General features: G+C 42.6%; 89 protein-coding genes (2 of these 89 only partly in view). 59 read left to right on the forward strand and 30 right to left on the reverse strand.

All coding sequences use genetic code 11. From position 1 onward, the window contains the following. Positions 1 to 1,018, reverse strand: the 5' portion of a protein-coding gene (locus tag E7Z59_RS08525; protein WP_136335895.1) for an aldehyde dehydrogenase. Its footprint begins 377 nt before the window's first position; 1,018 of the gene's 1,395 nt are visible here — the first part of the coding sequence; the start codon lies at positions 1,016 to 1,018; the stop codon falls past the left edge of the window. Between the two features lie 510 nt (positions 1,019 to 1,528). On the opposite strand from E7Z59_RS08525, the gene ilvD reads away from it, so the two are divergent. The 7 genes from ilvD to E7Z59_RS15505 all read left to right on the forward strand — a co-directional run bounded on the left by ilvD (position 1,529) and on the right by E7Z59_RS15505 (position 10,888). Beyond that, positions 1,529 to 3,205 carry a dihydroxy-acid dehydratase gene (gene ilvD / locus E7Z59_RS08530; protein WP_136335896.1) on the forward strand — a complete coding sequence of 559 codons (1,677 nt, stop codon included), beginning with the start codon at positions 1,529 to 1,531 and terminating at the stop codon, positions 3,203 to 3,205. A gap of 33 nt (positions 3,206 to 3,238) precedes the next feature. Continuing rightward, positions 3,239 to 4,972, forward strand: a complete 1,734-nt coding sequence (gene ilvB / locus E7Z59_RS08535; protein WP_136335897.1) for a biosynthetic-type acetolactate synthase large subunit — start codon at positions 3,239 to 3,241, stop codon at positions 4,970 to 4,972. Positions 4,973 to 4,979: 7 nt separating this feature from the next. Further along, positions 4,980 to 5,507: an acetolactate synthase small subunit gene (gene ilvN / locus E7Z59_RS08540; protein WP_136335898.1), complete on the forward strand. Its 528-nt coding sequence runs from the start codon at positions 4,980 to 4,982 to the stop codon at positions 5,505 to 5,507. 31 nt (positions 5,508 to 5,538) lie between these two features. Further along, entirely contained in the window at positions 5,539 to 7,017 is a 1,479-nt protein-coding gene (gene ilvC, locus E7Z59_RS08545) for a ketol-acid reductoisomerase (protein WP_136335899.1), read from the forward strand. Positions 7,018 to 7,028: 11 nt separating this feature from the next. Next, positions 7,029 to 8,291 carry a threonine ammonia-lyase IlvA gene (gene ilvA / locus E7Z59_RS08550; protein WP_136335900.1) on the forward strand — a complete coding sequence of 421 codons (1,263 nt, stop codon included), beginning with the start codon at positions 7,029 to 7,031 and terminating at the stop codon, positions 8,289 to 8,291. A gap of 112 nt (positions 8,292 to 8,403) precedes the next feature. Further along, the gene (locus E7Z59_RS08555) at positions 8,404 to 9,999 is read left to right on the forward strand and encodes an NADP-dependent glyceraldehyde-3-phosphate dehydrogenase (RefSeq protein WP_136335901.1); all 1,596 of its coding nucleotides are present in this window, start codon (positions 8,404 to 8,406) and stop codon (positions 9,997 to 9,999) included. 511 nt (positions 10,000 to 10,510) lie between these two features. Further along, positions 10,511 to 10,888 (forward strand): hypothetical protein, encoded by a 378-nt coding sequence (locus tag E7Z59_RS15505; RefSeq protein WP_136335903.1) that lies wholly within the window; start codon positions 10,511 to 10,513, stop codon positions 10,886 to 10,888. 66 nt (positions 10,889 to 10,954) lie between these two features. Here the strand turns inward: E7Z59_RS15505 and leuB are convergent, their stop codons facing one another. From leuB to E7Z59_RS08585, 4 genes are read right to left on the reverse strand one after another with little or no spacing between them, the layout of a single operon-like run. Next, entirely contained in the window at positions 10,955 to 12,073 is a 1,119-nt protein-coding gene (leuB, locus tag E7Z59_RS08570; protein WP_136335904.1) for a 3-isopropylmalate dehydrogenase, read from the reverse strand. A 10-nt stretch (positions 12,074 to 12,083) separates the two neighbouring features. Next, positions 12,084 to 12,674, reverse strand: coding sequence for a 3-isopropylmalate dehydratase small subunit (gene leuD / locus E7Z59_RS08575; protein ID WP_136335905.1), 591 nt, complete (start codon positions 12,672 to 12,674; stop codon positions 12,084 to 12,086). A gap of 11 nt (positions 12,675 to 12,685) precedes the next feature. Continuing rightward, positions 12,686 to 14,095, reverse strand: coding sequence for a 3-isopropylmalate dehydratase large subunit (gene leuC / locus E7Z59_RS08580; RefSeq protein ID WP_136335906.1), 1,410 nt, complete (start codon positions 14,093 to 14,095; stop codon positions 12,686 to 12,688). Between the two features lie 8 nt (positions 14,096 to 14,103). Beyond that, complete coding sequence (locus E7Z59_RS08585; protein ID WP_136335907.1) at positions 14,104 to 15,276, reverse strand: 2-isopropylmalate synthase; 1,173 nt, start codon at positions 15,274 to 15,276, stop codon at positions 14,104 to 14,106. A gap of 154 nt (positions 15,277 to 15,430) precedes the next feature. Here E7Z59_RS08585 and E7Z59_RS08590 point away from each other — a divergent pair, with 154 nt between their 5' ends. Both E7Z59_RS08590 and E7Z59_RS08595 read left to right on the forward strand, forming a co-directional pair. Beyond that, positions 15,431 to 16,975 carry a hypothetical protein gene (locus E7Z59_RS08590; RefSeq protein ID WP_136335908.1) on the forward strand — a complete coding sequence of 515 codons (1,545 nt, stop codon included), beginning with the start codon at positions 15,431 to 15,433 and terminating at the stop codon, positions 16,973 to 16,975. Between the two features lies 1 nt (position 16,976). Next, positions 16,977 to 17,855, forward strand: a complete 879-nt coding sequence (locus tag E7Z59_RS08595; RefSeq protein ID WP_136335909.1) for a DMT family transporter — start codon at positions 16,977 to 16,979, stop codon at positions 17,853 to 17,855. A 491-nt stretch (positions 17,856 to 18,346) separates the two neighbouring features. Here the strand turns inward: E7Z59_RS08595 and E7Z59_RS08600 are convergent, their stop codons facing one another. The 3 genes from E7Z59_RS08600 to panB form a co-directional block, all read right to left on the reverse strand. Further along, positions 18,347 to 18,904: a DUF4252 domain-containing protein gene (locus E7Z59_RS08600; protein ID WP_168731266.1), complete on the reverse strand. Its 558-nt coding sequence runs from the start codon at positions 18,902 to 18,904 to the stop codon at positions 18,347 to 18,349. A 787-nt stretch (positions 18,905 to 19,691) separates the two neighbouring features. Then, positions 19,692 to 20,393 carry an RluA family pseudouridine synthase gene (locus tag E7Z59_RS08605; RefSeq protein WP_136335911.1) on the reverse strand — a complete coding sequence of 234 codons (702 nt, stop codon included), beginning with the start codon at positions 20,391 to 20,393 and terminating at the stop codon, positions 19,692 to 19,694. Positions 20,394 to 20,402: 9 nt separating this feature from the next. Further along, positions 20,403 to 21,221 (reverse strand): 3-methyl-2-oxobutanoate hydroxymethyltransferase, encoded by an 819-nt coding sequence (gene panB / locus E7Z59_RS08610; RefSeq protein ID WP_136335912.1) that lies wholly within the window; start codon positions 21,219 to 21,221, stop codon positions 20,403 to 20,405. A gap of 612 nt (positions 21,222 to 21,833) precedes the next feature. On the opposite strand from panB, the gene E7Z59_RS08615 reads away from it, so the two are divergent. Beyond that, a complete protein-coding gene (locus E7Z59_RS08615; RefSeq protein WP_136335913.1) occupies positions 21,834 to 22,292 on the forward strand; it encodes a nuclear transport factor 2 family protein in 459 nt (152 codons plus the stop codon). A 403-nt stretch (positions 22,293 to 22,695) separates the two neighbouring features. Here E7Z59_RS08615 and E7Z59_RS08620 read toward each other — a convergent pair whose 3' ends face one another. Further along, positions 22,696 to 24,120 carry an L-serine ammonia-lyase gene (locus tag E7Z59_RS08620; RefSeq protein ID WP_136335914.1) on the reverse strand — a complete coding sequence of 475 codons (1,425 nt, stop codon included), beginning with the start codon at positions 24,118 to 24,120 and terminating at the stop codon, positions 22,696 to 22,698. A gap of 815 nt (positions 24,121 to 24,935) precedes the next feature. Between E7Z59_RS08620 and E7Z59_RS08625 the strand changes: the two genes are divergently transcribed. The 6 genes from E7Z59_RS08625 (at position 24,936) to E7Z59_RS08650 (ending at position 33,339) form a co-directional block, all read left to right on the forward strand. Next, positions 24,936 to 25,946 carry a dipeptide epimerase gene (locus E7Z59_RS08625; protein ID WP_136335915.1) on the forward strand — a complete coding sequence of 337 codons (1,011 nt, stop codon included), beginning with the start codon at positions 24,936 to 24,938 and terminating at the stop codon, positions 25,944 to 25,946. After that, complete coding sequence (locus E7Z59_RS08630) at positions 25,946 to 26,995, forward strand: aminotransferase class I/II-fold pyridoxal phosphate-dependent enzyme (RefSeq protein ID WP_136335916.1); 1,050 nt, start codon at positions 25,946 to 25,948, stop codon at positions 26,993 to 26,995. Before E7Z59_RS08625 ends, E7Z59_RS08630 begins: the two co-directional genes overlap by 1 nt. A 36-nt stretch (positions 26,996 to 27,031) precedes the next feature. Beyond that, on the forward strand, positions 27,032 to 28,255 hold the full coding sequence (locus tag E7Z59_RS08635; RefSeq protein ID WP_136335917.1) for a C40 family peptidase: 1,224 nt from the start codon (positions 27,032 to 27,034) through the stop codon (positions 28,253 to 28,255). A 400-nt stretch (positions 28,256 to 28,655) separates the two neighbouring features. Beyond that, entirely contained in the window at positions 28,656 to 29,525 is an 870-nt protein-coding gene (locus E7Z59_RS08640) for a CHRD domain-containing protein (RefSeq protein ID WP_242015660.1), read from the forward strand. Between the two features lie 634 nt (positions 29,526 to 30,159). Beyond that, positions 30,160 to 30,939 carry a polysaccharide biosynthesis/export family protein gene (locus E7Z59_RS08645; protein WP_136335918.1) on the forward strand — a complete coding sequence of 260 codons (780 nt, stop codon included), beginning with the start codon at positions 30,160 to 30,162 and terminating at the stop codon, positions 30,937 to 30,939. A gap of 12 nt (positions 30,940 to 30,951) precedes the next feature. Continuing rightward, positions 30,952 to 33,339: a GumC family protein gene (locus E7Z59_RS08650; RefSeq protein ID WP_136335919.1), complete on the forward strand. Its 2,388-nt coding sequence runs from the start codon at positions 30,952 to 30,954 to the stop codon at positions 33,337 to 33,339. Between the two features lie 571 nt (positions 33,340 to 33,910). Here E7Z59_RS08650 and E7Z59_RS08655 read toward each other — a convergent pair. Continuing rightward, positions 33,911 to 34,738: a tyrosine-protein phosphatase gene (locus E7Z59_RS08655; protein WP_136335920.1), complete on the reverse strand. Its 828-nt coding sequence runs from the start codon at positions 34,736 to 34,738 to the stop codon at positions 33,911 to 33,913. Here E7Z59_RS08655 and E7Z59_RS08660 point away from each other — a divergent pair. From E7Z59_RS08660 to E7Z59_RS08670, 3 genes are all read left to right on the forward strand, one after another. Then, positions 34,731 to 36,086 (forward strand): capsule assembly Wzi family protein, encoded by a 1,356-nt coding sequence (locus E7Z59_RS08660; protein WP_136335921.1) that lies wholly within the window; start codon positions 34,731 to 34,733, stop codon positions 36,084 to 36,086. The genes E7Z59_RS08655 and E7Z59_RS08660 overlap by 8 nt on opposite strands. 119 nt (positions 36,087 to 36,205) lie before the next feature. Continuing rightward, positions 36,206 to 36,565 (forward strand): four helix bundle protein, encoded by a 360-nt coding sequence (locus E7Z59_RS08665; RefSeq protein WP_136335922.1) that lies wholly within the window; start codon positions 36,206 to 36,208, stop codon positions 36,563 to 36,565. A gap of 148 nt (positions 36,566 to 36,713) precedes the next feature. Beyond that, positions 36,714 to 37,199, forward strand: a complete 486-nt coding sequence (locus E7Z59_RS08670; RefSeq protein WP_136335923.1) for a UpxY family transcription antiterminator — start codon at positions 36,714 to 36,716, stop codon at positions 37,197 to 37,199. A 79-nt stretch (positions 37,200 to 37,278) separates the two neighbouring features. On the opposite strand, the gene E7Z59_RS08675 is transcribed toward E7Z59_RS08670, so the two are convergent. Next, positions 37,279 to 37,635, reverse strand: coding sequence for a four helix bundle protein (locus E7Z59_RS08675; RefSeq protein ID WP_136335924.1), 357 nt, complete (start codon positions 37,633 to 37,635; stop codon positions 37,279 to 37,281). Positions 37,636 to 38,369: 734 nt separating this feature from the next. Between E7Z59_RS08675 and E7Z59_RS08680 the strand changes: the two genes are divergently transcribed. The 14 genes from E7Z59_RS08680 to E7Z59_RS08745 all read left to right on the forward strand — a co-directional run bounded on the left by E7Z59_RS08680 (position 38,370) and on the right by E7Z59_RS08745 (position 53,078). After that, positions 38,370 to 39,377 carry a mannose-1-phosphate guanylyltransferase gene (locus E7Z59_RS08680; RefSeq protein WP_136335925.1) on the forward strand — a complete coding sequence of 336 codons (1,008 nt, stop codon included), beginning with the start codon at positions 38,370 to 38,372 and terminating at the stop codon, positions 39,375 to 39,377. 65 nt (positions 39,378 to 39,442) lie between these two features. Further along, positions 39,443 to 39,811: a phosphomannose isomerase type II C-terminal cupin domain gene (locus tag E7Z59_RS08685; RefSeq protein ID WP_136335926.1), complete on the forward strand. Its 369-nt coding sequence runs from the start codon at positions 39,443 to 39,445 to the stop codon at positions 39,809 to 39,811. 24 nt (positions 39,812 to 39,835) lie between these two features. After that, a complete protein-coding gene (gene pseB, locus E7Z59_RS08690; protein WP_136335927.1) occupies positions 39,836 to 40,873 on the forward strand; it encodes a UDP-N-acetylglucosamine 4,6-dehydratase (inverting) in 1,038 nt (345 codons plus the stop codon). Continuing rightward, positions 40,848 to 42,041, forward strand: a complete 1,194-nt coding sequence (pseC, locus tag E7Z59_RS08695) for a UDP-4-amino-4,6-dideoxy-N-acetyl-beta-L-altrosamine transaminase (protein WP_136335928.1) — start codon at positions 40,848 to 40,850, stop codon at positions 42,039 to 42,041. The genes pseB and pseC overlap by 26 nt, the downstream gene beginning before the upstream one ends. Then, positions 42,034 to 42,726 (forward strand): pseudaminic acid cytidylyltransferase, encoded by a 693-nt coding sequence (gene pseF / locus E7Z59_RS08700; protein WP_199287186.1) that lies wholly within the window; start codon positions 42,034 to 42,036, stop codon positions 42,724 to 42,726. Before pseC ends, pseF begins: the two co-directional genes overlap by 8 nt. Further along, the gene (locus E7Z59_RS08705) at positions 42,713 to 43,729 is read left to right on the forward strand and encodes a GNAT family N-acetyltransferase (protein ID WP_136335929.1); all 1,017 of its coding nucleotides are present in this window, start codon (positions 42,713 to 42,715) and stop codon (positions 43,727 to 43,729) included. Before pseF ends, E7Z59_RS08705 begins: the two co-directional genes overlap by 14 nt. Beyond that, positions 43,710 to 44,747, forward strand: a complete 1,038-nt coding sequence (gene pseI / locus E7Z59_RS08710) for a pseudaminic acid synthase (RefSeq protein WP_136335930.1) — start codon at positions 43,710 to 43,712, stop codon at positions 44,745 to 44,747. Before E7Z59_RS08705 ends, pseI begins: the two co-directional genes overlap by 20 nt. A 5-nt stretch (positions 44,748 to 44,752) precedes the next feature. After that, a complete protein-coding gene (locus tag E7Z59_RS08715; RefSeq protein WP_136335931.1) occupies positions 44,753 to 46,003 on the forward strand; it encodes a lipopolysaccharide biosynthesis protein in 1,251 nt (416 codons plus the stop codon). Continuing rightward, complete coding sequence (locus E7Z59_RS08720; protein WP_136335932.1) at positions 46,000 to 47,049, forward strand: hypothetical protein; 1,050 nt, start codon at positions 46,000 to 46,002, stop codon at positions 47,047 to 47,049. The genes E7Z59_RS08715 and E7Z59_RS08720 overlap by 4 nt, the downstream gene beginning before the upstream one ends. Positions 47,050 to 47,236: 187 nt before the next feature. Continuing rightward, positions 47,237 to 48,202 carry a hypothetical protein gene (locus E7Z59_RS08725; protein ID WP_136335933.1) on the forward strand — a complete coding sequence of 322 codons (966 nt, stop codon included), beginning with the start codon at positions 47,237 to 47,239 and terminating at the stop codon, positions 48,200 to 48,202. After that, entirely contained in the window at positions 48,195 to 49,280 is a 1,086-nt protein-coding gene (locus E7Z59_RS08730) for a glycosyltransferase family 4 protein (RefSeq protein ID WP_136335934.1), read from the forward strand. The genes E7Z59_RS08725 and E7Z59_RS08730 overlap by 8 nt, the downstream gene beginning before the upstream one ends. A gap of 54 nt (positions 49,281 to 49,334) precedes the next feature. After that, positions 49,335 to 50,336 (forward strand): NAD-dependent epimerase/dehydratase family protein, encoded by a 1,002-nt coding sequence (locus E7Z59_RS08735; protein ID WP_136335935.1) that lies wholly within the window; start codon positions 49,335 to 49,337, stop codon positions 50,334 to 50,336. After that, complete coding sequence (locus E7Z59_RS08740) at positions 50,336 to 51,466, forward strand: glycosyltransferase (protein WP_136335936.1); 1,131 nt, start codon at positions 50,336 to 50,338, stop codon at positions 51,464 to 51,466. Before E7Z59_RS08735 ends, E7Z59_RS08740 begins: the two co-directional genes overlap by 1 nt. A 262-nt stretch (positions 51,467 to 51,728) precedes the next feature. Beyond that, positions 51,729 to 53,078 (forward strand): exopolysaccharide biosynthesis polyprenyl glycosylphosphotransferase, encoded by a 1,350-nt coding sequence (locus tag E7Z59_RS08745; protein ID WP_136335937.1) that lies wholly within the window; start codon positions 51,729 to 51,731, stop codon positions 53,076 to 53,078. A gap of 150 nt (positions 53,079 to 53,228) precedes the next feature. Here the strand turns inward: E7Z59_RS08745 and E7Z59_RS08750 are convergent, their stop codons facing one another. The 3 genes from E7Z59_RS08750 to E7Z59_RS08760 form a co-directional block, all read right to left on the reverse strand. Next, complete coding sequence (locus tag E7Z59_RS08750; RefSeq protein WP_136335938.1) at positions 53,229 to 54,983, reverse strand: DUF1800 family protein; 1,755 nt, start codon at positions 54,981 to 54,983, stop codon at positions 53,229 to 53,231. Positions 54,984 to 55,498: 515 nt separating this feature from the next. After that, on the reverse strand, positions 55,499 to 56,212 hold the full coding sequence (locus tag E7Z59_RS08755) for a hypothetical protein (protein ID WP_136335939.1): 714 nt from the start codon (positions 56,210 to 56,212) through the stop codon (positions 55,499 to 55,501). Further along, positions 56,209 to 58,308 (reverse strand): DUF1501 domain-containing protein, encoded by a 2,100-nt coding sequence (locus E7Z59_RS08760; RefSeq protein ID WP_136335940.1) that lies wholly within the window; start codon positions 58,306 to 58,308, stop codon positions 56,209 to 56,211. Before E7Z59_RS08760 ends, E7Z59_RS08755 begins: the two co-directional genes overlap by 4 nt. A 436-nt stretch (positions 58,309 to 58,744) precedes the next feature. Here E7Z59_RS08760 and E7Z59_RS08765 point away from each other — a divergent pair, with 436 nt between their 5' ends. Continuing rightward, positions 58,745 to 59,269, forward strand: coding sequence for a Rieske (2Fe-2S) protein (locus E7Z59_RS08765; RefSeq protein ID WP_136335941.1), 525 nt, complete (start codon positions 58,745 to 58,747; stop codon positions 59,267 to 59,269). 316 nt (positions 59,270 to 59,585) lie between these two features. On the opposite strand, the gene E7Z59_RS08770 is transcribed toward E7Z59_RS08765, so the two are convergent. From E7Z59_RS08770 to E7Z59_RS08780, 3 genes are all read right to left on the reverse strand, one after another. Continuing rightward, a complete protein-coding gene (locus tag E7Z59_RS08770; protein WP_317130467.1) occupies positions 59,586 to 60,536 on the reverse strand; it encodes a GDP-L-fucose synthase family protein in 951 nt (316 codons plus the stop codon). A 127-nt stretch (positions 60,537 to 60,663) separates the two neighbouring features. Continuing rightward, positions 60,664 to 61,776: a GDP-mannose 4,6-dehydratase gene (gmd, locus tag E7Z59_RS08775; protein WP_136335943.1), complete on the reverse strand. Its 1,113-nt coding sequence runs from the start codon at positions 61,774 to 61,776 to the stop codon at positions 60,664 to 60,666. Between the two features lie 157 nt (positions 61,777 to 61,933). Then, on the reverse strand, positions 61,934 to 62,275 hold the full coding sequence (locus tag E7Z59_RS08780; RefSeq protein ID WP_242015694.1) for a phosphomannose isomerase type II C-terminal cupin domain: 342 nt from the start codon (positions 62,273 to 62,275) through the stop codon (positions 61,934 to 61,936). A gap of 973 nt (positions 62,276 to 63,248) precedes the next feature. On the opposite strand from E7Z59_RS08780, the gene E7Z59_RS08785 reads away from it, so the two are divergent. Beyond that, a complete protein-coding gene (locus E7Z59_RS08785; protein WP_136335945.1) occupies positions 63,249 to 64,544 on the forward strand; it encodes a nucleotide sugar dehydrogenase in 1,296 nt (431 codons plus the stop codon). A 42-nt stretch (positions 64,545 to 64,586) separates the two neighbouring features. Here the strand turns inward: E7Z59_RS08785 and E7Z59_RS08790 are convergent, their stop codons facing one another. Next, on the reverse strand, positions 64,587 to 64,940 hold the full coding sequence (locus tag E7Z59_RS08790) for a four helix bundle protein (protein WP_136335946.1): 354 nt from the start codon (positions 64,938 to 64,940) through the stop codon (positions 64,587 to 64,589). Between the two features lie 131 nt (positions 64,941 to 65,071). Between E7Z59_RS08790 and E7Z59_RS08795 the strand changes: the two genes are divergently transcribed. The 9 genes from E7Z59_RS08795 to E7Z59_RS08835 all read left to right on the forward strand — a co-directional run bounded on the left by E7Z59_RS08795 (position 65,072) and on the right by E7Z59_RS08835 (position 74,447). Continuing rightward, a complete protein-coding gene (locus E7Z59_RS08795) occupies positions 65,072 to 66,067 on the forward strand; it encodes an SDR family oxidoreductase (RefSeq protein WP_136335947.1) in 996 nt (331 codons plus the stop codon). A 766-nt stretch (positions 66,068 to 66,833) separates the two neighbouring features. Further along, on the forward strand, positions 66,834 to 67,652 hold the full coding sequence (locus tag E7Z59_RS08800; RefSeq protein ID WP_136335948.1) for an alpha-1,2-fucosyltransferase: 819 nt from the start codon (positions 66,834 to 66,836) through the stop codon (positions 67,650 to 67,652). A gap of 104 nt (positions 67,653 to 67,756) precedes the next feature. After that, positions 67,757 to 68,593 (forward strand): sulfotransferase, encoded by an 837-nt coding sequence (locus E7Z59_RS08805; protein ID WP_136335949.1) that lies wholly within the window; start codon positions 67,757 to 67,759, stop codon positions 68,591 to 68,593. A 969-nt stretch (positions 68,594 to 69,562) separates the two neighbouring features. Then, entirely contained in the window at positions 69,563 to 70,351 is a 789-nt protein-coding gene (gene cysQ, locus E7Z59_RS08810; protein ID WP_136335950.1) for a 3'(2'),5'-bisphosphate nucleotidase CysQ, read from the forward strand. 79 nt (positions 70,352 to 70,430) lie between these two features. Then, positions 70,431 to 70,892: a DUF2061 domain-containing protein gene (locus E7Z59_RS08815; protein ID WP_242015693.1), complete on the forward strand. Its 462-nt coding sequence runs from the start codon at positions 70,431 to 70,433 to the stop codon at positions 70,890 to 70,892. Then, positions 70,876 to 71,478 (forward strand): adenylyl-sulfate kinase, encoded by a 603-nt coding sequence (cysC, locus tag E7Z59_RS08820; protein ID WP_136335951.1) that lies wholly within the window; start codon positions 70,876 to 70,878, stop codon positions 71,476 to 71,478. Before E7Z59_RS08815 ends, cysC begins: the two co-directional genes overlap by 17 nt. Next, positions 71,471 to 72,376, forward strand: a complete 906-nt coding sequence (gene cysD, locus E7Z59_RS08825) for a sulfate adenylyltransferase subunit CysD (RefSeq protein WP_136335952.1) — start codon at positions 71,471 to 71,473, stop codon at positions 72,374 to 72,376. The genes cysC and cysD overlap by 8 nt, the downstream gene beginning before the upstream one ends. A gap of 166 nt (positions 72,377 to 72,542) precedes the next feature. Next, positions 72,543 to 73,799 carry a sulfate adenylyltransferase subunit CysN gene (gene cysN, locus E7Z59_RS08830; RefSeq protein ID WP_136336319.1) on the forward strand — a complete coding sequence of 419 codons (1,257 nt, stop codon included), beginning with the start codon at positions 72,543 to 72,545 and terminating at the stop codon, positions 73,797 to 73,799. Between the two features lie 306 nt (positions 73,800 to 74,105). Continuing rightward, the gene (locus E7Z59_RS08835; RefSeq protein ID WP_136335953.1) at positions 74,106 to 74,447 is read left to right on the forward strand and encodes a phosphomannose isomerase type II C-terminal cupin domain; all 342 of its coding nucleotides are present in this window, start codon (positions 74,106 to 74,108) and stop codon (positions 74,445 to 74,447) included. Between the two features lie 237 nt (positions 74,448 to 74,684). Here the strand turns inward: E7Z59_RS08835 and E7Z59_RS08840 are convergent, their stop codons facing one another. Further along, complete coding sequence (locus E7Z59_RS08840; protein WP_168731268.1) at positions 74,685 to 75,761, reverse strand: thrombospondin type 3 repeat-containing protein; 1,077 nt, start codon at positions 75,759 to 75,761, stop codon at positions 74,685 to 74,687. Between the two features lie 558 nt (positions 75,762 to 76,319). Here E7Z59_RS08840 and E7Z59_RS08845 point away from each other — a divergent pair. Together E7Z59_RS08845 and E7Z59_RS08850 are read left to right on the forward strand one after the other, a co-directional pair. Then, complete coding sequence (locus E7Z59_RS08845) at positions 76,320 to 77,228, forward strand: sulfotransferase family protein (protein WP_136335955.1); 909 nt, start codon at positions 76,320 to 76,322, stop codon at positions 77,226 to 77,228. Between the two features lie 197 nt (positions 77,229 to 77,425). Next, complete coding sequence (locus tag E7Z59_RS08850) at positions 77,426 to 78,904, forward strand: lipopolysaccharide biosynthesis protein (RefSeq protein WP_168731269.1); 1,479 nt, start codon at positions 77,426 to 77,428, stop codon at positions 78,902 to 78,904. 107 nt (positions 78,905 to 79,011) lie between these two features. On the opposite strand, the gene E7Z59_RS08855 is transcribed toward E7Z59_RS08850, so the two are convergent. After that, complete coding sequence (locus tag E7Z59_RS08855) at positions 79,012 to 81,078, reverse strand: fibronectin type III domain-containing protein (RefSeq protein WP_136335957.1); 2,067 nt, start codon at positions 81,076 to 81,078, stop codon at positions 79,012 to 79,014. Between the two features lie 1,026 nt (positions 81,079 to 82,104). Here E7Z59_RS08855 and E7Z59_RS08860 point away from each other — a divergent pair. The 3 genes from E7Z59_RS08860 (at position 82,105) to E7Z59_RS08870 (ending at position 85,706) form a co-directional block, all read left to right on the forward strand. Further along, positions 82,105 to 83,166: an acyltransferase family protein gene (locus tag E7Z59_RS08860; protein ID WP_136335958.1), complete on the forward strand. Its 1,062-nt coding sequence runs from the start codon at positions 82,105 to 82,107 to the stop codon at positions 83,164 to 83,166. 160 nt (positions 83,167 to 83,326) lie between these two features. Further along, complete coding sequence (locus E7Z59_RS08865) at positions 83,327 to 84,775, forward strand: MBOAT family O-acyltransferase (protein ID WP_136335959.1); 1,449 nt, start codon at positions 83,327 to 83,329, stop codon at positions 84,773 to 84,775. A gap of 4 nt (positions 84,776 to 84,779) precedes the next feature. Further along, positions 84,780 to 85,706 carry a hypothetical protein gene (locus E7Z59_RS08870; protein WP_136335960.1) on the forward strand — a complete coding sequence of 309 codons (927 nt, stop codon included), beginning with the start codon at positions 84,780 to 84,782 and terminating at the stop codon, positions 85,704 to 85,706. 562 nt (positions 85,707 to 86,268) lie between these two features. Here E7Z59_RS08870 and E7Z59_RS08875 read toward each other — a convergent pair. From E7Z59_RS08875 to E7Z59_RS08895, 4 genes are all read right to left on the reverse strand, one after another. Next, positions 86,269 to 88,224 (reverse strand): thrombospondin type 3 repeat-containing protein, encoded by a 1,956-nt coding sequence (locus tag E7Z59_RS08875; protein WP_136335961.1) that lies wholly within the window; start codon positions 88,222 to 88,224, stop codon positions 86,269 to 86,271. A gap of 859 nt (positions 88,225 to 89,083) precedes the next feature. Next, positions 89,084 to 91,288 (reverse strand): thrombospondin type 3 repeat-containing protein, encoded by a 2,205-nt coding sequence (locus tag E7Z59_RS08880; RefSeq protein ID WP_211089736.1) that lies wholly within the window; start codon positions 91,286 to 91,288, stop codon positions 89,084 to 89,086. 652 nt (positions 91,289 to 91,940) lie between these two features. After that, positions 91,941 to 93,965, reverse strand: a complete 2,025-nt coding sequence (locus E7Z59_RS08885; RefSeq protein ID WP_199287195.1) for a thrombospondin type 3 repeat-containing protein — start codon at positions 93,963 to 93,965, stop codon at positions 91,941 to 91,943. Between the two features lie 568 nt (positions 93,966 to 94,533). Further along, positions 94,534 to 95,064, reverse strand: a complete 531-nt coding sequence (locus E7Z59_RS08895; RefSeq protein ID WP_136335963.1) for an NADPH-dependent FMN reductase — start codon at positions 95,062 to 95,064, stop codon at positions 94,534 to 94,536. Between the two features lie 285 nt (positions 95,065 to 95,349). Between E7Z59_RS08895 and lpdA (E7Z59_RS08900) the strand changes: the two genes are divergently transcribed. Beyond that, positions 95,350 to 96,756, forward strand: a complete 1,407-nt coding sequence (gene lpdA, locus E7Z59_RS08900; RefSeq protein ID WP_136335964.1) for a dihydrolipoyl dehydrogenase — start codon at positions 95,350 to 95,352, stop codon at positions 96,754 to 96,756. A gap of 309 nt (positions 96,757 to 97,065) precedes the next feature. Here lpdA (E7Z59_RS08900) and E7Z59_RS08905 read toward each other — a convergent pair whose 3' ends face one another. From E7Z59_RS08905 to E7Z59_RS08915, 3 genes are all read right to left on the reverse strand, one after another. After that, positions 97,066 to 97,476 (reverse strand): endonuclease domain-containing protein, encoded by a 411-nt coding sequence (locus tag E7Z59_RS08905; protein ID WP_242015695.1) that lies wholly within the window; start codon positions 97,474 to 97,476, stop codon positions 97,066 to 97,068. 40 nt (positions 97,477 to 97,516) lie between these two features. Next, entirely contained in the window at positions 97,517 to 97,927 is a 411-nt protein-coding gene (locus E7Z59_RS08910) for an endonuclease domain-containing protein (protein ID WP_136335965.1), read from the reverse strand. Between the two features lie 234 nt (positions 97,928 to 98,161). Further along, positions 98,162 to 98,545: a four helix bundle protein gene (locus E7Z59_RS08915; RefSeq protein ID WP_136335966.1), complete on the reverse strand. Its 384-nt coding sequence runs from the start codon at positions 98,543 to 98,545 to the stop codon at positions 98,162 to 98,164. 571 nt (positions 98,546 to 99,116) lie between these two features. Here E7Z59_RS08915 and lpdA (E7Z59_RS08920) point away from each other — a divergent pair. Beyond that, the gene (gene lpdA / locus E7Z59_RS08920; RefSeq protein WP_136335967.1) at positions 99,117 to 100,508 is read left to right on the forward strand and encodes a dihydrolipoyl dehydrogenase; all 1,392 of its coding nucleotides are present in this window, start codon (positions 99,117 to 99,119) and stop codon (positions 100,506 to 100,508) included. Positions 100,509 to 101,058: 550 nt separating this feature from the next. Here the strand turns inward: lpdA (E7Z59_RS08920) and E7Z59_RS08925 are convergent. Continuing rightward, entirely contained in the window at positions 101,059 to 101,559 is a 501-nt protein-coding gene (locus tag E7Z59_RS08925; RefSeq protein ID WP_136335968.1) for a nicotinate-nucleotide adenylyltransferase, read from the reverse strand. 262 nt (positions 101,560 to 101,821) lie between these two features. On the opposite strand from E7Z59_RS08925, the gene E7Z59_RS08930 reads away from it, so the two are divergent. The 3 genes from E7Z59_RS08930 (at position 101,822) to menD (ending at position 105,298) form a co-directional block, all read left to right on the forward strand. After that, positions 101,822 to 102,244, forward strand: coding sequence for a PaaI family thioesterase (locus E7Z59_RS08930; protein WP_136335969.1), 423 nt, complete (start codon positions 101,822 to 101,824; stop codon positions 102,242 to 102,244). Next, positions 102,241 to 103,308, forward strand: coding sequence for an isochorismate synthase (locus tag E7Z59_RS08935; RefSeq protein ID WP_136335970.1), 1,068 nt, complete (start codon positions 102,241 to 102,243; stop codon positions 103,306 to 103,308). The genes E7Z59_RS08930 and E7Z59_RS08935 overlap by 4 nt, the downstream gene beginning before the upstream one ends. A gap of 196 nt (positions 103,309 to 103,504) precedes the next feature. Then, positions 103,505 to 105,298 carry a 2-succinyl-5-enolpyruvyl-6-hydroxy-3-cyclohexene-1-carboxylic-acid synthase gene (gene menD / locus E7Z59_RS08940; RefSeq protein WP_136335971.1) on the forward strand — a complete coding sequence of 598 codons (1,794 nt, stop codon included), beginning with the start codon at positions 103,505 to 103,507 and terminating at the stop codon, positions 105,296 to 105,298. A gap of 182 nt (positions 105,299 to 105,480) precedes the next feature. Here the strand turns inward: menD and E7Z59_RS08945 are convergent, their stop codons facing one another. Together E7Z59_RS08945 and E7Z59_RS08950 are read right to left on the reverse strand one after the other, a co-directional pair. After that, complete coding sequence (locus E7Z59_RS08945; RefSeq protein ID WP_136335972.1) at positions 105,481 to 108,759, reverse strand: S41 family peptidase; 3,279 nt, start codon at positions 108,757 to 108,759, stop codon at positions 105,481 to 105,483. A gap of 84 nt (positions 108,760 to 108,843) precedes the next feature. Beyond that, complete coding sequence (locus E7Z59_RS08950) at positions 108,844 to 111,252, reverse strand: glycogen debranching N-terminal domain-containing protein (RefSeq protein WP_136335973.1); 2,409 nt, start codon at positions 111,250 to 111,252, stop codon at positions 108,844 to 108,846. A gap of 141 nt (positions 111,253 to 111,393) precedes the next feature. Here E7Z59_RS08950 and E7Z59_RS08955 point away from each other — a divergent pair, with 141 nt between their 5' ends. The 5 genes in view from E7Z59_RS08955 to E7Z59_RS08975 are tightly spaced (at most 58 nt apart) and all read left to right on the forward strand, a layout consistent with a single transcriptional unit that may run on beyond the window. Next, positions 111,394 to 112,224 carry a CvfB family protein gene (locus tag E7Z59_RS08955; RefSeq protein WP_136336322.1) on the forward strand — a complete coding sequence of 277 codons (831 nt, stop codon included), beginning with the start codon at positions 111,394 to 111,396 and terminating at the stop codon, positions 112,222 to 112,224. 58 nt (positions 112,225 to 112,282) lie between these two features. After that, a complete protein-coding gene (locus E7Z59_RS08960) occupies positions 112,283 to 113,134 on the forward strand; it encodes a 1,4-dihydroxy-2-naphthoyl-CoA synthase (protein WP_136335974.1) in 852 nt (283 codons plus the stop codon). Between the two features lie 34 nt (positions 113,135 to 113,168). Next, complete coding sequence (locus E7Z59_RS08965) at positions 113,169 to 113,783, forward strand: SPOR domain-containing protein (protein WP_136335975.1); 615 nt, start codon at positions 113,169 to 113,171, stop codon at positions 113,781 to 113,783. Continuing rightward, complete coding sequence (menA, locus tag E7Z59_RS08970; protein WP_136335976.1) at positions 113,780 to 114,688, forward strand: 1,4-dihydroxy-2-naphthoate octaprenyltransferase; 909 nt, start codon at positions 113,780 to 113,782, stop codon at positions 114,686 to 114,688. Before E7Z59_RS08965 ends, menA begins: the two co-directional genes overlap by 4 nt. Positions 114,689 to 114,720: 32 nt before the next feature. Next, positions 114,721 to 115,343 carry the 5' portion of a LytR/AlgR family response regulator transcription factor gene (locus E7Z59_RS08975; protein WP_136335977.1) on the forward strand. The gene runs 121 nt beyond the window's last position, so 623 of the gene's 744 nt are visible here — the first part of the coding sequence; its start codon is at positions 114,721 to 114,723; its stop codon lies off the right edge, out of view.

Consider the following 115,343-nt stretch of genomic DNA (forward strand, 5'->3'; position numbering starts at 1 on the left):
CTTCCTGCATAACTGCACTGTCTAAAGCAGGTTCATCGACAAGTGTAGGGGCTATATAGCAGTCATCTCTTTGTGTAGCTCCCCCAACCAGGATATTTTGGTCTTCAAGCATGGCGGCCAAACGGTCAAAGTTCTTTTCATTGATGATCCTCGGGTAATCGGGAGATAAGGCCGGGTCTTCCCCATAGGCCTTTGTAATAGCTTTTTCCATAGCCTTTACCAGGTCATTTTTTATAGAATCTTCCACCAGGAGATAATCAGGAGCAATACAAGTTTGACCGCCGTTCAATAACTTACCCCATACTAATCTTCTTGCAGTAAGCTCAAGGTTAGCCGAGGCATCGATAATACACGGACTCTTGCCTCCTAATTCCAAGGTAACTGGAGTAAGGTGCTTGGCAGCTGCCTGATAAACGATCTTACCTACCGGCACACTCCCTGTAAAGAAAATGTAATCCCACCGTTGCGATAAAAGGTCTTGAGCAGTTTCTACCCCACCTTCAACAATAGTGACATGTCCCGGTTCAAATACTTCTTGCACGATCTTTCTGGTAAGGGCAGAGGTATGAGGGGTTAGTTCAGATGGTTTCAGGCAAACAGTATTCCCGGCAGCAACCGCTGCAATCAATGGCGACATCGCCAGGTTAAACGGATAGTTCCAGGGTGAAATCACCAGGACATTACCGTATGGTTCCTTATATATATAATCGGAAGACGGAAAGTTGGCAAGATTAGAGGACACCCTTTCACGACGTGCCCACTTGCTCATCTTTTTTATGGTAGTGTCCAATTCGGCAAGGGTAAATTGGGTTTCGCTAAGAAGGGCTTCAAATTCAGATTTTTTAAAATCCTTATATACCGCATCGCAAATTTCCTTTTCCTTTTCCAGGATCACTTTACGCAATTTCTTTAAAGTATTCTTACGATACGTAAGATCAAGGCACTTACCCTGCTCAAAAAACTCCTTCTGGGCAGATATAACCTTTTTTCCTTCCAGCTCTATTTCAATGGTTTGCATAAAAAGCGTTAATTTTATCGGGATGCTTCACAAATTAGAAAATATTAATTAATATTGTTCTGATGAAAATGCAAAATGTCAATATTATTTCTGATATCATTATTGTGATTCGCTCACATTGATGCAGGAAGGATATGGACATAATTTGTGAAAGGCCTTCTGAGTGAAGGCCTTTTTTATTTTATAAAAGTTATATGCAAGTTTTAAGAAATAGTATTCAGGTCATTATTATCATTATCGAACCTCCACCGGATCGGTACAGTGAGCTGTGTATTACTTAAAAGGCCTGTATCACTTCCGGAGATACAGGTCTTTTTTGTTTCTGTACGGTCAAAAAAGAAATTTTCATCATTGACCATGCAAAAATATTATTCATAAAACACTGTTAGTCAATTAGTTAAAACATGTTTTTTGTTTTTGGGTTTAACCGAAGAAGTGGGATCGATCCACAGCCTTCAAAAACAGTAAAATACTTTTGATAATACATGTGTCAACTTAAAAAAATACATTTTGGAGTTAAATAAATTCAGTAAAAGAGTTACTCAAGATCCTTCTCAACCGGCAGCCCAGGCTATGCTTCACGCCCTTGGGTTGAGTGATGAAGATCTGAAAAAACCATTTGTTGGTATTGCCTCAACAGGATACGAGGGCAACCCCTGTAATATGCACCTTAACGAACTTTCCACCCATGTTAAAAAAGGGGTAGAGAGTCAGAATCTTGTTGGTTTGATCTTTAATACCATAGGGGTCAGTGACGGGATATCTATGGGAACTCCCGGAATGCGCTATTCTTTACCTTCCAGGGATGTTATTGCCGATTCTATGGAAACAGTGGTTCAGGCCATGTCTTATGACGGGTTGGTAACTGTTGTGGGCTGCGATAAAAATATGCCCGGGGCATTGATGGCCATGTTACGCCTTAATCGTCCTTCCGTATTGGTGTATGGCGGAACTATTGCCGCGGGATGTCATGAGGGTAAGAAACTCGATGTGGTTTCTGCTTTTGAAGCCTGGGGCCAAAAGGTATCCGGAAGTATCAGCCAGGATGATTTTAAGGCCGTGGTACATAAGGCATGTCCGGGGGCCGGTGCCTGTGGGGGTATGTATACGGCTAATACCATGGCTTCTGCTATAGAGGCTCTGGGAATGTCATTGCCATTTAATTCATCAACCCCGGCTGTAGGCCAGGGTAAGCAGGAGCAATGCGTTGCAGCGGGTGCTGCTTTACAACACCTGCTTGAAATGGATCTAAAGCCAAGGGATATCGTTACACGAAAGTCCCTTGAGAATGCGATTCGCCTGGTAACAGTTCTGGGAGGAAGCACCAATGCTGTATTGCATTTCCTTGCTATTGCGCGTGCAGCGGAAGTAGAATTTACCCTTGATGACTTTCAACGTATCAGTGATACTACCCCATTTTTAGCCGATCTGAAACCCAGCGGAAAATATGTGATGGAAGACCTGCACAAGGTAGGCGGGGTTCCGGCTGTATTAAAATATATGCTGAAAAAGGGGATGCTTCACGGCCATTGTATGACGGTAACCGGAAAGACTCTTGCCGAGAACCTCCTCGATGTTGATGACCTGGAAGCCGGGCAGGAGATCATTAAGCCTGTGGAAAAGCCGGTAAAAGCCACGGGACACTTAAGGATCTTAAAAGGGAACCTGGCGGAAGAAGGTGCGGTTGCAAAGATCACCGGAAAAGAAGGACTTGCCTTCAGCGGTCCGGCTCGTGTATTTAACGGGGAGTTTGAGGCCAATGAAGGAATTCGAGACGGCCTGGTGCAGAAAGGCGAGGTAGTGGTGATACGTTATGAAGGTCCTAAAGGCGGTCCCGGAATGCCGGAAATGCTAAAGCCAACGGCTGCTATTATGGGAGCTGGATTGGGGCAGGATGTTGCCCTGATCACTGACGGGCGTTTTTCCGGAGGTTCTCACGGATTTGTAGTGGGACACGTTTCTCCGGAGGCCCAGACCGGGGGAGCGATCGCCCTGGTGGAAGATGGTGATATCATTACCATTGATGCGGTGATGAATTCCATTACCCTTGAAGTCTCTGAAGAGGAGCTTCAAAAACGCAAAGAAAATTGGAAGGCTCCGGGGTTAAAGGTGACCGGTGGAGTTCTTTATAAATATGCCAGAACCGTGTCATCGGCCTCAGACGGCTGCGTGACTGATGAATTCTGACCAATCAATAACCATTGTAATTCACCTTAAATTATGGAAATAAAGACCATTAAAAAAGATGTCAGTACCGCGGTTTCTCAAATGCGGGTATCGGGGGCTGAAGCAGTGATACACTGTTTGCTGGCAGAAGGAGTGGATACACTCTACGGGTATCCCGGCGGAGCTATCATGCCGGTATATGATGAACTTTATAAGTTCAGCGATCAATTAAACCACGTGCTCACCCGTCATGAGCAAGGCGCTATTCATGCTGCCCAGGGGTACGCCAGGGTGTCAGGAAGGGTCGGGGTGGCCATGGCTACCTCTGGTCCGGGAGCCACCAACCTTGTAACGGGATTGGCTGATGCTCAGATCGACTCGACTCCACTGGTTTGTATCACAGGGCAGGTGGCCCGACACCTTTTGGGTTCAGATGCCTTCCAGGAAACAGATATCGTGGGTATTTCCATGCCGGTGACCAAATGGAATTATCAGATCACCAAAGCTTCAGAGATCCCTGAGATCATAGCAAAGGCCTTTTATATAGCCCGTTCCGGACGTCCCGGACCGGTGTTGATCGATATCACCAAGAATGCTCAATTTGAGGAATTCGACTTTGAATACAGTAAGTGTACGGGTGTACGCAGTTATACTCCTGTTCCAAGAACCGATAAGACCCAGCTTGAACTGGCAGCAGAAGCCATCAATAAAGCTAAAAAGCCTTTTATTGTTTGGGGGCAGGGTATTTTGTTAGGGAAGGCAGAGGCTGAGTTGAAAGCCCTGGTTGAGAAAACAGGCATTCCCGCTGCGTGGACCATCATGGGAGCTTCGGCTCTTCCCAGCGATCATCCGCTTAATGTGGGTATGGTAGGTATGCACGGTAATTATGCGCCGAATGTATTGACCAATCAGTGCGATGTGCTCATTGCCCTTGGGATGCGCTTTGATGACAGGGTAACCGGAGACCTGAATACCTATGCTAAACAGGCTAAGGTGTTACACTTTGAGATCGACCCTGCTGAGATCAATAAAAACGTTAAGGCAGATGTCCCTGTTTTAGGGGATGTGAAAGAAAGTATTCAGGGTTTACTGCCGTTGCTCAATGAGAAAAAACATGAAGCATGGCATGAAACCTTTAAAGAAGGCTATGCCAAAGAATTTGAAGAGGTAATTCGCCATGATCTTTTTCCTGAAAAGGATGGGCTTACCATGGGAGAAGTGATCAATGGTATCAATAAAGCATCAGAAAATAAGGCCGTGATGGTGAGTGATGTGGGACAACACCAGATGATCACCTGTCGTTATGCTCGTTTTGCTCAAAGTCACAGTAATATCACCTCCGGCGGACTGGGAACCATGGGGTTTGCCTTACCGGCAGCTATAGGAGCCAAGATGGGTGCCCCTGAAAGAGAGGTGGTAGCCATCGTGGGTGACGGAGGATATCAAATGACCATACAGGAACTAGGTACCATATTTCAGCTCGGCTTGCCGGTTAAGATCGTGGTACTGAATAATGAATTTCTTGGTATGGTACGTCAGTGGCAGCAGCTTTTCTTTGAAAAGCGCTATGCCTCTACCCATATGGTGAATCCTGACTTTGTAACCATTGCCAAAGGATATCATATCCCTGCTGAACGCGTAAGCAAAAGAGAAGACCTGGATGCAGCCATAGAGCGAATGATCAAGAGTGATACCGCCTACTTCCTGGAAGTGGTGGTAGAGAAAGAAGATAATGTATTCCCGATGATCCCCAGTGGTGCTTCGGTAGACGAGATCCGATTAAAATAAGACAGTTATGGAAGAGACAAAAACCTATACCATTTCAATTTACACGGAGAATAGTGTCGGTCTGCTTAACAGGATCTCCGGCATTTTTGTAAAACGGCATATCAATATTGAAAGCATCAATGTTTCAGAATCAGAGATCGATCATGTAATGCGATTTATCATCGTAGTGCATACCACAGAAACCTGGGTTAAGAATATTGTAGGACAGATCGAAAAACAGATCGATGTGATCCGTGCTTATTACCATGGGGATGAAGAGATCATTTATCTGCAAACAGGTTTGTTTAAGATAGCATCTCACCTCCTGTTTGATGAGCGACAGATACAGAACATTATCAAAGAAAGTCATGCCCAGATCGTAACGGTATCCAGAGAATTTTTTGTGATAACTAAATCAGGCAGGAAAGAAGAAATAGAGGCCTTGTACGAGGCCCTTAAACCATTCGGGATCATGCAATTCGTAAGAACCGGGAGGGTATCAGTAAGTAAGGCAGAGATGGAGATCTCGAGCCTGCTGAAAGCATTTATACATTAAACCAACATCATAAACAGAAAACACATCAGTAATGTCAAACTATTTTAATACCCTTAGCAGGGACGAACAATTAGAACAACTAGGAGTTTGCGATTTTATGGACAGCTCCGAATTTGTAAATGGCGTTAGCGCCCTTAAAGGAAAGAAAGTCGTTATCGTTGGGTGTGGAGCTCAAGGGCTCAACCAGGGACTTAATATGAGAGATTCAGGTCTCGATATTTCTTATGCCCTCAGGGAAGGTGCTATCAAAGAAAAAAGAGCTTCGTATCGAAATGCCGTTGAAAATGGTTTTACAGTAGGTACTTATGAAGAATTAATTCCTCAGGCCGATCTGGTTTGTAACCTGACTCCTGATAAGCAGCATACCTCTGTAGTAAAACAAGTGATGCCTTTGATGAAAGAAGGTGCCGCCTTGTCTTATTCTCACGGATTTAATATCGTGGAGGAGGGAATGAAGATCAGGGAGGACCTGACAGTGATCATGGTAGCCCCTAAATGCCCGGGTTCTGAGGTACGCGAAGAATATAAAAGAGGATTCGGGGTGCCTACCCTTATAGCAGTACACCCGGAGAACGATCCGAAAGGAGAAGGAATGGAACTGGCCAAGGCCTATGCCGCCGCCACCGGTGGTGACCGGGCAGGCGTGTTACGTTCTTCCTTTGTAGCTGAGGTAAAGTCAGACCTGATGGGAGAGCAGACCATTCTTTGCGGCCTTCTTCAAACGGGATCTATCCTGAGTTTTGATAAAATGGTGGAAAAGGGTATTGATCCTGCCTATGCATCTAAGCTTATCCAATACGGTTGGGAAACTATTACCGAAGCCTTGAAGCACGGTGGTATTACCCAAATGATGGAGCGCCTGGATCCTGCCTCAAGAGTAAAAGCCTATGAGCTGTCTGAGGAATTGAAAACCATTATGAGACCGTTGTTTCAAAAACATATGGATGACATCATGAGCGGTGTTTTCTCTTCTACCATGATGGAAGACTGGGCTAATGACGACAAAAACCTGCTTACCTGGCGCAAGGCTACGGGAGAAACAGCTTTTGAAAAGACCAAGCCCGGCAAGGTGATCATCGCAGAGCAGGAGTATTTTGATCATGGAGTATTGTTGGTAGCTTTTGTAAAAAGTGGTGTGGAGCTGGCCTTTGAAACCATGACTGCCGCCGGTATCAAAGCAGAATCGGCCTATTACGAATCTCTGCATGAAACCCCGCTTATAGCCAACACCATCGCCAGAAAGAAACTGTTTGAAATGAACAGGGTGATCTCAGATACGGCGGAGTACGGATGTTACCTCTTTGATCATGCCTGTAAGCCATTGCTGAAAGACTTCATGTCAAAAATAGATACCAATGTGATCGGGAAGGCTTATGAGGCAGAATTTGCCCCTAAAGAAGAAAGGGTAGCCGAAGTTGATGCCGCTACCGGGGCTCATGAGATCGAGAAGATCGGGAAAACCCTCAGAGGGTCTATGACAGCGATGAAGAAGCTGGTATTTGAAATGTAAAAACAATCATCATGGCAACAATATCATTTGCATTGCCTGAACTTGCGGAAGTGAGAAAAGCTGCAGCCACCCTTAGCGGGGTGGCTTCGGTGACTCCGCTGATGCAGAACAGAAGGTATTCGAAAACCTACGATTGCGGAGTCTACCTCAAAAGGGAAGACCTGCAGGAAGTGCGCTCCTATAAAATACGGGGCGCTTATAATAAAATGCGGTCATTAAGTGCGGAACAACGCCGTAGAGGGGTGGTCTGTGCTTCAGCCGGAAATCATTCCCAGGGGGTTGCATTTTCCTGTCGGGAATTACAGGTAAAAGGAACCATCTTTATGCCGGCACCCACGCCTGCACAGAAGATCGAGCAGGTAAAGATGTTTGGGGAAGACCAGGTAGAGATCATTCTTACGGGCGATACCTTTGACGATGCCTACAAGGCCTCTGTGGCTTATTGCGAAGCACATAATAAGGTGTTCGTTCATCCTTTTGATGATGACAAGGTCATTGAAGGGCAGGCTACTGTGGGACTTGAAATTTTGGAGCAAACCAAGGAACACCTGGACTACCTCTTTGTACCTGTTGGCGGGGGAGGTCTGGTTTCAGGTATTTTAAGCGTATTTCACCTGTTGTCGCCCTCAACAAAGATCATAGGAGTAGAACCGGAAGGTGCTCCTTCCATGAAGACGTCTTTGGAACGGGGTGAGAATACCGCTCTTGATCACATTGATAAATTTATTGACGGGGCAGCCGTGCAGAAAGTAGGTGTTCGTAATTTTGAGATCTGTAAGGGATTGCTGCATCAAATGGTTACCGTGCCTGAGGGGCGGGTGTGCCAGGAGATACTGGACCTTTATAACAAGGATGCCATCGTCGTGGAGCCTGCGGGCGCATTGACACTTTCGGCCTTGTCGCAATTCAAAGATGAGATCAAGGGTAAGAACGTGGTCTGCGTGGTGAGCGGAAGTAATAACGATATTACCCGAACTGCAGAGATCAAAGAAAGAGCGCTGTTGTACGCACGACTCAAACATTATTTCATTATCAGGTTCCCGCAACGGGCCGGAGCCTTAAAGGAATTTGTGGCAGAGATCCTGGGGCCGACCGATGACATCACCTATTTTCAATATGCGAAAAAACACGCCAAGGAAAATGGCCCGGCAGTGGTTGGGGTAGAGCTCAAGGACGAGGCCGACCTGGAGCCCCTGGTGGCGCGTATGAAGGCTCATAATTTCTTCGGAGACTACCTGAATAATAAACCAGACTTATTTCAATACCTGGTGTAAACGCTAACGTTTGCGTAAAAAAGAAGCTTTGAATTCTTGAATTAAAGGATGGTATTAACGAATTTAGTAAGCTGTAGATATGACCAAATCTACCGGAACAAAAAACTTAATTATGAAAACTGAAACCAAAAATACCATTCCTGAAGAATTTAAGATCACCCAACCATTACACCAGGATACCTGGTTGGTGCATGGAGTTCTCGAAAAGTGGGAAGGAAAGACTACAGAGGTGTATTCTACGATTCCTTCAGATGATACGGAGAATCCTACCCTGTTGGGAACGATACCCTATATGGGGGAGACAGAGGCCAACAGAGCTTTAGAAGCAGCAGGAAAGGCCTTTGACAAAGGGAAGGGGCTGTGGCCGACCATGAAGGTTGCTGATCGTGTGGCCTGTATGGAAAAGTTCGTAAAGCAGATGGAAAAGAAAAGGGATGAGGTCGTGAAATACCTGATGTGGGAGATCGGGAAATCACTCCCTGATTCTCAAAAGGAGTTTGATCGAACCGTTGAGTACATTTATGATACCATAGAAGACTATAAAGACCTGGACCGTGACTCAGCTAATTTTAAAAAGCGGGATGGCATCTATGCGCATATCAGACGTGGTCCCCTCGGAATCGTGCTTTGTCTGGGCCCTTATAATTACCCGTTAAATGAAACCTTCGCCTTACTGATCCCCGCATTGATCATGGGGAATACGGCCATTTTCAAGCCAGCCAAACACGGGGTGCTTTTGATAAGTCCGCTGTTGGAAGCTTTTAAGAGCAGTTTTCCTAAGGGAGTGGTTAATATTATTTACGGTCGCGGAAGAGAGGTGGCAGCCCCTATTATGCGTTCCGGAAGGGTAGATGTTTTAGCCCTGATCGGGAACAGCAGCTCAGCGGTGGCTCTGCAGGATCAGCACCCTTATAAAAATCGTTTGCGTTTGGTGTTAGGGTTGGAGGCCAAGAATCCGGCCATTGTACTTCCCGATGCCGATCTTGACCTGACCATTGATGAATGTATTGCCGGAACCCTGTCGTTTAACGGGCAGCGATGTACGGCATTGAAACTGGTATATGTTCATGAAGATATAGCCGAGGAGTTTAACCGGAGGTTAGCAGAAAGGGTAGATGCCCTTAAATACGGAAATCCCTGGGAAGATGGTGTCAAACTAACCCCGCTTCCGGAACCCGGTAAGCCTGATTACATTAAAGAGCTTATTACAGATGCTAAAAAGAAAGGAGCTAAGATCCTGAATAAGAAAGGAGGGAAGACTACCTTCAACTACATTTATCCGGCAGTGCTGTACCCCGTGACCAAAGAAATGCGGGTATATGAAGAAGAGCAGTTTGGTCCGGTAGTACCTGTAATTCCTTTTAAGGAGATCGATGAGCCCATCAATGATATCGCTGATTCCAATTACGGACAGCAGGTAAGTTTGTTCGGCAAGGATATCAGAACCCTGGCGCCTCTCATTGACACTCTGGTCAACCTGGTGTGTCGCGTTAACCTGAACAGCTCCTGCCAGCGTGGCCCGGATGTATTCCCGTTCACCGGCCGTAAAGATTCTGCCGTAGGAACCTTGAGTGTGCATGATGCCCTGCGTTCATTCTCTATCAGAACGTTTGTAGCCTCTAAAGACACTGAGTATAACAACCGCATCCTTAATGACCTGTTGGGCAGTAAGGCCTCGAATTTCGTGAGTACGGATTATATTTTGTAGGTATACAGTTATGCCGTTATGCGGTTATACGGTGATGTCTTCGCGAGGTATTTGAAATCCAGCTTTCTTGTGGGGGATGATGACGAATTGAAAATTAAAATAACAACGGGCTCCTTCCCCTGGTCAGGGGAAGGTACTCTTGCTGCAGGCAAGAGGGGAAGGGGTTGTATGTTAAGATAACCTGAATCAACCCGCCCCGTCTCAGGGTTTCACCCTGATCCACCCCTCCCTGTCCAGGGTGGGGAGCCTCCATATTTTTTTACGTTGTTGAAATCCATAAGTGTTTGGGATCTCGTGTTTTAATAGATAATCTCTTCTGACCCGTACCCCGTACCTCGTAACCCGTCACACGTAACTCCACCACTCCCGACTCTCGACTCTCGACTCCCGACTCCCAAAACCCAACTCCCGACTCTCGACTCTTGACTCTCGACTCTTGACTCTCGACTCTCGACTCTCGACTCCCTAATAACAATTCCGTATATTTGATTCCCACTAACATTCAACTACTATGAATAAATATGCAAAGATCGTTCTGATCGTGATACTGCTGGGAGGCAGTGTGTACCTGTACAACACAGAATTTTCTAAGGCTTCATCTTCCGAGGTCCTGGATGGCTATAATGAAAGGGAGGCCGAAGCCAGTTTTGAGGAGGTGAAAGATCAGTTTCCTGAAAAACCCATCAAGGCCGGAAATGCCGGATTGAATCCCGCTCACGGACAACCCGGTCACCGTTGTGATATTCCTGTAGGGGCTTCTCTGGATACACCTTTACAAACAAGCAACAGTGGATTGCTGAACGCAGGTTCTACCGCTATGAAGAATCCACCTCACGGACAGCCCGGTCACCGTTGTGATCTTGCCGTGGGAGCTCCTTTACCGCAATAACAAAAAGGAAAAACCCCGGCCAGAAGCCGGGGTTCAAACAAACACTAAAAATGGATCAAATTCAACTTAAATAATGGTTGATTTGCCGTACTCAATATTTTCCTCGTTCACACAGATATCTTCGCCGTTAATAGCCAGGAGTTCTGCGATCTGATCTCCCACTTCTGTGGTTCCGAATTTTGATTCGGGCTGGAGGTCAGGAGTAACAATATTCTTCTTTATAGCGATCTCCACTGCGCAATCTAAAGCCATAGCTTCATCTTTTAACCCCAAATGCTCCAGCAGCATCACCGCTGATAGAATGGAGGCGATAGGGTTGGCGATGTTTAGTCCTTTTGCTTGCGGAAATGATCCGTGGATAGGTTCGAACAAGGCATGCTTGTCACCTGTAGATGCGGATGCCAATAAACCAATAGACCCTCCGATAACGCTTCCTTCATCAGAAATAATATCACCGAACATATTCTCGGTCAGGATCACATCAAATTGTGAAGGGTTCAGGATCATCTGCATTGCCGCATTATCAACAAATAAGAAGTCTAACGCCACCTCAGGATAGCTCTCACTAATCTTAGTAACCACCTTTCTCCACAGCCTGGAGGTTTCCAGTACGTTGGCCTTATCGATAAGGGTGAGCTTTTTTCTGCGGTTTCTCGCCGCTTTAAAAGCCTGGTGGGCTATGCGCTCGATCTCTGCTTCTGAATACTCACAAAGGTCGGAGGCAACAGTACCTTCCTTGTTTAACTTCTTTTCTCCGAAATAAATACCACCGGTCAATTCTCTGTAGATGGTAAAATCGGTTCCCTTAATGCGTTCCGGACGCAGGGGTGAACGGTCTATGAGGGAAGGGAAGGCCTTCACCGGACGTATATTAGTATAAAGGCCGAGTTCTTTTCTCAGCTTTAATAATCCTTGTTCCGGACGTACCGGAGCCGAGGGGTCGTTATCGTATTTCGGATCGCCAATGGCTCCAAAGAGTACGGCGTCACTGTTCTTGCATAATTCCAGGGTGGCTTCAGGCAAGGGGTCGCCTGTCTGGTCTATGGCTATGGCCCCAACGGGTGCTTCTTCAAAAGTGAATTGATGATTAAATGTTTCTCCTACCGCTTCCAGGCATTTAATAGCCTGGGCTGTGACTTCGGGGCCTATCCCGTCTCCGGGTAATACCGCTATCTTAAATTTCATAGAATCTTAATTAAAAGGTCCGTTGCATTTCAAAGGCTTCAATAGCCTGTTTCTTTGTTAGTAAATAATCAATGTCATCATACCCGTTCATCATGCACATCTTTTTATACGGGTCGATCTCGAAATCTTCCATATAGCTGGTGCCTTCAAGGGCAATGTATTGCTCTTCCAGGTTTACCTCTATGGTCGTTTCGGGGTATTTCTGTATTTCCTGTAATAGTTTGTTCAGGAAGGCCTCGCTTATCTGTACGGGTAACAGGCCATTGTTCAGGGCATTTCCTTTAAAGATGTCGGCAAAATAACTGGAGACCACTACCTTGAAACCGTAGTCGGCCAAAGCCCAGGCAGCGTGCTCTCTTGAACTTCCGCAACCGAAGTTATTTCCGGCAACCAGGATCTGTCCTTCAAACCGCGAATCGTTCAGCACAAAGTCTGCGTTCTCACTGCCGTCGCTGCTGTATCTCCAGTCGCGAAATAAATTCTCACCAAACCCCTGTTTATTGGTTGCTTTCAAAAAGCGGGCAGGAATGATCTGGTCGGTGTCTATGTTTTCTATAGGTAAGGGGATAGCCCTTGATATGAGTTTTCTGAATTTTTCCATGATGTTCTCGCTTACATTATCGGAGCTGCCTCCTTCAATAATTCTGTTTCTTTGGTAATATCGACGATCTTGCCGTGAACAGCCGTGGCAACGGCCATTAACGGACTCGCGAGGATGGTTCTGGAACCGGGGCCTTGTCGCCCTTCAAAGTTTCTGTTGGAAGTAGATACACAATACTCCCCGGCAGGGATCTTATCTTCATTCATTCCTAGACAGGCCGAACACCCACTCTGACGGATCTCAAAACCGGCTTCTTCAAAAACCTTATCTAATCCTTCAGCTACGATCTGTTTGGCTACTTGTTGTGATCCCGGTACAATCAGGGCATTTACATTGGAGGCCTTTTGTTTTCCTATGATGTAGGCCGCTGCTACCCGAAAATCTTCGATTCGCGAATTCGTACAACTCCCAATAAATACGTAGTTAATGGTTTTGCCCAATAGCTGCTCTCCCTTTTTAAAGCCCATATAGGCCAGGGCCTTTTCAAAGGACGGATTGTCAGTTTCGGGAATACTGTCATGAATACGGATACCCATCCCCGGGTTGGTACCGTAAGTGACCATCGGGGCAATGCATTCTGCATTAAATGAATATTCCATGTCAAAGGTGGCTCCCTCATCTGTTTTCAAGGATTTCCAGTAGGCTACCTTTTTATCAAACTCTTCTCCTTTAGGGGCAAACTCTCTGTTCTTTACATATTCGAAAGTGGTCTCATCAGGCGCGATCATACCGCCACGGGCACCCATTTCAATACTCATATTACAGACGGTCATACGCCCTTCCATGCTCATATTTTCAAATACCTCCCCGGCATATTCCACAAAATACCCGGTACCGGAATTGGTACCTAATTGAGCGATGATGTAGAGAATAACGTCTTTTGGAAGAACTCCTTCCTTGAGTTTTCCGTTAACGGTAATTCTCATGGTTTTAGGGCGGCTCAGTAGTAAACACTGGCTGGCGAAAACCTGGGCTACCTGGCTGGTACCAATACCAAAGGCAATAGTACCAAAAGCACCATGGGTAGAGGTGTGACTGTCGCCGCATACCATGGTCATTCCGGGTTGGGTGATTCCCAGTTCAGGAGCCATTACGTGAACAATTCCCTGGTAGGGGTGTCCTAGTCCGTAGAGGGTTACTCCGTGTTTTTTACAGTTTTCGGTAAGCATGTCTACCTGCTTTCTCGAGAGGGCATCCTTGATAGGTAAATGCTGATCCTGGGTGGGTACATTATGATCGGCCGTGGCCACCACTTGCTCTTTTCGAAATAGTGGTATGTTGCGTTGTTCCAGTTCTGCAAAGGCTTGCGGACTGGTTACTTCGTGTATAAGATGTTTGTCAATATATAAGATCTCGGGGCCATTCTCTACGCTTTCAACAACATGGGCATCCCAGACCTTATCAAATAATGTCTTTTTCATAGGCGTGTTCAGGCACTGGCCTGTACTTGTATATTACTTTGTTCTACGATCATGTGAATGTCTTCATTATTCACTTCCTTCTTCTTATCTGCTACCTGCAGAAACTTTTGATATACCGCATCCAATTGCAGTTTGGTGAGCTCATACCCAACCAATTTAGCCCGGTAAGCCAGGGCAGCCCGTCCGCTTCTGGCGGTCAGGATAATGGAAGAGGTATTTACACCAACTGCTTCCGGATCAATGATCTCGTACGTCTCACGGTTCTTGATCACCCCGTCCTGGTGTATTCCTGAGCTGTGGGCAAAGGCATTACTACCTACGATGGCCTTGTTAGGCTGAACCGGCATACCCATACTTTCAGATACCAATTGGCTGGTATCGTATAAGAGTTTGGTGTTGATGTCCGTCTGAAGATTCAGGTAAGGATGCTGATTCATGATCATAACAACTTCTTCGAGAGAAGTATTACCGGCACGCTCACCAATACCGTTAATGGTACATTCTATCTGGCGGGCGCCATTCATAACTCCTGCAATGGAATTAGCCGTAGCCATTCCCAGGTCGTTATGACAGTGACAGCTCAATATTGCCTTATGAATACCGGTAACATTTTCCTTCAGGTATTTCATCTTGTTCCCGTATTCTTCCGGGAGACAGTATCCTGTAGTATCCGGAATATTAAGCACGGTGGCTCCGGCTTTTATCACCGCCTCGCACACACGGGCCAGGAATTCGTTGTCGGTTCTTCCGGCATCTTCGGCATAGAACTCAACATCTTCCACAAAGCTCTTGGCATAGGTCACAGCCGCAACGGCTCTTTCTATGATCTCTTCTTTGGTGGCGTTAAACTTGTATTTGATATGAGACTCGGAAGTTCCGATCCCGGTATGTATTCTTGGGTGTTTGGCGGATTTCAGTGCTTCTGCAGCAACCTCTATATCTTTCTTCACGGCACGGGTCAAACCACATACGGTAGCATTCTTGACCACTTTTCCGATCTCCTGAACAGAGCGGAAATCTCCGGGACTGGAAATAGGGAATCCCGCCTCGATAACATCGACACCTAATTCATCTAATCTGCCGGCAATCAAAACTTTTTGTTCGGTATCCAGCTTACAGCCAGGAACTTGTTCGCCGTCGCGAAGGGTAGTGTCGAAGATTTGGACTTTTTCGCTATTCATTTTATAATTTTACTTTAATTTCAATCCTTACATTCGAAGTTACCTGCTTTTAGATGTACCGGTATACGGTAATTGGGCAACTTTACAATGTTTAAACGGAGTTAATGCTTTCGAAACCCTTGTAAAACAAGAGTTTGCGCTAAAAAATATTACAATGACAAGTGCCTCGAATGATAGTTTATATATCCTCGTAAAGTCTCTTTCAAAGTCAGAAAAGAGGCAATTCAAGCTCTACGTGAATCGTCTGGGGGTAAATGCTGATGCCAAATTTTTAGCCTTATTCAATTTGTTGGATAAGATGTCGGTCTATAATGAGAAGGATATTCTTTCCAGCGGGATCGTAAAGAAGCAGCAATTATCAAACCTGAAAGCCCACCTCTATAAGCAGATCCTGATAAGTCTTCGGTTAAACCCGGTAAATCAGAATATCCGTATACAGATCAGGGAGCAGCTGGATTTTGCCACCATACTCTATCAAAAAGGGTTGTATAAGCAGAGTCTTAAGATCCTTGATAAGGCCAAATCTATGGCCATTGCTAACCAGGAAAAGGTGATCGCCTATGAGATCGTAGAGCTGGAAAAGGTGATAGAGACTCAATACATAACGCGCAGTATCAGTGGGCGGGCTGATGAATTGGCGGTACAGGCCAAAGAGTTGAGTCAGCAGAATGTCTTGACCAGTAAGCTGTCTAACCTGTCCCTGCAGCTGTACGGTATTATGCTGAAATTCGGTTATGTAAAGAATGACGAAGAGTTTCAGTTGGTAAGTGATTACTTTAATGCCCACCTGCCGGAATTTGACCGGTCTAAACTTGGGTTCCGGGAAAAACTTTGGTATTACAAGGCCTGGCTGTGGTATAGTTTTCTTACCCAGGACTTTTTGTCTTGTTTTAAATACGCTAAAAAATGGGTGGATCTCTTTTATGAGAATGAAAGTATGATATACCTGAACCCGGTTTTCTTCCTTAAGGGGAACAACTACCTTTTAGAGACCATGTATTATGTGAAATCCCGCACAGGATTCAAGGATAGCCTGGAGCGATTGGAGAAAACAATTGCAGATAAGAGGTTTCCAAGTAATGACAACCTATCGGTACTGGCCTTCATGTATGTGAACAGCAATAAGCTGAACCTGCATTTCCTGGAGGGTAGTTTCGAGGAAGGACTCAAGTTGGAGAAACCCATTCTTTCCGGGTTGAAAAACCATGGTAACAAGATAGACGAACACCACGTGATGGTTTTTTATTATAAACTGGCATGTATGTATTTCGGGGCGGGAGATAATAAGAGCTGTATCACCTACCTGAAAAAGATCATTGAGAATAAGAACCTCACCATGAGGGAAGACCTGATGTGCTTTGCCCGGGTATTGAACCTGGTGGCTCACTACGATGCCGGGTTGGATTATCACCTGGAGGTGCAGCTAAAAAGTACTTATAAGTTCCTGTTGAAAATGAACGACCTGCATGAGGTACAAAAGGAAATGATCAAGTTCCTTAGAAACCTGGGGGATATCTTCCCTCATGAATTAAAGGATGAGTTCAAAAAACTTCACACCCGTTTAAAAGAGTACGAAGATCACCCCTACGAAAGGCGCGCCTTCCTTTACCTGGACATTATTTCCTGGCTGGAAAGCAAGATCGAAAACCGACCTGTTGGAGAGATTATCAGGGAAAAAGCAGCAGTGCTGATCCGATAATATGGGAGACTCAAAACAGCACGGGCTTTGGCCCTACCTACAACTTAACTTTGCCGTACTCTGTATCAGCAGCAGTGGTGTTCTGGGCAGGTATATTCCGCTGGCTCCCGAACTTACCATCTGGTATCGTGCCTTGTTGGCCATGCTGGTTATTGGTGGATTCTCCTGGTTGAAGGGATTTCGATTCAGGATCGACTCCAAGAGAGATCGATATATCATTGCCCTGGGCGGTTTATTTTTCGGTATTCACTGGGTCACCTACTTCTATGCCTTGCAATTGTCATCGGTAGCTATAGGAATGTTGTCTATTTACACCTATCCGGTAATGACCAGTCTGCTGGAACCTTTAATCCTAAAAACTCCTTTAAAGCGAGTCCATGTTTTTTTGGGGGTGATGGTATTGGGAGGTATCTACCTACTTGTCCCGGAATTTGACCTGGAAAACCAATATTTTATAGCCATCCTGTTTGGATTGTGTTCGGCTTTCTTCTATGCCTTGCGTAATATCATTCTAAAACCCCAGGTAAAGAAATACAACGGTTCCGTGCTGATGACCTGGCAACTGGTGGTGATGTCGGTAGTCTTACTTCCTGTGGCCGGACAGGCTTCTGTGACTACCTTTTCAGATAACTTCATGCCTTTGCTGGCCCTGGCGGTGATCACCACTTCGGTAGGGCATACCCTGTTGTTGATGACTTTCCGGTTCTTCTCGGTAACGGCAGCCAGTATCATGAGCAGTGTGCAACCGGTTTACGGAATCCTTTTGGGCTTTTTGTTTCTGGGGGAAGTACCGGGAATCAATACGGTTCTGGGCGGCCTGGTGATCATCAGTGCGGTGGTTTTAGAGAGTGTTGCGAGTTTTCGGAGGACCGAGCGTTAAAAAATGGTTCAGTGAACCATTTTAGCGAAGGGGCCAGCTGGCGGGATGGCAAAAGTAGGTAAGCGGGTAGGCAGGTAGATAGGTAAATAGGCGAATAAGTTAATAGGCAAATAAGCAAATGGGTAAATAAGCAAATGGGCTAATAGGCGAATGGGTTAAAGTTACCAGGTTACTGGGGGACTAGGTTACTAAGCAATTAGTTCTGTAAAAAAAAATAACTCTTCAATTTTGCAATCTGGTAAAAGGGCGAAGAAGAGATGAGGCCAGCCAGCTCGATGGCTGAGCGGATGTGGTGACCTGTCTGCCATGGCGCGCCAGGCAGATCTCCTTAATTTACCTCAATGCCTTCCATTACTGGGATCAATTTTGAAAACCTAATTACCCTCCCCTTTTTAAGGGGAGGTGGTTTTGTAGAGCAAAACCGGAGGGGTCTGTGGCGATCTCCTCATTGAGGGTACGAAAGTACGTAGGTACGAAGGGATCCCTTACATTTAATACTCCTCCTTCAACAAGTCCTTCAAATCCTCCACATTCTTGTTGTCTGATAATTTACTGATCAACTCCGGATCAAAATCTCCTTTAAAATAGAGTAGCAGGTTTTTGTTTTCTCCCTGATCAAACCAAATGAGTTCTTTGATGCGACTTCCTTTTTCCTTGATGGAGAATAAGCTGAGGGAGTTATCCATTTCAGTTCTTCGGTATACATCGGTATAGCCCGTGGAGGTAATGCGGTTGATCTCCATAGCAACATCCCTGGCCTCCGGTCCGCTTCCTGATGGCAGGGTCATAAATCGCACATCGTCTACCTGCCGCATAAGATTATTCATCTCCGGAGAGCTTCCGGCCAGGATATCCAAAAAGAAATCAGGTACCTGTACAGCGGTTACCCCGGGGTCGGTCTTGTGGTTGTTGTAAAAGCTGTTGATGCTCGGACTGCAACCGGTGAGTAGGAGGGTGAGTATGAGCGAGAAGGAGAGGGTACGAGGGTACGGAGGTACGGACCTGCCTGTCCGGCAGGCAGGGGTACGAAGGGGAAATAGAGTTTTCATTTTTTCAGATCGTTTAGTTTTTAAATTCCTGGTCAGCCACATAATTCGCGAAGTGCTCAGAATGAGTGAATTGGAGTTATTAATAAAATTAGGGAATTTTTAATTGTGAGGTGGGGAGGGGGTAAGCAGATGTTGGGCGCTCTCCCGATTTATAGTTCTTTCAGGCTTTATTCAGGGAACCGGCAGATCGCTTCGTTTGCCTTAAAGGCCGCCTACCACTGACGGATTTTATTTTGACTTTTCATGAATGATTATCCCTTACTTTTTTGCATTGCCCAAAAAAGTAACAAAAAAGTCTAGTCCTGGTTCTTCGGCCATCCGCTAGCGATTTGTTGCCTAAGCCAGCTGAACTCACCACGCTTTCAGCGTGGCTCAGACAGCACCTGGCTTTTCACGGCAACTTCATCAAGCGGATCCTGGCCTGCCAGAACCTGAGGACAGCTTTTAATTCTTCGATAGAATAACACTTAGTTAATCTAATTTGGGATGTTGGTTTGGAGGGAATGAATATTTGCAGCAATAGTCTGTAAACCAAGCGGAAGTGCGGAGCATGCAGCGCAGGGTTAGCAGCGGTTCTGCGCAGCAGGAATTGCCTCAAATATTCTTGATTTTTTGGTTCGTTTTGCATCAAGGCAAAATGAACAAAAGCCCATGCATGAAAAGCTTTTTCATCGGAATAATTCATCGTCATTTCCCTACACAAGAAATCAAAACTTCAGCGGCCCCGCGAAGACGCTCATTTATAATTGAAAATTCTTCGTACCTCCGTACCCTCGTACCTTCGTAACTAGAAGCCACAGGCTTCCCAAACTGCATCTCCCTGAGGCACCGGAGCCTCAATGATCAATGGCTCCTTCTTTACAGGGTGAATAAGCTCGAGCTTACGCGCATGCAGATGAATGCTGGCATCTTTATTACTTCTCGGGGCACCGTATTTCAAGTCTCCTTTTATTGGGGAGCCGATGGCGGAGAGCTGGGAGCGGATCTGGTGATGTCGCCCGGTTTCCAGATCGATTTCTAAAAGGGTGTAGCGGTCCAGTTCTTTTAAGGTGCGGTAGGAGAGGATGGCCTTTTTACTTTCGGGAACTTCTTTGCTATGGGCGTATGATTTGTTTTGCTTGGGATTGCGCTTCATCCAGTGCTCCAGGCGATCCTGCTGTTTTGGAGGGGCCGGTTGCACCACGGCCCAATAGGTCTTTTTAGTTTGCTTTTCTTTGAAAAGCTTGTTAAGACGGGGAAGAGCCTTGGATGTTTTGGCAAAAAGAACCACTCCGCTGGTAGGACGATCCAACCGGTGGACCACGCCTAAATAGACATTACCGGGTTTGTTGTATTTCTCCTTGAGGTATTCTTTGACTACTTCCGAGAGTGGTTTATCGCCGGTTTTGTCGCCCTGCACGATATCTCCCGGTCTCTTGTTCACCACGATAATATGATTGTCCTCGTAGAGCACATCAAGATTTTTTGCCGTAGAGACCTCTTTTTTCACAGAGTATTTTTAATAGGATTCCTCTTCGTTGGGGAAGTCAGTGCTTTTTACATCATCCACATATTGTCCTATGGCCTTGGTCATATCGTCATAGAGGTGCATATACCTTCTCAGGAAGCGCGGATTAAACTCATGGGTCATTCCCAAAAGATCATGAAGTACAAGGACCTGTCCGTCAACTCCACCTCCGGCACCGATCCCGATAACGGGGATGCTGACGCTTTCAGCAACCTCTTTGGCCAGGTGGGCAGGGATCTTTTCAAGCACAATGGCAAAACAACCGGAACGCTCCAGCATCTTGGCATCAGCTTTAAGCTTTTCAGCCTCTTCATCTTCTTTGGCGCGTACCGTATAGGTACCGAATTTATAGATGGACTGAGGGGTGAGCCCAAGGTGGCCCATCACCGGGATACCGGCATGCAAAATACGTTTGATAGAGTCTTTGATCTCCTTTCCTCCCTCGAGCTTCACAGCATGGCCGCCGCTCTCTTTCATGATACGAATGGCAGAGCGAAGCGCTTCTTTAGGATCACTTTGGTAGCTTCCGAAAGGAAGGTCAACCACTACCAGGGCACGATCAATTCCGCGTACTACAGAAGAGGCGTGGTAGATCATCTGATCGAGCGTAATAGGAAGGGTAGTTTCATGGCCGGCCATCACATTACTGGCAGAATCGCCTACCAGGATCACATCGACTCCGGCCCCGTCAACGATCTTGGCCATGGTGTAATCATAGGCGGTAAGCATGGAGATCTTCTCTCCGTTTTGCTTCATCTCCTGGATGGATTTTACCGTAACTTTTTTGTATTCCTTCTTGGCAACAGACATGTGGTTAGTTTTAATGAGGTGCTAAATTAGGATATTATTAAGGAAATTCCATAAAGGAGGCGAAGATTGTCATGAGGCGAAGGAGTGAAGAAGCAAATAAGCAAATGGGTAAATAGGCGAAGGGGCAAAGAAGTAAAGGGGCGAAGGGGAAAAGTTGGAAATAATCGTCTTCGCGAGGTTCGCATATTATATTTCTTGTGGTGGGAACGGATTTAAAATTAAAACAACAATGGGCTCCTTCCCCTGGTCAGGGGAAGGTGGCACCGGCTCTCGATATCAATCGAGGAGGCGGGGTCGGAAGGGGTTGTATGCTGGTAAACCCGAATCAACCCGCCCCGTCTCATGGTTTCACCCTGATCCACCCCTCCCTGACCAGGGTGGGGAGCCTGTATTTATTTTTCACTTTAGTATATACCATCAGCAGTACTCCCACTGCTCAGGATCTCGCGTTTCCATGATGATTTGTGACCTAGTCACCTTATGAATTGATTACTGCAATTTGGCAGATTGCCACGTCAGGGCTATGCCCTGCCTCGCAATGACGTAACTCGTAAACCGCAAACTGCAAACTGAAATAATCCTTACATTTAACAGAAAATAAAATCAATCAACATGAAATACAAACTAATAACCGCAGCCTTCCTTCTATTCTTCGGATTCACCCAGGCCCAATCAACCGAGGAAGAAGCGGTAAAACAAGTGGTAGTCGATTTTTTCGAAGCTTTTCACAAGCAGGATACCGCTGCTCTGAGGGCAATGGCCTTACCTGATTCCCACATGGAAAGCATTGGCAAAGACGAGGAAGGAAAGATCATGCTCCGGAAAAGCACCTATGATGAATTTCTTGGTCGCATTGCCGGTATTTCTCCTGATATGGAGTTCAAGGAAGAACTCACGGATTACATTGTTAAAGTGGATGGCGCCATGGCCAATGCCTGGACTCCCTATAAATTCTGGATCAATGGTGAATTAAGCCACTGCGGGGTGAATTCGTTTCAGATGATCAAACAAGACGACACTTGGAGGATATTTTATATTGTTGACACGAGGAGGCGTGAGGGGTGTGAATGATTATTTCTATCTGTACCGTTCCAATTAAAGGCGGTAACCTGTCTTTATTAAGAACTAGATATTTTAAATATACCGTATGTGCCAGCCTGATTTTTATTTCCCCGCCCTAAAGGGAGAAAATCCGGCTGGCATTTTTTTGACTTACTGCTCTATTTCGATTTGAATTACCCTTCCGAATAATGTGATTTAACAGATTTCAATGCTTGTATCTCTTTTTTGCGCCCTTTAGGGTGGGGAAAGGAAAAAAGAGATACAAGGAGGTTTTGTTTAATACCTGCTTTCTGTTCGATATCTCCGCTGTCAATTTAAGTAACGGAAATAGCAAAGATCCCGCCCTTGGCGGGATTAATTCCCACGGTCCTGAGCTGCTACGCCAATCCTGGCTTGCACCTCAGGGTGGTCATTAACAATCTGATAAATACACACCTACCGCCAAGCCCCCTTCAGAGGTTTCTTTGTATTTCGAGTTCATATCCTTAGCTGTTTCCCACATGGTGTTCACTACCTTGTCCAGAGGAACTTTAGCATCAAGAGGGTCGGATTCCATAGCGAGTTCTGCGGCATTGATGGCCTTGATAGCACCCATGGAATTACGTTCTATACATGGTATTTGTACGAGTCCGCCGATGGGATCACAGGTGAGTCCGAGGTGATGCTCCATGGCAATCTCTGAGGCCATAAGGACTTGCTCCGGAGTTCCGCCTAGCAATTCGGTAAGGGCTCCGGCAGCCATGGCACTGGAAACCCCGATCTCCGCCTGGCAGCCTCCCATGGCAGCAGAGATGGTGGCTCCTTTCTTGAAGATACTGCCTATTTCACTGGCCACCAAAAGGAATTTCTTGATCTCTTCAAACCCTGCCTCGTGATTTTCGATCACCAGGTAATACATGAGTACGGCCGGGATCACTCCTGCACTTCCATTGGTAGGAGCGGTTACTACGCGTCCGAGGGATGCGTTTACTTCATTCACGCTCAATGCAAAGCAGGATACCCATTTAAGGATCTGGCGGAATTTCACCTCCGTCTTTCGAATGGCTGCGATCCAGTCGTGCGGATTACTGTAAATCACCTCTCCTTTGAGTCGCTGGTGCATTTCAAAGGCACGACGTCGTACGTTGAGTCCCCCGGGTAATACTCCCTGGGTGTGACATCCGGTATACATAGACTCCAGCATGGTGTTCCAGATGCGGTTGATCTCCTTATCGATCTCCTCATCAGTACGAAGAGAGCGTTCGTTAGTAAGTACTACATCGGAAATGTTGAGCCCGGTTTCTTTACAACAGGCCAGAAGCTCGTTTCCATTCTGTATGGGGTGGGGAAAGGTCTTAAAGATTTGTAGATTCTCCTTGGCGTGCTCCCGTTCTTCTTTTACTACGAATCCTCCTCCAATACTATAATAGGTCTCAGTGGTGCTCGTTCCATTCCTGAGAAACCCTTCAAATCGGATTCCGTTAGCGTGGAAAGGTAGAAAGTCCCTATGGAAAATAATATCGTCTTTATGACAAAAAGGAAGAATGATCTCATTGTTAAGACGTAATTCTTTTGTGGTCTTGATTTGTTCAATAAGGGTATTGATATCTTCCACCGGAAAATACTCCGGATCACACCCGGAAAGTCCCAATAAGATCGCCAGGTCGGTAGCGTGACCTTTCCCGGTGAGAGAGAGGGAACCGTATACATGAACCTTAAGGCTCACCAGCTCGTTAAAGGTGCCTTCCTCCTTCAATTCTCCCAGCCAGCGTTCTGCCGCTCTCCACGGTCCGAGGGTATGTGAACTACTCGGCCCGATCCCAATCTTCAACATGTCGAAAACACTGATGCACTCCATAGTACGAAAACGTTTTAGGTGGCTGCAAATATAGTTTTTTTTGGTTATGCTGTTATACCGTTATGCGGTTATTCGGTTGGGTCATTGCGAGCCTCGCAACGCGAGGTGTGGCAATCTGCAAGGTTGGAGTTATGGTGCAATAAGATTAAGCGGTCATTCAGATGTTACGAAGATCGGGGTACTTTGCCTGCGGTTTGGCAGGTGGAGAGGAGAGGGTGGATAAATGATTTTTTTTTGTGCTTAGCTGTGTCTAAGCCTGATTTTTATTTCCCCGCCCTAAAGGGTGCAAAAATCAGGCTTATACTTGGTTAGCCCCCTTTTTGTCATAATCTAATAATGTGTGTATGAATTCCATATAAATTTCCCCTATTTAAGCAATGATTATTGGATTGGCTCTTTAAATGAGGTTGAATAATCTTGATGTGTGATTGAATATGCTGGCCTTCCTGCGCCCTTTAGGGTTGGGGAAGGAGGAAGGCCATTATTATATGAGCTAATTAATTAACATATTTGAGAGTTGGTGGAAGGAGTATATGTTTATCTGTCAGGTTGTTTTTAGCCTCTTTTCTCACCATTTTATTCGCATACTTGTTATTTTACGGGAGCTCATGAGGGCTTCGCCGTTGGGCTGGGGAAAAAGAAAAGAGGCGTACCCCGTACCCTCTTATCGACCGAAGCCTTGGCGAAGGTTGACGTACCCCGTAACCTACCCTTGCAACAAAAAGCAACATTCAAACCCAAAAACCGCAAAAAGCTGTAAAAATATTCTTTCTTCCTTGCTGAAATTTTATATCTTCATCGTCTAAATTTTAAGCATGGAACTTACTCTAAAGAAATATGTATTGCAATTGGAATTTACCTTTTCCATCTCCCGGGAATCCTACGATTTCCAGGACTCTCTCATTATAGCCCTTTCTCAGAATGGTAAAACCGGGTATGGAGAAGCGACCTCGAATCCGTACTATAAGATCACGGTTGAATCGATGATGAAAGAGATCGAAGCCATTCGCTCCGAGATCGAAGCCTGGTCGATGGAGGATCCTTCAGAATTTCATGCTTTTTTGAAAAGTAAAGGGCTATCCAATTTTGCGATCTGTGCACTGGATCTTGCCGCCAATGACTTATGGGGCAAGCTTAAAGGAAAACCGTTGTATGAATTGTGGGAGACTGATAATTCCACCTATCCAAGAACGAATTATACGATCGGGATCGACACGGTTGAAAAAATGGTCGAGAAGATGCAGAAAAAACCCTGGCCGCTTTATAAGATCAAATTAGGAACGGACAGGGATGTAGAGATTGTAACTGAACTCAGAAAACATTCAGATGCTGTATTTCGTATTGATGCCAACTGCGCCTGGACGGCCGAGCAGGCCCTGGAATATGCTCCAAAACTGAAAGAATTGGGAGTGGAATTCCTGGAGCAGCCCCTGAAGGCTGATGACCTGGAAGGTTATAAAAAGCTCATAGAAGGCTCTGCGCTTCCTGTGATCGCTGATGAAAGCTGTATCGTGGAGGAGGATGTCGAGAAATGTGCAGGGTATTTTCACGGAATCAATATCAAACTGACCAAATGCGGCGGACTCACCCCGGCGCTTCGAATGATCAAAAGAGCAAGGGAGCTGGATCTGAAGGTGATGGTGGGCTGTATGACGGAATCTACGGTAGGTATTTCAGCCATCGCACAATTAATTCCGCAATTGGATTATGTGGATATGGACGGTGCTTTGCTTTTAAAGAAAGATATAGCCACCGGGGTGAAGATCAATCCGGATGCCTCCGTGATATTCCCTGAAGAAGCCGGTAGTGGTGTAAACCTTTTATAATGGGGTACGAGATCGATCATTTTCCCGGACGAACCCTGGTAACTGATAAAGGGGAGTACATCTATTTTGGGGGTACGGCCTATCTCGGGCTGCAAACCCATCCGGAGTTTCTCGAGCGATATCAAAAAAACCTGGAGGTTTACGGTACCACCTATGCGGCTTCCCGCCACTCCAATGTACAACTGAATCCCTTTGAAAGGGGAGAGCAGTGGTTGGCAGGCATTACAGGTGCAGAAAAAGCACTCTATGTATCCTCCGGTTTTGCCGCCTGTCAGCTGGTACGTAAGTATATGGGTATGCAGGACTATAAAATGTTCTTTGCCCCCCACACTCATGCAGCTCTGCGATTACCGGGAGATGAGAATGTAGCGGACTGGTTTCTTTTGAGAAAGGAATTAGTGGGATATCTTGATAAACATCAGGATGTTACCCCTGTATTGTTTGTAGATACGGTGGACTTTGCCGGGGAAAAGCCCTTGCAATTGGATCTTCTGAAGACCCTTCCTCTGGAAAAGATCAGCCTGGTAGCCGACGATTCCCATGCCATCGGAATTACAGGGCAGCAGGGAGGAGGCAGTTACAGTACACTTAAATCTTTGGAACCAAAACACCTTGTAGTAGTGGGTTCTATGGGAAAAGGCTTTGCCATTGGAGGCGGATTTCTCCTGGGTGAAGCGAAGGATCTGCTAAAAATTGAACAAGACCCCTGGTTTGGCGGCAGCGGCCCCGGAACCCCGGCCGGATTGATGACATTGATTGAGTCAGCAGAATTACTGGAGGCACAAAGAAAGCAATTGATGGCGAATACTGAATTGTTTGTCCATGCATGCAAATATCTTGACCGGTTTTCCTGGAGTGAAGGGTATCCCTGTTTTACGGTTTCTGATAATGACTTACCGGGTTATCTTGAAAATCGAGGTATGGTCATCACCAATTTTCATTATCCCAACGCGAATTCACCCCTGATGTGTCGCATCGTCATTTCGGCATTTCATACAGAAAATGATATATTGCGGCTCGCCACAACGCTTAATGATTATTATAAATAATATAAACAACATTATATAATTAAACCCTCAAATTTCATGACACTGTCAAGAAGCCTGAAATCACTCCGTACCCTCGTACCTACGTACCCTCGTACCTACTCCTTACTCACCCTGATCCTCACTCTCATACTGACTTCCTGTTCGCAGAAAACTACATCCAATGCAGAAGTTGAAAAGCTGCTAGCCGATCTCCAACAAACCTACGCTCCTGACAAACGGGTTGCCCGTTTTCATTTGGAACTTGAGTCTTCAGGAGCATCATGGGTATTAAAAGGACAGAGCGATCAGCCAAAGGCTATGGCCATATTAGTGGACTCTTTAAAGGGATTGGGTATACAATACATGGATAGTGTACAACAACTTCCTGCTCCGGAATTGGAAGGAGATACCCTGGGGGTGGTACGATTATCGGTTGCTAATCTGAGATCCAATCCCGGGCATTCCCAGGAACTGGCCACCCAGGCCACCTTGGGGACTGTGGTGAAGGTATTGATGAAGCAAGGTGGCTGGCACTTGGTGCAAACGCCTGATGGTTATATTGCCTGGGCTGATAGCGGTGCCCTGGAGCATATGAATGTAGCAGAGTTAGAAGCATGGAAAGAAAAATCAAAACTGGTCTACACGGCCCAGTACGGGCGTTCAAAAAGTAGGCCTACCGAAGAAGGTGAGATCATATCAGACCTTGTGGTGGGAGATGTTCTTGCTTTTTTAGGAGAAAAAGACGGTTATTACAAATCGGAATATCCCGACGGACGAGAAGCTTATATCCCCATGTCAGATGCTATTCCATATGATCTTTGGATGGAGGCCATGGAAACCGATGAAGCTGCCTTAACTGAAACCGCTCATGAATTGATCGGACTCCCTTATTTATGGGGAGGTACTTCAGCTAAAGGAGTGGATTGCAGCGGATTCACAAAGACCGTATATTTTCTGAATGGAATTGTTTTGCCTCGTGATGCCTCTCAGCAGGTGAAGAGCGGTATGCTGGTAGATGAAAAAGGTGATTTCTCTAAGCTCCAACCCGGTGATCTGTTATTCTTTGGAAGCTACCGGGAAGACGGCAGCGAAAAAGTCACCCACGTTGGCATGTGGATCGGCGATAACCAATTTATCCACTCTTCGGGAGATGTCCACATTTCCAGCATGGACCCTCAGGCAGACAACTACGATGAATTTAACCGCAATCGTTATTTCAGAGCCAAGCGTATTCTTGGGAATTTGACTCCTGATGTGAAAAGGGTGAGTGAGGTTTATTAATTCGGGTACGAAAGTACGGAGGTACGGGGGTACGAAGGTTGGTAAAAAGCATCGTCTTCACGAATCCCGCCTTGGCGGGATGTGGTGATCTCCCTATTAAAGTACCGGGTATAATTTAATATAACTCAATAGACTTCAGTAATAAGCTCAGGGGGGCCTTGGCAACTGAACTGCTGCTCAGGATCTTTCATTTCCATGGATTATTTTCACCTTCTCACCTAGTCACCTAGTCACCTAGTCACCTAGTAACCTAGTAACCCGTAACCCGTAACCCGTAACCCGTACCCCGTAACCTAATAACTTACCTTTTTAACTATAATTTCATTTTCGATCAAAACACCTTAACTAACTGAAAATCAGTATCTTTTCGTACCTTGACGGGCAAACCAATAAATATGAAATGATGAAAACATGTAGAAGAACTTTTTATGTTTCGACCCTGTTAATTGCTTTTTTACTGCCGGGCTGTAGTGATGATGATGATAATAATGGGACAGATCCCGGAGGAGAGGATCCCATCACCGAGGTGACTTCCAAAACCTATAACCTGGGAGAGGTCGATGAATCAGGGATATCAGGAACGGCTCGCTTTGCAGAGATGAGTGATGGTAGTGTGACCATTGATCTGGATATCAATAACACTCCGTCTGACGGACAACATCCGGCTCATATCCATTTTAACACGGCTGCAGAAGGTGGGGATATAGCCCTGACGCTGGGGACCGTGGATGGAAATACCGGAGAAAGTACTGTTAATGTGACCCAGTTGGATGATGGAACCGCGATCACCTATGCTGAACTACTGGAGTATAACGGGTACATCAATGTACACCTGAGTAGTGATGAATTACAGACCATCGTTGCCCAGGGAGATATTGGAGGAAATGAACTTACCGGAGAATCCACATCCTATGCGCTGGCAGCAGTAGCGGAGTCAGGTGTTTCGGGTGACATCGTTTTTGAAGAGCGTGTAAACGGAACGTCCCTGGCCACTATTTCACTCACCGGCACCCCTGAAGGAGGGGAGCATCCGGCTCATATTCACGAGAACGATGCGGCTACCGGGGGAGGCATCCTTGTAAGTTTTAATCCGGTGAATGGAGATACCGGAGAGAGTAAAACCCAGGTCGGTGAATTCGATTCCGGAGATCCTTTAACCTATATCGACATTCTGGCCTTAAATGCATACGTGAACGTACATTTAAGCGCTGAAGCCCTCGAAACCATCGTCGCCCAGGGCGATATTGGCATCAATGCAGGGAATGAATAATAGTAAAGTATAACAGGACAACCTGTTTTTAGCATATAAACCGGAGGCCTTACACAGTAGGGCTTTCGGTTTTTTGTCTTCGCGAGGTTGGCTTTAGTCAACCGTGGCGATCTGCCCGTTGTAGGGACGAAAGTACGAGGGTACGGAGTTACGACGGTTTTTTTAGTATTCTTTACGAATCAAGCGAAGCTTGGCGTGGCAATCTGCAAGTTATAGTACTGCACATGTGAAAATGTACCGAGCTGGAGATAGTATGAAGTGGCAATCTCCCGACATAAGCCGGCATTCCTGTTACCCCGGCCCTCAAGGGTGCAGAAATGCCTGCCTTTTCTTCTCCTAAACCTTTTTCAGCTTACTAAAAGTCAGGAGATTGCCACGCTCCGCTCTCGAAAGCTTTCGGGAAACGAATCTCGCAAAGACGAGTTCCTGAAAATTTAGTTTTAGCTTTTAGTCACCCAGTCACCCAGTCACCCAGTCACCCAGTCACCCAGTCACCCAGTCACCCCGCCTCGTACCTCCGTACCCTCGTACCTTCGTACCTCAGAAAAAAACACTGTTAAACTCATCGAATTCTTTCTCTAAGGGTTTGTTTAAAGGGTAGAGACTGTTATATTTGCAGGCTCAAATTGCCAATATGAAAACAAGCCCCATTTCATTATTCGCATGGCTGGCAGTCATTAGTATCTTGCTGAGCTCATGTGCGTCCAAAAAAGACATTCTTTATTTCCAGGACATCGACCAGGTACTGGAAAAGGCAGAGAAAACTTCGTACTCTGCAGTTATACAGCCTAACGACCTGTTGCAGATCGTGGTTTCTTCCTATGACCTAAAGGCGGTACAACCTTTTAATTTACCGGTAACGCCCAGCACCAACCTCGGTGGTAATGTCAATGCACAAATGCAGTTACAGACCTACCTGGTAGACGGGGACGGGAATATTGAATTCCCTGTTTTAGGGACGTTAAACGTGGCAGGAATGAAGCGGCAGGAGCTGATCAAGGATATGGAAACTCGTATCAGCGAATATGTGGTAGACCCTATCATTAATATCCGTATCATGAATTATAAGGTAACCGTTATCGGCGAAGTATTACGTCCGGGGTCTTACCCCATTCAGGATGAGCGTATCACCTTGCCGGAAGCCCTGGGGATGGCAGGAGATATGACTGTTTATGGAAAACGCAAAGAGGTTTTGGTCATCCGTGAAGAAAATGGCGTGAAGAAGCATGGTACGGTGGACCTGACGAGCGCATCTTTTATTCACTCTCCGTTTTACTATTTACAGCAAAATGATGTGGTTTATGTTCAGCCTAATAAAGCCCAGGTACAGGCCTCGGCCTATAACCGAAACATACCGATCTTCGTTTCCATATCTTCAGTATTGGTATCCCTAATTATTTTATTTACCCGATAATCCTTATTTGTAATGAACGAACATATGCATTTTGAACAGGAAGAAGAGATCCATTTAAGGGAATTACTGGAGCGCTATCTCCGACACTGGAAATGGTTTGTACTCGGGGTGATCGTAGCTGCAGCCGGGGCGGTATCCTACTTGAAATTTGCTACCCCTGTATACCAGAATAAAGCGAGTATCCTGATCAAGGATGAAAAGGGAGGGGGCATGGCTTCTGAACTTTCAGCCCTTCAGGATCTGGGAATGCTGGGCGGCATGAGCTCCAACAGCGTGGAGAACGAGATCGAGATTTTGAGATCTTCCCGCCTAATGGAAAGGGTAGTAGAAGAGTTGGAGCTCCATCTTGGATACTTTATTAAGGAAGGTTTTTTAACCAAAGAAGTTTATGGTACTGCTCCTTTTAAGGTGAAGGTGCTTGATTATAAAAAGGGAGTAAAACTACCTTCTGAGCTTGTTAAGATCACAATGCTGAATGATGAGCAGTTCGAATATGCAGGAGAAGATTTTGAAGGTGAATCCTTTGAAGGTATAGCTGACCTGGGTAATAAAATAGGATTGCCATTTGCCCATATTATGGTTTTACCGAATTCTGATGTTCCGGTTGAGGATCTTTTACCAGCTGATGAGGCTGTTTATGTTTCTTTTAGTACCATTCCTGCCATGGCAGAGAGCCTAATTAAGAAGATAGGTGTAAGCCTGGCCAGCAAGGATGCTACGGTGATCAACCTGTCTTTGGCGCATCCGGTAAGGCCCAAAGCAAAGGACGTTCTGAATGAATTGGTGAACCAGTATAATGAAGATGCAATAGTTGACAATAATTTGGTGTCCAAAAATACGGCTGAATTTATCGATGCCCGTCTGCAGATCATTGCAAAGGAGCTGGATTCTGTTGAAACAGACAAAGTGAATTTCAAGTCAGATAACCGATTGACCGATATCCAGGCAGAGGCTCAGCTATTCCTGGAGAATGTGAGTGAAGTTGAAAAACGTCATCTGGAACTGGCTACCCAGATGGAGGTGATCAATACCATGATCACTTATCTTGAGGAGGGAGATAACAGTAAATTATTACCGGCCAATTTGGGGATTGGGGAAGGTAATGAAGGGTCCGGACTGGCGGGATTAATCACCACCTATAACACCCTGGTGATCGAAAGAGGGAACCTTCGTAAGAACTCCACAGAGAAAAACCCGGTTGTAAAAAATATTGACAGTCAGATCGAGCAACTGCGTGCTACGGTGCTGGAAAGTCTGGAAACCCAAAAGATTGGCTTACAAATTGCCATGAATGACATTCGCCGCCGTGAAAATCGCATTGAGGGAGAAATCGCGGGGGTACCTAATAAGGAAAAGCAATTCCGCAATATCGAACGTCAGCAAAATATTAAGGAAGCACTGTACTTATATTTACTTCAAAAAAGAGAGGAGGCTTCCATCTCTATGGCAGTAACAGCTCCTAAGGCGAAGATCGTTGACTATGCTAAAAGCAGTATTGAACCTGTTGCTCCTAAAGCTCCTGTAGTTTTAGGTGGTGCAGTGCTTCTTGGGCTTTTATTTCCATTTTTAGTAATCTTCGTTCATGATATTCTGAATAATAAAATACAGAGCAGAAAGGATATCGAAAAGAACCTTCCTGAACTTCCTATCGTTGGAGAATTACCACGTTTGGGAGAAAAGGAAGATAAGATGATCGCCAATGATAACAGATCAGCTTTGGCAGAATCATTCCGCATCATTCGAACTAACTTACAATATATGTTCGTCGGGAAGGATAAGAATGAGACCCGCACCATTATGGTGACCTCAACTACCAAAGGAGAGGGGAAATCCCTGACTTCCTCTAACCTAGCGATATCACTTGCCAATACAGGAAAGAAGGTGGTACTGGTAGGTGCTGACCTTCGAAACCCGCAGATCAAAGCGTATTTCGAACACGACCGTAACCGTACCGGACTTTCGAATTTCCTTCATGATACAAATATCAGTCTGGATAAGATCAGATTTAATTCCGGTATCAGTAATCTGGACCTGGTTACTTCAGGAAGTATCCCTCCAAACCCTGCAGAATTACTGATGGGAGAGCGTACGGCAGAATTCTTCAAAGAATTAAAACAAAAATATGACTACGTGATCATCGACTCGGCTCCATTATTACTGGTAACCGACAGTTTACTGATCACCGAATACGCCGACCTGGTAGTCTATGTGATGCGTTCAGGCTACTCTGAAGAGCGTTTCACTGACTTCATCAAGGATACTATTAAGAGCAAGAAATTACCGGCTACCTCCATCGTATTAAACGATGTAAAGCAAGCTTATTTTGGCTACGGTAATAAATATGGTTACACCTATGGGCAGCAGGAGAAGACTTTCTTTCAGAAGTTGCTTAATAGGTAGGTGGTAAGAAGAATTTAATGTAGAATATATAGGAGGCCGTCTGACGAGAGTTGGGCGGTTTTTTTTTGTGTTATGAAGTTATAAGGTTACGAGGTTATGAAGATTGGAATTGAGGTGATTTTAAAGGATTTTTCGACTCAAGTGATGGCGAAGCAATAGTAACAAAAGGTATTTGGAATAAATCATTTGAATCCAAAATATTATTGTCTTTGCGAATCCCGTAAAAGTGAGATGTGGCATCCCGATAAACTCTAATCAATTGACCTCCTTCAAATCCTTTCTTTCTTCATTTCCCCTCCCTAAAGGGCGTAAGAAAGAAAGGATTTTTTTACCATTGGGTGTGTGTGAATTAAATTTTAAATAACACCTTGTTTAATATAAACTAATCCTTATCTCCTCCCTTTAGGGTGTGGGGAAAAGAGATAAGGATTAGTGAGTGAAATATATACTTACCGTTTGAAAATATTTTGAAAACTGAAGAAGGCATAAAGTAGATTGTGGTTGGTAACACCCGTACCCACGTACCTCCGTACCCACGTACCTCCGTACCCCCGTACCCTCGTACCCTTTTCTAACCAAAAACCTCATTCGTCCTCTCCACAACCCCTTTCAATGGCCCCAGTACTTCTTTAAACACCCTCATATCCCCGATGATCTCGAGGTGCATGGGTTTATGGGCGTCGGTGCCCACGAAGTCGTAGAGGCCTTCTTTGAGAAGCATTTCAGCTTTTTGCTGGACGGTTTTCCCGTAGTGACCGTTAAGAGAAAGGAGATTGAGCTGGAGCGTCATACCCCGGTCTTTGAGCTCTTTAAAGTGTTTTAGGGTCTTCAAGTAGCCGTAGCGTTCCGGATGAGCGAATGCGGGGGTGAGGCCTTTGGTATTCATTTTAAAGATCATCTCATCCAGGTTCATGGGGCGGGCCATGAATCCGGTTTCCACAAGGATATAATTGTCTTTTAAGGGCATGAAGCTGTCTTCTTCCAACAGCTTTTCAAACTGTCCGTCCATGAGGTGTTCTGCGGCAGGGTGGAGTGTCAGTTGCTGCTCCCGCGGACTCAAGCCTTCAAAGAAAGAGTTTCGGGTAGTGGTGATCTTTTCTTTATTCAGATGAAAGTAGTCTTCCATGATATGAGGGGTGCAATACACCTTTTGAAAACCGAGTTCTCGGTAGAGGAGGAGCATTTTTTTACTTTCTTCCGGATTTCTGGAGCCATCATCTATACCCGGCAGGACATGGTTGTGAATATCGGAGAGGCCCCTTAATAAGGGGAGTATGGATTGTTTCTTCTTAAAGAATTGCAGCATGGTTGTCTTCGGTAAAAATTTGGTATTTTCGCATCCGAAATAAAAAACAAAAGTCGTCAGCTTTGGCGTAATTCCCAAATCTATTATGCGCATAAAATTACCTGCTTTTTCGTTAGTAGCCATACTTTTTTCCGTTTTTACCTATGGGCAGCAACTGGAATTTTCAGGAAATGCATCCGTGTTGGGGTTATCCGGAACCGATGAGGAATTGCCCTTCTGGATGTACCACAATACCTTCGGGAGGATAGAAGCAAACACAAACGCTTTTACTTTACTGAACGCAAATGTTGGGAAAGGATTTGGCGAAAACAGCTACCTGGAAGTCGGGGGAGGGGTTTTGTACAACGACGGATTGGAACGTCAGGTTCGGGCTGATGAATGGTATCTTTCTTATCAATACAAATGGTTGGGGTTCGAAGGCGGTAAGAAACAGCCGATTGAGAATTATGATGGAATTGCTTCGGTGAATACGGATATGATCTGGAACAACAATGCAAGGCCAAGACCAGGGGTTCGGTTATTTACCGCCCATCCGGTAGCCTTGACGAAAAGCAAACGGCTATTGTTTGAAGCAGAATACGGGGATTACTTTCTTGATGATGAGAGGTACGTTGAGGGAGCAAGGTTTCATGGGAAATCTCTTGCCTTTTTATATAGATTTGATAAAGGATGGCAGGTCAAAGGAGGGCTTCGCCATACGGTTATGTGGGGCGGAAATAGCCCGCGATTTGGACAACAACCCGAAGGGTTTGGTGATTACCTCAGGGCGGTTTTTAGTCTACCTGGAGGGGAAGGAGCTACTGAAAGCGATCAGATTAATACCTTGGGGAATGCAGTTTCCGGGTACTTCTTCCATCTCAGTAAGAATTGGCAGAATTGGTATGGGGAGTTCATATGGAACAATCTTCAGGAAGACAGTTCCGGGCGTAACTTGTCAAATCTACCCGATGGAAGATATGCCCTTTATCTGAAAAATAAGAAGGAACAACATTGGTTCCGATCTGCCATCTATGAATTTATCTACACCAAAAGTCAGAGTGCCTGGGCTGATGATTTTAGTGCTGATGATGACTATTTTAATAATGGTCAATATCCTGGGGGTTATACCTATAATGGAATGATTATTGGAACTCCATTTTTTCTTTTGTCGCCTAATGAAGATGGAGTTTATAGTAATCGAATAGTAGTCCATCACTTCGGAGGTTTAATAGGTGTAGGTAATTTTAATTTTAGGGGACGAGTTAGTTTCAGGAAGAATTATAGTTCACCAGGAAGGGCTTATTATGGTGAGCCATATAATGGTCCTAAAAATATTATATCTGGTGATCTTCAGGTAACTTGGCGCAATGCCTTCACTCCTTTACATTTCTGGGTAGCTGCCGATCATTCGAATATAAATGATAATGGGGCGGTTGGAATTGGGTTGAGTAGGAGTTGGTGATGTGGGGCGAATAGGTAAATGGGCAAATAGGCTAATAGGCGAATGTGAAGATAGGCCGATAATTGGGACAAAACCAGATTATAGAATATAATCGATATATTTAGTGTAAAACTCTATTTATGTATCGATTTTATTTTGAGCGTTTGGATGTCTGGAACAATTCCAGAGAATTAACGAAATCAATCTATGAGGCCTCGGCAAGTTTTCCTTCCAGTGAATTGTATGGACTGACTTCTCAACTAAGAAGATCATCGGTAAGTATTGCGTCTAATATTGCTGAAGGATTTTCAAGAAATACAGATAAAGAAAAGTTACGATTTATAAATATATCCTACAGCTCACTTTGGGAAACCTTAAATCATCTGATTCTTTGTAAAGATCTCGGGTACCTGAATAATAAGACCTATGAGGATATAAGGGAAGAATCTGAAATAATTGCACGACAACTTTCAGGCCTCATGAAATCCCTTAAACAATAGAAAAAGCTCAATTACTAAAATTGTTTTATAATCCCATTCGCTAATTTGCTCATTTACCCAATTCCAATTTACTTATTAGCCCATTCGCCTATTTACCCATTCGCCCATTCTCCTCATATTCCTTAATTTCGCAAAAAGCCTGAATCCGATGAGCAGCAAAAAATGGTATGTATTGATAACTCGCCCCCGATGGGAGAAGAAAGTTGCCAAGCAGTTAGAGGAAATTTGTGTAGAGGTGTATTGTCCTGTAGTTACAGAGATTCGTCAATGGAGTGATCGCAAGAAGAAAGTAAAGCGTCCGTTATTCAGCTCGTATGTGTTTGTGCGGATGGAAGAGAAGAATCGTGACCAGGTTTTTGAAGTCCATGGAGTGGTTCGTTATTTATTCTGGCTGGGGAAACCTGCTGTGGTAAGAGAAGAAGAGATCGCCTTACTCAAAGAGTGGCTCGAAGGTAAGGTCTATGACGATGCCCGCATTACTGACCTGGAAAAAGGGCAAGAAATAAAAGTACAATCCGGGGCCTTAAAAGGGAATCATGCCATTGTAGAAGAAACCAGCGGCAGCAGGGTGAAGATTAGTCTGCCGAAGTTGAATTGTATGGTGGTGTTGCATAGGAGTGAATTAGGGATCTAATTCATGGTCAGTGGTCGGTGGTCTGTGGTCAGAGGAGTTTTTTGCAGGTAATATGATAAGATGTCTATTAGGAATTGGGTTATTTTCTCGTTTTGTTTCTTAAACTTTGTTTAAGCCGGTATATCATTTTTCGGATGATCATAACATCTGATTCAATAAGTTGAGTAGTATCTGTCCAGTTTCTGTTTTTAATAATAAGTAGCTGTGTTTCCAGTTCGTATAACGAACCATTTGCAATATCCAGAAACCGGATAAACTCTTTTGTGCTTTCCCTTCCGGAGCCTTCTGCAATATTAGATGGAATTGAAGCAGCCGATTTATTAATTTGTGTCCTCAATCCATATTTCTCATAGGAGGGTAACAATTCACCAACGTCATAAACACGATCAACTAAATCCATGCTACTTTTCCAAACTTCCATGTCCTTGTAATTCATTTTATATACTTTCACTTAAAAATACAGAAAATATACTATATAATTTAGTTGGATGGTAATGTTATTCTTAATTTTCTTAACCGACCACCGACCACCGACCACCGACCACCGACCACCGACCACCGACCACCATCTTTACGGCCACCCGTAACCCTCCGCTTTTTAACATCTACGATAACGTGATAGTTGAAAACTTAACAACCTACTATTGGTGTCATCGTAAATAATCGCTTATATTTGCAAGCTCGAAAAGGTGGTAACTTACTGGTCGATAAAAGGATGCATTTCATCGGATTCAATGACGTATTTTATTGATTTTAAAGGTTTAACATTTCCGATCGATAATTGTAGAGCTGAATTAATTTCTAAGTTAATTCACCATTTATAATCTACCATTTACCATTTAAATGGGATGTTTGCATCCCTACACGAGGCCCCAAATGCCCGTTAACATAATCAGTTCGCAGAATAATATAGAACTCTTAAATTTTTTAAAAGGCTACTGCAAACTGCAAACCGTTAACTGCAAACTGAAGTGGGACTGAGTGCGGCGAAGCCTTGAAGTGCCAATGCCGTGGCGTATTATAAATTATTGATTATAAATTATAAATGAATCGTCTTTGCGAGGCATGCGAAGCACGTCGTGGCAATCTCCGGATTTAGAATACGTTAGATTATTTATCAGTTAGAATTAGCTAAAATACAGTAACAAGAAAAACCTACGTAAAACACTAATGAGCTCAAAACCAGATCAAAACTCTCCCAGAATCATTAATGCCATATTATCCGGTGGGTTTGGAACCCGTTTATGGCCCTTAAGTACCCCGGAAAAACCAAAACAGTTTTTGCAGTTGTTTAACCGGAAGTCGCTGTTTCAGCACACTGTATTAAGGAATTCTAATTTGGTGGATGCGACTATGATCATCACCAATGAAGGGCATATAACCCAGGCTGAAGGGCAGATGGGTGAGTTGGGGAAGGAGTTTGGTCACGTGATCCTTGAGCCTGTGGCACGGAATACAGCGCCGGCTATAGCCTTGGCGGCCTTAGCGGTAGATGAAAATGACATCTTATTTGTGACTCCTAGCGATCATATGATAGGGATGTTTGAGTATGAGCGGGGAGTAGAGAGGTCATTACAGCTGGCTAAAGAAGGATACCTTGTAACATTTGGGATTAAACCGAAATATCCGGAAACAGGATTCGGGTATATCGAATTTGAAGGAGAGAAAGTAAAAAGTTTCAGAGAAAAGCCGGATGTTGTAACTGCTCAAGAATTCTTGAAAAAGGGAAATTTCTATTGGAACAGTGGGATGTTCTGTTTTAAGGCCGGAGTTTTTCTGGAGGAGCTAAAAAAGTTGAGTCCTGAGATCTACCAAAAAAGTGAGGAAGCGCACGAGGCTGGTATCACAAAAGAGACTATGGCGGCGATTCCTGAAGACAGTGTAGATTATGCAGTCTTTGAACGAAGCGATAAGATCCGAACTGTGGCGGCTGACTTTGAATGGACAGACCTTGGTAATTACGATGCGCTGGTGGATTATTTTAAAAACCATGATGAAATAGGTCCTGTTAAAGAGGTAGAAGGTGTAGGTAATTCTAACACCCATGTTTTAACAAAGAAAAGAGTACTAGGTATTGGACTTGAAGACTTGAATGTTATTGAAACTAATGATACTATTCTGGTATTACAAAAGGGTAATGCTCAAAAAGTCAAAGAACTATATAAACAATTCAAATAATAAACAATTTGCTTAAGCTTTTAGAATATTACTACTCTAAACTCTTAACTTTTAACACTTAATTTATGGAAATTGATATTCGCCCCTGGGGGAAGTACTGGGTGCTGGAAGATGCACCGACTCACAAAGTAAAAAGAATCGAAGTAAAACCGGGTGGGCGCTTGTCTTACCAATATCATCATAAACGTTCAGAGGTATGGACCATCATTGAGGGTGTTGGACGTATTACCCTTGATGGGGAGGTGAAAGATTATGGAGTAGGAGAAGTGGCTCAAATCCCTCAAGGTGTTAAACATCGAATCGAGAATACTAAAGAAGAACCTTGCGTGTTTATCGAAGTACAGCATGGAAGCTATTTTGGGGAGGATGATATTGTCCGGATTGAAGACGACTATAACAGGGTTTCCGATAAGAGCCTTTTAAACGGTAATTAAATTTAATTATAAAAAAGCAGAACTATGGATTTAACCGGAAAATCACTTTTAATTACCGGAGGAACGGGCTCCTTGGGTAAGGCTTTAACCAGACATATTTTAACAAATAATCCTGAGGTACGTAGGCTAATCATATTCTCCAGAGACGAGCAGAAGCAATTTCAAATGGCTCAGGAGTATCCTGCCAATGAATATCCCCAAATACGTTTTTTTATTGGAGATGTTCGAGATAAGGAGCGCTTGGTTCGCGCATTCAAAGGGGTGGATTATGTAATTCATGCAGCAGCGATGAAACACGTGCCAATCGCAGAATACAATCCGGAAGAATGTATTAAGACAAATATCGGTGGAGCTCAAAATGTTGTGGATGCAGTATTGGAAACCGAAGTGGAGAGAGTGGTTGCATTATCAACCGATAAGGCGTGTGCACCGATTAACCTCTATGGAGCAACCAAGTTAACGTCCGATAAATTGTTTGTTGCTGCCAACAATATCAAAGGAGATCGTCCGGTTAAATTTTCTGTAGTACGGTATGGAAATGTGATGGGGTCAAACGGTTCTGTAATCCCATTCTTTATAAAAAAGAGAAATGAAGGTGCCTTACCTATTACTGATGTGAATATGACACGTTTTAACATTTCCCTTCAAGGTGGAGTAGATATGGTGATGCACGCCCTGGAGCATGCCTGGGGAGGTGAGCTGTTTGTGCCAAAAATCCCATCCTATAAGATTTTAGATGTTGCCGAAGCCATCGGGCCTGAGTGTGAAAAACCGGTCGTAGGGATCAGACCTGGAGAAAAGGTGCATGAAGAAATGATAACTCCTTCCGATTCCTTCTACACCTATGATCTTGGTAAATATTATGCCATCCTACCGGCAACACATCGTTGGTCTTTGGAAAACTTTGTAAAAGTATTCGATGCTAAAAAGGTGCCTCTTGGATTTAGTTATAATTCAGGAGAAAATACGGAATGGGAAACGGTAGAGTCCCTGAGAACATTGATTAAAGAACATGTAGACCCTTCATTTTCTGTGTATGAAGAAGATTATTCCCTACGGTAAACAAGATATTACCCAGGCCGATATTGATGCGGTTACGGAAGTTTTAAGATCAGATTACCTGACCCAGGGCCCTAGAATAGAAGAATTCGAAAACGAATTTGCTGCTTATGTTGGTAGTAGTTATGCGGTAGCTGTTTCTAATGGAACGGCAGCATTACACCTAAGTGTAATGGCATTAGGTCTTAAACCTGGAGATAAGGTGATCACTACTCCCATAACTTTCGCCGCTTCAGCTAATTGTGTGAGGTATTCTGGGGCAGAAGTGGTCTTTGCTGATATTGATCCTGATACCTATTTATTGGATATCAATAGTGTTAAGAAACTTTTACAAAGTGCTCCAAAAGGTACTTATAAGGGTGTTATTCCGGTGGATTTTGCTGGAAGAGCTGTAGATCTGGAAGGTTTAAGGGAGTTGGCTAATGAATATGACTTATGGATCATTGAGGACGCCTGTCATGCCCCCGGAGCATCCTTTATAGATTCTAAAGAGGAGAAACAATTATGCGGGAACGGTAAATTCGCTGATCTCACGGTTTTTTCATTTCATCCTGTAAAGCATATTGCTTGTGGAGAAGGGGGAATGATCACTACAAATAATGCAAAGCTTTTTGAAAGCCTTATGAAGCTTCGTACGCATGGCATTACCAAAAATGAACCAGACTTTGTCAATGATGTAGGTCTGGCTTCTGGAATTACTGAAGGAGGAAAAGGATATCCCGGATGGTATATGGAAATGCATGAGCTGGGCTATAATTACCGTCTAACCGACATGCAATGCGCATTGGGGTTGTCACAATTGAGAAGGGCTAAAACCGGAGTAGCCAGGAGAAGAGAGATTGCTAAAGTGTATTCTGAGGCATTTGATGATAAAGACTTTGTTTTAGGGCATTCAAAATACTCTAAACATCACGCTTATCACTTGTATGTGATCGAAGTTAATAATAGACTTGGTTTGTATAATTATTTAAGGGAAAGAGGAGTGTTCGCACAGATTCATTATTTTCCATGTCATTTAATGCCGTACTATCAGGGTCTAGGTTATAAGGAAGGGGATTACCCCATTTCCGAGAAATACTATGAAAGATGTATCAGTTTACCTATGTATCCAACGCTAAGTGAGGAAGATCAAGAGTTTGTCATAAATTCAATAATAGAATATTTTGAATAGTTCTAGAGCTATCTGCGTTATACCTGCAAGGGGAGGGAGTAAAAGGATTCCCCGTAAGAATATTAAACCATTTCTAGGGAAGCCTATAATTGCCTATTCGATTGAGACAGCATTAAATTCCGGCCTCTTTGACGAAGTGATGGTCTCGACCGATGATGATCAGATAGCATCAATAGCAAGGCAGTATGGAGCCAAGGTACCTTTTATGAGGGGAGCAGAAAATTCCAATGATTTTGCCACGACATTAGATGTATTGAAGGAGGTATTAGGAGCCTATAATGATTTAGGTTTTATTTTCGATACATGTTGCTGTATCTATCCGACGGCTCCTTTTGTAGTTAGTGAATTATTGATAAAAGCTAAGACTAAGCTTGAAACAGGGAATTTTGATTGTGTTTTTCCTGTTGTGGGTTATAGTTATCCTATTCAAAGAGCTTTGAAAATAACTAAAACTGGTTGTTTAGAATTAATTAATAATAACTTTTTAACTTCTCGATCCCAAGATTTAGACGTTACTTATCATGACGCAGGTCAATTTTACATGTTTAGGGTGAAAGAAGTTTTGCAGGAGTCGACTCTTTGGCCTAAGCGATCTGCTCCTATAGTTTTGGATGAGCTAAGAGTTCAGGATATTGATAATGAGAGTGATTGGAAATTAGCTGAATTGAAATATGGAATCTTATAAAGTACTTAAAAAGCAAATTTTTAATTCTGGTGATTTTGAGATTCAACCCATTCGGTTTCAGGATCGATTTCAGATAAAGCGTTGGAGAAATGCTCAAATTTTCCATTTAAGACAAAAACACCCCTTATCTGATAAGGATCAAGAGCGTTATTTCAAAGAAGTTGTAAATCAACTTTATGATCAAGATAGGCCTTCTCAATTGTTATTCTCATGTTTTGTAAAGAATGAGCTGATAGGATATGGAGGTTTGGTTCATATTAATTGGGAGGATCGTAACGCTGAAATTTCTTTTATTATGGATCCTCGTCTCGAGTCATCCCATTTTATTAATTACTGGGTTGCAATGTTAAAGTGCTTAGAGGAACTGGCATTTGTATCTCTAAATTTTAACAAGATATATACTTACGCATATGATCTTAGGCCAAAATTATACGAAGCCTTAAAAATTTCAAAATATACAAATGAGGCTATTTTGAAGGAGCATGTTTATATAAACGGGGTTCCTAAATCTGTATTAATACATTCAAAGTTAAATAATAAAAAAGTTTTAAGAAAGGCGAATAGAGGTGATTGGGAGTTAACTTATAAATGGGCTAAAGATCCTAATATTAGAAAATACTCTTTCAATCAAAGTCAAATTGATTTAGAAAACCATTTGTCATGGTTCTATTCTAAATTGAGTAATGAAAATTCTAAATATTACATTTTATGTTTAGGAGGATCTGAGGTTGGTTCAATTCGCTTTGATATAATTGGTAATGAAGCAATTGTCAGTTACCTAATAGATACAAAATATACACGAAAGAGATTAGGTACTGATATCATTTTGTTAGGGATCAAACGCTTATTACTTGAAGTTGGAAGTGTTGACACTATAGTTGCATCCGTTATGCCGGCTAATGTTAGTTCAATTAGAATTTTTGAGAAGTTAGGGTTTAAAAAGGAAAAATTAAAACAAGCATTTAAATTCACAAAATTAGTAAATGAAGATTTCACAATTTGAGATTAATGAAAAGAGTCCAGTATTTATTATAGCTGAGTTATCAGCGAACCATAATGGAAATTTAGAAACTGCTAAGGAAACAATAAGAGCAGCCAAACGCGCTGGAGCAGATTGTATAAAGCTTCAAACCTATACTCCGGATACTATTACAATAGATTCTAACAAAAATGATTTTTTGATAAAGGGGACTATTTGGGAAGGGAAAAATCTATATGCGTTATATAAAGAAGCTTATACTCCATGGGAATGGCACAAGGAGTTAATGGAAACCGCTAAGGAAGAAGGTTTGGAATGTTTTTCATCACCTTTTGATAAATCTTCAGTAGATTTCTTAGAAACACTAAATGTTCCTGCTTATAAAATAGCATCTTTTGAAATTACTGATATACCATTAATCGATTATGTAGCACGGAAGGGGAAACCTGTGATTATTTCTACAGGAATTGCATCAAAAGAGGATATTGAATTAGCATTAAAAACTTGTTATAATGCCGGAAATAGAGATATTGCTTTGTTAAAATGTACCTCTAGTTATCCTGCCCCCATAGAAGAGGCCAATTTATCTATGATAAAAGATTTTGAAAATCGTTTTGGTGTCATATCAGGTCTTTCCGATCATACTTTGGGGGCTGATGTACCCATTGTTGCCACTGCGCTTGGTGCAAAGATCATTGAAAAACATTTCATACTTGATCGTTCTATAGGTGGACCTGATGCTTCTTTTTCTATGGAAGAAAAAGAATTTGCCCAAATGGTGAATTCTGTAAGAAATGCAGAGTCTGCAATTGGAAAAGTTGACTATGAGTTAACAGAAAAACAAATTCAGGGTAGAAATTTTTCAAGATCATTATATATTGTTAAGGATGTTAAAAAAGGGGATTTATTAACAGAAGAAAATGTTAGATCGATAAGACCTGGTTATGGTATGCATCCTAAATTCTTAAACCAAATTATAGGGAAAACGTTTAATTATAAATATGAGAAAGGAAGCCCTTTACATCAAAATATGTTCAGTTAGTCTTCATGGCAATTCATTTAAGAAAAATACTGTTATTGTCATTAAGGGGCTTTGGGATTCTTGGTAAATTTATTCTTACTATTGTGGTAACTCGAAACATCTCCGTAGAATTTCAAGGTGGAGTAGGCTTACTGAATTCGACTATTACTATTTTGGTTCTAATATTTGGTCTAGATTTTTATAACTATTCAAATAAACAACTGGTAAGTTCAAACAAAACCCCAGCTTTTATATTAAAAAATAACTTTTTAATCTTATTAGTTGCTTACCTACTTTTAAGTCCATTGCTTTTTATATTTTTTCAATCATATTTTAAGGAAGGACTTAATTCTAACCTTAATTTCTGGCTATTTCTTTTTGTGATTTTGTTTGAGCATATTGGTCAAGAATTTTTCAGATTTTTTATTGCCCTAGGAAAATCTTTTACGGCGAACATCTTACTTTTTTTAAGAACAGGAATATGGCCAATTTGTTTTTCAAGCTATGTTATGTTCACATCCAATCCCGTAAACCTCAATACATTACTGAAATTTTGGTTAATATTTTGTCTTTTAAACTTAATTTTTTCCATTCTAATATTTCCAACTTTTAGAAAAATAGTTGAAGAGAGAATTGATTTAAATTGGATTAAGAAAGGACTTAAAGTTTCAGGCCTTATGTTGATGGCTACTTTTTGTTTAAAGTTACTAGAATATGCAGACCGATACTTCCTAGAATATTTTTATACACTTAAAGATGTAGGGATATACACCTTTTATTTCCAAATAGCGAATATTTACAATGTTATTGTGTTTACACTAATAATATCTTTTGTTTATCCGAAAATTATCCTAGTTGCTAAAGAGGGTACATTAGAAAATATTATTAACGAAATAGTGAAAAATCAAAAAAGTACTTTGCTTTTGTTCCTTCTTCTAAATTTACTTTTTATTCTCGTGATTCCAGTTCTTTTGAATTTCATGCAGCGACCGGAATTAGAAGGAAATCAATGGGTCTTATATGGTTTACTTATTGGAAATTTATTTTTGAATTTAGGTTATTATTATCACTATTTGCTAATAGGCTGGGATGAAGAAAGAACCATATTGAAGGTTACTATGTTAAGTACCATTATAAGTTTACTGTTGAATATAATTCTTATTAAATCAATAGGCATATTAGGTGCTGTTTTTACACAAGTACTATCAAATTTCTTGATGTTTTATTTAAAACGTCGGGCTTATGCTAAGAAGTTAAGTCTAAACCGTTTTATATGATGAAAATACTTATAATTGTTCATTCTCCTCTTCAATTAATTAACGTCAATGAATATTTGTATAAAAATGAATTAAGGAATGAAGATTTACATTTCGTTTTTCATCATGTCACAAATAAAAGAGAAGTTGATCAAACCCAGAATACTTTTGAATATTTAAAATTAAAAGGTAAAATTAAGCGATATGAATATTTAAATTCTGGATCACTCCGGAATCCTCTCAATAAATTCAAAATGTTACAAGAATTAACTTCTGTAAAAAAAGATTTCTATGGCATTAAATGGGATAAAATTCTAATTGGGGATATAAATTCACTAGTACATTCAGCAATAGTTGGGATGTTTGAAGGTGAACGAATTTATGTAGATGATGGAAATGTTATATATAGTGTAGTTGAAAGGCTTAAAAATAAATCAAGTAGTAAAGAATTTACAATATTTCCATATTGGAAAGGCTTGTTCATGAAAGTTCTAGGATATGACATAAAAATTAGAAATAATAATGTCACATTATTCACCTATTATTATGGTAAAATCAGGGAGAAGTTGTCCGATTTTGACATCCAAATAGATCAAAATAATTTTACGTACTTAAAAAAAAATCAAAATCGGTTGGAGCTAGATGATAATGTTGTTTACTTTATAGGTACGGCGTTATGTTCTAATTCAATTATTGAAGAGAATTATTTTAAATCATTGATTTTAAGGATTGCTGAATATTACAAAGATAAGCATGTAGTTTATTTCAGTCATAGGGCCGAAAATTCGGACACCTTAAAAATTATAGAGCAAGTCGGGTGGGAAGTTTCTGCTAATCAATTACCAATAGAGCTTTCTGTAATAAGGAGGCAAACGTGGCCAACAGAGTTTGGAGTTTTCTTTTCCTCTGCAGTCGATACATTAAATGATATCTATACAATCAACTCCTTTAAAGCTTTTTTGCTAAAAGAAGAAGAAATAATTGATGATGGGCATAAAAAAAACATAAGAAATGTTTACAATGCTTACAGAGATTATGCCAATCTACGGTTAATTTCAATCGGTTAAGTTTATGATAAAGAGATTCCTGTCTACTCCGCATGGTATAATTTTCATAACCTCTATCTTAAGTTTCTCTTTTTGGATTTTTCCTGACTTTGGTTACTTGCGTAAGGGATTCTCGGAACGCTTTGACATATTTAGTTTTGGATTTCTATTAGCTATGCTGTGGTATTTGATCTCTATATTATTCTCCATGGCAGGGTTTAATTTAGGTAAAAGGATACCTATTAGAACAAAAAAAGCCAGAAAAATAGTTCCCGTTAACTCCGATAGTGTCTATTACATAATTTCCTTCTTAACATTTATCGGTGTTATGAAGACTTTCGTAACATTATTTGGGCTATTAGGTGGGGTTGAGATTTTCTTTTTTAATATTTTTAATGGTACTGCCAATACGTTCCGTCATACTTTAGAAGAAGTTTATTCCCCAGGTATTTTTAGTTTGAGATATTTGGCAATCCAAGCTTCTGCTGTAGCTGTAATTAGAAGGCTAATATTCAAAAAGAAAAGTCTATTAGATTATCTGAACATCATGTTTTTGATTTCGATAGCTCTTATATCCAGTAGGTTGTCAATTATTGTTTTTCTACTTTCGACCCTCATTTTATACCTATCCTATAAAAGGATTAGAATTAATATGAAGAAAGTACTAATACTTGGATTAAGCTGCTTTCATCTTTTGGGTATTTTTAATTATACAAGGAATATTAATTTTTATAGAGATCGTGGAATAAATGACTTTTATAGTGCTGGCTTTTCTGAAATAATGACATACGTAGGTGTAGCCTTCCAAGGGGCGGTCTCAGTTGGTGAAAAAAGCTATCAGATTTTGGATGATCCACAGGGATGGGATAATTATGCAGGTATTGAAAAGAGTTTAACAGCAAACTCAGCATTAAATTCGCAATTTCAATTATATGGGTGGTGGGCTCTTGTATCTACTCCTATTTTATTGTTGTTACTTTCTTTTATTACTGGAATATTAAGTCGTTTTCGGCATACTTATTTATACTTGAGTTACGCTACCTTAATATATGCGTTTGCAGAATTTTGGAGGTTGTTTTGGTTTGGTACCGGAATAATGATAACGCTTACAATTATGCCGATCGCAATTTTTTTAATTCTCTTTTTACTAAAATCCGCTAGAGATAATGCGTAAAATAGCAATCGATGCAAGAATGTTAAATCATTCAGGAATTGGTAAGTATCTAAAAACTATATTAGGACACCTAGTTAATGAAAAACAAATTGCCCTTTCTCTTTTGGTTTATAAAGAACAAATTGGGTTTTTTGGATCTGGTCCTGATTACATTGTTGTAAAATCCTCTATTTATTCTATTCAGGAACAGTTAGAACTTTTTTTAAAAATACCTCGTTGTGATGTCTTTTGGTCTCCACACTTTAATATTCCACTTCTGCCTTTAAAATGTTTAACAAGAGTAGTAACTATTCATGATACGTACCATTTAAGATTTCTTAATGAATTGAGTTTGTTAAAGAGGATTTATTCCAAGCTTTTCTATAAAATGGCGGTAATGAAAAGTGATCACATTATTACAGTTTCCCAATGGTCTAAAAGTGAAATAATTAAGTATACTGGTTGTAAAAAAGAAGTGAAAAAAATTTATAATGGAGGGCCGCAATATCAAAAAAATAATGGTACTGTAAAAAAACAATTATTATTTGTAGGAAACATTAAGCCTCATAAAAATATAGATAATGCTATTAAGGCTTTCATTAATATTAAGAATAACAATCCAAGCCTAGGAGACTATAAGTTCATAATCGTTGGTAATTTGGATAATGATAAATATGGTATGAAAATCACAAATATGTGTAAAACTAGAAATGATGTTGTTCTGACTGGAAGGGTAAATGATCAAACTTTACTAGACCTTTATTCTACTTCAGAGTGGTTTATAATGCCTTCTATATATGAAGGATTTGGATTACCAGTTCTTGAATCATTTTCTAAAGGTTTACCTGTTTTATCATCCAATGCAGCTTCTATTCCGGAAGTGGGGGGGAAGGCCGTAATTTATTTCAATCCAAATTCAGTAGATGACATAGGTGAAAAGATGATGGATGCTATTAATAGACCAGAGATAAGAGATTCACTTATTGAAAAGGGTAAAGAAAGACTAAAATTGTTTACTTGGGATAAAACGATTAAGGCTCATAAGAATATATTATTGGGTATTGGTAAACATGAGGACAAGAACATATCCATTGGTTAAAGAAATTAATTACTGGCTAAAAAAAATCATTATAAAATTTAATTATTATAAAAGATGAAAAAGGTAGCTGTTGTTTTTGGTGGTGCTGGATATATTGGCCGTCATTTAGTTAAAAAAATTTTTACGGATAGCCTATTTGAAGAAGTTTGGATTGTCGATATCATTTCGATTGAAGAGAGTAAATTAGAAAATAAAGATTCTATAAAATACGTCCAAGCAGATGTCAGGAGTTTTATTAATTTAGATTTGCCACAGAATTTAGATAAACCCAACTCCTGGATTTTTAATTTTGCTGCTGTCCACCGGGAACCCGGTCATGAATATGAAGAGTATTTTAACACTAATATCCCGGGAGCAGAAAATATCAATGACTTTGCCCGGCGTACCGGGATAAGTAATATTCTTTTTACAAGCAGTATTGCTCCCTATGGTCGGTCTCTTGATCAACGTTCTGAGTCCTCTCCTTTATACCCGGAAACAGCCTATGGAATTTCAAAGGCATTAGCAGAAAGAATTCACAGGACATGGCTGGAAGGGGATAAAAGCCGAAGACTTATAATTGTGCGGCCCAGCGTGATCTTTGGCCCTAAAGATCCAGGTAATGTTTATCGGATGATTAAAGCAATAAAAGCCGGCAAGTTTGTATTACCTGATGGAGGAAATATCATTAAGGGCTATGGCTATGTATATGGGTTGGTCGAAAGTATGTTGTTCACCATGGCTCAAAAGGAGAAGCCGTTGATCATTTATAATTACGCAGAAAACCCTGTTATTCCCCTTAAGGATATGGTAAATACGGTTAAAAAGGAATTTGAGTATAAGAAGACAGTCCTTAAATTACCAGTTTGGGCATTGGCATCCGTTGCAGGTATACTCCAATTTGGATTTCGCCTAATAGGAAAAAAATCTGATATACATCCTGTCAGAGTCAAGAAAGCAGGTTTTCCTACCAATATTAAGCCTCAGTACCTCATAGATAACAGTTTTGAATTTAAGTATGACTTTGAATCCGCATTAAAACATTGGAGGAGTATCAGCCCAGAAGATTTTGAATAATGAAAGTAGCAATTATACATTATTGGTTTGTAACCCGAAGGGGTGGTGAAAAGGTAGTTGAAAACCTATTAAAACTTTATCCGGATGCGGATATTTATACGCTTTTCTATGATAAAAGTACCTATGGTAATTATTTAGAAGATCACAATGTGTATGTATCCATGCTTGGTAAAAGCAAATTTCTCAGAAAGCATTACCAGAAGATCTTTCCACTTTATCCTATCGGTATAAAATCGTTGAGGCTACAAGATAATTATGATCTGGTGATCTCTTCTGAATCCGGCCCTGCAAAAGGAATAGAAATTCCTGAAGGAACTCCTCATATCTGTTACATTCATAGCCCTATGCGTTATTGTTGGGGATATACCGAGGAATATTTACGCGGGATGAATAGATTCCTGCAGCCTGTCGCAAGATATTTTTTTAATAAATTAAGGAAGTGGGACAGTGGTACCGTCGATAATGTAGACCTTTATATTGCTAATTCGGATAATGTTAAGAATCGAGTAAATAAGTACTATAATAGGGACGCAAAAGTAGCCCATCCTCCTATTGCCTCCGAACTCTTTAACGGTCCTCTCAAGAGTAACGGAGGAGAGCATTACCTGAGTTTTGGAGCTATTACACCTTATAAACGAATTGATCTATTAGTAGAAACTTTTAACAGAAATGGTAAAAAACTAGTGGTAGTAGGTGATGGTGCGGAACTCAATAAATTACAACAAAAGGCTAAATCGAACATAACATTTACCGGAGCTCTGGAGTGGTCAGAAATACAGAAGATAATAAAGAATTCAAGGGCTTTAATATTCCCAGGAGAAGAAGATTTTGGTATGATACCACTAGAAGTAATGGCTTTTGGTTTACCGGTTATTGCCTATGGTGCTGGCGGTGCTCTGGAGACTGTGATCGAAAATAAGAATAATACGGGTAGATCATCCGGGTTGTTTTTCGGTAATCAAACTGTCACTTCTCTTCAGAGATGTATAGATGACTTTGAGAATAAGGAACAGAATTTCAACCCTGAATGGATCAGGACACATGCATCAAAATTTTCAGAAGAACACTTTATTCAGAAATTTATGAGTCTCGCAGGGACCTATTTGAATAAAGAAACTATCAAGAATTAAAATCAAGGTTCAATTCGATATTTTCATACTCGTTTTCTTTTATGACCTATGTTTTAAAACGATTTGGCCCTATAACATCATGTATTCAAATAAGATAAATATTATCAGTTGTTAAATTAGATGTATACATGGAAATCTCTTGAAAAAGACGAATTTAATTCGTATTCTCTTTTAACAAAATTCTGGTTAAAATTATTTTAATTTGCAAGAACCCCCAACTTATCGGATTATTAGAATAAAGAATTATTGATAACCAAAATTTATGCGATACTCCCAAGGACGATTTTCTGGTTTATTAAAGCCTTTGTCTCACTTTATAGACATCACTGGTTTTATTGGTCTAACATTCATATTATCTCCACAACTGGACAGTTTTTTATTAAAATGCTATTTATTGGTTTCGTGGTTTGTTTTATCCTATAAAAATGGATTTTACCAGGTTGAACGTTTCGCTAAGCTAACGAAGATAATGTCGCTGCTGTTTCGTCAGTTCGTCGTTTTTTTTCTGATCCTTTTTGCTTTTATCGGTTTTTTTAAAGAACACTCCTTAAGCCGTTTGTTATTAGTCCAATATCTTATCATCAGTTTTCTTTGGATAACTATCTTTAAGTTTTTGATGTTTTTTCTTCTTCATAGGTATAGAGTACTTTTGGGAGGTAACATAAGAAAAACGGTGGTTGTTGGAAACAATGTAAAAGCTAAACAGTTAATACACATCTTTGAAAATCGCCCACAATTTGGATATGACTTCAAAAAAAGTTTTGTACCGAAATCAAAGACGTTTTCAGTTCAAGAGTGTTTGAAATACATTCAAAATGAACAGGTAGATGAGATTTATTGTTCAGTAGCTGAACTATCTAATGAACAGTTGGGGCAGATAGTGGATTTTGCTGATAATAATCTTAAAACAGTGAAGTTCATTCCTGATAATAAATTCATTTACAACAAGCATCTTCGGTTCGATTATTACGATTTTCTACCTATATTATCTTTAAGGGAAATCCCCTTGGAGGTTTCACTTAACGCATTTTTAAAAAGAAGTTTTGATATTCTCTTTTCCTTTTTGGTAGTTGTGGGTGTACTTTCCTGGTTGACTCCATTATTGGCCTTACTGATCAAATGGGAATCTCGTGGTCCTGTATTCTTTAAGCAAATTAGGCATGGAATCAATGGGGAAGAATTTTATTGTTTTAAATTTCGCTCCATGGCTGTGAACAAGGATGCAGACAAAGCACAGGCAACCAAAGGGGATATGCGTGTTACCCAGATTGGTAATTTTATGAGAAAGACCAGTATTGATGAACTGCCACAATTTATTAATGTATTATTTGGGCAGATGTCTATTGTCGGCCCACGTCCTCATATGGCTTATCATACAGAAATCTACGGAAATTCGGTTGATAAATATATGGTAAGGCATTTTGTGAAACCCGGAATAACCGGACTAGCCCAGGTTAGGGGGTATAGGGGTGAGATCCTTGAAAGCAGGGATATCGTTAACCGGGTGAGGTTCGATATTTTTTATGTGGAAAACTGGTCGATGGCCCTGGACCTTAAGATCGTATTTGACACCGTATATAATGTTGTAAAGGGTGAGGAAATGGCTTATTAACTATTGGTATTCATAATACTACATAAGATAAATTGAGGCTCTTATTTTTTGAGGATAACAGGTAACAGTTGAATTTTTTAAGCGAATTAAAGGCATTGTCCTAACTCTTCCATTTATAAATACTAATTACTGTAAACCACTAACTGCAAACTAAAAAAGCTGAAACTCCCCTAACTTAAAAATCCCTGCAAAGAGGTCTTCCAGCCTGCCTGACAGGACATTCTTATTTTCTTCCGAAGGATCATCCAGATAGGCCTGAACCAGCTCTGTAAAGTGGGATTCCGATTGGCCGTCAAGGATGGCATTTTTGATGCGGTTCCGGGTTTCTTCACTCATGGGGGACGCAAGCAGACGTTCACTTACCTGTTCGATCACGCTTTCAAGATTGGTCGGGTCATCTAAAGAGGTGACGTATTTCGCTCGGTCAATGACCAATTGTACCCATCCTCCGGAATCTCCCGGGCCAAGAGTAAGCCCCCACTTCCCGAATTGCTCTCCAATTTTAGTGCGTTCAGAAATCGTTATAGAATTGATCCAGAATAGGTCATAAACAGGAGCTTGGTAGTATGCAGGCCATCCAGAAACAGAAGGCGGATAGATATATCTAAGACCAATATTATTCATATACCAATCTATGGCCTTATATTTATAAAAGTTCGTGGTATCTTGATTAATATATTTAGCAGGAATGTCACCTTTAGACTCATAGTTTTTGAATTCAAATTCAAATTCCTTCATAAAGCCAAACATAAATTCAGTCGGTGCTTTTATTAATGAAAAATAAAAGGAAGAATCAAAGAAATGCTCACTTTTTAACAATACTCTTAGAGGAATGTCGAGTTGAAAATTATTATTTCTAAGTATTTCAGACAGTGGTTTTATAATATTTACCTCCGCAGTTTCATTTATAATCGGATTTACGAAAAACTGATATAATCGTCTGCTTAGATATAGAGCGCATTCTTGTGTCTCAAAAATCATCTCGATTAGCTCATCTAGCTCCAAAGCACCATCATTTCCCATTTTACCATCAATAGTTCTATTACCATAAAAGGAAGAAAAATTTTTAGTACCTGGGTCATGCTTAGCAGAATTAAAAATAGTTTGAATGGGCCCTTCATTTATTAACGAGTTACCTGAATATTGCCATCCAGTAAGTACTCTTGAAGCAGCTATAATATCATATTCTGTATATTGAGCATTAGGTCCTTTGCCGATAGTAAATAATTCCTGCAATTCTCGGGCATAATTTTCATCAGGACTTTGCTTTTGACTTATTTGTAAATTTAAATAAAAAAGCATCAATGGATCCAATGTAAGTGCTTTAATAGTTTTGTGATAAGGTCTGAAGCTATAATTAAATAACATCATATAATGTGGGTATAGCATTTTAACAGTACCCTGGGAGGCGGGTAATAAATTGTGAAGAAAAAAAACTAATTTCCAATGAATTTTAGTGCTTTGATTAACTTGAAGGTTTAGAAGCCATGAATAAAAGGATTGATACCTTTGAATTGGAGGAACTTTTGGTTCGGAGGTTTCTACATAAGAAGTTCCCGGCTCTACATAAACGTGTCCTTGAGCTTCAATTTCTTCCTTTGAAACTTCATGGTAATAATCATTCACAGGAGGGTCTGGTTTGGTTTCCGGGGTAAAGATCAGGTCTAGTGCCTGGTCCAGAGTTAGGTTTTCGATGTCTTTATAGTGTCGGTGGGCATAGCCCATCATTGTGCGGTTCAACAAATGCTTTTTCTGGGCTTTTCCAAATTCCCCGGTGTAAGGTTCCAGTCCGCTGGTCACCGGTTTCTTTGATGCACGGGCTTTCTGTATGGCTTTGAGGTCTACATTTTCTTTGTAGAATTGTTCTACAAGGTCGATGTTTTTGTATTTGGGTTCCTCTTGCATAGTTTATAGTTTTAATACTTCGCTAAAGTTTCGTATTACGAAGGCGTTTTTTTTGTTTTCGGTTTGGCTACTTTGCTAAAGCTTTCACCTATACTTATGGTTTCGGTGAACAAGGTCGTAGCCCGCAGTCAGTTCTCGGTTTTCGGTGGTTTTTGGTCTGTGATCGGTGGGCATTATATTATTTTATATACTCGTTATTTGATATTGTCTTAGTTGGTTTGACTTCGCCTCTTGTAAATTTCATAAGCTTTTGACTCCGTACCTACGTACCCTCGTACCTTCGTACCATTATTCGGGAGATTGCCACGCCTTGTTCCAGGGCCAGTCTGCCGACATGCAGGCTCGTACTTGCGTATCCCATTGGGGAGACCTGTCTGCCGTGGCATGCCAGGCAGGTCGCCACGTTCACTTAGCACGCCCTACCTACGGTAGGAAAGCTCGCGAAGACGAATTATTTATTCACAATTCACAATTCACAATCCTCCACTTTCGACTCTCGACTCTCCACTCCCGAATCAATCTGTTCTAAAAGCTCCGGTTTGAGAAAATGAACTATTCTCCCCATCCGTGGCCTTGACCTTCCAATAGTAGACGGTTTCGGGTTCTATGGGGACTTCAAGCTCTGTAACGGTTAGGTTTTGGTATTCCTCGGGGGGGGACTCCAGGGTTTCTGAAGTGCCGATATATAGTGAGTAAGTTATTTCATCACCGTCCGGGTCTTCCGTCTGCCATGATAGGGTGGCTTTACCTGTAGAAGACGAAACTAAGACTCCCATACCCGGACTTAACAGGGTGGGCGGAAAGGGGGCGTAATTCGTGTTACCTTCTGCCGCCAGGTAAAAGGACCAGGTTTCGCTGGTAGCGGTTTCTGTGGTATCGTTTGATTTAGAAGTTACCGACCAGGAGTAAGGCAACCCTCTTTTTAAGGTTATACTATAGGCATTATCGGTGATGTCATTATATACGACCTCTGACTGGTCGATCATATTTTCTATCCTCAGATCATAGGCGTGGGTATTGGCTGCTTGCTTCCAGCTCATCTCAAAGGTACTGAGAGAGTCGGTTGAAGCGTCTGCAATAAAACAGGTGGTATTGTTTTCCGGAAAGACCAGTTCGGCCTTTGAGGGGACTCTGATCACCTCTTCCTCGATCTCAGGAATTTCTTCCTTGGAGCACCCTGTCAGGATTGTGAAACAACATATCATTACTATGAACCATCTTATCTTCATCTTCGGATCATTTTAAAGGAGGTGTTTACTGTATTACCCTTCACCGTGACTAAATAGATTCCCGGGGTGTAGGAAGAAGTGTTGATTTGGAGTCTTCTCGATGAGGGTATGTCCATACTGCCTGAGAATATTCTCTGACCGGTCAGACTTATTATATTTAGTTGGGTTGTAGTATCGCTTCCGGGGATCAGTATGAACAATTCATTATTTACAGGGTTGGGGTAGTGAGAAATTTTTTCACCCACAAAGATCTCTTCCTCATATTTCCCCTGGCAGGATTTGCTTGTTGATACGCTTAATTTGTTGAGTCCGGGCATCAAGGATAATGTAATATTTGGATCCTTCGTCGAGGTCATCTTTCCATTGAGCTCGATAAAGTATTCTTCGGCATTTCCGAGCTGTACATCCACCGTTTTGGCGGTGGTATCCACTTTGGTGGCAGCCGAGAGGGGTTTAGGCTGATTCAGAGTTACCGAGAATTGCTGGGAGTAATTGGGTTTGTCAATTACGCTAAACTGCAGATTATAGGCCCCGACATTCAACCCCGATATTTCCAGGTGGTGTTCATTTCCTGAATCGATCAGAAAACTTTTATCCAATTCCGTTACATATACCGAGTAGGTGTATCGTTTTTCCAACACATCTACAGCGATCATACCATCCTGTAAACCGTTACAGGCCAGGGAGACCACCTCGATCTTATAATTGTCGGGAGGCAGGGTAAACAGTTCACATCCGTTCAGATCTACCGCGGCTCCGAGCGGGGTAGTGGGACACTGATCGAAGGCGTTAGCCACTCCATCCAGGTCGGCATCAAGGTACTTGTCACTTATAAGTTGAATATGCTCAAAGTCTTTGTATAATACTTCCCGACTTGTATTGCTTTCTCCCCCCAGCCATTGTTTGATCACGGCCTGGTACACACTTCGGAAGTCGTGCTGTAAGGGCAGATCAAATTGGATATCGATGTCGGTTGGGACCACTGGATTTTCACCCAGGATCTTTGTGTCCAGTTTATTTCCGAAGAAGAACATGGGGGCTACACTGCCATGATCGGTACCATTGCTGCCATTGGAATGGACGGTCCGTCCGAATTCACTGAGGGTCATCCCCAAAATGCGATCGCTTTGGTTTTGGGCATCCATGGTTTTCATGAAGGCCTCGATGGCATCATTCAGGCTCTTTAGCAGAAAGGAGTGCTGCCCCTGGGTGGTATCGCTGGAGTCCACCTGGCTGGCATGGGTGTCAAATCCGCCGAGCTCTACCTTATAGATTCGGGTTTGCAATCCCCCTGAGATCAGTTTGGCAATGATCTTGAACTGGTCGGCCAGGTTGGAGCGTGGATAGTCTACCCCTGATAGGGTTCCCTTACTAAAAGTATCCCGTAACACTTCCCCATAGTAATTGGCCTGTTTGGCCATCAGCTGTATGTACTTCAGTTTTTCTCCTGCATTGGAAGAAGGGTATTCATTATCAAATTCATTGATGATCTCGTAAAAATGTTGTGGATTGGAGGCTACCACGCTGGTGAAGGACTTGTTTCCTGTGAACTGCAAGGAAGCATTGTATCCGATTTCAATGGAGAGCGGGTGGGGATAATTATCCGTAGGATAGGCCTCAGGAAATTCCGGGTGCCGGTCTTCAATATAGCGCCCCAGCCAACCACTGTTCAGGTATTCATTGGCGTCAGAGGCTGAATACCAGATATCCTTGGACCGGAAATGAGAAAAGTTTGGATCTGGATAGCCTACGGAATGAATGATCTTTAATCGCTCTTCATCGTGCAGGGATTTAAAAAAGGGCATGGAAGGATGTAACCCCAGGTCATTGGTACCTAGGTTAATGATCTTGTTTTCCGGAAGGAATACATGAGGCCTGGCACTGCTTAGGGGAGACATCATGTTCAGGGGGATGAGGGTGTTGAGTCCGTCGTTGCCCCCGTTCAACACCACCACGATCAGGATGTTTCCTTGTTCCCGGGTGGAGTTCAGATTGGAAAAAGAGGACAGGGTGAGCAGGTCCAGCCCCAGGGTAGAGAACAGGGCCGGCATTGCTGCGGCATGTGCCATTTGGTGTATGAACGTCCGTCGATCCATTACAGTTTGATTTTTCCTGCTGCGATCCGAAGTACCTTTTTGGTTTACAGATCGTTTTCAAAGCTTTTTAATATGGCATAAAGCGGGAGGAGAGACGGTAAGAAGAAGGGGAGTATTAATGACCTCTTTAGTTCGAAGACTGTATAAGTCATTCTGGTTTAGTTTAAATAGAGATGTGTTAACCCATTTTTAATGATCGGGTATATGCATCCTCTTGTATAAACCATAATTTTTCAGCAAACCATTGAACCAGCAGCTTCCTTCCAACCTGTTGTATGTGTAAAATTTCTATAAGACGACAGTCTTTATAGTCAGGAATTTGTAGCATAGGGATGATAGTTTCTGTAAAAAAAACAACGTTTTAGTAATAGATATTCTAAAATTAATAATAATTTTAACCTGTTGATAATGAATTAGTTATAATGTAATATTTTTCATGAGAAGAACAGATTTTGTACGAAAAGTTTGCCCCGCTCTGACACTTGCTATTTTAAACGCAGCGGCTTTCGTATCGTGTAGTGCAGAAGATTCTGACGAAGAAGAGTTGATCGTTGAAGATCCTGTCTCCGAAGAGGAGGAAGTACCATCCTATAACCCTATTTTAGATGACATTGATTCTTCCGGCTACCTCTATCAAGACGAAAAGCTGTACATCGACCTGGCCAATACCAATTTTGAGTCCTTACAAACCGTCGGGGAGTTTATCAATCACATGCCTCAGGGCGTTTTACTCCTCCGCCGTAATGAAGACACCATCCTGGCCTTTGATCATTGTTGTCCCCACCAGGGTGCCACCGATCTCTGGTCTTTCGACGGGAATTATTTTACCTGCGCCAACCACGGAAACAGTTTCGGCGTAGGAGAGGGGAATACAGCCTATTGTAATTCCAATACCATTTTCGGGAATTTGAAACGGTTTACTGTGGAGATTGATGGGGAGTTGTTGATTGTGACTTTCTGAGTTAAACCGTTATGCCGTTATGCCGTTATGCGGTTATACGGTGATTTTGGTATGGGAGTAGATAAGTGTGAATTGTTCGTCTTTGCGAGTTTCGCTTTAGCGAAACGTGGCAATCTCCCGGTTGCACCACTGGAGCTCTAAGAAATAAGGTTTCAATAGGCTTATTGCTACCACTGCAGGATTCTTCGCAGCGAGACCGCTGCTCAGGACTTTCATTCTTGTGGATGATGTCAATTCAAATTTAAAGATCGCTTCAATCGTTGCACTCCTTCGCGAAGACACCTAATATCGCAATCTGTAAACTGTAAACTATTCCCTACAATTTCACCTCCTTCAACTCTTCGATATGCTCCAGAAACCATTGGTAGGTGGACAGAATACCTTCTTCCAGGGAGATTTGAGCTTGCCAGCCTTGTTGATTGATCTTAGAGACATCAAGAAGTTTTCGGGGAGTGCCATCGGGTTTGTCGGAGTCCCAAAGTATTTCTCCTTTGTGTTGAGTAATGTCCTGTATCATTTCGGCGAGGGCTTTGATGGTGAGGTCGGTTCCGGTGCCGATATTATATAGGTGATCTTCTAACCTATTTTCAAGGGCAAATACCACTGCGCGAGCCAAATCGTCAACATGTAAAAATTCGCGTAGAGGAGACCCTGTTCCCCATAGGGTTACAGGAGTATGTCCGGCGGCTTTAGCTTCATGAAATTTTCTGATCATAGCCGGTAATACATGACTGGTCTTCAGGTCAAAATTGTCGTTAGGGCCATAGAGGTTGGTGGGCATCAGACTTACATAATCCCATCCGTATTGTTCGCGTATGCTTTCACAGGCTTTGATCCCCGCTATCTTGGCGATGGCATACCATTGATTGGTAGGTTCCAGCGGACCTGTCAACAGGTATTCTTCCTTAAGAGGCTGGGGTGCCAGCTTGGGGTAGATGCAGCTGCTGCCCAAAAAAATGAATTTTTCAACCCCGGCTTTTTTGGCTTCATCGATCAGGTTATTCTGAATTTGTAGATTTTCCATTAAGAACTGGTAGGGATAGTCCCTGTTGGCCAAAATGCCTCCTACGCGTGCTGCGGCGTCAATGACTGCGTCAGGTTTCTCTTCTGCGAAGAAAGATTTCACGGATTGTTGATTCCGTAGGTCTAACTCTTTTGAAGATTTACCAACAAGGTTTGTATAACCTGCCTTAGATAGCGCACGCCATATAGCACTTCCGACCATACCCCTGTATCCAGCTATATAGATCTTTGAATCCTTAGTTATGTTTATTGGATTTATTTCCATTTTCTTGCTATTTGATTTCACTGATTATTAGAACGCGGATTTCACGGATGTTTACAAATTTCGCAGAGGAATCCGTGTAATCTATTTTAATCTGTGTAATCCGCGACTACTCATAGTAGTTAAAGATATCATACCCCCCATTCTTCAAATACTTCTCTTTCTCCATGAGCTTTACATCGCTTTCCATCATATCCTTGATAAGATCTTGCAGATCATATTCTGGCACCCACCCCAGCTTTTCCCGTGCTTTGGTAGCATCACCGATCAGGAGCTCCACCTCCGTTGGGCGGAAGTATTTAGGGTCTACATTCACCACTTCTGTGCCTTCCGGGATTTGAAAACGGGCGTCTGCACATGAAACTACGAACCCTTTTTCATCAACTCCTTTACCGCGGAATTCGATTTCCATACCCACTTCGGCAAAGGCCATTTTCACAAAGTCACGAACGGCTGTGGTCTTCCCGGTGGCAATGACCCAGTCTTCCGGTTGGTCGTGCTGAAGGATCATCCACATCATGCGGACATAATCCTTTGCATGACCCCAATCCCGTTTGGCATCAAGATTTCCCAAGTAGAGTTTATCCTGAAGGCCAAGGGCAATTTTTGACACTCCTCTGGTGATCTTACGGGTTACAAAGGTTTCACCTCGGACCGGAGATTCGTGATTGAAGAGGATCCCATTACAAGCATACATATTATAAGCTTCCCGGTAGTTTACGGTGATCCAATAGGCGTACATTTTCGCAACAGCATAGGGCGACCGTGGATAAAAGGGAGTGGTTTCTGATTGGGGAACTTCCTGCACCTTTCCGTACAACTCAGAAGTAGAGGCCTGGTAGATTCGGCATTTTTTTTCCATTCCCAATACACGGACGGCATCCAGTACTCTCAGGGTACCCAAAGCATCTACATTGGCCGTGTATTCGGGAGTTTCAAAACTCACCTTCACATGACTCATAGCTGCTAGGTTGTAGATCTCATCAGGTTGTATCTGCTGGATGAGACGAATGAGGTTGGTTGCATCCGTCATATCCCCATAATGGAGAAAATACCTTCGGCCTTCTTCATGAGGTTCCTGGTAGAGGTGGTCAACCCGGTCGGTATTAAAGAGAGAACTTCTTCTTTTAATTCCGTGGACTTCATATCCTTTTTTGAGGAGGAGTTCAGACAGATAGGCTCCGTCCTGTCCGGTTACTCCCGTAATTAATGCTTTTTTCATGTAGAGCTAGTTAAACAGTTATGCGGTTAAACAGTTATGCGGTTTTGTTTTAAGTTCTCGTTTTGGCTCCTTCCCTAAAGCTTTGTTCCAAGATTAGGGAGATCGCCACGCTCTCCCGAGGTATCGGGATCGCTCGCGAAGACGATATTTCAATCATTCATGCGCGGTTATAATCATCTTCCAGTCTGATAATATCGTCCTCACCGAAATAGGTGCCATATTGCACTTCGATAAAAATGCAAGGTGTATCCGTAGCATTTTGTACACGGTGCTTGACACCTTGGGCGATCTGGACCACCTCACCAACTTTATAATCCCGAATCTCCCCATCGAGGGTAACACGAGCGATTCCTTCAACTACGGTCCATACTTCAGATCTTTTATGATGGTATTGATAGGACAAGCGTCCGCCCGGGTCCACCTCAATGCGCTTCACCTTATGTGTCGGGGCATCTTCCAGCACCCAGTATTGTCCCCATGGGCGAATGTCGTGTTCCAAACTGTTGGGGTTATTATCATTTTGAATGTCTGTCCGTTTCATTTATTCAATTTATTATTCAATGAAAAGATTATTGGAATATGGGTGTTAATCATATGAATAGCAAATGCTTATCGATAAATATAATTCTTGCAGGAATACCTTCAAGGAGGATTAGACCAAAGGTGATAAGGCGGGGTTAAGTGGTTAGTGATGGTTACAAGGTTATAAGGTTACGAGAGTATAATTTTAGTTGTAAGTGGTGAGTGGTAAATTGTTAATTACAAGTTTCAAGAATTCTTGCGTGATTAGTTTTGTGATTTGGAAATAGCAGATAGGCGAATGGGTAAATAGGTAAAGAGGCCAATAGGCAAATAGATTTAAGTTACCAGGTTACTGGGTGACTAGGTTACTAAGTGAATTAGTCGTCTTCGCGAGACCTACGTAGTAGGTAGTGGCGATCTCCTCGTTTTACAACTGAAGCTTTAGATGGTACAGATTCCATTGGCTTCTGGTTTTAACCGGAAGATTCTTCGTCGTGGCAAGCACGGTTCAGGACTTTCTTTCCGGTGAATGCTTCTTTCCAGGAAATCATACTCAATGAGTGAATTTCTCGATTTTACGATTTGGTAAATAAGCAAATAGGCAAACGGGCAAATGGGTTGAAGTTACTAAGTTACTGGGTGACTAGGTTTCTAGGAGAATAGTTTTATTCAAATTTACAATTTCTCGATTCCTCAATTTCACAAAATGATGCATAAAATACCGACCACAGACCACAGACCACATTCCACCCAATTCAAAATTCATGAAAAACGTTTAATGCAGTATATGCTTGAACTACAGCGGAATAATAATTTCCCACAAACCCAAGAACAATAACTGTGCGAATTGTCGGAATCCTTCGTAGTTTTATCTAGAATCTCGATGAGGGTTTACCTAAGTCTTCTTTATGTAATATTTTAATACTGAGAATCTCTTTATTTTACCAACTATGCATACTACTTCCGGATTTAAAATAGCCGTGATTGGCCTGGGATATGTCGGATTACCTCTGGCCAGATTATTTGCCACCAAATATGCTACGGTGGGTTTTGATATCAATGAACAAAGGGTCAAGGAATTACAGCAAGGGCATGACCATACCCTTGAGGTAGATGATACCATACTGCAGGAGGTAATCGTTAAAGAGAACCCCTCGATTGGCAGTAAAGGACTCTATTGCACCAATGACCTCCAGGAGATCTCCGACAGCAATGTCTATGTGATCACCGTACCCACTCCTGTAGATAAACATCATCGTCCGATTCTGACGCCTCTATACAAAAGCAGCGAAACCGTAGGGCAGGTTTTGAAAAGAGGGGATATCGTGATCTATGAATCTACCGTATACCCGGGAGTTACCGAAGAAGAATGCGTACCCGTACTCGAAAAAGTAAGCGGATTAAAATTCAACGAGGACTTCTATGTGGGATACTCCCCGGAACGAATCAATCCCGGGGACAAAGAGCACACGGTAGAAAAGATCTTAAAAGTCACTTCCGGTTCGACCCCCGAGATCGGGAAGATCGTAGACAATCTTTACAGCAGCGTGATCGAGGCCGGAACCCACCTCGCGCCCACCATCAAAGTGGCCGAGGCTGCCAAGGTGATCGAAAACTCCCAGCGGGATATCAACATTGCCTTTGTAAATGAGCTGGCTAAGATCTTTAACCTGATGAAGATCGATACCCAGGATGTGCTCGAAGCGGCCGGTACCAAATGGAATTTCCTTCCCTTTAAACCCGGACTCGTCGGCGGTCACTGTATAGGGGTCGATCCATACTACCTTGCCCAAAAAGCAAAAGAAGTGGGTTATCATCCCGAAATCCTTCTGGCGGGAAGGCGCCTGAACGATTCCATGGGGAAATACGTAGCCAGTGAGGTGGTAAAACATATGCTTCGCCGCGATATCAAGGTCAACAAAGCCAAAGTGCTGATCCTTGGTATTACCTTTAAAGAAAACTGTCCGGACGTGCGTAATACCCGCGCTATTGATGTTGTTCGAGAACTACAGGAATACGAAATGGATACTGTAGTTTACGATCCCTGGGCGAAATGCGAGGAAGTAAAACAAGAATACGGTATTGGGATCGTCAACGAATTACCCCATGATCATTTTGATGCCATTATCCTTACTGTAGCTCATAAAGAATTCCTGGATCTTGATTATAAGGATTTGAGGAATGGGAATACGTTGGTTTATGATGTGAAAGGGGTTCTTGGGGATTCAGCCGACGTACGTTTATAACAAGTTGTGAATTGTGAGTGGTGAGTTGTAAGTGAAATTTACTCATTTGAGATATCTCTTTTTTGTAGTGAGGATTATGCTGCTTAAAAGCTTGGATAGTTCTGTAATATGAGCGCTTAGATCTGCGGTTGTATTCTCATCTAAATAATTTGTTTTTGATAAAAAATCGATCCAGTATTTAGTTTCGTTGCATTCTTTTTGAGAAATGGCTAATTTATGAATGAAATCAGCTTTAGACTCTGCTTGCTGTGCTTCTCTATATAATGAACCGATTGCGGTGCCTGATCTTAATATTTGTTTGCTTAGAATGAACTCTCTATGCTCATTTCTCAATTTTCTGCATAGTTCTACTATTTTAATGGAAAATTCGAAACTCTTATGTTCTAGTGCACCCATAATTAAAAACATGTTAAAACACTAATATAGAAAATACTCTACAAAATATTGGCTTCTTAATTAACAATTTCTAACTAAAAAACTAACTCACAATTCACCACTCAGAATTCACAACTTTTATATATAATAGTATGAACACAGATAAATTCAAATCACTTCGCTCAAAAAAAGTACTGGTAACCGGTGGAGCTGGCTTCATTGGCTCTAACCTCTGCGAAGTACTCTTAGAAATCGGTGCTAAAGTCACCTGCCTGGATAATTTTGCTACAGGGCATAAACACAATATTGAGTCTTTTTTGAAGCATCCGGACTTTAGTTTGATGGAAGGGGATATCCGCGATCTGGATACTTGCCAGAAAGCATGTGAGGGCCAGGATTTTGTGCTGCATCAGGCTGCGTTGGGATCGGTGCCACGCTCGTTGAAGGATCCTATTACTTCCAATGAGGTCAATGTCAATGGATTTTTGAATATGCTGGTTGCCGCCAGGGATCAGGGAGTAAAACGTTTTGTCTATGCGGCCAGTTCTTCCACTTACGGAGATTCGGAGGCCTTGCCCAAGGTGGAGGAGAAGATCGGGAAGCCCTTATCTCCCTATGCGATTACCAAATATGTGAATGAACTCTATGCCGATATCTTCCATAAGAGTTACGGACTCGACACCATCGGCCTTCGTTACTTCAATGTCTTCGGAAGAAGACAAGATCCCAATGGTGCCTACGCTGCGGTGATCCCACTTTTTGTAAAACAGATAAGAAACCATGAATCCCCTGTGATCAATGGGGATGGTACCTATTCCCGGGATTTCACCTATATCGATAATGTCTTGCAAATGAATCTCCTGTGTCTTATCACAGAGAATAAGGAAGCCCTAAACGAGGTTTATAACACAGCTGTTGGAGATCGAACCAATTTATTGCAATTGGTGGATCTTCTAAGAAAGAACCTTGCTAACTACGATGCTGAGATCGCTCAGGTGAAAGCAATTCACGGTCCCAACCGAAAAGGGGATATTCCGCATTCCCTGGCCTCGGTGGAGAAAGCTAAAAATCTATTAGGCTATCAGCCTACTCATGAAATAGAGGCAGGAATCAAAGAGGCGGTGGCCTGGTATGTGGATAATCTTTAGTTACCAGGTTACTGGGTGACTAGGTGACTAGGAAACTAAATGGATTGGTCGTCTTTGCGAGTTTCGCGTTAGCGAAACGTGGCAATCTCCCCGTTATGGAACAGAAGCGCTAAGAGGTTCAGATGTCATTAGCCATTGGGTTTAACTTGAGGATCCTTCCCAGCGTACCGCTGCTCAGGACTTTCTTTCTAATCGATGATGTCAGGTAAAACTAAAAGATCGCTTCGGTCACCATGCTCCTTATTACTGACGAATTGTAATAAAGTTAAAAATTAAAGGAGGCTCCCCGCCCTGGTCAGAGGGCCGAACGTTCAGAAAACAGCCAGCGGCTGTTTTTAATGAAGGAGCCAGCTGGCGCGAGGGCAATAGAGAGAAAGTCTCGAGACGGGGTGGGTTGTGCTTAGTCTAAATAAAACAACCCCCTTCCGACCCCGCTTAAAGCGGCGCCACCTTCCCCTGAACAGGGGAAGGAGCCCGTAGTTATGTTAATTCTCAAACCGTCATCTTACTCCACAAGAAATCTAATTTCAGCGGTCTCACGAAGACACCATTAGATTATACCGATTACATGCCGCTCTCAATTCTCAAGTTGCAACTCACCACTCACAACTACCCCAGTGGTGCGTTATCAGTTTCATCGAATTATTATCATCTTATGTCATTTATTTACAAGGGGTTATGTTCTGCTCGGTTAAATTTAACTCTGCAAAGGCTTGAGAATGAGTAATAGACCATAGGCAATGATTAATACACGACAAGATTTACGATGATGAGTTCTAAGAAGATCTGGCTTCAGGGGGGATATGGCAATGTGCTGTTCCAGGTGCTTCCTGCCTTGTATTTAAGGCGTCAGGGGGAGGAAGTGGACATTGTGAAAACCCTAACCCACAGCAATTTTTATACGCGCAGTATGGGCTGGAAAACCCATTCGGTAAGTTATGAGCCATTGTTGGAATTATTGGAACTAAACTCAAAAAATACTGCCGGTTTAACCTCCCTGAGGCTGATGGAGGGTATGTTGAGTAAAAAGATGAAGTCGCGATTGCTGAACAGTCGCTTTTTTGAAGGAGCCTGTAAAGAGGATGATCTCCTGGATCCTAAGGTGGAAAATTATTTTGGGTACTTCCAGGATCCGGGAAATATCGAACTTTTTAGTCGCGATTTTGAAGTCCTGAGAGAAAAGGTTTTGGAAAGCCTGGAATACCCCCAAAAGATTAAATGTATCGGAGTGCATTTCCGATGGGGTGATTCCGGATGGGTTAAAGGTCATCCAGGGTATTATGAGGAGGTGCACCGCGCCATTTCCAGTGCAGATCAGAGAGTGGTCATTGTCACTGACGATATGAAGATGGCAAAACAATATTTTAGACCGAAAGAAGGAGGGCATGCAGAGATCATCTCATCAGAGGATCCCATGGATGATTTTAAGCTTTTACTTCAGGCTACCACCTTGTATACGGCTCCGAGTACCTTTTCCTGGTGGGCCGGTAATTTGTCAAAAAATGCTGAACAGGTATATATGCCTGAAGGTATCTATAAGAAATTAGGGTTTTATGGTGATCCTTCTGTTTTAAGGGTGCTATAACAGGATATGAATGGTGTGAGGCATTTTTACCTGACACCAAAGACCCCAATATCAAGCTTGTGTTATACCATTTACGATCTACGGATAACTAAATACTAAAGACTATGCAACTGTTGTATATCATGTCGGATATTCGATCCGGCTCAACGCTTCTGGAAAATATACTTTCAAAATCACCGGAAACGATTTCTGTGGGGGAGCTTCGACTGTTAGACAGTCACCTGCATAAAGGTATCTGGGGACGAAGATGGAATTGGTGTTGTTCCTGTGGAGAAGAATTTGGTAATTGTACTTTTTGGAAAGCAGTTTTTGACGAAATGGGACTTGAATCGCCACAAGAAATTGCTCAGACCATGATGAACAGACCTCCTCTTACTAAAGAAGATCAACTGGAAAATGACGCTATGCTGCGTTTGTTTGAGCGCATTTATCAAGCGGTGTTCAAAGTCTCCGGGGCGAAGTGTATTATCGATTCCTCAAAAGAACCTTTTCAGGGGTTATCGGTGTACAAGCATATGCCATTCCCGGTGAAAATAATATACCTGGAACGTGACCTGAGAGCCGTTACCTTGTCTAAGAGCAAGTGGAATAAGATCAACCATGATCTTCGTCCGAACTTAACGAAAACCCTTTTACTTTCTTTTCGAATCCGCCTGATATGCCATCGTTTGCTCAAGCAGGTAAAACCGGGAGATGTTTACAGAATGACTTATGAGGATTTTTTAAAGCGCCCTCAATATCATCTTGATGCTATTACCCGTTTTGCGGATATACCCCCTATTCAAATGCCTGAGTATATGGAATTGGAGGAGGATCATACTATAGCAGGTACCCCTAACAGGTTTACCAAGCGCCCTATAAAATTTGACGATAGCTGGAAGCATAAGGTTACCAACAAACCCGTGTTCAATGCCCTGGGAGGTTTACTAAATGCATTTTAAGCAATCAACCGAAGTAATTCAGGGCAAGCTTTTGATATTCATCCACTCAGCTATAATAGTCCAAAATTTGCTGGTCACAACTGCTGCCAATGATCAGGCTTTTTAAATGCTAATAGAATTCATTAAGCCTTTCATTTTTCTTCTAAGAGCAGGCCGGGTATTATTCACAACTTTTTTTACATCATTATTTCCCTACCTTTTCCTGTTCGCTACAACTGGCGGATTATAGTTTTGACTTCTCATGAATGATTAGCCCTTACTTTTTTGCATTGCCCAACCCCGTCAGGGCTCATGAACACCTCTTAAACAATAAAAAGGACGTGAGTAAAAAAGTAATATTGCAGTGCAATTAGAATATAGATACAAAGCCCTCGCGCCGACTGGCTCTTTCGCTAAAAGGTCTGCAAGACCTTTTCTTTACGCTCAGCCCTCCTAAAAAAGGACGGGGTGAGATTCGACTCCAAATCTATCTATGGTAATAATTTGGCATTGAGGAAGATTAGGGAGATCGCCACAACCTGCTCTGGCCAACGCGCCAGCTGGCTCCTTCGCTAAAATGGTTCACTGAACCATTTCTTCACGCTCGGCCCTGCGAAGACGAATCACATATAATGCACTCCTTGGTAATATTATACCCCACTTGCTCCTTTGCTCCTTTACTTCTTTGCTGCTTGGCGTTATCCGTCATCCCTTGGCAAAAAATCAAATTAGAGCAGTCTCGTAATGACATCTATATGAGCCCCCTGCAAAAAGAAAAAAGGTATTGATGGAACTGCTGTTGCTAAAATCGTTTAATACCGTTCCCACAGCTAAGAATTTTCCTTATTGAGGTAAAAGAAATCGTAAATTTTCGCAGTTGGTCCAAACACCGTGGCTACTCGGCTCTGAATTAAATACATTTACCGTTAGAATTCTGATAGTCAAATAATTAAGAATAATTTCCCCGAAGACTAATAACAAATCACTCCTATGAACAATCCGCTTTTAAGAATCGCTATTGATGCAGCCATCGCTGCCGGAAAGGAGATCACTTTGATCTATAATACTGAGTACCGGGTGGAGGAGAAGGAAGATCAATCACCACTTACAGAGGCAGATCTTGCTTCGAACAAAAAGATCATGGAATTTCTTGAAAAGACCCCAATACCTGTGATCAGTGAGGAAAATAAAGAAGTAGCCTATAAAGAAAGAAAAGACTGGAAACAGTGTTGGATCGTAGATCCTCTTGATGGTACCAAGGAATTTATTAAGCGCAATGGAGAGTTTACCGTAAACATTGCTCTTATTGAAAACAACAAACCCCGGTTGGGTGTGATCTATGTGCCGGTTACCGGCGAATTGTATTATGCTGATGTTCCTGACGGAAGGGCCTGGAAAACAACTCTTAATGGTTCTGAAACGGAGTTTTTCGAAGATGAGGATATCATTTCCCCGAAACCGCTGAATGGTCTGATAAGGGTTGTTGGGAGTCGTTCGCACATGAACCAGGACACTTTGGATTATCTGGAGGAGGTTAAGGCTGAGGGAAAAGAGGTCGAGATCGTATCTAAGGGGTCTTCTCTTAAGTTTTGCCTGGTGGCTGAAGGCAGGGCTGATGTATATCCGCGTTTTGCCCCTACTATGGAATGGGATACCGCTGCAGGGCAAGCCATTTGTGAAGCCGTAGGGCTGAAGGTTATTGACCAGGAAACGCAACTCCCCATGGTGTATAATCGAGAGAATTTATTGAATAATTATTTCCTGGTAAGAATGCAGTAAGTTCAAAGCCATTAGCCGGATCTCGTAGGCAAGGGTCTTACTGAATTAATACATTAGGCTTTAAGACTAACAGAACAAATTGAAAATAGGAAAGCTGAAAATATCAAAACGCCATCTGGCTAAAACCGTTACCTGGCGGTTCATAGGTACCCTCGACACCATGCTTTTGGGCTGGTTGATCTCCGGGAATCCGATGGCCGGGGTGAAGATTGGCTTTGCAGAGGTTATTACCAAAATGGTATTGTACTACCTCCATGAACGGGTATGGTTCCGCTTTAATTTTCCTGACAGTCGTCCGCGCCATTTAATAAAGACCCTTAGCTGGCGTGCAATTGGAACGCTGGACACCATGGTATTGGCCTGGATCATTACCGGGAACCCAATGACCGGTTTACAGATAGGAGGCGCTGAGGTGATCACTAAAATGATTTTGTACTACCTCCACGAGCGAGGATGGTATCGCATTAATTATGGTCTGGATCAAAGAAATAAAATCAGAAAATTACAGCATCAAAGAGAAGCCCATGCAGAAAAACATTAAGGAACATGATTTTAAGATCGGAAAAACTGAACGGAATGCAGCGAAGGGACACCCTTCGTTCCTGATCTGGTTTACCGGGTTGTCAGGATCGGGGAAGTCAACCATAGCCAATGCTGTTGAGCAGGAACTTCATCAGCGCGGGATGCATACCTATATTCTTGATGGCGATAATATACGGCACGGACTTAACAGCGATCTTGATTTTAGCCCGGATTCACGTACTGAAAATATTCGTCGGATAGGCGAGGTAGCCAACCTGATGGTGGATGCCGGACTCATAGTATTGGCGGCCTTTGTGTCTCCTTATAGAAAAGACAGGGATCTGGTTGCTAAAACGGTAGGTAACGGGAATTATGTAGAGGTGTATGTGAGCACTTCCCTGGAAGAATGTGAACGACGAGATGTGAAAGGACTCTATGAAAAGGCCCGAAGAGGGGAGATCAAAAATATGACCGGGATATCAGCCCCTTATGAAGCTCCGGAAAATCCTGATATCGAAGTAGATCATACCTACTCTTTGGAAGACAGTGTAAATAAAATTATTACAACCATAGAAAATCGAATTAAAAGCTACCCCCATGAGTAAATACTATTTAAATTATCTGGAAGAACTCGAATCCGAAGCTATTTATGTGTTTCGTGAGGTATACGCCCAGTTTCAAAATCCGGTAATTCTCTTTTCAGGAGGAAAAGACTCCATAGTTCTGACCCACCTGGCAAAAAAGGCCTTCTGGCCGGCGAAGATCCCATTTGCCCTGATGCATGTAGATACCGGGCATAATTTCCCGGAGACGATCGCGTTCAGAGACCGGTTGATCAAGGATCTTGGGGTTCAACTCATTGTAGGTTCTGTTCAGGAGTCTATCGATCAGGGAAGGGTGGCTGAGGAAAAAGGCAAGAATGCCACCCGAAACGCCCTGCAAACCACCACCTTACTTGACGCCATAGAATACCATAAGGTAGACTGTGCCATGGGGGGCGGTCGGCGTGATGAAGAAAAAGCACGGGCCAAAGAGCGTTTCTTTTCCCACCGCGATGATTTCGGACAATGGGACCCTAAGAATCAACGGCCGGAGTTGTGGCACTTGTATAATGGAAAACATTTTGAAGGAGAGCATTTCAGGGCATTTCCTATTTCGAATTGGACAGAAATGGATGTATGGAGTTATATCAAAAAGGAAAATATTGAGATTCCCAGCCTTTATTTTGCCCACGAAAGGGAGGTGATATGGCGAAATGGGTCTTGGATTCCGAAATCGGAATTTCTGATCCTGGATGAAAGGGAAGAGATCGTAACTAAAAAGATTCGTTTTCGTACCCTGGGAGATATTACCATCACCGGGGGAATCGAATCAGATGCCGATACCCTTGAAAAGATCGTGGAAGAAGTGTCGGCCATGCGACAGACCGAGCGCGGTAACCGGGCAGACGACAAGCGATCGGAAACCGCCATGGAGGATCGCAAGCGGCAGGGTTACTTTTAATGGTAACTTGCCTGGTCCGACAGCGTTCAAGATCAGGTTTACTTCAGGAAAATTGTAGTTATCCTAAAAAAAAATTAAAGAGAAGCTAATTCTTTAGTTCAAAGTATGAAGATCTAACTGACAACATCAAATGAGATATTTTAATTATAACGATTACCCTGGTACCATGGAAATAAGCAATAACCAATTACTGCGTTTTACTACCGCAGGGAGTGTAGATGATGGGAAATCAACACTGATAGGCCGTTTACTATACGATTCTAAATCGATCTTCGAAGATCAGATAGAACAGGTTAGTAATACCTCAAAGAAGAAAGGACATGAGGGGGTAGACTTAGCGCTGTTTACCGACGGATTAAGAGATGAGAGGGAGCAGGGTATAACCATTGATGTGGCTTACCGTTATTTTACTACGCCTAAAAGAAAATTCATCATTGCAGATACACCGGGGCATATTCAATACACAAGGAATATGGTAACCGGTGCCAGTACGGCCAACGCAGCCATAATTTTGGTCGATGCCCGCCACGGAGTCATTGAGCAGACGAAGCGGCACGCTTTTATTGCTTCTCTACTGCAGATTCCACATATTATTGTTTGTGTTAATAAAATGGATCTTGTAGAATTTGAAGAAGAAACCTTCCAAAGTGTTGTGAGGGAATTTGAAGCTTTTTCCTCTAAAATGATGATCAAGGATATTCGCTTTATTCCCATTTCTGCATTGCTTGGAGACAATGTGGTTAACCGTTCTGAAAATATGGAGTGGTATAAAGATGCTCCTTTGTTACACACGCTGGAGAATCTCCATATTAGCAGTGATGTGAATAAGGTAGATGCGAGATTTCCGGTTCAAACGGTAATTCGCCCTCAGCGTGACGGGTTTATCGATTATCGGGGATATGCAGGGCAGATTGCCAGCGGGTTTCTGCGAAAAGGAGATGAGGTTACTATTTTACCTTCAGGCTTCTGTTCAAAGGTTAAAACCATTGATACGTATGATGGAGAACTTGATGAGGCTTTCGTTCCCCAATCGGTAGTGGTTACCCTGGAGGATGACATTGATATCAGCAGAGGAGATATGATCGTACGCACCAATAATCAGCCGGAATTGTCTCAAGACCTGGAGGTCATGCTTTGTTGGCTTGGAAACGAACCCGCACGGCACAGGGCAAAATATATTATAAGACATACCTCTAATGAGCAAAAAGCCATGATCAGGGAGATCGTTTATAAGATCGATATCAATACTTTGGAACGTAACACTGATGACACTGAAATTGGTATGAATGATATTTGTAAGGTGAAGATCAGAACTACCAAACCCCTGATGATCGATTCTTACCGGGATAACCGTACTACGGGAAGTATTATTCTGATCGATGAGGCTACTAATAATACCGTTGCCGCCGGAATGATCGTATAAATCATAATCATTCTAAGTTTCGGCAACAGGTCATAAGCTATTGTTATCCACAGTAACGTTTATTATTTATTGGTAGGGGAGAGGTATTCATACGTTTCAATTTTGCCCTGTATTGGAGGCTGTAAACCATATAATTACTATTAACCGTGAGATCGATGACTCTATCATTAGTCTGCCAAATGGGAGCGGGCAAAAAGTAAAGCCATTAAGTAAACAAGAATAAATATAGTTTTTAAGTAATAGAGGATGGTGATCGTGGATTAGGTATGCTGACCACTGATTTCTGATAAACGATATCTAACAATAATGGAAAATGACATTCGCCCATGGGGGCAATACTGGGTGCTTGAAGACGCCCCTACTCATAAAGTAAAGAGGATACGGGTAAATCCCGGAGGAAGATTATCTTACCAATACCACCACCATCGATCAGAGGTTTGGACGATTGTTGAAGGGGTAGGGCGTATAACCCTTGATGGAGAAGTCAAAGATTATACGGTAGGCGAAGTAGTGCAGATACCACAGGGCGTAAAACACCGAATACAAAATGCTTCCGATACTCCATGTGTGTTTATTGAGGTTCAACATGGTACTTATTTCGGGGAGGATGATATTGTGCGCATCGAAGACGATTACAATCGGAAATAGATTTTGCGATTGGTTTCTTCATGTTGAATTCCAATAAAAAGTGGTACCCGGATGCTCAGTATAGTTAAACAATTTTCCGGCTTCTATGAAACATGCATCTGAATGACCACACCCAAACAATGTATTCAAATCGACACCTCATTTTTAGATCAAGAATACAGTAATCCCTGGCGATGAGTGATGGTATTTACAATTGCTTAATTCTGAATTTTAATTCTACCACTTTTTTCAAGAAACTTAAAAATCCCGGATTGCCCTTGTGGCAAGAATTTTTGAGTTTTTTCTGAATCCTTCAGAGATCTCACAGATGTCGAAGTAGATGGTAGAGCCGCCTATGCCTTCGAAATTAAGGATCATCACTTTTTCGAGGGCATTCTTTTTTGCCAATACTCCCAGTTCATTGGAGGTCCAATAATGATCAAAGCCAAATCCGTAGGCGTTCGGAGATTCGCCTGCATGATAAAGATTTTGGCAGAGGTAATAGACTTCGAAATCAGACCCCAGGTACCAGTCGTCATAGCCATTAAGTTCCAGATCGTAACAGGCTTTTGCTGCGTAGGTTCCTTCTCCATATGTATCTACAATGTATTGGGTGTTGATCTCTCCATTTAAGGAAGTATTTCCGTTAAATATTGGCGATTCCGGGGCTGCACCTTCCGGGGCCCAGGGCAGATCACTGGTGGCCAGATCTTCCGGTGCGGCAATAAGTCCGTGTACTTCGCCCTCTACATACCGATCATCTTCCGGTTGAAAAATATAGAACACATACCCTCCCTGGAAATATTCTCCTATTGCAGGAGTATGGCAACCTTGCTCATTCACAGGTTGATTTTCGGGAGTATCCGGACAGGTGTCGAGGGCATTAGACACTCCGTCGTTGTCGTCATCTTTCTGAGAAGGAGTGCAGCCTGATGCATCGGCATTCTCCCCTGCAGGACTTTCCGGACATTCGTCATTGAGGTCATTGATCCCATCGTTATCAGTATCGAGTTGGGAAGGGCCACATCCGTCGGCATTGGTTTGTTCTCCTTCCGGGGTATTGGCACAGGTATCTAATGCATCATTCACTCCGTCGTTATCGCTATCTTTTTGGGAGGGGGCACACCCATTCGCATCTGCCGATTCGGTATTTGGAGTTCCGGGGCAAGCGTCCTCTTCATCGGGAATACCATCATTATCGCTATCTAAAGCAGAGGTGGGTTGTTCTGTTGGATTTGACAGATCTCGGGAGACCTGGTCCATATCAAGGTCACTTCCGCAGGAAAAAAGCAGGACTGGAATAAAGGGCAGCAGGGATCGTAACATCATCTTCATAGGCATTCATTTATAATTCGGATCTCTAATGATAAAGTAAAAAAAGATAAGACATCTATAGGGTACATGTTGTAAATATCAGTCAGACAGGCTGTTTCTTGGCTGAGTGATTAGCGATCCATAGAAAAAAGCAAGTTCAGAATGCCCTTATTTCAAATTTCTTAAAGATGATGCAGCTTACACTTATCGTTAATATAAGACCCTGTTTTCATATTAGATGTATCTACCTGCTATTTGAGACCAACTTGAAGCTAAAACCCTGAGGGCACAGCAGGTCAGGTATTTGGAATCAGCCTCGCTAATAATGAAGTACTCCTTACAGTTCTTGTTTCTTTCTCGACTGAATTTTCATTCGTTTTAACTAATATCACTTTTTTGCTGTAAGTCATTTATATTCAAAAGATTAAATTGTTGTTTGAATTTGACAGCTAATTTCAAGATGTAAAAATTGAAACAGGTAAATAGGGAAACAATGGTCAAGTACTATGTTATACCATGTTTTCACTTGAGTATACAGATTTTTAAGGATCATCCGGACCCTTGATTACAAAACGAAATTTGAAGATCAAAATAGAATATTCTAAGATGGAAAATATGGAACTCGTGCGGGAAAAATCAAAGCAGTTGGTATTGGAAAATGAATCCTTTACCCGCTATAAAATGAAGAGAAAATTCTGGAGGTATATATGGGAGGTATCCATGGTGAAGCGCTATCTTACCTCCGGTCAACGAGGCTTACCTGATTTTATTATTATCGGAGCCCAGAAGGCGGGAACAACTTCACTACACAGTTATCTGTCTGAACACCCTTTGGTACTCCCGCCAAAAATTAAGGAGATCCACTATTTTGATCTGAGTTATGACCGGGGCACGGGATGGTATCGATCTTTATTTCCTCTTAAAAAGGAGCTCAATGGCCATATAACCGGAGAAGCAAGTCCCCTTTATCTTTATTACCCTGAGGTGCCAAGTCGCATAAAAGAATTGTTACCGGAGGTGAAGCTTATCGTTTTGCTGAGAGATCCTGCAAAAAGAGCCATTTCTCACGTACATCACATGATACGACGAGGACTTGAAACACGGTCGCTGGAGGAGGTTTTTGCTGATGGTTTTGATGCACGGCTTCAATATGAACAGCGTTTAAGTGATCCCTGGGCAAAAAAGACTTTTAATTATCTTGACCGTGGGCTGTATGCGGATCAATTGAAGCGATGGTTTGACTGTTTCGACAGAGATCAGTTTCTGATCCTACGGAGCGAGGATTTCTATGCCAACACTCCGGAGACAGTAAGTAAGACCCTGGAATTTCTGGAACTTCCTGAATATGATGGTATCAATTTTGAAAAAGCACATAACCAGCATGGGTACAAAAAGCCCGATCCGGCACTGGTAAAAGCACTTCAGGAGTGGTACTCGCCAAACAACAGGGAGTTGGAAAAGCTATTGGGGATGGATTTTAAATGGTAAGCCGGCCCGGTTAAACGACTATCATATCTTTTATTACGGTGCACTCTAGGTTATCAGTCTTCAAACCAACTAAATACCTTGCTACAGATCCGAGAAGTAAATCGTTATAAGGATCAAATTATTTCATTTCATTCTAACACTATCGTAAACCATAAGTAAATGCTCGTTTCTATACCATTCTACTATTATAAAGTATTGTGAGTCTTACAGATCAAATAAAACGTTCAGGATTCTGGCAAGCCCTTGAGGTCCTGGTTTTGGTGATTACCCAATTTGTATACTTTGGGGTTATGGCGCGTATTTTGGAAAAATCAGATTACGGGTTGATGGCTATAGCCAATGGATTTGTTGCTTTGGGTATGATCTTCGCAGAAGGAGGAATGGGTGCTGCGCTGATACAGAAACAGAACGCCCTTAAAAGTCATAGTAAAGCCGCATTGCAGGGCAGTATATTATTTAGCTTGTGCATCGTTGGCCTTTTCTATTTGATGGCCCCTTTAATAGCCGCAGCATTTGATCAACCCATGCTTGCCGAATTGGTAAGGGTTATTGCCTGGAATTTCGTCTTGTTAGCTATCTACAGTATTCCGTTGAGCCTGCTTCAAAAAGAAATGCGCTTCAGGCACTCTGCCATAGTTACCATCCTGGCTAGTGTTATAGCCTATTCCTTTGGGATCGTCCTGGGGTATAAAGGCTGGGGAGTCTGGTCATTGGTGGGGGCGGTTTTGCTTAACTCCCTCTTAAAAATGATAGGTTACCTCTATCTGGCCCCCGTAAGGTTTTCAATTAAATGGTATTATTCAGAATGGAAAGAATTATTTTCTTTTGGTTCAGGGATGATTCTTTTGAAGGTGAATAGCTATATTTCTAAAAACGGGTTGATCCTCTTGTTGGGGAAAATATTCAGCCCGGGAATGTTAGGGGTTTTTGAGCGTTCGTACCAGATCAATAATATGCCGAGTAACTACCTTGGGCAGATTCTTATCAAGATCATGTTTCCTGCGCTTTCCAAATTACAGGATAATGAACAGCGACAATTCAGACTTTATGATCACGGTCTTGGGTTGAGTAATTCCATTTTAATGCCTTTATCACTTTTCCTTATCTATTTTAGTAAAGAAGTGGTTCTCATCATGCTGGGAGAAAAATGGATGGATGCAGTGTTACCCCTGCAGCTGTTGTTTGTTGTGATGCCCTTTACCATTTCTTCAAGAATGACAGATGCCCTGATCAGGGCAAAAGGATTGGTGTATAAAAATGTTAGTCGGAAAATGATTTATGCGATCATACTTCTGGTATCTTGTGGGTTTGGAGGTTATTATTACGGTCTGGGTGGGGCAGCCGTTGCCGTGGTTTTTAGTACCCTGATCAATTATATTATGATGGTGTACCTGGTGAAGGTGGTATTTAAAAGATCATTCTATCAGGTTTTCTACGGCCCTTTGAAACAGGGAGTATTACTTACCCTTAAGACCGGAATCCTGTTGCTGGGATACCATTTTAGCTATGGTATGTATAATGCTCCCGGAGTAGTTCCCTTTTTACTTTTTACCACTTTATCCGGTATAGGGGTGTTGATTGCCGGTTTGCGATTCCCTCAATTTCTTGGCTCCTATATCAAGTTGACTCTGGATCAGGTTCTTGGTAAGTATGGTTTTTACAAAGGTAGTGTTTAAGGCCGGCCCCAATGGGGGGCTATTTTCATATTACAAAAAAGCGATAATTGCTCTTCATGGTTAATGCGTTCGCTAACCACAAACCATAAACCGATGAAATCCAGGGTTCAATTACAATCTAAAGTATAGGGAACAGTTGGAGTTACCTCCCAGGTAGAGGGAATATTGTCCAGCTGTGATTGATTAACCTTGATACAATTCAATTCATGACCATTGATTTTTAGATTGGATAAGGCATTGTTATTCGAGACATCTAATTTTGATAGATTAATTCCGTTAAACTCACTGATATTTAGTGTGTTGAGTGTCTTGTTTGCAGAGATATTGACAGAAGTTACCCCCATGAGATACAATTCTTCTAATCCTTCAAATTGAGACAGAGCGATCTTATAAATTGCAGACTGACTGCTATCGCCGGTAGCTGTGATAATTTTCACATCAGGTGAATTCGAAATACTGATGTTCTCCCTGACATGGCATTGGATCAGGTTTAACATTTCCAGACTGGGATTATTATTAACAGACAGGGTGTTAATTCCGGTTATTTCTTCGTAATACCCCAGGCTCAGGGATGTAAGCAAGGGGTTGTTATTAATTTCAAAAATATTGGAAAAGGTTCCGTACTCTGTGATTTTCTCTAATACGGGGTTATTTTCAATTCTAATATTTCCTGTAGCCCCTTCGTTTGAGATTGATATACTGTTTATATATAATTCTTGCAGGTTCGGATTATCCATAATCTCAATGATGTCGGTGGCAATCGTATAATCCCCAAAAGCACCGTAGCTAAATACCTCCAGTTTGGGAAAGTTATTAACGATCAATGGAACAGCGGTGGCCCACAATCTCAATTCTTTTAAAGCCGGAGCTGTTTCCAGTGCGTCAAGGGTTGAAATAATACCATATTGATTATCATCATCAATTCGTAGTTTTTCCAGGCTACTGAAATCCTGAATTCCTGTCCAATCATCAATGGTACGCCCATTGGTATCAAATTGATTTGTGATATTCAATTCTGTTATATTTTCAATGTTTTCTGTAAGCACATAATTATCCAGGATATCGTCATACCCCTGTTCTATGAGGAACTGTTCAAAAACATCATCAGGCACAAAAGTCTTTGAAGCCTGAGCCTCTTCGGCGGTCTTAGTGGTTTGCTCCTCCCAATACCCTTTGTTACCGGTCTCATCTTCTACATATATCTGCCAGTAATAGGTTGTGTTTGGTGTTAATGGTGCGGGATTTTCTCCACCCACAGTTTGTCGGTGACGGTCCAGGAAGCGTTCTTCTTTGGCCGTAGAATCCTGATAGTTGCCTGAGGAAGTACCAAAGCGTATATATCCTTTACTACCTTCATCCAGGTTCCATTCTACACGGAAGGTGGTGGGGGTGATTTGATCAACAACTATATTGGTGACTACAGGAGGGGAGGTATCTGACTGGGCATCAGAACAGCCTTCTTCATTCACAGATGCCCCGACTTCAGTGTCCGGACACTGATCTTCAGCATTAGAGACGCCATCATCGTCATCATCCTTCTGGGAATCTGAACATCCTTCATCGTCTACATTTTCTCCCTCGGGTGTATCCGGGCATTGATCAATATCGTCTTTAACCCCGTCGCCATCAGCATCAGCGGTATTTTGAGAGTCGGAACATCCGTTCTCATCCACTTCTTCACCCTCCGGCGTATTTGGACAGTCATCATCTGCATCGGGAACACCATCCCCGTCAGCATCGGCCGTATTTTGAGAGTCAGAACATCCATTCTCATCCACTTCTTCACCTTCGGGGGTATTCGGACACTGATCATCGTCGTTTGGAACTCCATCTCCATCCCCATCGTCATTACCTTCTTCACAACCGTTCTCATCTACGGTAGCACCCGCAGGTGTTTCCGGGCACTGGTCATCTGCATCGCTTACCCCATCATCATCACTGTCTTTCTGTGAGGTGCTACACCCATTCTCATCGGCATTTTCACTAGCCGGGGTTTCCGGGCATTGGTCATCGGCGTCAGCTACGCCGTCATTATCGGCATCTTGAGGTGGTGGTGGGGTTTGTCCGGGTGGTGGTGGCTCAGGGAGGTTGCTATCCATTTCTACATCGCTCCCACAGGAGAATACAAGTAACAGGAATAACAGGAGCATCATTTGTCGTAGTTGTGTCTTCATGAGAGGTTTGTTGTTAATTAGCTGTATTTCGTTATTGGTTGTTTGCGATCAGTTCATGACCATGATGGATTGTACATCTGTTAACAGATAGTGGAGCACGCGATATACCGTATCCTATTGATACGATGCGATCTGTGAGGTGAGGGGGAGAGTTTGTTTAGTTTGGTAAAATACTGAAAATCAAGTTTTTATAATACAAAAAATTCGTTTTTAACTTTTTTGGTTATGAGGTTATGAGGTTATGAGGTTATGAGGTTATGAGGTTATGAGGTTATAAGGAGTAACGAATAACTGAGAACCGAAAACCGAGAACTATATCCAGGTTACCAGGTTACTAAGTGAATTGGCGATTTGGTCGTCTTCGCTAAGGATCGAGCGTTAAGAAAACAGCCAGCGGCTGTTTTTAGCGAAGGGGCCAGCTGGCGGGATGGCAGGAGGGACGTGTCGATCTCCTCGCTTTAGTACTGCAGCATTAAAATGAACAGCTTCTTAAAGCTTCTTGTTTAACCGGGAAAATCCTTCGCAGCAATAACCGATGCTTAGACATGTTATTATATGGATGATTCTCATTGGGTTCTTTTGCACCAATTTTACAGTTTTTCAATTCCTCAATTTTACATTATTATTTCAATCTACCACCGACCACTGACCACAGAACATCAACGCTGACTACTAATAGGATTTTGCTTCCGGGTCATCCTATATATTTTAACAGCATTTCACAATTAGGAATTTAACTCGAATCTTTGGTAGTGCTGAAAAGATTTGGGTTAAGATAATATAAGAGCAGAATTCTGCTGATTTTCTCGTTACGTTCATTGATTTCTAAACTGTGAGATCAATGTAAAAGCGTGAGAAGCACTGATCCAGGAAACCTCCTTCTCAATTACTCCAAAATTTCTTGATAGTCTGATAAAAGTTTGTCAACAGACAATTCATCTGATAAAACTGATAGAAAAGCTAAAAAAATCTATGTTTTTTGTATAAATCATAATTTTTAAGGTAATAAACTAACACCGTAAAACTATGGCAATCAGGAGGATAGCCTATTTTGACTATGCCAGATTTTTGGCAATTTTGGGCGTAATATTGGTTCATGTCGGGCAACATTCAAGCATTTCATTAGTACCGAAATCTGTAACAGGTTTAGGCCGTTTTGGAGTACAATTGTTTTTTATAGTAAGTGGTGCTACTATTTATATCACCTATAATAGTCTGTTGAAAAAAACGACAGTGCCCAATCGTATTTTTTACATCAAACGATTTTTCAGAATCGTACCCCTCTTTATTTTAATGGGGTTTTACTACAGCCTCACTTCGGAAACGGCAGTTTTTCACATTTTGTCTCCTCTAAGTGGTCTTAACCCTTATTATATGGATGCCATTGCCGGAGGATGGTCGATATGGAATGAGATGTATTTTTATCTCATTTTTCCTCTGTATTTTCTAATCCGAGATCGAAAAGGGGGCGTGTTTGTACTTTCGGCGATTTTAGTTCTTTTGTCCTTCATTATAAATACCAGGATTTTTGGTATCGTAGAGAATAGTGTTCATATGATGAATTTTGACTATCTAAATATCTTCACTCAATTTATATGCTTTGTTTTTGGAATAGAAATGATGGCTAAAGCTTATAAAAAGATCCTCATTATTTTTACCACATACCTGTTATTTGGTTTCGGTTTAAAATGGTTGTTCTTTAATGATTATATTGGAGTTACCGATTTTGGAGCGAGTTATTGGTTAGCATTGATCTCTATTTTATGCCTGGCAATTTTATACTTCCTGAAGTATCTGTCTTCTCAATTTGAAAAGATACATGATCATAAGATATTTAGATTGATATCGACCATGGGACAAATGACTTATACCTCTTATATGATTCATTTTGTATTAATTGATATCTATTTCAAGCAGTTGAAATTTGATTACGGTTTAAGTATTAATTTTTTATTGATTTCTGCTGTTACTTTTTCTTTATCGTATTTTCTGAAACCATATACAGAGAATATTTGGTCGGCTTACGGAAACAAGCTTGCATTAAAGTTTTTAAAACCGAATTATTCTTTACAAGTAGTCAAAGAGTAAATTTATGTTACTAATTTAAAATACGTTAACTTTAGAATTACATTCGGTTCCCTCTGCATTTTGCACTCGTTGCAACTTACAATCCATTTGATTGATTTGTGACTTGAGATCTAAAATTTTTCACCCTTTTACAGGTTAGAAGTTCTTAGAACAATATTATATGCTTTTTAATTCAGTTGATTTTGCTGTTTTCTTACCATTGGTATTCTTGGCCTATTGGTTTGTAACCCAACACAATTTGAAAGCTCAAAATATCTTGCTCTTATTGGCAAGCTATCTTTTTTATGGTTGGTGGGACTGGCGGTTTCTTTCGCTTATTCTGTTCAGTACGATAATTGATTACACTATCGGACTTCACTTACACAAAACTAACCGATCTCAAAAAAGGAAGCTCCTGTTATGGCTAAGTCTATTGATCAATCTGGGGTTTCTTGGTTTTTTTAAGTACTACAATTTTTTCCTTGACAACCTGATAGAAGCGTTTACTTTTTTTGGCACCCCATTACAGGCTCGTTCGTTAAGTATTATTCTTCCGGTAGGTATAAGCTTTTACACCTTTCAAACCCTTAGTTATACCATAGATATTTATAGGAGAAAGATGGAACCCACTCACAATTTTATTGCCTTCGCAGCATTTGTGAGCTTTTTCCCCCAGCTCGTGGCCGGCCCTATTGAAAGAGCGCAGAATTTACTCCCCCAGTTTTTTAAGCCACGTAAATTTAATTACACCTGTGCAGTTGACGGATTACGCCAAATACTGTGGGGACTGGTTAAAAAGGTTATCGTTGCTGATAGTTGTGCACGGTATGCCAATATTATTTTTGACAATTCAGACGACTTGACGGGAAGCAGTCTGGTTCTGGGCGCCGTTTTCTTTGCGTTTCAGATTTATGGCGATTTTTCCGGATACTCAGATATAGCCATAGGTACAGCTCGTCTGTTTGGATTTAATTTGATGAAAAATTTTGCTTTTCCGTACTTCTCCAGGGACATTGCAGAATTCTGGCGCAGATGGCACATCTCTCTTTCTACCTGGTTTCGCGATTACCTGTATATTCCTTTAGGAGGAAGCCGGGGTAATACAGCAATGCAAGTACGTAATGTATTTATAATTTTTGTTGTAAGTGGGTTCTGGCATGGAGCTAATTGGACTTTTATTGTATGGGGGGGTATAAATGCCCTATATTTCTTGCCCATCCTCCTTTCCGGAAAGAACAGAAGGCATTTGGACGATGTGGCTTCCGGTAAAATTTATGCCAGCTTCCGGGAAATAAGTTCTATAGGATTCACATTTATACTAACCTTATTAGCCTGGATATTTTTCAGGGCAGAGAATATCTCCCACGCCTGGAATTATATTCAAGGTATTTTTTCTCAAAGCCTGTTCCAAGTGCCAAATTTTGATGGATTCATCCCTTCGAAAGCGGTACTAGGTATTGTAGCCATCTTTGTAATTGTCGAGTGGTTCGGACGAACCGGGGTCTATGCTATCGAGAAGTTAGGATTAAAATGGCATCCTATGGTGCGTTTAGGATTTTATTACTTGCTGAGTTTAGCAGTTTTATTGTTCAGCGGACAAAAACAAGAATTTATATATTTTCAATTTTAATAAGATGAATCGCTTCCTATTAAAGATCGCCCTGTTTTGCTGTTTATTATTGATTGGTTTTGGAAGCTTATTTTTTTTGGCAGACGGGTATACCGATCCTTTTTACCTTAAATTCACAAGTCCGAGACAGGAAAATATGTTATTAGGCACATCACGGGCGGCCCATGGACTTCAGCCCAGGGTGTTAAACAACTGTTTGGAACGGGAATTTTTCAATTATTCCTTCAGTCTTCTTCATAGTCCGTTCGGGCCGGTATACTATGAGAGCATTAAAAGAAAGGTTGACACGACTGCCAGGGATGGATGTTTTATTGTGGCAGTAGACCCATGGAGTATATCTTCAGAAAATGATGATCCGGATGATCCATCCGGATTTCGTGAGACCACAGGATTTTTGGCATCGGTAAAGGATGTTACCTCTTCACCAAATCTGGAGTATCTCATTAAATCATTGAAGGGAGAGTATTATAGGTTGGTACCAATGCCAAGAGATCTGCAGCTGCAACATCTTCATAAAGATGGCTGGTTGGAGGTGAAATTGCCCCCGGATACAACTTCATTTAATCGTAGGTCCTTATACAGGGCAAAACGCTACCTTAAGAATAAGATGCCTCTTAACAGGGTCTCCGCTACAAGGCTTGTTTATCTTGAAAAGATCGTTGCTTTTCTCAAGCAACATGGAAAAGTTTACCTGGTTCGGTTACCGGTGCATCCGGAAATGGCCAAAGTAGAGCAGATCTATATGCCCGATTTTAAAGATAAGATCAAAAATGTAGTAACCCTAAGTGATGGGTATTTCGATATGCACAACTTAAACCATAAATTTTTGTATACCGATGGAAATCACCTCCACAGGGATTCCGGGGCTAAAGTTTCTGCCCTGGTCGGCAAATTTATCCTCGAAAGGTCAAAGGGCATGGCTCTGAAATAAACCAAAGATTTATGCTTATTACCCTTTTACATAAATCTTTATTTCCATAATGAAAGGCTTGTATTTAAAATCTATGACACATCCTGAGAAGTAGGCGGATTTTGTCCGGGAGGGGGAGCAGGTTTGGGGAGGTTATGAAGTTACGAGGTTACGGAGGTACGAGGACCAATGCTCAATTCCAAAAGAATCCAAATGGGTAAATAAGCTATGAGGTCGTCTTCGCGAGGTAGGACAAAGTCCTGCCGTGGCGATCTCCCGATTACACCACTAAAGCTCTCAAAAGTATAGATTTTATTAATTTTCCGTTTCAACGGGAAGATCCTTCACAGCGTAACCGCTACTCAGGACATTTTACTTTGTGGATGATTCTCGAAGAGTTCTTAAAGGGCAATTTTAAAGTTCCTCAATTCCTCAATTTTGCAATCTTCTAACCACTGATTAATGACCGACTTGTTATGCAAGCACTACTGTTGAAGCAGAACAAGCATTGGGAATTAATCCCGCTTCAGCGGGACCACCAACTGCCATCCAGACAACCCATTTCATCCTCAAGGAAATACCCTTAATTACAGTTCAAGCTATAGATTACCGGAGGGTCTGTAACCCAGGTAGGCGGAATATTATCCAGTTGCTGCTGATTTACGGTAACACACTTCAAAATATGTTTAAGCAGGTCAAAATTCATTAAATTATTATTGTAGGATATGTCAAGACCAGTAAGGGACATCGATTCTAAGTAGAGAGTTTGCAATGATGATAATTCATTAAGATCAAGTGTGGCAAATTTTAGAAACCAAGTGCCATAAGTATTATCACCGGAGATGCGGATTTTATTTAAATTTTGACAACTCGTTATTTGAATGTTGTCTAGTTGTATCGCATTTATTTCAATTTCCGTCAAACCCGGATTATTTGTGCATTCCAGGTTTTCCACCCATCCGGGTAACTCATAATCTCCCAAATATAATCCTTGTAATACAGCATTATTTGCGATAATGAGGTCGTCAAAACTACTTTCATAACCATATATGATCTCCAGAACAACATTATTTTGGATTTTGACATCTTTACCGGAACCAAAATAATACCCAACAACTTCTAAGAATTGGTTATTGGTAATTTCAAAGGGTCCTTCGGAATAAGTTCCAACAGATAATCTTTGTAAGGTCGGATGGTCATTGATAATATAGCCGTTCTCAACCCCAAAATAGGTGTCAACACTTAATGTTACTAGATTAACTTCCGGTAAAACATCAAAATTATTTAAATAGCAATCGTAAATTTTAAGATTTTTAAGGTTGGTAAAATCTTCAAGCCCGGTCAGATCTTCAAGGCGATCGGGAAGTAAAAAAGATTGTTCTCCATCAATTTCCAGATCCGTAATGTTTTCAATATTGGATGTCAATACATAATCATCCAAAACATCATCATACCCCAGATCGATCAGGATTTTTTCAAAGGCATTATCGGGCACATAGGTTTTTGTTCCCTCCACACACCCCTGTTCGTTTACCTCCGAATCTGCAGGGGTATCCGGGCACTGGTCGTCAGCATCGCTCACACCATCTCCGTCGCTATCCTTTTGAGTGTCTGAGCATCCTTGATCATCTACAGCTTCCCCGTTAGGTGTGTCGGGACACTGGTCGGTATCATTAAATACTCCGTCATTATCATCATCCTTTTGAGAATCTGAGCACCCTGCTTCATCCACTTCTTCTCCTTCAGGGGTATCAGGACATTGGTCATCTGTATTAAAAACCCCGTCTTCATCATCGTCTTTTTGGGATTCAGAACACCCATTTTCGTTCACTTCTTCTCCTTCGGGAGTCTCGGGACATTGATCTGTATCATCATTAATCCCATCCACATCACTATCCAACTGAGAGGCTGAACATCCGTTTTCATCTACTTCTTCGCCTTGCGGAGTTTCAATACATTCATCATCATCGTCAGCTACTCCATCGCTGTCAGCATCAGCTGTGTTTTGAGAATCAGAACATCCGTTTTCATCTACTTCTTCGCCCTGGGGAGTATTCGGACAATCATCATCAGTATCAGCAACCCCGTCTCCATCCGCATCAGCCGTATTCTGGGAATCAGAACATCCATTTTCATCCACTTCTTCGCCTTCGGGGGTATTTGGACATTGGTCATTGTCATTGGTTACCCCATCGCCATCCCCGTCATCGTTACCCTCCTCACATCCGATTTCATCTACGGTTGCTCCTGAAGGAGTGTCAGGGCACTGGTCGGCATCGTCATTGACGCCATCACCATCCCCATCTTTTTGGGAGTCGGCACAACCGTTTTCATCCACATTTTCTCCATTGGGAGTTTCCGGGCATTGGTCATCGGTATCTGCTACTCCGTCGTTATCGGCATCCTGTGGTGTGGGTGGATTTTGTCCGGGCGGAGGAGGTGGTTCCGGAAGGTTATTATCCATTTCCATATCACTGCCACAGGAAACGGCGAATGCAATGAATAGAAGTACCATAAGTTTATGTACTTGTTTCATCATTCTGGTTTTGTGGGTTGTCTGTTTACAATACGGGCAGGGAATCAGGAAAGGGAAGTGTTCAATGCATTTGAAATCAAGGTGTTTAACCAAATGCGAGTTTAAGTAGCTTAAATATAGTTAGTTAGCCGTCTGCGAAAAATGATTATTGTCATCGTTGGGTGCAACAAATTCGTTTTTAACTTTTTTCCGTTATGCCGTTATGCCGTTATGCCGTTATGCCGTTATGAAGGTGCGAGGGTACGAGGACGAATGCTCAATTTCAAAAGAATGTAAATGGGCAATTAGGCAAATTGAACGTCTTCGCGGGGCCGAGCGTTTAGAAATGGTTCGGTGAACCATTTTAGCGATGGAGCCAGATAGCGCGCTGGCTAAAGCAGGTTGTGGCGATCTCCTGGCTTCAATACTGTAGCATTAAAATGAACAGCTTCTTACAGCATCTTGTTTAACCGGGAAGATCCTTCGTAGGGTACCGCTGCTTAGGACATGTTATTATATGGATGATTCTCGAAGGATTCTGTAGGGGCAATTTTACAGTTCCTCTCCCGAAGTGTCGGGACCTCAATTTTGCAATAACGCGGATGAGCGATTAAATGAGCCATTAAATGAAAGAAACCAAGACTGGAGACCCTTTACTTAAGCTAAATAATATGAGGTGAAAATGTATTCTTGTAGCAGGCTTCAGTACGCGATTTAGGAGATCGCCACGACCTATTTCATAGGTCTCGTGAAGACGAGGGTTTTAGAAAATGGAAATCGCAACAACAATTCCTCAATTCCTCAATTTTGCATTATTATTACAATTGAACACCGACCACCAACTGCCATCCAGACAACCCATTTCATCCTCAAGGAAATACCCTTAATTACAGTTCAAGCTATAGATTACCGGAGGGTCTGTAAACCAGGTAGTCGCAATTGCATCTAATTGATCTTGATTAACCTGAATGCACTGTACCTTATGATCACTTAAAATAAGTCTTTCAAGTTTTGTGTTGAATGATATATTCAATTGGTTAAATTCTGTATAGTATAAATAAAGCTCTTCCAGTTCCGTGTTTTCAGAGATATTCAATTCTGATAAATTTTCGTATAGGGCATCTATTATACTCAAGGTTTTTAAGGATTTAAATGGGCTCAGATTGATCAAGCTAAAATCATTGTGAAATGTATGTAAAAGCAGGCGTTCAACATTTTCGATTTCAGAAAGTTCTAGGCTTTTAATTTCTGCCCTCCCCATATTTAAGGTCTTCAGGGAGAGATTATCTTTTATTTTAATATTTCCGAAAAGGCTATGTTTTTCCTCATCACCAGATATGTAAATTGTTCCTAGCCTTGGATTATTCTCAATTACTACTTCAGAAACATTCCCATGTACCCTAATTACAGTCAAACTTGGGTTACCGAAAATATATGTAGTTTCGCCCAGCCCTTTCATTTCAACATTACGCAAGTTATTGTTTCCGGTAACCTGGGATGGCAGTAAATTTAGTTCATCTCCCCAAATGGAAAGACTATGAAGATTTGGAAAATTATTAATAGTGTAGGGTTCTGTTATTTCTACGTCTCTCAACTCGAGAATCTGGAGATGATCTAGGGCAGGCGCTTCATTTAAAATAAAGTTGATTACTCCTGTTATGTGATGCATACTCAGGTACCAAAGTGATTTAAAGTCCCGAATACCTTCCAAGTTTTCAATATAAATTGGCTCAGAAGGACTTCCAAAAAGTTTCAAATCTCTGATATTTTCTATGCTCTTGGTGAGCACATAATCATCCAGGACATCGTCATAGCCAAGGTCTATTAAGGCTTGTTCAAACCCATCATCAGGTACAAAGGTTCTGGCTTCCTCTATACACCCCTCTTCGTTGACCTCCGAATCTAAAGGCGTGTCCGGACATTGATCATCGGCATCATTAACACCATCTCCGTCACTATCTTTTTGGCTATCAGAACAACCATTTTCATCAGTTTCCTGGCCTTCGGGAGTATCCGGACAGTCGTCTTCTGAGTCATTAACTCCATCGCCGTCACTATCCTTTTGCGAATCAGAACATCCTTGTTCGTCTGCTTCTTCCCCCTCCGGGGTATCAGGACATTCGTCCTCTGAATTAAAAACTCCGTCGTCATCATCGTCTTTTTGAGATTCAGAACACCCATTCTCATCCACTTCTTCACCCTCCGGAGTGTCAGGGCAGTCATCGTCATCATCCTCTACGCCATCCCCGTCGGCATCTTCGGTATTTTGAGAGTCAGAACACCCGTTCTCATCCACTTCCTCGCCTTCCGGAGTGTCAGGGCAGTCATCGTTATCATCCTCTACGCCATCCCCGTCAGCATCTGAAATATTCTGGGAGTCAGAACAACCGCTTTCATCTACATCCTCGCCTTCCGGAGTATTAGGACAATCATCTTCCGAATCTGGCACCCCATCCCCATCAGTATCTGTGGTATTTTGAGAATCGGAACATCCGTTCTCATCTACTTCTTCATCCTCAGGGGTATTGGGACAATCATCATCATTATCAGGTACACCATCGCCATCGGCATCAGCGGTGTTTTGGGAATCAGAACACCCGTTTTCATCTACTTCTTCCCCTTCGGGGGTATTCGGACAATCATCATTGGCATCCGGAACACCATCGCCGTCAGCATCTGCTGTATTTTGTGAATCGGAGCAACCGTTCTCATCCACTTGTTCGCTTTCGGGGGTGTTGGGACATTGGTCATCCTCATTGGGCACCCCATCACCATCACCGTCATCATTGCCTTCCTCGCAACCATTGTCATCGACAGTAGTTCCATCCGGAGTGTCAGGACACTGGTCATCGGCATCATTGACCCCGTCGTTGTCGCTGTCTTTCTGGGAGGTGCTGCAACCGTTCTCATCGGTATTTTCACCTGCAGGGGTTTCCGGGCACTGGTCATCGGTGTCAGCCACCCCGTCATTATCGGCATCCTGGGGTGCAGACGGATTTTGTCCGGGAGGGGGGGGAGGATCCGGGAGGTTGCTATCCATTTCTACATCGCTGCCACAGGAAACAGCAAGGAATACAAAAAGCAGCATTATCAGCCTGCATATTGGAGTCCGCATAACTGGTGTTTTTGGTTGGTTGTAAGTTGTTATCCCATATGTATCAGAGGTAGCCGGCGTACAAAAACGGGTACTCCGCAATATGGTATTGCAACCTGAGCTAAACTACTGATAGTCAACAGGTTAAGCATCCTAAATTATTGAAAATCAATAAAATAGGATGTCATAAATTCGTTTTTAACTTTTTTCAGTTATGCAGTTATTCGGTGAGGTTGGGAAGGTGAAGGATAATTATTGGCGAATAGGCGAATAGGCAAATGAGCTAAAAGACCGTCTTTGCGAGCCTCGCCTCCCGAGGGCTTTCGGGAGCGGGAGTGGCAATCTCCTGGTTACAGTACCGGATATGAGAGAATCAGTTATAAGGTTACAGGAGTAACAGGAAGATCCTTCGCAGCGTAACCACTGCTCAGAACTTTCTTGTGGATGATTAAACCACCCCGCTCCTGACGGAGCACCCCTCCTTCCAAAGGAGGGGGTATATCTCGTTCTCATGAAAGACTATGTACTCACCCGGCAGAGGTACTAGTTATCTTCATAAATACCAATAACCCAAATGCAAATTTCCAGATCACCGGCCACTAACCACCATCAGGATATCCCATTTACTCCTTAGGAATATACCCGGCTAATTACAATTTAAACTATAGGTAACTTCAGGATCTGTAACCCAGGTAGACGGAATGTTATCCAATTGTTGTTGATTTACTTTCACGCATGTAATGTCATGGTCTATAAGTTCAAAATTGATGAGATTGGTATTAAAGGATACATCAAGTTCCGTGAACACTATTCTCTTTAGAACGAGTGTTTCTAATAGGGGAAGATCGCTGAGATCTATAGCAGGAATTTTAGGTGTAGTCTCGTATGAAGTATCCCCGGAAATTGTAAGGCTTTTTAAGTTTTGAGTATTAGTCAATATAAAATTATCGCATCCACCTGTAATTTCAATTTCATTTAAAACAGGGTTATCCTCGATTATCAGGTTATTTACAAGAAAGTATTCATCCTGATAATCACCGAGTAAAACTTCATTTAAATTGCTATTATTCTTGATGCTCAAGGTACCAAAACCGCATTCTGAGGCATAGAAACCTTCCAACATCGGGTTATTTTTTACAAGGATCGTTCCCCCATCTGAGTAGAAGTAACCTATCACCTTCAATTGAGGATTATTTATTATTTCTTTTGGTCCGATAGAATTGGATGAAATGTAAAACCTTTCCAGAGTGGGGTGAGCATCAATTATAAAATTTCTTCCATCGGTACCTTCCAAATCTAGAGTTATCAGGTTTACTTCGGGAAGTACATCAAAATTTTCTATGCTTGAGTCAAACAACGTTAACGTTTTCAAGCTTTTAAAATCCTGAAGCCCCGTAAGGTTTTTGAAAAATCCTCCAATACCTAATTCGGTGATATTTTCAATATTTGCTGTCAAAACATAGTCATCCATGACATCATCATACCCTTGGCGGATTAGGTTTTCTTCAAAACCATCATCGGGGACATAGGTTCTTGCTTCAGCCACACAACCCTCTTCATTCACCTCGGATCCTTCAGGCGTGTCCGGACACTGGTCATCGGCGTTGGAAACGCCGTCCCTATCATCGTCTTTTTGGGAATCTGCACAGCCGTTTTCATCTGTTTCCTGGCCTTCGGGAGTTTCCGGACACTCATCTTCGGCGTCATTAACCCCATCGCCGTCACTATCCTTTTGCGAATCAGAACATCCTTGTTCATCTACTTCTTCTCCTTCCGGGGTATCAGGACATTGGTCTGCATCATCATTGACTCCGTCTTCATCGCTATCCAGTTGGGAAGTGGCACACCCATTCTCATCAACCTCGGCTCCTTGAGGAGTATCCGGACATTGGTCTGCATCATCATTAACTCCGTCTCCATCACTATCCAATTGTGAGGTGGCACATCCATTCTCATTGACTTCGGCTCCTTCCGGAGTATCCGGACAATCATCATCATCGTCAGCTACTCCATCTCCATCGGTATCTGCGGTATTCTGAGAGTCGGAACACCCGTTCTCATCTATTTCTTCTCCTTCGGGAGTATTGGGACAGTCATCATCAGGATCAGGTACACCATCGCCATCGGCATCAGCGGTGTTTTGAGAATCTGAACATCCGTTTTCATCTACTTCCTCGCCTTCGGGGGTATTCGGACAATCATCATTGGCATCCGGAACACCATCCCCGTCAGCATCTGCGGTATTTTGGGAATCAGAGCATCCGTTTTCGTCCACTTCTTCCCCTTCAGGAGTGTTCGGACATTGATCGTCATCATTAGCCACCCCATCTCCATCGCCATCGTCATTTCCGGCCTCACAACCGCTTTCTTCCACCTCTGTTCCTGAAGGAGTATCCGGACACTGGTCGGCATCGTCATAGACGCCATCTCCGTCACTGTCTTTTTGGGACGCGCTGCACCCGTTTTCATCGGCATTCTCGCCTGCCGGGGTTTCCGGGCACTGGTCATTCGCATCAGCCACGCCGTCATTATCGGTATCCTGGGGTGTCGGCGGATTTTGTCCGGGTGGCGGCGGTGGCTCAGGAAGGTTGCTATCCATTTCTGTATCACTGCCGCAGGAAACGACAAGCATAATGAGTAGCAACGTGAATAGTCTGCGTACTGTTGTCATCTTTATTAGGGTTATTGGTTGGTTGTTGTCTCATAGTTATATAGCAGGTGAATTCAGGTGTGGCTAATTTATTGATAGCTAAGGTTTTACAGGTCTTAAAATATTGAAAATCAATGTTTTAGGATGCCACAAATTCGTTTTTAACGTTTGAGGTTATGAGGTTATGTAGTTACGAGGGTACGGAGGTACGAAGAGAAATACTTAATTCCAAAGGAAGGCAAATGGGCGAAATGGACGTCTTCGCGGGGCCGAGCGTTTAGAAATGGTTCAGTGAACCATTTTAGCGATGGAGCCAGATAGCGCGCTGGCTAAAGCAGATTGTGGCGATCTCCTCGCTACAGTAATGCAGCTTTTAAAAGTGCAAGTACCCGGGAATTTCTTTTTTGTGGATGTTTAAACCACCCCGCTCCTGACGGAGCACCCCTCCTTGCAAAGTAGGGGGTATATCTCGTTCTCATGAAAGACTATGTACTCACCCGGTAGTGGTACCATTTATGTAAATAAATACCAATTAACCAAATGGAACTTTACAGACCACCGACCACAGACCTCCGAGAACAGATAACCGTTAACTCAATAAAAACTCCTCCAGCTTTTGTTGGTGCTCTGCTTTTAGTTCTTCATTAGATATACTCCCGGTATTGATATCAAATGTATGGTTAAAAGAGGGTAGGGAGAAGGTGCCTTCGATGGTTGCACCAAACCATGGAAGGGCTTTTTCAGCATAACTCCGTGAGCTCTGTGCTCCACCTTTTCCGGGAGAGGTGCTCATAAGAAAGATGCTGGCACCATCAGCAAACTTTTTATCGAGGCGGGAAAGCCAGTCCAGAAGGTTTTTAAAATAAGCCGAGGGCCCGCCATTATGTTCATTGACCGAAAGGATGATCTTATCAGCTTTTTGGATCTCATCTTTGAATTCTACCAGGGAATTTTTAAAGCCGTCGTTCTTTTCGGCGTCTGCGCTGTACATAGGGAAGGGCATGTTAGCCATGTTGTACAGCTGGATCTCGTGACCTTTGATCAGAGAAACCGTGTATTTAACAAGTTGATAATTGATGGAGGTGGAGGAATTGCTTCCGGCGAAGGCGAGGATTTTCATAGTGGTTGGTTTTGGATGGTTACTAAAATAGTGATTTATAAGGGAAGTTACGCAGGTACGAGGGTACGTAGGTACGAAGGGTTTCGATCAATTATGAATTATGGATGATGAATTATGAATGCGTTGCACTTTCAATTATACTAAAGTCCAAATACTATGCCCGACCAAAGAGAATTGAGAATCTAAAACTTCGTCCCTACGTACCTTCGTACTCGCGTACCCTTACTACAAACTAATTTTCGTAGCTTTGCTTTTCGTAAAACAAAAACGATCTAAACACTACATATGAAATCCTACGATGTAGCCGTTATCGGCTCCGGACCCGGGGGGTATGTGGCAGCCATCCGCTGCGCCCAGCTGGGAATGAAAACTGCAATCATTGAAAAATATAATACCCTTGGAGGGACCTGCCTGAACGTTGGGTGTATTCCTTCGAAAGCCCTCTTAGATTCTTCTCATCACTACGAAGATGCTGTGAAGCATTTTGAAGAGCACGGGATCGAAATTCCGGGGGAAGTGAAGATCAACCTGGAGAAAATGATCGCCCGTAAGAACGGGGTGGTGGAGCAAACCACCAAAGGGATCGATTTCCTGATGAACAAGAACAGTATTGATGTGTATCACGGACTTGGTTCTTTTGCCGATGCCACTCATATCGATATTACCAAAGAAAACGGTGAAAAGGAGCAGATCGAGGCGAAGAAGACCATCATCGCTACCGGATCAAAACCTTCAACCCTTCCTTTTATAGAGCTGGATAAAGAGCGTGTGATCACCTCTACAGAAGCCCTTTCCCTGAAAGAAGTTCCTGAGCACATGATCGTGATCGGAGGAGGCGTTATCGGACTTGAACTTGGGCAAGTATACCGTCGCCTTGGAGCGGAAGTTTCTGTGGTTGAATATATGGATCGCATTATTCCAACCATGGATGCGGCCCTTTCAAAAGAGCTGACCAAGGTGTTTAAAAAGGCCGGCATGAAGTTCTATACCTCTCACAAAGTAAAAGAGGTGACCCGTAACGGAAACAGCGTCACCGTAAAGGCTGATGATAAGAAAGGAAAAGAGGTAGTACTCAAAGGAGATTATGTATTGGTATCGGTAGGTCGTCGTCCATATACTGACGGACTTAACCTGGAAGCCGCCGGCGTAAAAGTAAATGACCGTGGACAGGTGGAAACCAATGATCACCTGCAGACGAATGTCGAGAACATTTATGCCATCGGAGATGTGGTAAAAGGAGCTATGCTGGCTCATAAAGCCGAGGAAGAAGGTACCATGGTGGCAGAGATCATGGCCGGACAAAAACCTCATATCGATTATAACCTGATCCCTGGTGTGGTATATACCTGGCCGGAAGTTGCCTCTGTTGGAAAAACGGAAGAAGAGCTGAAAGATGCCGGAGTAAAATATAAAAGCGGACAGTTCCCCATGCGTGCCCTTGGTCGCTCAAGAGCCTCAATGGATACCGATGGATTTGTTAAGATCCTCGCAGATGCCGAAACCGATGAAGTACTCGGAGTACATATGATCGGTGCCCGTACGGCGGACCTTATCGCCGAGGCCGTAACCGCCATGGAGTTCCGCGCCAGCGCAGAAGATATTTCAAGAATGAGTCACGCTCACCCAACCTATGCTGAAGCTGTTAAAGAAGCAGCATTGGCCGCGACGGATGATCGTGCACTTCACATATAGTATTTCTTTTTAAGAATACGTTGTAAAATAAGAGCCGCTTCCGGATTGGGGGCGGTTTTTTTGTTACGTGGTACGTGGTACGTGGTACGGGGTACGGGGTACGAGTTACGTGAATTGTCCCAAACCGTAAGGTAACATACTTAAATAAATGAGCCCCGGTTGGGGCTTTTTTTGTTACGTGTTACGGGGGACGAGTTACGAGTATTACCCTGCACCGTAAAGGAATTTTCTTAAATAAATGAGCCCCGGTTGGGGCGGTTTTTTTGTTACAAGGTACGGGGTACGGCAATTTCCCCTCATTTCCCCACCCTAAAGGGCGGAGGGGAAATTGTTTTCTATTAGACTTCTTAACGCTAATTCTACTTGCTTAATATTATTTAATACCATTCGGTTGCTAAATCGTATCACCTTTAAATTATGGTATTCTAAAAATTCCGTCCGCTTATTATCAAATTCTATTTGCTTCTTTGTGTTGTGATACTCCCCGTCAACCTCGATAACTAATTGAAGACGGTGGCTGTAAAAATCAACTATATAGATCCCTAATGGATGTTGATAACGAAATTTATAGGCTTTAAATTGGTTTGAATTAAGGAGGGTTTTCATGACCGATTCTGATTCAGTAGTGTGCCTTCGTAATTCTCTCGCTTTAAGAAAGGTTTGCTGATTAGCTCCCTTCCACATACTATGGTTGTGATACGGATGGTCTGTTTTTTTCATAAAAGTAGTATCATATATGAAAATATCCTTTCGCCCCAATTTACAGGGGAAATGAAGATCTGGGATTTAGCATTTCTTCTAGTACTGCTCTTAATCCGTTGGGAGCTGTAATAATTAATTCTTCATGAAAGCTGAGGGTCTTTATATCATTATATTCAAAAAGCTTATTGCGTTCAATTTCGTAAGAAACATCTCTTCTCCGCTCATTATACTCAGTGTCAATTTGAATGATAAGTTTGAGCGCTTCGGAATAGAAGTCCATGATATAAGGTCCAACAGGATGCTTACATTTAAAATTGTGTTTAATAAACGGTTTACTTTCTAAGATTTCTTTTAATTTCAATTCAGTCTCCGTTAAACTAAGTTGTAAATCCATAAAGTTTATGGAGCTTTTGGAATGAATTTTCTTCCACTTCTCCAGGTCGTAATAATGATCTTTTGATGATTTCATGTGATGTATTGCTTAGAGCAACATCCATTTCCGCCCTTTAGGGTGGGGAAATGAAATGGATTTTGCATAATTGGTTATTTAGTTTTTATGTAGTATTTCGTACTCTGTGTTGTAAAGTTCGAGACACGAGCCTGCCATTTCGCCGGCTGGAGACCCTTTCTGCCGACAGGTAGGATTGCCATAAAGGTCTACAAGACCTTTTTTATACCCTCGGTCCTCCCATACACCCGTACCTCACGATATATCATCAAACCTCGTCTTTTCCATCATTCTTTTGGTGATAAAGATCTGTAGTCGTAAGGGTTTTATATGGTTATCGATGATACGCCGGGGAGTTTTGAGTCCCAGGTCGGAGAGGATACTGAGCTGTGCCTTTAGTGCGTAGAGGTAGGAATTGGCTTGGTCGAGATATTGAATGAATTCCTGGTCATTGCCTGCTTTTTTACTTCCTTTGGCAATATGGGCAGGGACTTGTACCACGGTTTTTTTGATCAGTGCACTTAGATGAAATTCTTCAGGAGAGGGGAGTATACTTAACAATTTGTAAACGGCTTGCACAAGTTCAAGGCTGGATTTCCAAATGGGGAGGGCTTTGTAGTCGGTGTGATAATTGGCCATATGGAATGGTTTTATTGTTAGGTTGGAAGATTAAATATAGTAAATTTTCTATACCGTTAAAGATTATCCTAATAATTTTTCCTTTTAATTGGTTGAAATGCAGTCTCTTGTGCTTATTGTGGATAGTTTTATAGTCGCTGATAAGTATCCAGTACCCGATTCAGTAGATCGCCACAACCTGCAAGCAGGTCTACCACTGACGGAATAAATTTTCTTGTAAGTTTTGCCCGTAGCGTCAGTTCGAGTACCATGCTGAAAGCGTGGTGTATCGAGAACAGTGCGGGATCAATAGCCTCTCGATACGATCCTGCATAGCAGGATCACTCGAGGTGACCCCTGCGATTCAATCTGTCAGTATCCTCCACAAGAAATCAAATTTCAGCGGTCTCGCGAAGACGATTAAAGAATCTCATCGTTTAGTCTCTTTTTATTTTGGTTCCTCCTTAAAATCCGTACCCCGTATCCCGTACCCCGTAACTCACAAATAACAACTAAACTTGACCCTTAGTAACTTCCCCAAATAATCACTAAATTCGTACCCGCAAAAACAGACCAAAATAAATTCTGCGATATGAGTAAATACGACGTAATCGTTTTAGGAAGTGGACCCGGTGGATATGTAACTGCTATCAGGGCTGCACAACTCGGATTTAAGACCGCTGTGGTAGAGAAAGAAAGCCTCGGGGGTGTATGTTTAAACTGGGGGTGTATTCCCACCAAAGCCCTGCTGAAATCGGCCCAGGTGTTTGAATACCTGAAGCACGCCGACGATTACGGACTTACCGTAAAAGAATACGATAAGGATTTTGACAAGGTGGTAAAGCGAAGCCGTGGCGTTGCTGAAGGGATGAGCAAAGGAGTTCAGTTCCTGATGAAAAAGAATAAGATCGATGTACTGGAAGGTTTTGGAAAGCTGAAGCCCGGCAAGAAGATCGATGTTAAAGGTGCTGACGGAAAGACCACCGAATATAGTGCCGATCATATAATCATTGCTACCGGAGCACGTTCTCGTGAATTGCCAAGTCTTCCGCAGGACGGGAAAAAGGTTATTGGATATCGCGAGGCTATGACCCTGCCTAAGCAGCCTAAGAAAATGATCGTAGTAGGAAGTGGAGCCATCGGAATGGAGTTTGCTTATTTCTACAACTCCATGGGTACTGAAGTTACCGTGGTAGAATTCATGCCTAACGTGGTGCCATTAGAAGATGAAGAGGTTTCAAAGCAAATGGAGCGAAGCTTCAAAAAGTCAGGGATCAAAGTGATGACCTCTGCCGAGGTAACCAAAGTAGATACCTCTGGAAATGGCGTGAAAGCCACTGTGAAGACCCAAAAAGGAGAGCAGGTACTGGAAGCTGATGTTGTGCTTAGTGCTGTAGGTATCAAAACGAATATTGAAGGTATCGGCCTGGAAGAGGTTGGTATTGCCACAGATCGTGACAAGATCCTCGTAAATGATTACTACCAGACCAATATTCCGGGGTACTACGCCATCGGAGATGTAACTCCCGGACAAGCCCTGGCTCACGTAGCTTCAGCCGAAGGTATCCTTTGTGTAGAGAAGATCAAAGGAATGCATGTAGAACCTATTGATTACAACAATATTCCCGGATGTACCTACTGTATGCCTGAGGTAGCTTCTGTAGGATATACCGAGAAAGCAGCCAAAGAAGCCGGATATGATATCAAGGTTGGTAAGTTTCCCTTCTCAGCAAGTGGTAAGGCTAAGGCCGGAGGAAATGCCGACGGATTTGTAAAAGTGATCTTTGATGCGAAATACGGAGAATGGCTTGGATGTCATATGATCGGAGCCGGAGTAACTGATATGATCGCCGAAGCGGTTGTAGCCAGAAAACTGGAAACCACCGGCCATGAGATCCTTAAGGCGGTACACCCTCACCCAACCATGAGTGAGGCGGTTATGGAAGCCGTTGCCGCTGCCTATGATGAGGTTATTCATTTATAATCGGTAGGCGGGTAGACGGGTAGACCGGTAAAACAAGAGTTTGATAATAAATATAATAAGCCACCTTCTGTGACTGCAGGGGGTGGTTTTTTTATTAGGTTACGGGTTACGGGTTACGGGTTACGTGTTACGCGGTACGGAAAATCGTCCATAGAAATGAGAGATCCTGAGCTGCGGCAACGCAGGGAAGGATCCCCGGAATTTTGTACTGCAGTTTTTGGAAACTATTTCTTTTAGTGTCCGGTTTTGAAATGGGGAGACCTGTCTGCCGTGGCATGCCAGGCAGGTTGCCACGCTACGCGCAGCGTAGCTCGCAAAGACGATACTATAAAAAACCTTCGTACCTCCTTACTTTCGTCCCCTCTTTCCTTCTATTGGGAGATCACCGTGTAGCTTCAATCCTGGCAAAGACAAAATTTTTAAAATTTATGATATTACCCTCGTAACGCGTACCACGTCCCGCGTCCCTTGACAAAAAAAAACCCGGGAACAAGTCCCGGGGCCTTACATTAACAAGGTTGTGTTCATAAACCCTTGTTGAACAATAAACTTACATAAAATTCCCGTCCTTATCAACTTTTACCTTAACAACTTGATCGCCATTGATCAAAGTGATCTTGTAACCCTTGTGATTAATGCCTTTTTTGTCGTGGTACGTTACCTGAAATGCGTTTTCTGTCATCTCCCAATTGGGGAATCGTTCAACGACTGCAGTTCGTACAGGGTCGGGTAATTTTGTGTTTTTAAACTTCTCGATAGTTCGGATGATGTTTCCATCTTCGTCGTAGGCAGCGACGATCTTACCATCGGGAATGTAAAATGAAACCGTATAGGTGTCATAGGAGTCATCGTAGATATCTGAATGTTTCAGATCGTAATTGGCCACTTTTTGTTCCAGCAATTTTACCGGTATCGCAGCCTGTTGGTTGTCAACAGATTCGAGATATTTATAATTTGCTGGACGCACAACCACTTCCGATAATTCAATATCCTGTGCCATTAGTGGGGTGGTTATCCCCAGGATCAGTAAACCTAAGAGTAGCTTTTTCATTGGTTTGTACTTATATGGTTAACAATGCCTTAAGTTACTCTGTCTTTTGTCAGTAATCAATGACCGCCGTCATTAATTGATTGATTTGCAGTCATGTATGTCAGGGTAGTGATAAAAAGGTATTGGGTTGCATCATGCAGGAGTAAAACGTGACAGGAAATTGGTTTAATGCATTTTTCACCCTGTTGATTCCCGATAACTTTAGGGACATCTTATAATACATTTCCCTTGGATTTGTATTTTTACGTCTAAATTCTGAATAATGATCAACAAAGCTGAGCTGCTGGAACGCTGCAACCAAATCACCAAAAACACCCTGATGGAAACCCTGGAAATTACCTATACTGATATAGGGGATGATTTTCTGACGGCCAAAATGCCTGTGGGTCCTAAAGTGCATCAGCCCGACGGGGTTCTACATGGTGGGGCCACGGTGGCATTGGCAGAAAGTGTGGGAAGTGCTGCTTCGCTTATCTTTTTGAACGCTGATGAGGTATTTATACGAGGGATAGAGATCGCAGCCAATCATGTAAGTTCTATCAGATCAGGTGCGGTTTATGCTACCGCCCGATTTCTTCATAAAGGCAGAACCACTCAGTTATGGGATATTAAGGTCACTGATGAGTCAGGAAAACTGATCTCTTCCTGTAAATTAACCACTATTTCCTTACCGAAAAAGAAATGAATTTGCAGCCCGCAGATAAATTATGGGAGGCTGTTGCCGCAGCCCTGAAGAATGAGCTGCCGTTTGTGGTTTTTTCACCTCCGGAATCCACCCGGGTAACAGGCTATTTCCAGAAGGATGGCAAGCTGGTAAAGGCAAATGACGATCATAGTTCCGGCTTTTTGTTTGCTCCCTTTTCAGAAGACTACCCGGTAGTTTTGATTCCTTCAGATTCTATAGTACATGCTGAGATCGGTGATCTGACGCCACCGGAATCTACAAAAGATCAGGTTCAGGATATTATCGGTGAGGATAACACCCGTAAAAAGCATATCACCTTACTTTCAGAAGCATTGAGAAGTTTAAAGTCAGGGAAGCTGGATAAGGTGGTATTATCGAGAAAACTGCTCATACCAAGAAGTGAACGCGATATTATTTCTGTTTTCAAAGGGTTATTAAGTCGTTACCCCACCGCTTTTCGTTATCTGTGGCACCATCCTGAGGTGGGTACCTGGGTCGGGGCTACCCCTGAAACCCTTGTAAAAATAGAAGAGGGGATGCTGGAGACCATGTCGCTGGCAGGTACACAGCCCTATAGGGGGAGTATGGATGTTTCATGGGGACCTAAGGAAAAAGAAGAGCAAGCTATGGTGACCCGCTCTATCCTGAACAGGTTGTATCCTCATTGTCTGCATGTGCAAGCCGGAGATACCCGTACGGTCAAGGCAGGGAAGTTGTTACACCTGTTAACCCCGGTAAAGGCAGTACTTACTTCCCAGGAACTACCATTAGAAGAAATTGTAGCCGCCTTGCATCCAACCCCGGCAGTCTGTGGTTTGCCCCGTAAAAAAGCCAAAAAATTTATTTTGGAACATGAAGGGTATGACAGAAAATATTATACCGGGTATCTGGGACCTCTTTCAAAACAAGGATCTGCTGAACTGTACGTAAACCTTCGCTGCATGGAGATAACCGATGAGGCCTTTTCCATTTATGTAGGGGGGGGTATCACCAAAGATTCTGATCCGGATGCCGAATGGGAAGAAACCGTGAATAAAAGTAAAACCATGCTGGCGGTATTATAGGTTTTTATCCGCCGCATTGGGAATAGGTTGCTGATTGCTTATTTTTGTTTTATAAGGTGACAAGTGACAAGTAACAGGTGATAAGTGACAAGTTAGAAAAAAGAGGATAGTTTACTTAATTGATAATTCATCATCTATAATCTATCATCCATAATTCATAATTCTCCATTCATAATTCATAAACCATAATCAAAATATGACATACCCCGATATTCCCCTGGCGCAAACCATTGTACATCTCTGCAAGGCCAAGGGTATTCAGCATATTGTGATATCTCCGGGAAGCCGGAATGCTCCTCTCACGATCGGATTCACATCCGATCCGTATTTTTCTACCTATAGTATTGTAGATGAAAGGAGTGCTGCCTTTTTTGCCATGGGAATGGCAATGCAGCAAAAGCAGCCCGTAGTGGTGGTATGTACCTCGGGTTCAGCCTTACTTAATTACTACCCTGCCGTGTCTGAAGCCTTTTACAGTGATGTCCCCCTGGTGGTGATCTCCGCTGACCGTCCGCCGTACCGCATTGACATTGGTGACGGACAAACCATAAGACAGGACAATATTTTTGAAAGACATATTTTATATACCGCTAACCTTAAGCAGGACCTGAGAGAAGATCATAATCCGTTGCATCGCGATCAGGATAGTATTCCTCCTGCCATGGAACTGGCTAAGAATGATGCCACTCTTCAAAAAGGGGTACAGCAGTATAATGAAACGGAGATCAATAATGCGTTAAATACGGCCATAGAAGACAGCGGACCTGTGCACCTTAATGCTCCCTTTGAAGAGCCGCTTTATAACAGGACCGAGGCCATGTCGGTAAGTCCAAAGAATATAGCTATTTCTCCAGTAACTCAAATAATCTCTGAAGAAGAAATCACTACATTGCAAAAGTTGTGGAATGGTGCTGCACGTAAGATCGTTATGGTAGGCGTCCTTCAACCAAATACACTCGAACAAAAATTATTGGATCGCCTGGTGACGGATGATTCGGTGGTCTTACTAACAGAAACCACTTCCAACTTACATCAGAACAGGGCTTTTCCGTTTATCGACAAGTTAATAGCCCCCCTGGAAAAAATGGAGGATGCTACTCTGTTATGGCAAAAACTTCAACCGGAGATCCTGCTTACTTTTGGAGGTATGGTAGTTTCTAAAAAAGTCAAAGCCTTTCTCAGGAAATATCAGCCTAAACACCATTGGCATGTAGACCCTAAGAAGGCTTACGACACCTATTTCTGCCTGGAACGACATATTAAAACCGACATCAATACTTTTCTGAAACGTTTTGTTAACGGAACAATTCCTGTGGCAAACGGATATTTCCCCTATTGGGAAGGTATCCGAAAAAACAGAACCCTTGGCCATCTGGAGTACATGAAGCAGATCCCGTTTTGTGATTTTAAGGTCTATGAACATGTGTTAAAGAAGATCCCTGACGGAACTAATTTGCAACTCAGTAACAGCTCAACCATCAGGTACGCCCAACTGTTTCAATTGAATTCTTCCCTTAAGGTATTCTGTAATCGCGGTACCAGCGGGATTGATGGCAGTACCAGCACTGCCGTAGGAGCTGCCTTTCACGATGAGAATGCTACTGTTATGGTAACCGGCGATTTGAGTTTTTTCTATGATTCAAATGCCTTGTGGAATAATTATCTTAGAAAAGATTTTCGCATTATTGTGATCAATAATGGGGGAGGAGGTATATTCAGAATCCTTCCCGGGGATAAGAACTCTGAAGCATTCAATACCTATTTTGAAACCACCCACGAGCTAAATGCCCGCGGACTCTGTGATACCTTCGGCCTGCGTTATATATTTGCCGAAAATGAGGAAGAATTGATACATGCTTTAGATAGCTTTTATGAAGATACAGAATCCCCTGGCTTATTAGAGGTATTTACTCCCCGTACCGTTAATGATGAGGTGCTTTTGAAGTATTTTAGGTTTTTGGCTGAATGGAATGGGGGAGGTTCTTTATAACACCTTCTATAATGATAAATTCATAAATAAATATAGGCTCCTTCCCCTGGACAGGGGAAGGTGGTCACACTGTAAGTGTGAGCGGAAGGGGTTGATACTGATCTAGGTTTACAACCCACCCCGTCTCGAGGCTTTGCCTCAATCCACCCCTCCCTGACCAGGGAGGGGAACCTAATTTTACTTTAGTTATTGTTAAATGATTTATCCGGGTATTCCGGCGCGGGAGGTACCTCTCTGGGGTCTTCTTCTATTTTTTTGAGAAGATGGTCAATGGCTGCCTGCAATTGTGCATCTTCCCCTTTAAAGGTGGCGTGAGGTTTATTGATCACCTCGATATCGGGAACGAATCCATGGCCTTCAATGAGCCATGCTCCCTCTTCGCCATAAACCCCATTCATGGGTGCCCTGGCGATCCCGTTATCACTGAGACGGTTTACTGAACTTAACCAGATCTCGCCTCCCCAGGTTCTGGCCCCTATACTGGTACCCAGTTCTAAACGTTTGAACCCTTCTGCAAAGGCTTCCCCATCAGAGGCCGTCAATTCGTCTACCAGGATCACCATATGCCCTCTAAAAGCGTATTGCATATTCCAATAGGGTTTTCCGGAGCGTGATTTCCAGTACATCCAGGCCTTACGCATGAGTTTTTCCAGGATAAAACTTTCAATATTACCCCCCCGGTTGTGGCGTACATCGATAATGATACCTTTTCTGTTGAATACAGGGTAGAATTCCCGGTACCATTGATTCAGGTCTGAAGCACCCATGGCTCTAAGGTGTACGTAGCCTACTTGGTTGGCTGTTTTCTTCTCCACAATACGTCGGCGTGAATATTCCCAATCCCTGTATCTCAGACTGAAGTCATTATCCATGGGGCTAACGATCTTTTCGGTTTTTCCGTTCCCGGAGCGAATGGTTAAACGGACCTGTTTCCCGGCCTGGTTGCGCAGTAAGGCGCCAATATGAGGAACATCAAGTACAGGGGTGCCATTTACGGCCTCTATAATATCTCCTTCCTTGATGTTGAGGTAGGGGTCATCCAGGGGGGAGCGTTCGTCAGGATAGTCAGGGTCGGCTTTGTAAATATATTCGATACGGTAGCCACCTTTCTCCGAATCTCTCTTGAGTCGGGCTCCAAGACTGGCAACAGTGATATCGTTATCGTCGGTTCTGGTGTCACCACCTCTTACGCTTGTATGCAGGGCGGCCAGTTCACCTACGTAACGGCCAATAAGGTCAGAAAGCTCTTCACGGGTGGTAATGCGGTCAAGCAGCGGATAATACCGGTTGTACATACCCTTCCAGTCTACTCCATGCATATTGGGATCATAGAAATAATCGCGTTCCATACGCCATGCATCTGTAAAGATTTGCTTCCAGTCTTCTTTGGGAGATATTGGGAACTTCCAGGAAGACATATCAATTTTGTTTTCATTGAGATTTCCTGCTTTTCCTGCTTTTGCCGGAATGGCGTAAAAGTTACCTTGCTTCATAAAAACCAGGTGTTCTTTATTGCCGCTCATTACAAAGCGGTCAACTTCTTCGGCCACGGTTTCTACCTTAGGGTCGTCGTTACTTATTTTAACAGATACCAGGTGGCTTTTTGCATTGACCCCTGTTTCTGAAGAGATAAAGAACAAGGCTTCTTGATTCACTTTCAGGTTTCTGTAATTACCAGGCGCTACAGGGATCTCGGTAAGACGCTCTTTAATGCCATCAAGGTCGATCGCCACCTTTATTCCGGTATCTTCTTCCTGTTTTTTCTTCTTGCTCTTTGATGGAGTGTCTTCCCTTTCTTTTTCAGGAGTGTACAGTTCATCAACAGGGCGAAAAGGTGAGCGCAGGCCTTTAGTCAGAGGCAGGAGATAAAGTTTTTCGCTGGCATCGAAGTAGGGCTCAGGTTGACGGGTGCCCCAGGGAGCCCCTATCAGGCTTTGAAAATTCCGGTCGGAGATCAGGTAGATAAATTTCCCATCCTCACTCCATTGCGGACTGCGGGAATTTGCTCTGTCAGTAGTCAGGGCTGTAGTTTCTCCCGAGGAAAGACTGTAAAGAAGGATCTGGCTCATGGTGTTCTCTGCGGCCTGCTCGAACACGATCCATTTCGAATCCGGCGACCAGGAATGATCGCCTGTGCCTTCTTCATTGGTTGATATGACCGTTACCTTTCCTGATGCTACTTCAAGCAGGTTCATGTGGTTGTTCAGATCATTAAAGGCAATGAACTTTCCGTCCGGAGAAGGTGTGCCCCCAAAACGAAGTATATTACCGTTATTACTGATCTGCTTTTCATCGTCAATACCTAAGGCATCCAGTCGCCAATATTCAAATTCGCCGGATTGATCAGAAAGGGTGTAAATATATTTCCCATCTTCAGAGAAAAAGGCATCGCGATATCGAATGTCTTTTTTAGGAGCAAACTGGACAAATCGGCCCGTTTTTACCGGTGCAATAAAGATGCGGCCTCTTGCCGTTATTACAATGCGTTCTCCTTTAGGATCTGTGTTAACAGAGGTAATGTATTGGGTAGGGTTTTCCACCCATTTTTCTCTCAGCTGATCCAGGTCAGATGGGAGGGTGATCTCCAGCTTTTTAGCTTCACCGTTGGTAATGTCGAGAATCCAAAGATCAGCCCCGTGATGGTACACTATTTGGTTTTCATAGATATCGGCAGATCTTACATCAAAAACCTTATGAGTAGTATGTTGTTTCAGATCGCCTCCTTCTGCAGTCATAGACCAAATATTCATAATTCCATCCCGATCGGTTAAAAAATAAACCCGGCCCTTGTGGTACATCGGATTAAAACTTTCTCCCGCGTAATCGGTTGTGAGTTTCACTGCTTCCTCTTGCCCCTCGGTATATTTCCAGATCTGTCGGGCGGTACCTCCTTTATATCGTTTGGTTACATTCCTGTGATCTCTTGGGCTCACAAAATACACGGTATTCGTAGCAAGGTCCATATCGGCCTCACTGCCCTGGGCCAAAGGTAGAAGATCGTTGGTATGGGCCACCGGGTTATGACTAACCACCTGCAGGTCGGGTAGGGTGGCGTAGGCTGCTGTGTGATAGAGAATCTTTTCAGGACTCACCCAACTTGTGGCGGTGGCCTCTGAATTTTCGTAAGTGATCCTTATCGGGATACCTCCTTCTACGGGCATGGTATAGAGTTCAGAGGGTCCTTCATAGCTGGCAGTGAATACGATCTGCCTTCCATCAGGTGAAAAGACCGGATGGGTTTCAGACTCATGGTGGGTCGTGAGGCGAACGGCCTGCCCTCCCTCTGCAGAAACCTTCCAGAGATCTCCCTCAGCAGAAAAAATGACGGTATTGCCATGTATGGCAGGGAACCGATAATAACCTTGAATATTTTGCCCAAACAACTCAGGAATCAGGCCCCAAAAAAGTACGATCGTCAACAGTGGTAGTGTACTGCCGGAAACAAAAAAGCTTCTTTTCATTATAATACATTGTAGGATTCTTATTATAAAATTATAGGAATCTCTTCAAGGTATGGAAAGCCCTCTGAATTATTTATCAACGAGTTATTCAGCAGGCTCGCGGAGGGAAGCAGAAAAGGTTACTTTTTTTCGTTCGGTTTCCAGGATCCACTGAGAGTCATTTTCACTCAGCGAGATCTTATCTTTCTCAAAGGTGGGCTGGAGATATCTTGTTTTAGGAAGAATAATTTTCAAATTCCAGGTTTTCAGATCGTGCTCAGCGGTATAAGACATCATTCCGTTCTCCTTTTTATAGCTCATGGTTATGGTTCCGTCTGCTACCGGTACATTTTCTAATCGGGCTTCCGGCCAGGAAGATGGCATTTGTGGCTTCAGCAGCAGGGTGTTGGTTGCTGCCTCCGGGCTAAGGCCGAAGAATTGTGATATGATCGGAACGGCGTAGCTGTAAATAGTCCAAGCCTGGGTCATCATACCATAGTCAGGAGATACCTCGTAGATACTTCCTGGAAATGCATAGCTGAAGCTGCGTGTCATTCGTTTGAGGTAATCCAGGGCCTCATCCGGACGTCCATAATTGTTTTCAGCAATGGCTTGTACTCCTGTGGGCAGGGTCATTACGGCTCCCGTATACGAAAACACCTTACTTCCTTTAAAAGAAGAGCTGTCGCTGCCGGCCGACTCATCCCTGTCAATCCCTGTTACAAACACCCCGAAAGGGTTTACGAACCTTTTGGCTGTATTGAGTGCTTTAATAGCTTTTTCCTCAGGGGCGATTCCGGTTTCCATAGGAGTGTTTACCACCCAGTTGTGATGCATTACAAAGGGCCTGGAATGATCGGAAGGGTTATTTTGTATCATTTTCCTGGTCTGCTCCAATTCTTCTATGGCCCAGGGTTTATTCAGGGTGTCTGCTCTCACTATCGCATCTTCTATAAGACGTAACGCCTGCTCGTCAGTACCAATAAAATCTGCGTAAGACTCGAAATCTTCTGACCAAAAACGTTCATTGATAGACTCTTTCAGAAGTCCTGCCTTTCGGTTGTATTCTTCTGCCAGATCATCTTCCCCTAATACCTTAGCCAGGTAGGCTGCGTCGGTATAGGCCTGTTGGGTATACACAGCTACATCGATCATTTCACTGTCAAGTCCGTGAATTTCCATCATCCCAAATCCGTCAGGAAAACCATTCCCATCCTTGTCGGTTGCTGTTTCCAGCCATTGAAGCCCTTTTTTAATGGTAGGGAAATAGGATCTTGCAAACGCCTCATCAGCACTCCAATCGTAAATACGCCTTATCAGGGTAACAAACTGAGGAGTTTCGTTAATGTTACCTTCATTGAAGACAGCCCCATTGGTAGATACTTCATGAACAATTCTACCATTGCCGTTAACGGCCTCTGAGATACTGTCTAATAGTTGAATGGTCTTGTATACGGTTTCCCGCTGCCCGATCATCATATAGCCTTGCAAGGCGTATTCGCTGTCTACGCCAAACCACCAGGGATAGTCCGGAATACCGGCTCCGATACCGGTACCTATTCCGGGAACCTTGCGTACCAGCCAATCGCAGTTGTATTTTAACCAACGGAAGGCCTGCTCTAATTTTTTATCAGGTATGGTAAGTTTTGAGATATCCTCCAAAGCATCATAGCGCATTTTTTTCTGATTCAACAATGCCGGCCAGTTTTTGCTAAGAGAAATAAGTGTGTTCTCAGCCTCAATAGGAGAGCGCAGGGAGCCTGCAATAAAGAATCGAATGGGCAATTGTTCTTCACCCTCCAGCTCCAACTCGAAAACAGAACTTACAGAAGTACCTATGCCTGGATGTGTACTCTCTGAAATAACCTGTTTTACAGGTGCGAGGGAAGAGGTGATAGCGACGCTGGAGGAAGCAGTGGTATCGTTAATGATAATTATATTTTTTGCTTTGTCGATCTTCGCGATATCCTCTCCGTCCTTTAAACCGGTACGCTCTCCCAGCCAGGTTGGCCGGATGTCGCTGTTTGCTGAGAACTCTAATTGGAATTTCACCGGTTTTGAGTCGGTGTTGGTGATTGTGTATTCCAGAACAAGTCCTTCAGTATCATCAGGAATAAACTGCCGCCTTACAATTTTTAAATGCTGAGCCGTCAGTTCAAAGGTATGAGCGTTAGCAAAGGGGTAGTTGGTAAATGCAGTTGCTTTAGTGAGCCGGGTATTGGTATTGTTGGCGCTGATACGAACATCAAAACCATCCAACATTTTCATAGGGTGGTTCCAAAGTCCTCCCATTTCTCCAGGGATATGCCATCCTAACTCCGGAAAACTGCCATCCTGATGGCCCACCAGGTAAAAACGGTTACCTGCCGTTACATAAGGCGTCTGCAGATAATCAGGGTCTCCCGAAATTTTCTCGGTGCCAGAGATCACCGATGACATAGTAGGCGAAAAACTGTCACTGCTGCAGGCAGTGAACAATAGCAGAAATACGATAGATGTAATACAGGTTTTCATAATTATTGGCTATTACCATAAAGTTAATCATAATGTATGAGATGATTTTTTAAAGCCGTGATTTTGAAAAATATGGTGGCAGACATCAGGATTCGGTATTCCTGGGTTAAGAATGGAGATGTTTTTAATTACTTTTGCTATATGATAAAAATTGGAGTTTTTAATACCCTGAATATCCTTAGACATACCTCGGTTGGCTTGTTTTTGGGTGATGATGATGGCAATGAGATACTATTGCCAAATAAATACGTGCCCGAGAATTACCATATAGGTGATACCATTAACGTTTTTTGCTACCTGGATCATGAAGAGAGGCCGGTTGCTGTAACGCTTACACCAAAGATCACCCTGAATTCATTTGCCTTGCTTAAGGTCGCTGATGTAACTGATTTAGGTGCTTTTATGGACTGGGGAATGGAGAAACATCTTTTCGTACCATTTAAAGAACAGGCCAGAAAGATGGAGCTTGGTAAATGGTACCTGGTCTATATGTATGAAGATGAAAAGACCGGTCGTTTGGTGGGAAGCAGCAAAACAGATCGGTTTTTAAGTAATGAGAACGTAGACCTGAATCGTTTTGATGCTGTTGACCTTATTGTATATCGTTACACTGATCTTGGGGTGGAGGTTATTGTTAACGGCAAGTATAAAGGCCTGGTTTATAAAGATGAGATCTATAAAAAACTTCACCTGGGAGAGCGTCTTACCGGGGTGGTGAAAAAAGTGAGAGACGACAATAAAATAGACATTTCCTTAGAGCAGTTAGGTTTTAAGAACCTTGAACCCAGTGCTGAGAAAATACTTAGTGTCTTGGAAGAAAACAGCGGGTTTCTGGGACTGCATGACAAAAGCGATCCTGAAAGGATAAAAGAAGTCCTGGGCATGAGCAAGAAGAGCTTTAAGAAGGCGATAGGAGTGCTGTATAAAAAGAAGAATATTCGGATCGAAGACGATGGGATCTATCGTATATGACGTAAAATCGTACACAATTAGAAGAAATTTCATAAATTCATAACCAAATAGATTAATAATGAGCGTGATACCAAATCCGAAATGGAAAACCGTTAAGGAGTATGAAGATATAACGTATAAGAAGTGTGATGGAGTAGCCAGGATAGCCTTTAACAGGCCGAATGTAAGGAATGCTTTTCGTCCCAAAACGGTGGGAGAACTTTTCGAAGCTTTTTTAGATGCCAGGGAAGACACCTCTATTGGGGTGGTTTTACTTTCAGCAGAAGGACCTTCATCTAAAGACGGGGTATATTCTTTTTGCAGCGGGGGCGACCAGAATGCCCGCGGACACCAGGGGTATGTTGATGATGATGGGATGCCTCGATTAAACATTCTTGAAGTACAGCGTCTGATCAGATTCATGCCTAAGGTTGTTATCGCTGTGGTACCTGGTTGGGCCGTTGGTGGGGGGCATAGTTTGCACGTAACCTGCGATCTTACCCTTGCCAGTAAAGAACATGCAATTTTTAAGCAAACGGATGCCGATGTAACCAGTTTTGACGGAGGATATGGTTCGGCCTATCTCGCCAAAATGGTAGGGCAGAAGCGTGCCAGAGAGATATTTTTCCTTGGAAGAAATTACTCTGCGCAGGAGGCCTTTGACATGGGGATGGTAAATGCCGTTGTTTCTCATGCAGACCTCGAGCAAACCGCCTGGGAATGGGCACGTGAGATCCTTGCCAAGTCGCCTACCTCGATTAAAATGCTCAAATTTGCCTTTAATCTTACTGATGATGGCATGGTAGGCCAACAGGTATTTGCCGGAGAGGCCACCCGACTGGCTTATATGACTGATGAGGCTAAAGAAGGTAGAAATGCCTTTTTAGAGAAGCGAAAGCCCGATTTTAAAGATATTAAATGGATACCTTAACATAATTTGTAACACCCCATAAAATCTATGTACCATGCCCTTTGTTGAAGAGAAACACCTGGTTGATTTTCACCGGCATTTGGAGGAGAAGGAGATTTCAGAAGAACGACTGGCCCGTGAACTAAGAAAACAACGAATGTTGAGCAGAAAATACCGAAACACCAATAAACGCCTCTTATGGTCGTTGGTTGGATGTATGGTGTTGCTTCTTGCCGGTTACCTTTTATACCTGAAAGACCCTTCACTATTCATCGATGAAAGCCGGTTGAATGATCCTGACAGGGTCATACTTAATAAAGGGCAGTGGTTAGAGATCCAGCAAAACCTCGATGGCAAGGCCAAAGAGGTAGATGAGCTGAAGAATATTCTGAATAGTCTTGACTATCGTGGTCTGAACCAGGAGACCATCTATACGGTGCAGGTGGCTGCGCTGACCAATGAAAATGTTTCTTTGGTGTCTAATGATCTCGTGAATATGGCGGTTTATAAGGATGTTGAATACAATAAATTTGCATTAGGCAATTACACCACACTTGAGGAGGCATTACAATTAAGAGATGTGTTGATCTCTTTAGGGTTTGAAGATGCCTTTGTAGCTTCTTATAAGAATGGTAAGCGCCTTAAAATTGAAGATTCTGCAATTAAATGAGTAACATAAAGGCATTTGTTTCTGCCGCAAGACTACGAACTTTACCTCTTTCATTATCCGGTATTGTAGCCGGAACCGGAATGGCCGCTTCAGAAGGATTGTTTGATCCGGCTGTTTTTACGCTTGCACTGATCACCACCATAGGATTGCAGGTGCTTTCCAATTTTGCCAATGATTATGGAGATGGCGTGAAGGGGACTGATAACGATGAACGTGTTGGGCCTCAAAGAGCCTTGCAGTCCGGTCTGATTACTCCAGCGGCCATGAAGAAAGCAGTGATTATGACTGCTTTGATTACCCTTTTCACGGCCGTCGCGCTGATCTTTGCGGCCTTTGGAAGCGATAGGTTCTATTATTCACTATTGTTTTTTTTACTGGGAGTGGCGGCCATCGCTGCTGCCATCAAGTACACCGTGGGAGATTCAGCCTATGGATACAGGGGGCTGGGTGATGTTTTTGTTTTTATTTTTTTCGGACTTGTAAGTGTGGTGGGGAGTTATTTTCTTTATACGAAGGAATTGTCGGTCACGGCCTGGTTGCCGGGAATAAGCATTGGTTTTCTAAGCGTAGGGGTTCTTAACCTCAATAACCTCAGAGACCGAAAAAGCGATCAAAAATCAGGAAAAAACACCCTGGTGGTCATCCTAGGATCGAGAAAGGCACGAATCTATCATAACAGCCTGATCATTTTAGCTATGGTTTTTTCGCTCATATATCTAGGAGTTAATTACCAAAGTCCTGTAAATCTGTTATGGCTGCTATCTTTCCTTCCTTTGGCGTTTCACCTTAAAAGATTCAACCAAACAAAGGAGGATGAAGCGGTTGATCCTGAACTTAAGAAACTGGCAATCAGCACCTTTGTGTTCTCGGTGTTGTTTTTTATAAGTTTTAATATTTTTTTGTAGCTTTATTAGCACAAACTAACACAACTTTTGCCTTGGACCAACTTATCAAAATTCTCATTGTAGAAGACAATGTGATCATCGCAGATGATATGCAATCGATGCTTGAAGAGATCGGTTATAACATTGTCGCCAACGTTGTGGATTATGAAAGTGCTATCGAAGTTCTTGAAAATGAGCATGTAGATCTGGCACTGCTCGATGTGATCCTTGCCACTGAAAAGACGGGAATCGATATCGGGAAATACATCCGCGAAAAGAAGAACATCCCATTTATTTTTGTCACCTCCAACTCAGACAAAGCAACTGTTGAAAATGCTAAGTCTGTCAAGCCGAATGGGTACCTGGTAAAGCCTTTTGAACAGCAGGATCTCTTTACTTCCATTGAGATCGCGCTGTCTAACTTTAACGAGCAGGCGGCGGCAAGCTCCACCAATGATCGGGAAGTAAGCGGCAGTAACTCAATACTTCGCAACTCTATCTTTGTCAAAAAGAACCAACACTACCATCGCATACCTTTTGATGACATCAAATATGTGAAGGCAGACAATGTTTATTTGGAGGTGCATACCAAAGACAAGAGTTACCTGGTGCGCTCTGCCATGAAAGACTATATTGAGAAGCTTCCTTCTCAACAGTTCTACCGGGCGCATAAGTC

The organism is Robertkochia marina, assembly GCF_004799345.1.
GTDB classification, from domain to species: domain Bacteria; phylum Bacteroidota; class Bacteroidia; order Flavobacteriales; family Flavobacteriaceae; genus Robertkochia; species Robertkochia marina.

Excerpts from the sequence above, each read along its gene's own strand:
- ilvB (WP_136335897.1), top strand. The coding sequence starts at position 3,239 with ATGGAAATAAAGACCATTAAAAAAGATGTCAGTACCGCGGTTTCTCAA.
- ilvN (WP_136335898.1), top strand. The coding sequence starts at position 4,980 with ATGGAAGAGACAAAAACCTATACCATTTCAATTTACACGGAGAATAGT.
- ilvC (WP_136335899.1), top strand. The coding sequence starts at position 5,539 with ATGTCAAACTATTTTAATACCCTTAGCAGGGACGAACAATTAGAACAA.
- ilvA (WP_136335900.1), top strand. The coding sequence starts at position 7,029 with ATGGCAACAATATCATTTGCATTGCCTGAACTTGCGGAAGTGAGAAAA.
- E7Z59_RS08555 (WP_136335901.1), top strand. The coding sequence starts at position 8,404 with ATGAAAACTGAAACCAAAAATACCATTCCTGAAGAATTTAAGATCACC.
- E7Z59_RS15505 (WP_136335903.1), top strand. The coding sequence starts at position 10,511 with ATGAATAAATATGCAAAGATCGTTCTGATCGTGATACTGCTGGGAGGC.
- leuB (WP_136335904.1), bottom strand. The coding sequence starts at position 12,073 with ATGAAATTTAAGATAGCGGTATTACCCGGAGACGGGATAGGCCCCGAA.
- leuD (WP_136335905.1), bottom strand. The coding sequence starts at position 12,674 with ATGGAAAAATTCAGAAAACTCATATCAAGGGCTATCCCCTTACCTATA.
- leuC (WP_136335906.1), bottom strand. The coding sequence starts at position 14,095 with ATGAAAAAGACATTATTTGATAAGGTCTGGGATGCCCATGTTGTTGAA.
- E7Z59_RS08585 (WP_136335907.1), bottom strand. The coding sequence starts at position 15,276 with ATGAATAGCGAAAAAGTCCAAATCTTCGACACTACCCTTCGCGACGGC.
- E7Z59_RS08590 (WP_136335908.1), top strand. The coding sequence starts at position 15,431 with ATGACAAGTGCCTCGAATGATAGTTTATATATCCTCGTAAAGTCTCTT.
- E7Z59_RS08595 (WP_136335909.1), top strand. The coding sequence starts at position 16,977 with ATGGGAGACTCAAAACAGCACGGGCTTTGGCCCTACCTACAACTTAAC.
- E7Z59_RS08600 (WP_168731266.1), bottom strand. The coding sequence starts at position 18,904 with ATGAAAACTCTATTTCCCCTTCGTACCCCTGCCTGCCGGACAGGCAGG.
- panB (WP_136335912.1), bottom strand. The coding sequence starts at position 21,221 with ATGTCTGTTGCCAAGAAGGAATACAAAAAAGTTACGGTAAAATCCATC.
- E7Z59_RS08615 (WP_136335913.1), top strand. The coding sequence starts at position 21,834 with ATGAAATACAAACTAATAACCGCAGCCTTCCTTCTATTCTTCGGATTC.
- E7Z59_RS08620 (WP_136335914.1), bottom strand. The coding sequence starts at position 24,120 with ATGGAGTGCATCAGTGTTTTCGACATGTTGAAGATTGGGATCGGGCCG.
- E7Z59_RS08625 (WP_136335915.1), top strand. The coding sequence starts at position 24,936 with ATGGAACTTACTCTAAAGAAATATGTATTGCAATTGGAATTTACCTTT.
- E7Z59_RS08630 (WP_136335916.1), top strand. The coding sequence starts at position 25,946 with ATGGGGTACGAGATCGATCATTTTCCCGGACGAACCCTGGTAACTGAT.
- E7Z59_RS08635 (WP_136335917.1), top strand. The coding sequence starts at position 27,032 with ATGACACTGTCAAGAAGCCTGAAATCACTCCGTACCCTCGTACCTACG.
- E7Z59_RS08640 (WP_242015660.1), top strand. The coding sequence starts at position 28,656 with ATGATGAAAACATGTAGAAGAACTTTTTATGTTTCGACCCTGTTAATT.
- E7Z59_RS08645 (WP_136335918.1), top strand. The coding sequence starts at position 30,160 with ATGAAAACAAGCCCCATTTCATTATTCGCATGGCTGGCAGTCATTAGT.
- E7Z59_RS08650 (WP_136335919.1), top strand. The coding sequence starts at position 30,952 with ATGAACGAACATATGCATTTTGAACAGGAAGAAGAGATCCATTTAAGG.
- E7Z59_RS08660 (WP_136335921.1), top strand. The coding sequence starts at position 34,731 with ATGCGCATAAAATTACCTGCTTTTTCGTTAGTAGCCATACTTTTTTCC.
- E7Z59_RS08655 (WP_136335920.1), bottom strand. The coding sequence starts at position 34,738 with ATGCGCATAATAGATTTGGGAATTACGCCAAAGCTGACGACTTTTGTT.
- E7Z59_RS08665 (WP_136335922.1), top strand. The coding sequence starts at position 36,206 with ATGTATCGATTTTATTTTGAGCGTTTGGATGTCTGGAACAATTCCAGA.
- E7Z59_RS08670 (WP_136335923.1), top strand. The coding sequence starts at position 36,714 with ATGAGCAGCAAAAAATGGTATGTATTGATAACTCGCCCCCGATGGGAG.
- E7Z59_RS08675 (WP_136335924.1), bottom strand. The coding sequence starts at position 37,635 with ATGAATTACAAGGACATGGAAGTTTGGAAAAGTAGCATGGATTTAGTT.
- E7Z59_RS08680 (WP_136335925.1), top strand. The coding sequence starts at position 38,370 with ATGAGCTCAAAACCAGATCAAAACTCTCCCAGAATCATTAATGCCATA.
- E7Z59_RS08685 (WP_136335926.1), top strand. The coding sequence starts at position 39,443 with ATGGAAATTGATATTCGCCCCTGGGGGAAGTACTGGGTGCTGGAAGAT.
- pseB (WP_136335927.1), top strand. The coding sequence starts at position 39,836 with ATGGATTTAACCGGAAAATCACTTTTAATTACCGGAGGAACGGGCTCC.
- pseC (WP_136335928.1), top strand. The coding sequence starts at position 40,848 with ATGAAGAAGATTATTCCCTACGGTAAACAAGATATTACCCAGGCCGAT.
- E7Z59_RS08705 (WP_136335929.1), top strand. The coding sequence starts at position 42,713 with ATGGAATCTTATAAAGTACTTAAAAAGCAAATTTTTAATTCTGGTGAT.
- pseI (WP_136335930.1), top strand. The coding sequence starts at position 43,710 with ATGAAGATTTCACAATTTGAGATTAATGAAAAGAGTCCAGTATTTATT.
- E7Z59_RS08715 (WP_136335931.1), top strand. The coding sequence starts at position 44,753 with ATGGCAATTCATTTAAGAAAAATACTGTTATTGTCATTAAGGGGCTTT.
- E7Z59_RS08720 (WP_136335932.1), top strand. The coding sequence starts at position 46,000 with ATGATGAAAATACTTATAATTGTTCATTCTCCTCTTCAATTAATTAAC.
- E7Z59_RS08725 (WP_136335933.1), top strand. The coding sequence starts at position 47,237 with ATGGCAGGGTTTAATTTAGGTAAAAGGATACCTATTAGAACAAAAAAA.
- E7Z59_RS08730 (WP_136335934.1), top strand. The coding sequence starts at position 48,195 with ATGCGTAAAATAGCAATCGATGCAAGAATGTTAAATCATTCAGGAATT.
- E7Z59_RS08735 (WP_136335935.1), top strand. The coding sequence starts at position 49,335 with ATGAAAAAGGTAGCTGTTGTTTTTGGTGGTGCTGGATATATTGGCCGT.
- E7Z59_RS08740 (WP_136335936.1), top strand. The coding sequence starts at position 50,336 with ATGAAAGTAGCAATTATACATTATTGGTTTGTAACCCGAAGGGGTGGT.
- E7Z59_RS08745 (WP_136335937.1), top strand. The coding sequence starts at position 51,729 with ATGCGATACTCCCAAGGACGATTTTCTGGTTTATTAAAGCCTTTGTCT.
- E7Z59_RS08750 (WP_136335938.1), bottom strand. The coding sequence starts at position 54,983 with ATGCAAGAGGAACCCAAATACAAAAACATCGACCTTGTAGAACAATTC.
- E7Z59_RS08755 (WP_136335939.1), bottom strand. The coding sequence starts at position 56,212 with ATGAAGATAAGATGGTTCATAGTAATGATATGTTGTTTCACAATCCTG.
- E7Z59_RS08760 (WP_136335940.1), bottom strand. The coding sequence starts at position 58,308 with ATGGATCGACGGACGTTCATACACCAAATGGCACATGCCGCAGCAATG.
- E7Z59_RS08765 (WP_136335941.1), top strand. The coding sequence starts at position 58,745 with ATGAGAAGAACAGATTTTGTACGAAAAGTTTGCCCCGCTCTGACACTT.
- gmd (WP_136335943.1), bottom strand. The coding sequence starts at position 61,776 with ATGAAAAAAGCATTAATTACGGGAGTAACCGGACAGGACGGAGCCTAT.
- E7Z59_RS08785 (WP_136335945.1), top strand. The coding sequence starts at position 63,249 with ATGCATACTACTTCCGGATTTAAAATAGCCGTGATTGGCCTGGGATAT.
- E7Z59_RS08790 (WP_136335946.1), bottom strand. The coding sequence starts at position 64,940 with ATGGGTGCACTAGAACATAAGAGTTTCGAATTTTCCATTAAAATAGTA.
- E7Z59_RS08795 (WP_136335947.1), top strand. The coding sequence starts at position 65,072 with ATGAACACAGATAAATTCAAATCACTTCGCTCAAAAAAAGTACTGGTA.
- E7Z59_RS08800 (WP_136335948.1), top strand. The coding sequence starts at position 66,834 with ATGATGAGTTCTAAGAAGATCTGGCTTCAGGGGGGATATGGCAATGTG.
- E7Z59_RS08805 (WP_136335949.1), top strand. The coding sequence starts at position 67,757 with ATGCAACTGTTGTATATCATGTCGGATATTCGATCCGGCTCAACGCTT.
- cysQ (WP_136335950.1), top strand. The coding sequence starts at position 69,563 with ATGAACAATCCGCTTTTAAGAATCGCTATTGATGCAGCCATCGCTGCC.
- cysC (WP_136335951.1), top strand. The coding sequence starts at position 70,876 with ATGCAGAAAAACATTAAGGAACATGATTTTAAGATCGGAAAAACTGAA.
- cysD (WP_136335952.1), top strand. The coding sequence starts at position 71,471 with ATGAGTAAATACTATTTAAATTATCTGGAAGAACTCGAATCCGAAGCT.
- cysN (WP_136336319.1), top strand. The coding sequence starts at position 72,543 with ATGGAAATAAGCAATAACCAATTACTGCGTTTTACTACCGCAGGGAGT.
- E7Z59_RS08835 (WP_136335953.1), top strand. The coding sequence starts at position 74,106 with ATGGAAAATGACATTCGCCCATGGGGGCAATACTGGGTGCTTGAAGAC.
- E7Z59_RS08840 (WP_168731268.1), bottom strand. The coding sequence starts at position 75,761 with ATGAAGATGATGTTACGATCCCTGCTGCCCTTTATTCCAGTCCTGCTT.
- E7Z59_RS08855 (WP_136335957.1), bottom strand. The coding sequence starts at position 81,078 with ATGAAGACACAACTACGACAAATGATGCTCCTGTTATTCCTGTTACTT.
- E7Z59_RS08860 (WP_136335958.1), top strand. The coding sequence starts at position 82,105 with ATGGCAATCAGGAGGATAGCCTATTTTGACTATGCCAGATTTTTGGCA.
- E7Z59_RS08865 (WP_136335959.1), top strand. The coding sequence starts at position 83,327 with ATGCTTTTTAATTCAGTTGATTTTGCTGTTTTCTTACCATTGGTATTC.
- E7Z59_RS08870 (WP_136335960.1), top strand. The coding sequence starts at position 84,780 with ATGAATCGCTTCCTATTAAAGATCGCCCTGTTTTGCTGTTTATTATTG.
- E7Z59_RS08875 (WP_136335961.1), bottom strand. The coding sequence starts at position 88,224 with ATGATGAAACAAGTACATAAACTTATGGTACTTCTATTCATTGCATTC.
- E7Z59_RS08880 (WP_211089736.1), bottom strand. The coding sequence starts at position 91,288 with ATGCTGCTTTTTGTATTCCTTGCTGTTTCCTGTGGCAGCGATGTAGAA.
- E7Z59_RS08885 (WP_199287195.1), bottom strand. The coding sequence starts at position 93,965 with ATGACAACAGTACGCAGACTATTCACGTTGCTACTCATTATGCTTGTC.
- E7Z59_RS08895 (WP_136335963.1), bottom strand. The coding sequence starts at position 95,064 with ATGAAAATCCTCGCCTTCGCCGGAAGCAATTCCTCCACCTCCATCAAT.
- lpdA (WP_136335964.1), top strand. The coding sequence starts at position 95,350 with ATGAAATCCTACGATGTAGCCGTTATCGGCTCCGGACCCGGGGGGTAT.
- E7Z59_RS08905 (WP_242015695.1), bottom strand. The coding sequence starts at position 97,476 with ATGAAAAAAACAGACCATCCGTATCACAACCATAGTATGTGGAAGGGA.
- E7Z59_RS08910 (WP_136335965.1), bottom strand. The coding sequence starts at position 97,927 with ATGAAATCATCAAAAGATCATTATTACGACCTGGAGAAGTGGAAGAAA.
- E7Z59_RS08915 (WP_136335966.1), bottom strand. The coding sequence starts at position 98,545 with ATGGCCAATTATCACACCGACTACAAAGCCCTCCCCATTTGGAAATCC.
- lpdA (WP_136335967.1), top strand. The coding sequence starts at position 99,117 with ATGAGTAAATACGACGTAATCGTTTTAGGAAGTGGACCCGGTGGATAT.
- E7Z59_RS08925 (WP_136335968.1), bottom strand. The coding sequence starts at position 101,559 with ATGAAAAAGCTACTCTTAGGTTTACTGATCCTGGGGATAACCACCCCA.
- E7Z59_RS08930 (WP_136335969.1), top strand. The coding sequence starts at position 101,822 with ATGATCAACAAAGCTGAGCTGCTGGAACGCTGCAACCAAATCACCAAA.
- E7Z59_RS08935 (WP_136335970.1), top strand. The coding sequence starts at position 102,241 with ATGAATTTGCAGCCCGCAGATAAATTATGGGAGGCTGTTGCCGCAGCC.
- menD (WP_136335971.1), top strand. The coding sequence starts at position 103,505 with ATGACATACCCCGATATTCCCCTGGCGCAAACCATTGTACATCTCTGC.
- E7Z59_RS08945 (WP_136335972.1), bottom strand. The coding sequence starts at position 108,759 with ATGAAAAGAAGCTTTTTTGTTTCCGGCAGTACACTACCACTGTTGACG.
- E7Z59_RS08950 (WP_136335973.1), bottom strand. The coding sequence starts at position 111,252 with ATGAAAACCTGTATTACATCTATCGTATTTCTGCTATTGTTCACTGCC.
- E7Z59_RS08955 (WP_136336322.1), top strand. The coding sequence starts at position 111,394 with ATGATAAAAATTGGAGTTTTTAATACCCTGAATATCCTTAGACATACC.
- E7Z59_RS08960 (WP_136335974.1), top strand. The coding sequence starts at position 112,283 with ATGAGCGTGATACCAAATCCGAAATGGAAAACCGTTAAGGAGTATGAA.
- E7Z59_RS08965 (WP_136335975.1), top strand. The coding sequence starts at position 113,169 with ATGCCCTTTGTTGAAGAGAAACACCTGGTTGATTTTCACCGGCATTTG.
- menA (WP_136335976.1), top strand. The coding sequence starts at position 113,780 with ATGAGTAACATAAAGGCATTTGTTTCTGCCGCAAGACTACGAACTTTA.